Origin of the sequence: Myxococcus eversor, from assembly GCF_010894455.1 — a bacterium.
Classification (GTDB): domain Bacteria; phylum Myxococcota; class Myxococcia; order Myxococcales; family Myxococcaceae; genus Myxococcus; species Myxococcus eversor.
On the sequence record NZ_JAAIXY010000004.1, the window covers coordinates 172,020 to 286,656 of the forward strand.

At 69.2% G+C, this 114,637-nt stretch carries 94 protein-coding genes, 1 pseudogene and 1 riboswitch (2 of these 96 only partly in view); of the genes and pseudogenes, 48 read left to right on the plus strand and 47 right to left on the minus strand.

All coding sequences use genetic code 11. The features are described 5' to 3' along the window. The 6 genes from G4D83_RS10140 to G4D83_RS10165 all read left to right on the plus strand — a co-directional run. On the plus strand, window positions 1–800 hold the 3' portion of the coding sequence (locus G4D83_RS10140; protein ID WP_163864495.1) for a GC-type dockerin domain-anchored protein. The gene continues 43 nt to the left of window position 1, outside the view; the window shows 800 of its 843 coding nt (coding positions 44–843); its start codon lies beyond the left edge, outside the window; the stop codon is at window positions 798–800. Window positions 801–1,122: 322 nt separating this feature from the next. Beyond that, entirely contained in the window at window positions 1,123–2,469 is a 1,347-nt protein-coding gene (locus G4D83_RS10145) for a lanthionine synthetase LanC family protein (RefSeq protein WP_163864496.1), read from the plus strand. 143 nt (window positions 2,470–2,612) lie between these two features. Next, window positions 2,613–2,789 carry a hypothetical protein gene (locus tag G4D83_RS10150; RefSeq protein WP_163864497.1) on the plus strand — a complete coding sequence of 59 codons (177 nt, stop codon included), beginning with the start codon at window positions 2,613–2,615 and terminating at the stop codon, window positions 2,787–2,789. A gap of 215 nt (window positions 2,790–3,004) precedes the next feature. Further along, the gene (locus tag G4D83_RS10155) at window positions 3,005–6,151 is read left to right on the plus strand and encodes a lantibiotic dehydratase (protein WP_240356277.1); all 3,147 of its coding nucleotides are present in this window, start codon (window positions 3,005–3,007) and stop codon (window positions 6,149–6,151) included. Next, complete coding sequence (locus G4D83_RS10160; protein WP_163864499.1) at window positions 6,148–7,095, plus strand: efflux RND transporter periplasmic adaptor subunit; 948 nt, start codon at window positions 6,148–6,150, stop codon at window positions 7,093–7,095. The genes G4D83_RS10155 and G4D83_RS10160 overlap by 4 nt, the downstream gene beginning before the upstream one ends. Beyond that, window positions 7,088–9,301: a peptidase domain-containing ABC transporter gene (locus G4D83_RS10165; RefSeq protein WP_163864500.1), complete on the plus strand. Its 2,214-nt coding sequence runs from the start codon at window positions 7,088–7,090 to the stop codon at window positions 9,299–9,301. Before G4D83_RS10160 ends, G4D83_RS10165 begins: the two co-directional genes overlap by 8 nt. A 278-nt stretch (window positions 9,302–9,579) precedes the next feature. On the opposite strand, the gene G4D83_RS10170 is transcribed toward G4D83_RS10165, so the two are convergent. Then, window positions 9,580–10,455, minus strand: coding sequence for an efflux RND transporter periplasmic adaptor subunit (locus tag G4D83_RS10170; RefSeq protein WP_163864501.1), 876 nt, complete (start codon window positions 10,453–10,455; stop codon window positions 9,580–9,582). Between the two features lie 252 nt (window positions 10,456–10,707). On the opposite strand from G4D83_RS10170, the gene G4D83_RS10175 reads away from it, so the two are divergent. Further along, a complete protein-coding gene (locus tag G4D83_RS10175; protein ID WP_163864502.1) occupies window positions 10,708–11,673 on the plus strand; it encodes a ribokinase in 966 nt (321 codons plus the stop codon). Window positions 11,674–11,721: 48 nt separating this feature from the next. On the opposite strand, the gene G4D83_RS10180 is transcribed toward G4D83_RS10175, so the two are convergent. Both G4D83_RS10180 and G4D83_RS10185 read right to left on the minus strand, forming a co-directional pair. After that, window positions 11,722–12,846, minus strand: coding sequence for a DUF3103 domain-containing protein (locus tag G4D83_RS10180; RefSeq protein WP_240356246.1), 1,125 nt, complete (start codon window positions 12,844–12,846; stop codon window positions 11,722–11,724). 291 nt (window positions 12,847–13,137) lie between these two features. Next, window positions 13,138–13,986 carry an SDR family oxidoreductase gene (locus tag G4D83_RS10185; RefSeq protein WP_163864504.1) on the minus strand — a complete coding sequence of 283 codons (849 nt, stop codon included), beginning with the start codon at window positions 13,984–13,986 and terminating at the stop codon, window positions 13,138–13,140. A gap of 115 nt (window positions 13,987–14,101) precedes the next feature. On the opposite strand from G4D83_RS10185, the gene G4D83_RS10190 reads away from it, so the two are divergent. After that, window positions 14,102–14,731 (plus strand): TetR family transcriptional regulator, encoded by a 630-nt coding sequence (locus G4D83_RS10190; RefSeq protein WP_163864505.1) that lies wholly within the window; start codon window positions 14,102–14,104, stop codon window positions 14,729–14,731. A gap of 12 nt (window positions 14,732–14,743) precedes the next feature. Here the strand turns inward: G4D83_RS10190 and G4D83_RS10195 are convergent, their stop codons facing one another. From G4D83_RS10195 to G4D83_RS10250, 12 genes are all read right to left on the minus strand, one after another. Continuing rightward, a complete protein-coding gene (locus G4D83_RS10195; protein ID WP_163864506.1) occupies window positions 14,744–15,754 on the minus strand; it encodes a sulfotransferase family protein in 1,011 nt (336 codons plus the stop codon). Beyond that, entirely contained in the window at window positions 15,751–15,957 is a 207-nt protein-coding gene (locus tag G4D83_RS10200) for a Nif11-like leader peptide family natural product precursor (protein ID WP_163864507.1), read from the minus strand. Before G4D83_RS10200 ends, G4D83_RS10195 begins: the two co-directional genes overlap by 4 nt. Then, the gene (locus G4D83_RS10205) at window positions 15,947–16,546 is read right to left on the minus strand and encodes an aspartyl/asparaginyl beta-hydroxylase domain-containing protein (protein ID WP_163864508.1); all 600 of its coding nucleotides are present in this window, start codon (window positions 16,544–16,546) and stop codon (window positions 15,947–15,949) included. Before G4D83_RS10205 ends, G4D83_RS10200 begins: the two co-directional genes overlap by 11 nt. Window positions 16,547–16,582: 36 nt before the next feature. Beyond that, window positions 16,583–18,379, minus strand: a complete 1,797-nt coding sequence (locus G4D83_RS10210) for a GGDEF domain-containing response regulator (protein WP_163864509.1) — start codon at window positions 18,377–18,379, stop codon at window positions 16,583–16,585. Window positions 18,380–18,467: 88 nt separating this feature from the next. Continuing rightward, window positions 18,468–19,886, minus strand: a complete 1,419-nt coding sequence (locus G4D83_RS10215) for a CHASE2 domain-containing protein (protein ID WP_163864510.1) — start codon at window positions 19,884–19,886, stop codon at window positions 18,468–18,470. An 8-nt stretch (window positions 19,887–19,894) separates the two neighbouring features. Continuing rightward, window positions 19,895–21,070, minus strand: a complete 1,176-nt coding sequence (locus G4D83_RS10220) for a FecR family protein (protein WP_163864511.1) — start codon at window positions 21,068–21,070, stop codon at window positions 19,895–19,897. Next, window positions 21,067–22,941, minus strand: coding sequence for an OmpA family protein (locus tag G4D83_RS10225; protein ID WP_163864512.1), 1,875 nt, complete (start codon window positions 22,939–22,941; stop codon window positions 21,067–21,069). The genes G4D83_RS10220 and G4D83_RS10225 overlap by 4 nt, the downstream gene beginning before the upstream one ends. Beyond that, window positions 22,941–23,315: a response regulator gene (locus G4D83_RS10230; RefSeq protein ID WP_163864513.1), complete on the minus strand. Its 375-nt coding sequence runs from the start codon at window positions 23,313–23,315 to the stop codon at window positions 22,941–22,943. Before G4D83_RS10230 ends, G4D83_RS10225 begins: the two co-directional genes overlap by 1 nt. 109 nt (window positions 23,316–23,424) lie before the next feature. Then, the gene (locus G4D83_RS10235; RefSeq protein WP_163864514.1) at window positions 23,425–24,786 is read right to left on the minus strand and encodes a sigma-54-dependent transcriptional regulator; all 1,362 of its coding nucleotides are present in this window, start codon (window positions 24,784–24,786) and stop codon (window positions 23,425–23,427) included. Beyond that, window positions 24,783–26,906 (minus strand): PAS domain-containing sensor histidine kinase, encoded by a 2,124-nt coding sequence (locus G4D83_RS10240; RefSeq protein WP_163864515.1) that lies wholly within the window; start codon window positions 26,904–26,906, stop codon window positions 24,783–24,785. The genes G4D83_RS10235 and G4D83_RS10240 overlap by 4 nt, the downstream gene beginning before the upstream one ends. A gap of 119 nt (window positions 26,907–27,025) precedes the next feature. Then, window positions 27,026–27,709 (minus strand): phosphoribosyltransferase, encoded by a 684-nt coding sequence (locus G4D83_RS10245; RefSeq protein WP_163864516.1) that lies wholly within the window; start codon window positions 27,707–27,709, stop codon window positions 27,026–27,028. Window positions 27,710–27,890: 181 nt separating this feature from the next. Next, window positions 27,891–28,178, minus strand: a complete 288-nt coding sequence (locus tag G4D83_RS10250) for a hypothetical protein (RefSeq protein ID WP_240356248.1) — start codon at window positions 28,176–28,178, stop codon at window positions 27,891–27,893. Between the two features lie 233 nt (window positions 28,179–28,411). On the opposite strand from G4D83_RS10250, the gene G4D83_RS10255 reads away from it, so the two are divergent. The 4 genes from G4D83_RS10255 to G4D83_RS10270 all read left to right on the plus strand — a co-directional run bounded on the left by G4D83_RS10255 (window position 28,412) and on the right by G4D83_RS10270 (window position 32,772). Then, the gene (locus G4D83_RS10255; RefSeq protein WP_240356249.1) at window positions 28,412–29,593 is read left to right on the plus strand and encodes an SRPBCC family protein; all 1,182 of its coding nucleotides are present in this window, start codon (window positions 28,412–28,414) and stop codon (window positions 29,591–29,593) included. A gap of 194 nt (window positions 29,594–29,787) precedes the next feature. Then, window positions 29,788–30,981 (plus strand): sensor histidine kinase, encoded by a 1,194-nt coding sequence (locus tag G4D83_RS10260; protein ID WP_163864517.1) that lies wholly within the window; start codon window positions 29,788–29,790, stop codon window positions 30,979–30,981. Further along, entirely contained in the window at window positions 30,956–31,669 is a 714-nt protein-coding gene (locus tag G4D83_RS10265) for a response regulator (protein WP_163864518.1), read from the plus strand. The genes G4D83_RS10260 and G4D83_RS10265 overlap by 26 nt, the downstream gene beginning before the upstream one ends. Beyond that, window positions 31,666–32,772 (plus strand): sensor histidine kinase, encoded by a 1,107-nt coding sequence (locus G4D83_RS10270; protein ID WP_163864519.1) that lies wholly within the window; start codon window positions 31,666–31,668, stop codon window positions 32,770–32,772. Before G4D83_RS10265 ends, G4D83_RS10270 begins: the two co-directional genes overlap by 4 nt. A gap of 40 nt (window positions 32,773–32,812) precedes the next feature. Here the strand turns inward: G4D83_RS10270 and G4D83_RS10275 are convergent, their stop codons facing one another. The 6 genes from G4D83_RS10275 to G4D83_RS10300 form a co-directional block, all read right to left on the minus strand. Further along, window positions 32,813–34,711: a M56 family metallopeptidase gene (locus tag G4D83_RS10275; protein WP_163864520.1), complete on the minus strand. Its 1,899-nt coding sequence runs from the start codon at window positions 34,709–34,711 to the stop codon at window positions 32,813–32,815. After that, window positions 34,711–35,100: a BlaI/MecI/CopY family transcriptional regulator gene (locus tag G4D83_RS10280; protein WP_163864743.1), complete on the minus strand. Its 390-nt coding sequence runs from the start codon at window positions 35,098–35,100 to the stop codon at window positions 34,711–34,713. Before G4D83_RS10280 ends, G4D83_RS10275 begins: the two co-directional genes overlap by 1 nt. 105 nt (window positions 35,101–35,205) lie before the next feature. Beyond that, on the minus strand, window positions 35,206–36,627 hold the full coding sequence (locus G4D83_RS10285) for a sigma-54-dependent transcriptional regulator (protein WP_163864521.1): 1,422 nt from the start codon (window positions 36,625–36,627) through the stop codon (window positions 35,206–35,208). A gap of 22 nt (window positions 36,628–36,649) precedes the next feature. After that, on the minus strand, window positions 36,650–37,171 hold the full coding sequence (locus tag G4D83_RS10290; RefSeq protein WP_163864522.1) for an OsmC family protein: 522 nt from the start codon (window positions 37,169–37,171) through the stop codon (window positions 36,650–36,652). A 119-nt stretch (window positions 37,172–37,290) separates the two neighbouring features. Further along, complete coding sequence (locus G4D83_RS10295) at window positions 37,291–38,703, minus strand: SLC13 family permease (protein ID WP_163864523.1); 1,413 nt, start codon at window positions 38,701–38,703, stop codon at window positions 37,291–37,293. A 396-nt stretch (window positions 38,704–39,099) separates the two neighbouring features. Next, a complete protein-coding gene (locus G4D83_RS10300) occupies window positions 39,100–39,531 on the minus strand; it encodes a CBS domain-containing protein (RefSeq protein ID WP_163864524.1) in 432 nt (143 codons plus the stop codon). Window positions 39,532–39,757: 226 nt separating this feature from the next. Further along, window positions 39,758–39,868, plus strand: a riboswitch (TPP riboswitch). A gap of 46 nt (window positions 39,869–39,914) precedes the next feature. On the opposite strand from G4D83_RS10300, the gene thiC reads away from it, so the two are divergent. Next, window positions 39,915–41,789, plus strand: coding sequence for a phosphomethylpyrimidine synthase ThiC (thiC, locus tag G4D83_RS10305; RefSeq protein ID WP_163864525.1), 1,875 nt, complete (start codon window positions 39,915–39,917; stop codon window positions 41,787–41,789). Window positions 41,790–41,929: 140 nt separating this feature from the next. Next, complete coding sequence (locus G4D83_RS10310) at window positions 41,930–42,319, plus strand: DUF4870 domain-containing protein (RefSeq protein ID WP_163864526.1); 390 nt, start codon at window positions 41,930–41,932, stop codon at window positions 42,317–42,319. Window positions 42,320–42,421: 102 nt separating this feature from the next. Here G4D83_RS10310 and moaA read toward each other — a convergent pair whose 3' ends face one another. The 3 genes from moaA to thiO form a co-directional block, all read right to left on the minus strand. Then, window positions 42,422–43,435: a GTP 3',8-cyclase MoaA gene (gene moaA, locus G4D83_RS10315; protein ID WP_163864527.1), complete on the minus strand. Its 1,014-nt coding sequence runs from the start codon at window positions 43,433–43,435 to the stop codon at window positions 42,422–42,424. Between the two features lie 64 nt (window positions 43,436–43,499). Further along, the gene (locus G4D83_RS10320; protein WP_163864528.1) at window positions 43,500–44,753 is read right to left on the minus strand and encodes an HD-GYP domain-containing protein; all 1,254 of its coding nucleotides are present in this window, start codon (window positions 44,751–44,753) and stop codon (window positions 43,500–43,502) included. A 166-nt stretch (window positions 44,754–44,919) separates the two neighbouring features. Further along, the gene (thiO, locus tag G4D83_RS10325; RefSeq protein WP_163864529.1) at window positions 44,920–46,038 is read right to left on the minus strand and encodes a glycine oxidase ThiO; all 1,119 of its coding nucleotides are present in this window, start codon (window positions 46,036–46,038) and stop codon (window positions 44,920–44,922) included. Window positions 46,039–46,351: 313 nt separating this feature from the next. On the opposite strand from thiO, the gene hisG reads away from it, so the two are divergent. The 10 genes from hisG to G4D83_RS10375 all read left to right on the plus strand — a co-directional run bounded on the left by hisG (window position 46,352) and on the right by G4D83_RS10375 (window position 54,286). Then, complete coding sequence (gene hisG / locus G4D83_RS10330) at window positions 46,352–47,212, plus strand: ATP phosphoribosyltransferase (RefSeq protein ID WP_163864530.1); 861 nt, start codon at window positions 46,352–46,354, stop codon at window positions 47,210–47,212. Next, complete coding sequence (gene hisD, locus G4D83_RS10335) at window positions 47,212–48,519, plus strand: histidinol dehydrogenase (protein ID WP_163864531.1); 1,308 nt, start codon at window positions 47,212–47,214, stop codon at window positions 48,517–48,519. Before hisG ends, hisD begins: the two co-directional genes overlap by 1 nt. Next, window positions 48,516–49,556: a pyridoxal phosphate-dependent aminotransferase gene (locus G4D83_RS10340; protein WP_163864532.1), complete on the plus strand. Its 1,041-nt coding sequence runs from the start codon at window positions 48,516–48,518 to the stop codon at window positions 49,554–49,556. The genes hisD and G4D83_RS10340 overlap by 4 nt, the downstream gene beginning before the upstream one ends. Beyond that, window positions 49,553–50,146 (plus strand): imidazole glycerol phosphate synthase subunit HisH, encoded by a 594-nt coding sequence (hisH, locus tag G4D83_RS10345; RefSeq protein ID WP_163864533.1) that lies wholly within the window; start codon window positions 49,553–49,555, stop codon window positions 50,144–50,146. Before G4D83_RS10340 ends, hisH begins: the two co-directional genes overlap by 4 nt. Continuing rightward, window positions 50,143–50,859, plus strand: a complete 717-nt coding sequence (locus G4D83_RS10350; RefSeq protein WP_163864534.1) for a 1-(5-phosphoribosyl)-5-[(5-phosphoribosylamino)methylideneamino]imidazole-4-carboxamide isomerase — start codon at window positions 50,143–50,145, stop codon at window positions 50,857–50,859. Before hisH ends, G4D83_RS10350 begins: the two co-directional genes overlap by 4 nt. After that, window positions 50,856–51,392 carry an imidazoleglycerol-phosphate dehydratase gene (locus G4D83_RS10355; protein WP_163864535.1) on the plus strand — a complete coding sequence of 179 codons (537 nt, stop codon included), beginning with the start codon at window positions 50,856–50,858 and terminating at the stop codon, window positions 51,390–51,392. Before G4D83_RS10350 ends, G4D83_RS10355 begins: the two co-directional genes overlap by 4 nt. Next, window positions 51,392–52,153: an imidazole glycerol phosphate synthase subunit HisF gene (gene hisF / locus G4D83_RS10360; RefSeq protein WP_163864536.1), complete on the plus strand. Its 762-nt coding sequence runs from the start codon at window positions 51,392–51,394 to the stop codon at window positions 52,151–52,153. Before G4D83_RS10355 ends, hisF begins: the two co-directional genes overlap by 1 nt. Continuing rightward, complete coding sequence (gene hisN, locus G4D83_RS10365; RefSeq protein WP_163864537.1) at window positions 52,150–52,932, plus strand: histidinol-phosphatase; 783 nt, start codon at window positions 52,150–52,152, stop codon at window positions 52,930–52,932. Before hisF ends, hisN begins: the two co-directional genes overlap by 4 nt. Next, window positions 52,929–53,561: a bifunctional phosphoribosyl-AMP cyclohydrolase/phosphoribosyl-ATP diphosphatase HisIE gene (gene hisIE / locus G4D83_RS10370; protein ID WP_163864538.1), complete on the plus strand. Its 633-nt coding sequence runs from the start codon at window positions 52,929–52,931 to the stop codon at window positions 53,559–53,561. Before hisN ends, hisIE begins: the two co-directional genes overlap by 4 nt. Window positions 53,562–53,833: 272 nt before the next feature. Continuing rightward, a complete protein-coding gene (locus tag G4D83_RS10375; RefSeq protein ID WP_141647391.1) occupies window positions 53,834–54,286 on the plus strand; it encodes a DofB protein in 453 nt (150 codons plus the stop codon). An 11-nt stretch (window positions 54,287–54,297) separates the two neighbouring features. Here G4D83_RS10375 and G4D83_RS10380 read toward each other — a convergent pair whose 3' ends face one another. Continuing rightward, window positions 54,298–55,437: a hypothetical protein gene (locus tag G4D83_RS10380; protein WP_240356250.1), complete on the minus strand. Its 1,140-nt coding sequence runs from the start codon at window positions 55,435–55,437 to the stop codon at window positions 54,298–54,300. A gap of 81 nt (window positions 55,438–55,518) precedes the next feature. On the opposite strand from G4D83_RS10380, the gene lpdA reads away from it, so the two are divergent. The 5 genes from lpdA to lipB all read left to right on the plus strand — a co-directional run bounded on the left by lpdA (window position 55,519) and on the right by lipB (window position 62,519). Next, window positions 55,519–56,916, plus strand: coding sequence for a dihydrolipoyl dehydrogenase (gene lpdA / locus G4D83_RS10385; RefSeq protein WP_163864540.1), 1,398 nt, complete (start codon window positions 55,519–55,521; stop codon window positions 56,914–56,916). A gap of 297 nt (window positions 56,917–57,213) precedes the next feature. Next, window positions 57,214–58,143, plus strand: coding sequence for a lipoyl synthase (lipA, locus tag G4D83_RS10390; RefSeq protein WP_163864541.1), 930 nt, complete (start codon window positions 57,214–57,216; stop codon window positions 58,141–58,143). A gap of 56 nt (window positions 58,144–58,199) precedes the next feature. Next, a complete protein-coding gene (locus G4D83_RS10395; RefSeq protein WP_163864542.1) occupies window positions 58,200–59,456 on the plus strand; it encodes a dihydrolipoamide acetyltransferase family protein in 1,257 nt (418 codons plus the stop codon). Window positions 59,457–59,619: 163 nt separating this feature from the next. After that, on the plus strand, window positions 59,620–61,437 hold the full coding sequence (locus G4D83_RS10400; protein WP_163864543.1) for a ClpX C4-type zinc finger protein: 1,818 nt from the start codon (window positions 59,620–59,622) through the stop codon (window positions 61,435–61,437). Next, the gene (gene lipB, locus G4D83_RS10405) at window positions 61,434–62,519 is read left to right on the plus strand and encodes a lipoyl(octanoyl) transferase LipB (RefSeq protein WP_163864544.1); all 1,086 of its coding nucleotides are present in this window, start codon (window positions 61,434–61,436) and stop codon (window positions 62,517–62,519) included. Before G4D83_RS10400 ends, lipB begins: the two co-directional genes overlap by 4 nt. A gap of 21 nt (window positions 62,520–62,540) precedes the next feature. On the opposite strand, the gene G4D83_RS10410 is transcribed toward lipB, so the two are convergent. From G4D83_RS10410 to G4D83_RS10420, 3 genes are all read right to left on the minus strand, one after another. Beyond that, window positions 62,541–63,377 carry an MBL fold metallo-hydrolase gene (locus G4D83_RS10410; protein WP_163864744.1) on the minus strand — a complete coding sequence of 279 codons (837 nt, stop codon included), beginning with the start codon at window positions 63,375–63,377 and terminating at the stop codon, window positions 62,541–62,543. Window positions 63,378–63,426: 49 nt separating this feature from the next. Continuing rightward, on the minus strand, window positions 63,427–64,101 hold the full coding sequence (gene ribA / locus G4D83_RS10415) for a GTP cyclohydrolase II (protein WP_163864545.1): 675 nt from the start codon (window positions 64,099–64,101) through the stop codon (window positions 63,427–63,429). A gap of 114 nt (window positions 64,102–64,215) precedes the next feature. Further along, window positions 64,216–65,448: a molybdopterin molybdotransferase MoeA gene (locus G4D83_RS10420; RefSeq protein ID WP_163864546.1), complete on the minus strand. Its 1,233-nt coding sequence runs from the start codon at window positions 65,446–65,448 to the stop codon at window positions 64,216–64,218. A 175-nt stretch (window positions 65,449–65,623) separates the two neighbouring features. Here G4D83_RS10420 and G4D83_RS10425 point away from each other — a divergent pair, with 175 nt between their 5' ends. The 4 genes from G4D83_RS10425 (at window position 65,624) to G4D83_RS10440 (ending at window position 72,703) form a co-directional block, all read left to right on the plus strand. Then, the gene (locus tag G4D83_RS10425; protein WP_163864547.1) at window positions 65,624–67,054 is read left to right on the plus strand and encodes a protease inhibitor I42 family protein; all 1,431 of its coding nucleotides are present in this window, start codon (window positions 65,624–65,626) and stop codon (window positions 67,052–67,054) included. Window positions 67,055–67,165: 111 nt separating this feature from the next. Further along, window positions 67,166–71,125 (plus strand): ribonuclease R, encoded by a 3,960-nt coding sequence (gene rnr, locus G4D83_RS10430; protein ID WP_163864548.1) that lies wholly within the window; start codon window positions 67,166–67,168, stop codon window positions 71,123–71,125. A 488-nt stretch (window positions 71,126–71,613) separates the two neighbouring features. After that, window positions 71,614–72,375, plus strand: coding sequence for a hypothetical protein (locus G4D83_RS10435; RefSeq protein WP_240356251.1), 762 nt, complete (start codon window positions 71,614–71,616; stop codon window positions 72,373–72,375). Between the two features lie 106 nt (window positions 72,376–72,481). Beyond that, window positions 72,482–72,703 (plus strand): DUF3185 family protein, encoded by a 222-nt coding sequence (locus G4D83_RS10440; protein ID WP_176434253.1) that lies wholly within the window; start codon window positions 72,482–72,484, stop codon window positions 72,701–72,703. A 24-nt stretch (window positions 72,704–72,727) separates the two neighbouring features. Here the strand turns inward: G4D83_RS10440 and G4D83_RS10445 are convergent, their stop codons facing one another. The 7 genes from G4D83_RS10445 to G4D83_RS10475 form a co-directional block, all read right to left on the minus strand. Continuing rightward, entirely contained in the window at window positions 72,728–74,008 is a 1,281-nt protein-coding gene (locus tag G4D83_RS10445) for an MgtC/SapB family protein (protein ID WP_240356252.1), read from the minus strand. A gap of 34 nt (window positions 74,009–74,042) precedes the next feature. Further along, window positions 74,043–75,125, minus strand: a complete 1,083-nt coding sequence (locus G4D83_RS10450; RefSeq protein WP_163864551.1) for an aquaporin — start codon at window positions 75,123–75,125, stop codon at window positions 74,043–74,045. A gap of 159 nt (window positions 75,126–75,284) precedes the next feature. Continuing rightward, the gene (gene fghA / locus G4D83_RS10455) at window positions 75,285–76,136 is read right to left on the minus strand and encodes an S-formylglutathione hydrolase (protein WP_163864552.1); all 852 of its coding nucleotides are present in this window, start codon (window positions 76,134–76,136) and stop codon (window positions 75,285–75,287) included. After that, the gene (locus G4D83_RS10460; RefSeq protein WP_163864553.1) at window positions 76,133–77,245 is read right to left on the minus strand and encodes an S-(hydroxymethyl)glutathione dehydrogenase/class III alcohol dehydrogenase; all 1,113 of its coding nucleotides are present in this window, start codon (window positions 77,243–77,245) and stop codon (window positions 76,133–76,135) included. Before G4D83_RS10460 ends, fghA begins: the two co-directional genes overlap by 4 nt. A 172-nt stretch (window positions 77,246–77,417) precedes the next feature. Next, window positions 77,418–78,206, minus strand: a complete 789-nt coding sequence (locus G4D83_RS10465; RefSeq protein ID WP_163864554.1) for a tetratricopeptide repeat protein — start codon at window positions 78,204–78,206, stop codon at window positions 77,418–77,420. A gap of 292 nt (window positions 78,207–78,498) precedes the next feature. Further along, entirely contained in the window at window positions 78,499–78,654 is a 156-nt protein-coding gene (locus tag G4D83_RS10470; RefSeq protein WP_163864555.1) for a hypothetical protein, read from the minus strand. Then, window positions 78,651–78,893 (minus strand): hypothetical protein, encoded by a 243-nt coding sequence (locus G4D83_RS10475; RefSeq protein WP_163864556.1) that lies wholly within the window; start codon window positions 78,891–78,893, stop codon window positions 78,651–78,653. The genes G4D83_RS10470 and G4D83_RS10475 overlap by 4 nt, the downstream gene beginning before the upstream one ends. A gap of 38 nt (window positions 78,894–78,931) precedes the next feature. Here G4D83_RS10475 and G4D83_RS10480 point away from each other — a divergent pair, with 38 nt between their 5' ends. Together G4D83_RS10480 and G4D83_RS10485 are read left to right on the plus strand one after the other, a co-directional pair. Then, a complete protein-coding gene (locus G4D83_RS10480) occupies window positions 78,932–80,479 on the plus strand; it encodes an alkaline phosphatase D family protein (protein WP_163864557.1) in 1,548 nt (515 codons plus the stop codon). Then, window positions 80,476–80,928: a hypothetical protein gene (locus G4D83_RS10485; RefSeq protein WP_163864558.1), complete on the plus strand. Its 453-nt coding sequence runs from the start codon at window positions 80,476–80,478 to the stop codon at window positions 80,926–80,928. Before G4D83_RS10480 ends, G4D83_RS10485 begins: the two co-directional genes overlap by 4 nt. A 5-nt stretch (window positions 80,929–80,933) precedes the next feature. Here the strand turns inward: G4D83_RS10485 and G4D83_RS10490 are convergent, their stop codons facing one another. Further along, window positions 80,934–82,163 (minus strand): metallophosphoesterase, encoded by a 1,230-nt coding sequence (locus G4D83_RS10490; protein ID WP_163864559.1) that lies wholly within the window; start codon window positions 82,161–82,163, stop codon window positions 80,934–80,936. A 176-nt stretch (window positions 82,164–82,339) separates the two neighbouring features. On the opposite strand from G4D83_RS10490, the gene G4D83_RS10495 reads away from it, so the two are divergent. Then, entirely contained in the window at window positions 82,340–83,110 is a 771-nt protein-coding gene (locus G4D83_RS10495) for an SDR family oxidoreductase (RefSeq protein WP_163864560.1), read from the plus strand. Window positions 83,111–83,155: 45 nt separating this feature from the next. Here the strand turns inward: G4D83_RS10495 and G4D83_RS10500 are convergent, their stop codons facing one another. From G4D83_RS10500 to G4D83_RS10515, 4 genes are read right to left on the minus strand one after another with little or no spacing between them, the layout of a single operon-like run. Further along, window positions 83,156–84,361 (minus strand): ABC transporter permease, encoded by a 1,206-nt coding sequence (locus G4D83_RS10500; protein WP_163864561.1) that lies wholly within the window; start codon window positions 84,359–84,361, stop codon window positions 83,156–83,158. A 26-nt stretch (window positions 84,362–84,387) separates the two neighbouring features. Next, a complete protein-coding gene (locus tag G4D83_RS10505) occupies window positions 84,388–85,854 on the minus strand; it encodes an efflux RND transporter periplasmic adaptor subunit (protein ID WP_163864562.1) in 1,467 nt (488 codons plus the stop codon). Window positions 85,855–85,897: 43 nt separating this feature from the next. Further along, the gene (locus G4D83_RS10510; protein ID WP_163864746.1) at window positions 85,898–86,617 is read right to left on the minus strand and encodes an ABC transporter ATP-binding protein; all 720 of its coding nucleotides are present in this window, start codon (window positions 86,615–86,617) and stop codon (window positions 85,898–85,900) included. 8 nt (window positions 86,618–86,625) lie between these two features. Further along, window positions 86,626–88,134: a TolC family protein gene (locus tag G4D83_RS10515; protein WP_240356253.1), complete on the minus strand. Its 1,509-nt coding sequence runs from the start codon at window positions 88,132–88,134 to the stop codon at window positions 86,626–86,628. 525 nt (window positions 88,135–88,659) lie between these two features. Here G4D83_RS10515 and G4D83_RS10520 point away from each other — a divergent pair. Beyond that, the gene (locus G4D83_RS10520; protein ID WP_240356254.1) at window positions 88,660–89,940 is read left to right on the plus strand and encodes a sensor histidine kinase; all 1,281 of its coding nucleotides are present in this window, start codon (window positions 88,660–88,662) and stop codon (window positions 89,938–89,940) included. A gap of 3 nt (window positions 89,941–89,943) precedes the next feature. Next, complete coding sequence (locus G4D83_RS10525) at window positions 89,944–91,293, plus strand: sigma-54-dependent transcriptional regulator (protein ID WP_163864563.1); 1,350 nt, start codon at window positions 89,944–89,946, stop codon at window positions 91,291–91,293. A gap of 46 nt (window positions 91,294–91,339) precedes the next feature. Here the strand turns inward: G4D83_RS10525 and G4D83_RS10530 are convergent, their stop codons facing one another. Continuing rightward, window positions 91,340–91,930 (minus strand): hypothetical protein, encoded by a 591-nt coding sequence (locus G4D83_RS10530; RefSeq protein ID WP_163864564.1) that lies wholly within the window; start codon window positions 91,928–91,930, stop codon window positions 91,340–91,342. A 98-nt stretch (window positions 91,931–92,028) separates the two neighbouring features. Here G4D83_RS10530 and G4D83_RS10535 point away from each other — a divergent pair, with 98 nt between their 5' ends. Then, a complete protein-coding gene (locus G4D83_RS10535) occupies window positions 92,029–92,490 on the plus strand; it encodes a tetratricopeptide repeat protein (RefSeq protein ID WP_163864565.1) in 462 nt (153 codons plus the stop codon). Window positions 92,491–92,612: 122 nt separating this feature from the next. Here the strand turns inward: G4D83_RS10535 and G4D83_RS10540 are convergent, their stop codons facing one another. Further along, the gene (locus tag G4D83_RS10540) at window positions 92,613–94,784 is read right to left on the minus strand and encodes a M4 family metallopeptidase (protein ID WP_240356255.1); all 2,172 of its coding nucleotides are present in this window, start codon (window positions 94,782–94,784) and stop codon (window positions 92,613–92,615) included. Window positions 94,785–95,027: 243 nt separating this feature from the next. Between G4D83_RS10540 and G4D83_RS10545 the strand changes: the two genes are divergently transcribed. From G4D83_RS10545 to G4D83_RS10555, 3 genes are all read left to right on the plus strand, one after another. After that, window positions 95,028–96,752 carry a phosphatidylinositol-specific phospholipase C gene (locus tag G4D83_RS10545; RefSeq protein ID WP_163864567.1) on the plus strand — a complete coding sequence of 575 codons (1,725 nt, stop codon included), beginning with the start codon at window positions 95,028–95,030 and terminating at the stop codon, window positions 96,750–96,752. A 249-nt stretch (window positions 96,753–97,001) separates the two neighbouring features. Then, window positions 97,002–98,510: a hydroxymethylglutaryl-CoA reductase gene (locus tag G4D83_RS10550; protein ID WP_240356256.1), complete on the plus strand. Its 1,509-nt coding sequence runs from the start codon at window positions 97,002–97,004 to the stop codon at window positions 98,508–98,510. Between the two features lie 117 nt (window positions 98,511–98,627). Next, a complete protein-coding gene (locus tag G4D83_RS10555) occupies window positions 98,628–99,458 on the plus strand; it encodes an ankyrin repeat domain-containing protein (RefSeq protein WP_163864569.1) in 831 nt (276 codons plus the stop codon). 65 nt (window positions 99,459–99,523) lie between these two features. Here the strand turns inward: G4D83_RS10555 and G4D83_RS10560 are convergent, their stop codons facing one another. Then, window positions 99,524–100,291, minus strand: coding sequence for an ATP-grasp domain-containing protein (locus G4D83_RS10560; protein ID WP_163864570.1), 768 nt, complete (start codon window positions 100,289–100,291; stop codon window positions 99,524–99,526). 150 nt (window positions 100,292–100,441) lie between these two features. Continuing rightward, entirely contained in the window at window positions 100,442–102,847 is a 2,406-nt protein-coding gene (locus tag G4D83_RS10565) for an endonuclease MutS2 (RefSeq protein ID WP_163864749.1), read from the minus strand. A gap of 75 nt (window positions 102,848–102,922) precedes the next feature. On the opposite strand from G4D83_RS10565, the gene G4D83_RS10570 reads away from it, so the two are divergent. The 5 genes from G4D83_RS10570 (at window position 102,923) to nadD (ending at window position 107,523) form a co-directional block, all read left to right on the plus strand. Further along, on the plus strand, window positions 102,923–103,669 hold the full coding sequence (locus G4D83_RS10570; protein WP_163864750.1) for a tetratricopeptide repeat protein: 747 nt from the start codon (window positions 102,923–102,925) through the stop codon (window positions 103,667–103,669). A gap of 65 nt (window positions 103,670–103,734) precedes the next feature. Continuing rightward, on the plus strand, window positions 103,735–105,039 hold the full coding sequence (locus G4D83_RS10575) for an adenylate/guanylate cyclase domain-containing protein (protein ID WP_163864571.1): 1,305 nt from the start codon (window positions 103,735–103,737) through the stop codon (window positions 105,037–105,039). A gap of 39 nt (window positions 105,040–105,078) precedes the next feature. After that, on the plus strand, window positions 105,079–106,260 hold the full coding sequence (locus tag G4D83_RS10580) for an exo-beta-N-acetylmuramidase NamZ family protein (protein ID WP_163864572.1): 1,182 nt from the start codon (window positions 105,079–105,081) through the stop codon (window positions 106,258–106,260). Between the two features lie 16 nt (window positions 106,261–106,276). Continuing rightward, a complete protein-coding gene (locus G4D83_RS10585) occupies window positions 106,277–106,948 on the plus strand; it encodes a hypothetical protein (protein ID WP_163864573.1) in 672 nt (223 codons plus the stop codon). 14 nt (window positions 106,949–106,962) lie between these two features. Further along, on the plus strand, window positions 106,963–107,523 hold the full coding sequence (gene nadD / locus G4D83_RS10590; protein WP_163864574.1) for a nicotinate (nicotinamide) nucleotide adenylyltransferase: 561 nt from the start codon (window positions 106,963–106,965) through the stop codon (window positions 107,521–107,523). Between the two features lie 8 nt (window positions 107,524–107,531). Here nadD and G4D83_RS10595 read toward each other — a convergent pair whose 3' ends face one another. After that, window positions 107,532–111,029: a hypothetical protein gene (locus G4D83_RS10595; RefSeq protein WP_420826628.1), complete on the minus strand. Its 3,498-nt coding sequence runs from the start codon at window positions 111,027–111,029 to the stop codon at window positions 107,532–107,534. 85 nt (window positions 111,030–111,114) lie between these two features. On the opposite strand from G4D83_RS10595, the gene G4D83_RS10600 reads away from it, so the two are divergent. Further along, window positions 111,115–112,431: a hypothetical protein gene (locus G4D83_RS10600; RefSeq protein WP_163864576.1), complete on the plus strand. Its 1,317-nt coding sequence runs from the start codon at window positions 111,115–111,117 to the stop codon at window positions 112,429–112,431. Here the strand turns inward: G4D83_RS10600 and G4D83_RS10605 are convergent. Both G4D83_RS10605 and G4D83_RS10610 read right to left on the minus strand, forming a co-directional pair. Beyond that, window positions 112,424–113,242 (minus strand): annotated as a pseudogene (locus G4D83_RS10605) (DUF2520 domain-containing protein); the annotation flags it as partial. The gene G4D83_RS10600 and the pseudogene G4D83_RS10605 overlap by 8 nt on opposite strands. A 239-nt stretch (window positions 113,243–113,481) precedes the next feature. Beyond that, on the minus strand, window positions 113,482–114,637 hold the 3' portion of the coding sequence (locus G4D83_RS10610) for an AAA family ATPase (protein WP_163864578.1). Its footprint extends 1,400 nt past the window's final position; 1,156 of the gene's 2,556 nt are visible here — the last part of the coding sequence; its start codon lies off the right edge, out of view — the gene reads right to left on this strand; the stop codon is at window positions 113,482–113,484.

Here is a 114,637-nt window from a genome sequence, read left to right on the forward strand (position 1 = left end):
TCGCCACGTCGGCCGAAGCTCAGCGAATCACTCCGATTGAGGGCAGCCGTTCGGTGTCCGCGAGCATCTCCGCGGTGGATGCGGTGACGCACGTGGTGGACTCGGATTCGCGCAACACGACGGCCTTCGCGCCCTTCAACGAGAACATCTCTCTCGATGCGAACACCCAGTACGAGGGCTCGCCGAGTCGTGTGAATGCGAAGGGCAGTGGCGCCCAGTCCTCGCGCATCACCGACCGGCAGATTGAAGCGTCGGTCTCCGCCAGCGCCGAGGGCCTGGCGAACGACTCCTCCGCGCGCGGGCAGGGCGTGGGCAACGCGGACATGTACCTGACGTTCGAGCTGAACCGCCGCGCGCGCTACGTAGTGACCGCCCGTGCGACGGCGACGTCGACGGCGTCGACCTCGGGGCAGCCCTTCGGCGGTGTTTCGAGCCTGCTCTACATCGCGAACATGGAGAGCGGGACGCCGGTGCTGTCGATTGACATCAGCGGGGGTGAAACGGAGTCGGTGTCGCAGACGGGCTGGATGCCGGCGGGGCCGTACACGTTCCAGGGCGACGTCTCCGCCCTGGTGGATGCCCGGCAGGGACATGGCACGGTGTCAGGCTCGTGGGCGGTGAACCTGCGGCTGTTCTGCGCCTCGGATTTCAATGCGAATGGCGTGGTGGACGGCGTGGACCGCGCGGCGTTCCTGAGCGCCTGGAACGCGGGCAACGCGACGGCGGACATCGACGGCAATGGCGTGGTGAACCGCGCGGACCACGACGTGTTCATGCTGGCCCACGGTCGCGGCTGCTGAGCACGCTGTACTGGTGCTGACTTCGAGGCGGGCTCCGGATTGGTGGGGCCCGCCTCTCTTGTTTCAAGTCAATGATTGGCCTGTCTGGAAAGGCCGGCTCGTTGCGGTGTTTTGATTTGTGCCGGGCTGGCTGTGCTGGGGTGATCGGCCATTGAAAGTCCATACGTGGATCCCGCATGGGTCGCCTTGGACTGTGGTGTTCCTGTTGACCTGGCTGGGTTTGTGTTTGACCCTGGGCTGCGTGGCGCTCGTTGAGGGTGAGGTGGAAAGAGTCTTGGGTGTCTTGTGTGTTAAATCTGTGGTGAGGTAGGGTGTTTTCCCGATGGCCACCCAATTCCTTGATTCCGCACCTGTGTTGGGAGACTCGTTCGAGCGCTCGGATTCCATGTGTTCGAATCATGATGCAGGGCGCCATGAGCGTCGGAAGGACTGGCATCCCATCCTGAGTGGTGCGCATCAGGCCGAAGCGTTGGAAGTGGTTGAAGCGACCGCGAGGGATGTCGCTGCAATGAAGAGGGGCGGCGAGCCTGGCCGGCTCGCGGATGGGCATGCTGGTTATGCTCTCTTCTTTTCTGCCGCCGCGAACTTTGCCGCACAGGATGTTACGCAAGAGATTGCTCGCAGCCTGCAACTCGCGACGGCTCGCTTCGCATATGACAAACGGCCGCCTCTAGGGCTGCACTGGGGTTTTGCCGGACTGGGATGGGTCGCCGCACACCTCGCGGCTCGCAATCCAGGTCTTGATGTCCAGGAACTCTGCACCACCATTGATGCGCGACTTCTGTCCGCGCTCCAGGTGCGACCCTGGCCTCATCCCTGTGATATCCGGGATGGGCTGGCTGGTATCGGGCTCTATGCCCTTCAGCGACTCCATCTTACCGCGGGGAGGCGCCTGCTCGCGCGCGTCGTAGAAGTGCTGGATGATACGGCGCAGGTCTCCCCAGAGGGGGTCACCTGGCCGATGCCTCGGGACTATTGGTCCATCTATGGAGAAGGGGTCGGGTTTCCTCAGGGCCTCTACGTGTTGGGTGTGGCTCATGGCGTTCCGGGGGCCCTGGCCATTCTTGCCGCGGCGCATGCCAACGGCATCGAGCGCGAAAGGGCAGACAGGCTCCTTCGGGGCGGGTTTCGCTGGGTCACCCTGCAGGCACGGGAGCAGCAGGGGCATCCCTATTTCCCACACTTCCTGAAGGGCGCGACTCCGGTGGAGGATGAGCGCTTCAGTTGGTGCGTGGGAAACCCGGGAGTCGTCTCGGTTTTGTGGTGGGCCGCGAGGTTGTGGGGAGACGTGGAATGGCAAGCGCGCACCTCGGGTTGGGCATTGCGCGTGGCCCGTGAAGGCTTGGACCGGCGTCCGGGCCGCAATGCGAATCTGTGTTGTGGAACATCGGGTACGGCGTTGATCTTCATGCGGCTGTACCATGCAACAGGGCAGCCCTTGTTCCAGGAGGTTGCGATTCGCTGGCTCCAGCACACCCTTGCCCTGCGGACCCCCGGTGTGGGACCGGGTGGCTTTTGCTTCGAAATGAACCCGGACCAGCCCTCCGCCAACCTTCATTTTGGTGCAACCGGCATCGCACTGACCCTCTTGGCCGCGGCCTCGGACATCGAGCCTGATTGGGATCAGGGTTTTCTATTCTCGCTCAAGTCGAACCCGAACGCTTTCTAGTGGTCCAGCCGTTTGCATGCCCTTTCCTTGAGTCTGCTTTTGACGGTCTCGCGCACGCATCTGGCGAAGAGCCTTTTCGAGGGCTGGGCGCATCCCCTGTCGTGCCCGGGCAAATTCCTGCCCACAACCAGAGGAGGTAGATCATGGAGAAGACGCTGACCTTGAAGCTGTCGCTGGACAAGGAGACGCTGCGTGAGATCAAGGAGACCGAGCTCCTTGATGAAGTCCTGGGTGGTATCACCGACTGTAACTGCACCTGCAACTCGCAGACGGGCATCACCCACGCCAGCATCAAGGATCTGGACACTCAGGTCCCTTAGTTTGATGGGGAGGTCTTTAGTGCCTCCAGGCTGTCCCGCGTCATGGTGTTTGGCTACCAGGCGACCCTATGGGGCCGCTTGGTAGCTGTCCCGTTGTGCCTCCTCGCCTGGGAGACTTCATGTCATTGCCCCTGGCTCGGGTCGAGATGCCCCTGCCGTATGTGTCTTCCGGCTTCTTTGCCTTCAGGACCCCGCTGCTGCCATTCGATGCCTTGTTGGAGTGGGGGCGAGGCCTCGGGGCTTCAGGGCAGCCGGCGGAGCGCCGCGAGGATGCACTCGCGGAGGATCGGCGACTGCTGCGCGCTCGCTTGCGTGACTGGTGTGCCGACCCCGTCGTGAGAGAGGCCCTCTTCATTGCCTCCCCTGTGCTCTGCGAAAGCCTGTCCTCCTGGGAGTCCGCTCCAGAGTCCGAGACCGCCAGGAAGGTCGAGAAGACCTTGGTGCGCTATTTCGGGAGGATGGCGGGTCGTGCAACGCCATTTGGTCTGTTCGCCGGACATTCGGTGGGCCTCATCAAGGAGTCCGCGCGACTTCAGGTGAGTGGCCGGGACCGGATTCGCAGGCATACGCGATTGGACATGGACTATGTCTGTGCGCTGACCGAGCGTGTGCGGCAGGACCCTTCCGTCGTCCGTGTGCTTCGATATCTTCCCAACTCCAGTCTCTACCGAGCCGGGAGCCACTGGCGGTATCTGGAGATGCGGTCCCGGGGGCGCGATCGCTCTTACGGTCTGGTCGCGGTGGTAGGCACCTCTTATCTCGAAGCCACGTTGGAGCGAGCACGTGGCGGCTGCACCCTGGATGAGCTCGTGCAGACCTTGGTGGTGAGCCACGAGGGGGTATCTCGAGAGGATGCAGGTGCATACGTCGAGGCCCTCATCCAGTCGCACCTCCTGGTACCTACCTGGGCACCGCCGCTCACCGGCAGTGAGCCCGTACCCTCTCTTCTCGACGCTGCGCACGGTATTCCCGCGCTCTCGCAGGTCCGGGAGCAACTGACGGTGGTGCAGTCGAGGCTCGCCGCTCTCGACAGGACGAAGGGAGGACATGCGGAGGCGCCTTATCGCGATATAGCCCGGCTGCTGGAGCTTCTTCCCGTCCCGGTCGCGCTTCCTCGCCTCTTCCAGGTGGACATGTTCCGTCCTCCGGATGAGGCGACACTCTCCCCCTCCGTCGTCCGGGCGTTCCTGAACGGCGTCAAGGTGTTGCAGCGCATCTGTCCCCGCGCGGTCGATACTCCGCTGGATCGATTCAAGCAGAAGTTCCTGGAGCAGTATGACGGCAGGCCCACGCCATTGTTGGAAGTCCTGGACGAGGAAGATGGCATCGGATTCGCCACGGATGGGCGCGCCAGCCCGGCGGCGGCGCCGCTCCTGGAGGATTTTGTCTTTCCACCCCGTGGTGTGAAGGAGTGGAGCGAATGGAGCTTCCAGCGGGAGCCTCTGCTTCGTCTCTTGGAGCGTGCCGCCCGGACTGGCGAACAGGAAATCCAGCTCACCGACGCGGATGTCGACGCGTTGGCGGCGCGACACCCAGGCGTGCTGCCAGAAGCCTTCGCCGCGATGGGGGCCGTGGCCGCGCCGTCTCAAGCGGCGATGGCACGTGGTGACTTCCGTGTCTTGTTGCTGCACGTCAATGGCCCATCTGGAGCCCGCTTCCTGGGTCGCTTCTGTCATGGCGATGCCGCGCTCGAAGCCCGGGTTCGCCAGCATCTCCGAGACGAGGAGGCCCTCCATCCAGAGGCTGTCTTCGCGGAGATTGTCCACATGCATCAGGGAAGGGTGGGCAACGTCACCTGTCGGCCGGCGCTCCGACAGCATGACCTGGTGTTCATGGGACAGTCGGGGGTACCGGAGCAAGATCGCATCGAGCTGTCGGACCTCTGGCTGGGAGTCGAGGGAGGGCGGCTCGTACTGCGCTCGAAGCGGCTGGGCAAGCAGGTCATCCCGCGTCTGTCGAATGCACACGCCTACTTCGCCTACGGCTTGGGCATCTATCGGTTCCTCGGGGCCCTGCAGGACCAACCGTGGCAGGGCTTTCAGTTTCATTGGGGGCCCCTGAACGCGGCCCACTTCCTTCCCCGGGTGAGTCACGGACGGGTCGTGCTCTCCCTGGCGCGCTGGAATCTCATGGCGCGTGAACTGAAGGTGCTCGGCGAGGTTCCCGAGGGTCGACGCTTCGATGCCGTGAAGCGCCTGCGCGCGGAGACCCGGATGCCACGTTGGGTGTGCCTCGTAGAGGGGGACAACCGGCTCATCGTCGACCTCGACAACGTCCTGTGCGTGGACATGCTCGTCCAGTCCATCAAGGGCCGGACACGGGTCTCGCTGGAGGAGATGTTCCCGGGGCCCGACGAACTCTGCGCTGAAGGGCCGGAGGGCCGGTACGTCCATGAGTTGCTGATTCCGTTCGTGAGGGAGTCCGCACTCGAGGAGGTCGCTCCCATCTCCTCCGTGACGGCCCCAATGGACGGCCCCGCGCTCACACGGCGCTTTCCGCCTGGCTCCGAATGGCTCTACTTCAAGCTGTACTCGGGAGTGGGCACGGCGGACCGGCTGCTGCGGAAACTGCTGCGCGAGGAGTTGCGGCGACTGACGAACACAGGGGCCATCCGTCACTGGTTCTTCATGCGGTACAAGGACCCGGAGTTCCATCTGCGGCTCCGGCTACAGGGTGAGCCCGCACGGTTGCTGACGGAGGTCTGGCCCTCGCTCCTCGCGGTCCTCGAGCCGTGCCTGGCCAACGGGAGCATTCGCCGCCTCCAACTCGACACCTACGAGCGGGAGGTGGAACGCTATGGAGGGGCGGCTGGCATGGCGCTGTCCGAGGCGTTCTTCGCCGCCGACAGCGAGGCGGTGATCGACATCTTGAGTGCCTATCCGGGGGACTTGGGGGCGGACCTCCGCTGGCGCCTGGGCCTCAAGGGATTGGACTGCCTGCTGACCGACCTGGGGCAGACGCTGGGGGCCCGCATCGCCATTCTCCAGCGCCTGCGTGCTGGCTTTGGGGCCGAATTCCAGGTGAAGAAGAACTTCGAGGAGCAGCTCAGCAAGCGCTTTCGTAAGGAGCGACCGGTCCTGGAGGCTCTGCGCCTGGCTGACGCGTCGCAGCAAGGGCCCTGGCAATCAGCGCTTGAGGCATTCTGGCGGCGCAGCGAGCGGCTCCGTCCCGTGGCGGAGGTTCTGCGCCGGGGAATGCAGGAGGGCGCGTTCGGTGCATTGGGGGCGCAAATGATAGACAGCTTTCTCCACATGCACCTCAATCGGATGCTTCAAGACGAGCACCGGCCGCAGGAACTCATTCTGTATGACTTTCTGCTCAGGCTGTACCGCTCCGCCCAGGCACGGGAAGGAGGGGTATGAGTGACTCGCCTCGCCAGATCTTTCGTCAGGAGGCCCTGGACCACTACAATCGCAGTGAGATTCAGGGAAGCGTGCTGCGACTCACTCCAGGATGGGTGAGGGCGACCTTTTGGGCCATCATGGTGCAAGCGTTGGTATTCGCCATCGTGCTCGGTGTCGTCGCCGTCCACGACCATGCGCGGGGACCGCTGCTCCTCCGCATCAAGGGGCAGGAGGACGTCACCACCACGATGCCGGGCCGGGTGAGTCGGATTTTGGTGAGTCGAGGCGAGTGGGTGTCGCCCGGTCAAAGCCTGGTGGAGTTCTATTCGGGAGACGAGGAGGCTCAGCGTGAGCAGACGCTCCAGGAGTTCCGGTCGCGACTTGCCGCCCAACTGCTCAATCCTCAGAGCCCCTCGGCTCAAGAGTCCGTCGCGGGCTTGCGTGCTCAGTTGGACTTCAATGAGGCGCGTCTATCGGAGCGCTCCCTCAAGTCGCCCATTCGCGGACGGGTCCAGGATGTCCGCATCCGTGAAGGCCAGTACCTTGGCGCGGGAGAAGTGGTGGTCTCCGTGGTGAGCGATGGACCCGTGGAGGTCTGGGCCCTGTCGCTCGTTCCAGGACGGTACAGACCTCAGCTTCGGACGGGGCAGCCGTTCCGCATTGAGTTGGAGGGCTTTGCCTATCAGTACACGGATCTGACGGTCGATGCCGTCAGTGATGAGTTGGTGGGACCCGCCGAGGTTCGCCGCTATCTGGGACCCTCGCTCGCGGACGTGGTCACCCTGGAAGGATCCGTGGTGGTGGTCGAGTCGCGCTTGCCGTCCGACAGCTTCGAGGTGGATGGACATACCTATCACTACTACACGGGCATGCCGGGCACGGCGTGGGTGCGATTGAGGGCGCGGAGCGCCTGGTTGACCCTGTTCCCCATCCTGGAGTTGCTCTGGAGAGACCTTGGCTGATCCGGTTTCCGAGTCGGCGGTGCGGTTCCCCGCGCTGCAAAGACTGGGGGAGCGGCTGCGTGGGCGGCGCATCCCCTTCGTCGCCCAGTTCACCGCCGTGGATTGCGGTGCGGCTTGTCTGGCCATGGTGCTGGGGTACTGGGGGCGTCCCACTCGGATGGACGACATCCAGGGGGTCGCAGGGCTGAGTCCCCATGGCATCAGCGCGCGGGCTTTACTGGAGGTCGGCCGGCGCTTCGGCTTGAGGGGGCGTGCGGTCCAGGTCGACATTCAACAGATGCACCTCTTGGACTCGGGGGCCATTCTTCATTGGGAGTTCCGGCATTTCGTCGTCTTCGAGCGGATGACCCGGACTGGCGTGGAGTTGCTCGACCCGGGGCTTGGTCGCCGCTACCTCTCCCTGGAGCAGTTCCGCAAGGCCTTCACGGGAGTGGCGCTGCTCTTCGAGCCCTCGGAGACCTTCGAAACGGGCAAGGCCGCGAGGGGGCCACACCGCTATTTCCAAACACTTAAGGCGGCGAGGCCGCTTCTGTTGCGTGTGGGCGCACTCTCCCTGCTCCTCCAGTTTCTGGCCCTGGCCTTGCCGTCGTTGACGGGTGTGGTGGTGGACAGGCTCGTCCCCAGCGGGGACATGTCATTGCTGGCGGTGCTGGCGGTGGGCATGTCAGGCATCGTCGTGTTCCAGTTGGTGTCGTCGCTGATCCGCTCCCATCTGCTGCTGCACCTGCGGACCAACCTTGATGCCCGTTTGACAGTGGGCTTCCTGGACCACCTGGTGCACCTGCCGTTCCCGTTCTTCCAGTTGCGGTCGGTCGGCGACCTGATGGGGCGCATCAACAGCAACACCACGGTTCGCGAGGTGCTGACGTCCGGTGCCCTGTCCGCGTTGATCGATGGCGGGCTTGTCTTCCTGTACCTGGGGCTCCTCCTCCTTGGGAGCTGGAAGCTGGGGCTGCTGGCGTTGGGCATGGCCTTCCTGAATCTCGTCGTCTTCCTCCTGGTGCGTGCGCGACGGCGGGAGCTCATGACCCAGAGCCTGGAGGTGGGGGCCACGGCCCAGAACTATGAGGTCGAGATGCTCGCGGGCATGCAGACCATCAAGGCCATGGGGCTGGAGCTTCGCGCCGTCCAGAACTGGTCGAGCCTCTATGTGGACACGCTCAACGTCACGTTGGACCGCGGGCGTCTGGAGGCGGTCTTCGATGCGGTGACGGCTGCGTTGCGGATGGCCTCGCCCCTCATCTTGATGATGTTGGGCGCATATCAGGTGATGAACCGGCAGCTCAGCTTGGGGGAGATGCTTGCGCTCAACGCGCTGGCCGCGGGTTTCCTTGGGCCGGTGTCCGGTCTCCTGGGCACGGCCTCCCAGTTCCAGTTGGTCGGCAGCTACCTGGATCGCGTGGACGACGTGCTGGAGGCTCCGTTGGAGCAGCCGGCGGGCAGCCTGCGCAACAGCATCCAACTGCGTGGCGGCATTCAGGTGAAGAACGTCTTCTTCCGCTATGGTCCGATGACGCCCTGGGTGGTCCAGGACGTCTCCTTGGAGATCGAGCCAGGACAGTTCGTGGCGATCGTCGGGCGGTCGGGTGCTGGAAAATCCAGCCTGGCCCAGCTCCTGTTGGGGCTCTACGTTCCGAGCGAGGGCAGCATCCGCTATGACGGCGTGGCGCTGAACGAACTGGACCTGCACGAGCTTCGGCGTCAGGTGGGCGTCGTGCTGCAGAACCCCATGCTCTTTCGGGGAGACATCCGGCGGAACATTGCCTACGCGGATCCTGAGCTGTCACTGGACAAAGTGATGGAGGCTGCGAGCCGCGCGCAGGTGCATGACGACATTCAGCGCATGCCCATGGGGTACAGCACCTTGTTGAGCGACATGGGGGCATCCGTGTCGGGAGGGCAGCGCCAGCGTCTGGCCCTGGCGCGAGCGCTCGCCAGAGACCCGTCCATTCTGCTGCTGGACGAAGCCACGAATGCGCTGGACGTCAAGACCGAGAAGGCGGTGCAGAGCGCGCTGTCCTCGCTGCGGTGCACGCGAATCGTGATTGCCCACCGCCTCAGTACCATCCGTGAAGCGGACGTCATCCTCGTGATGCATGAGGGACGTCTGGTGGAGCGGGGCACGCACCAGGAACTGCTCGCTCTTCGCGGGCACTACCATGGGCTCGTGTCGACCCAGGACCTCTCCATAGAGCACGCCGCTTAGTCCTTCAGTCCGGGAGGACTTGCCCCCAAGAGCCCTTGGCTTGCCGAGGCGAAGAAACCCCATGCGCGCGTTTCTCGCCCGGCGCGGCCTCCATGGGCAGTCCTCGTCCGCTACTCCGTCCAGGCGGTGCGCGGACTCCTGCTCGCTCTCCTCCAGCGCACCGTGGCTCGGCTCGCATGCGTCCTGACATGGAGTCGTTGGCGACGCCACCACCGAGCCGTTGCCATGCAGTGCCACTCCCGCGCCCGAGGGGCTCAGCTCAAACTGCGACTGTAGGCTCAGGGCGGAGGGGTCAGCGTCTGTCCCGCGTTGTCAGGGAGGGCTCCTGGTTCGACCCGGACGACCTGGCCGACTCGGACGCGCTTGCGCAGCACCTCCGGAATCAGCAGGCGCGCCTCCAGCTTTTGCTGGCGCGAGTTCGCGTCGATTTCGGGCGAGAGGCGATCCACAACGCCGACAAGTGGCGTGTCGGTTCCGTCGATCCAGACCCGGACCTTCCCCCCTTCTTGGAGGACGTCAGCGATTCCCGATGGCGCGAAGAATCGCAAGCGAAGCTCGTCACTGACGAGCCGCAGGATGGGCGTTGCCCGGGACACAAGCATCCCTGGCTGGAGGTACTGGTCCGAGACACTCCCCGAAAAGGGGGCACGAATCGACGCATCCTCAAGGCCTTGCTGGGCAAGTGCGAGCTGTGCGCGCGCCTCCGCGACACGAGACCTGGCCAGCTCCAGGTCCGCGAGTGCCAGCTCGACCTGGGTCTCCGCTGTCTCCATCGCCTCGGCGGCACTGAAGGCACGGATTCGTGATTCGCGCTCCAGCTTCTGGCGCGCCTGGGTCAATAGGACCGCGTACCGGGACTGCTCTGCGGTCGCCGCGTTGAGGGTGGCCTGTCGTATCGCGACTTCGAGCTGGCGCGTCTTCGTGTCCAGTACGGCCACGACCTGGCCGGCTTCGACCCGTTCCCCCAGTTGCTGTTTGAGTTGCAATAGCCTCCCATCTTTATCCACGACCACATCCAATGTTTGTCGAGCGAAGATGACCCCGACCAGGGATTCGGACTTGCGCGTCGACGTCGGGGGATTGGCCGACGCGGAAAAGGATGCAAGAAGCACGAGCAGCGAGGGCAGACGGCAGAAGGGACGTGCTGGGGGCATCGTGCAGGAACCTCGAGGAACACATCATCCTGTACCTGGGGAGCGGAGAGGCGCATGCCAGCCATCTTGTGCCCGCCCCGTTCAATCGGGCCTGCCAAGTATTAGAATTCACTAGGGGGCAGGTCCCTGTCAATTGACGGCGAGGTACGGACCGGGGCTGGTTTCGTCCCTAACTTGAAGTGATTTCCGCTCCTGTGTGTCTGGGATGAGGCGGGTCACCGGACGGCGGGGCAGAGGAGGGGGACGACAGTCATGGCTCCACGTCGACAGGCCGACATCCTCGTGGTCGGTGGAATCAACACGGACTTTCTCGTCCAGGGGCCTCGGCTCCCGCGCGTCGGAGAGAACGTGGAGGGGCATCTCTTCCTGGAGAGCCTGGGCGGAAAGGGCGCCAACGCCGCCGTGGCCGCGTCCCGACTGGGGGCTCGCTCCACGCTGTTGGGCCGCGTGGGCATGGATGCCCGGGGGCTCGCGCTGCTGGAGCAGTTGGGTGGGGAAGGGGTGGAGACCGGCGCCGTGGCCAGGGACCCGGGCTTCTCCACGGGCGTCGTCATGGAGATGGTGGATGAGGGCGGACGGAGGCAGAGCCTCTCCGCCGAGGGCGCCAACCGGCGTCTCACCGTCGCCGATGTGATGGCCGCCGAGGACCGCATCTCCAGCGCGGATGTGCTGCTGGCTCAACTGGAGGTTCCGCTGGACGCGGTCATCGCGGCGGTCCACGTCGCTCGCGCCGCCGGCACGCATGTCGTCCTGGACCCCGCGCCGCCCAGCACCCTGCCGGAGGAGCTGCTGGAGGCGGTTCACGTCATCCGCCTCAACGACGCGGAGGCGGAGGTGCTGACGGGGGTCGAAGTCGTGGACCGCGACTCCGCGCGCAGGGCAGCGGAGAACCTGTTGCGCCGAGGCGTGGGCACGGCCGTGGTGGCGGCGCCCCAGGGGACGCTGCTCCTGGGGACCCGGAGCGAGCTGTGGCTGCCGAACCTGCCCGTGGACTGGGTGGACACCACGGGCGCGGGGGATGCGTTCTCCGCGGCCCTCTGTGTCGCCCTCGGCGAACGGCGCTCGCTCACCGACGCGGCGCGCTTCGCTCACGCGACGGCGGCCCTGGCCACCATGCGGCTGGGGGCCATGTCTGGGTTCCCCAACCGCGATCAGGTGGTGTCGTTCATGGCGCGCATCGACTCCCTGGCGCTGTCTCCGGAGCCCGTCTCCTGGTGAGGAGGGGGCTCCGCCAGCGCCAGCGCGCCTCTCGTTGCCTACGCCCTGCTACTGGCCCGCGATCTCATACGGCCTGAGAGACACCACCGCGTTGCCGCGTGCTCCACCATGGTTGGTGTAGAAGTGGTTCTTCTCCAGGGTGTAGTACGAATCAACGTAGTCATCGTCGTTGCTGAACCATTCACCGGGCATGCGATTCACCAGTTCGCTGCCCAGGGCCACCAGGGCGGCGATTTCCGGATGGCCCACGGCCGTCAGGATTTGGCTCGCGATGGTGAACAGATAGCTCACCAGCTCTTGATAGTTGGTGTTGTCGTCGTGCTCCATGAGGATCACGTTCGCCGCCGCCCAGCGGTAGCGGTCCCAGAAGATCAGGACCTGGTTTGGCGAATAGGTCCTCCCGTCTGTCTCCAGATAGGGCATGTCGACGATATCCAATTGCGGCTCGTCGCGGCTGGGGTCGACACCGTTGACGATGGCATAGACCTCCGCGTCGCCGGAGATCCACGGCTCCTCGTCGTCGTTCAGGTAGATGCGGTCGAGCATCGTCACCGGCGTGCTGGTCGCCGACGCGCTGGCGGTCTGGAGTGACGGCATGGGACGCTGGCCGAGGGCCACGAGGCGCTCGCGCATCAACTTGACTCCGGCGGCCAGGTCCTTGCGCGAGTCGATGTCCACCACCAGCACCGGCCGGTCGGGCATGCGGTGCACGTCAAGGCGATGCACGGCGCCACGGCGGTCGAAGGCCTCGATGTATTGCCACTGGGCGTCATTCCCATCCGGCTCGTACGCATAGAGGGGTTCAACGCCTTGCTTCAGCGCCGCCAGCATGGACGCACTGGCGAGACGAAGTTGGAGCAGGCTGTCCAGCTCGCGCTCCAGGCCCTTGCGCTGGCGAATGGTCAGGTCCGCTCGCCCCACCACCGCCGAGACAGAGGTCGGAGCAGACACCGTGCTCAGCCACTGCTTCAAATCCACCGCGAGGTTCTCATCACTCAGGCGAGAGGCGAGGTCCCGTCGCAGCACCGCGTCCTGTTTCGCCAGAGTCAGCGCCAGCTCGCGTTTGTCGGCGGCCAACGACACGCTGATGCGTTCGCGCAACGCCGCGGAATTCAAGGCAGCGGCTTGAGCCTGGTTGGCTTCGCTGAGGCAAAGGAGCAGCGCGACGACCATCCCTATCCGTTTCATTGGATTTTTCCGGTGGTGAGGGGGGTGATGGGCCAGCAGCCGTATGCGCACGGCGAGTCTGTCCCAGACACAATTGAGCACGGCCCGCACTCCGAAGTCGAACGTCCTCCTCACCTGCATGCCCAAAAGGGAGGGGTGTGTGTTCTGGAGTTGCCCCCGTCCAAATCGGACACGGTCAGCGGAATGACTCTGTGCGTCGACTCGCCGGTGCTGTCTCCGGAGTCTGTCTCCTGGTGAGGCGTGGATGCTCCTCGATGGACGGGAGCCAGCAGGGCGTCAGCGGAATGCGCTGGCGTGGTCCGCGAGGAAGGCGTCGAGCGTCCTCGGCTCGGCGCCTGTCAGGTCCTTGACCCCCGAGGAGAGCTGCGATGCCGCGCCTTGTGCGAAGGATTCGAACATTCCTCGGAAGGAGCCCAGCAGGGCTTCTGGGAGCCCCTGCTTGCGCATGTTCTCGATGACTTCCTCCACTGGCCGGTTGACGTAGGCCACGGGCCGGCCGAGTCGCGCGGAGAGTTTCGCGGCGACTTCGTCGAACGTGAGCGCCTCCGGCCCCGTGAGGACGTGCACTCCGCTTCGTGGGGATGCGTGCGTGAGCTGCGCGACGGCGCCGCGCGCGATGTCGCCACTGTCGATGAAGCCGACACGCCCCGTGCCGAAGGCGCCGAAGAAGCGCCCTCCGCTTCGGATGCTCTCCGCGTTCCGGAGAAGGTTCTGCATGAAGTAGGTGGGCCGCAGCACCGTCCAGCCCAGCCCGCTGGACTGGAGAGAGTCGTCGGCTTGTCCATGCCAGTGGCCGAAGAGGTGGTCCGTCGTCGCGCTCGCCCCTCGCGTCGAGATGCGCACGACATGTAAGACTCCCGCCTCCTTCGCCGCGTCAATCACCGCGCGGTGCTGTCGCACCAGCCCTTCGTGCGGCGTGCCATTCAGCAGGACGCGGTCCACTCCCTGGAGCGCGGCCTTGAGCGACTGGGGAGCGTCGAAGTCGCCCACCACGAACTCAACTCCCAACGACTCGCCCTTGCTCCTGTCCCGCACGAACGCCCGAAACGAGGCGTCGCGCGCACGCAATTGCTGAACGACCTGGCTGCCAATGGAGCCCGTGGCCCCCGTGACGAGGATTTTCATGCGGTCCTTCCGGCTGGAGTGCGCATGATATCTAGTGACAGAAATATTTCTGTAAATGTAAGTTTGTTCCACGTTCGTTGCAGGGGATGGAGGCTGGCGGTAGGGTCCCCCGAGGATGTCGAGCGAGCTGGGGTTGCGAGAGCGCAAGAAGCTGGAGACGCGGCGGCTGCTCGCGGAGGTGGCCACGCGGCTGTTCGCGGAGCAGGGCTTCGACGCGGTGACAGTGGCGGACATCGCCGCGGCGGCCAACGTGTCGGACAAGACGGTCTTCAACTATTTCCCGACGAAGGAGGACCTGGTCCTCAACGGCCGGGAGGAGCAGGAGTCGGAGTTGCTCCGTGCGGTGCGGGAGCGCTCCGCGGCGGAGCCGGTGCTCGCGGTGGTTCGTCGCCACACGCTGGCCATCGCCGAGCGTCTGAACGCGCTTCCCGCCGAGCGGCGCGCCGCGTTCCGCAAGGTCATCCAGAGCACCCCGAGCGTGCATACCCGCATCCGCCAGATGTCGCTCCAATCCGAGGAGCAGCTCGCGCAGATTCTCGCGGAGCAGACGGGCGCCTCGGCCGGAGACCCGACTCCGCGCGTCGTGGCGAGCATCATCGGCGTGCTGACTCGACTCGCCTACGGAGTCGGCGGAGGCCCGGCCGGCAAGCGCAGGAGCCACGCCGAGACGGTCGAGAGCATCGTCAATGCGTTCGAGCTGTGCGAGCAGGGGCTGGCCGCGTATGGCGTCCGCACGCGGCCCTGAGTCCGGGTCGGATCAGCAGTGCTCGGCGGTGTCGCGCAGGCGCTCGGCTTCGAGCGAGTCGTAGACCTCGCGAATCCAGCGTTCGGCCATGGTGCGGGAGGTGTCGGAGACAGTCCGCGCCTTGTCCTGGGTGTCATCCTCGAACTGCACCACGGGGTTCTTCGCATCGCGCGCGGCGGCGGCTGCCAGCAATTCCCGCTCGGAGGCCGTCGGCTCCAGCTTGAAGAGGTCCACGAGCTGGGACACGGCGCTGTCCTGGAGCTGGCGGTAGTTCAGCAGCCGTGCGGGACCCTGGCGTTCTCGGTATGCCCGCAGCCCCGCTTCGCACAGTCGTGCGAGCATCCGGGCACCATACTCCTCCAGCGACAGCTCCGAGAGCGGCCTCGTGTCCAGGCCGACGCGCGCTGACTCCAGCACTCCGGGCAGCATGTGCGCGCCCCGGTGCTTCTGATGCGAGGCCATGACCTCCACCGGGTCTCGATACAGGAACAGCCACGGCACTCCGGGAAACGCCTGCTGGAGCAGCGGCAGCTCCAGTACGTGCCATGCATCCAGCTTGAGGAAGACGCCCTCTTCCTCGGGGTTCCGCCGTTGCCCGAGCGCCGAGACGACCGCGCGCAGCCACTCGATTCGCTGCGCGTCGGTGACGTGTCGAAGCCGCAGGTGCATGCGCAGGACGACATCCACGGGGCTCGCTTCAGACAGAACGATGTGGCGAGGCAGTGCGGCGAGGAGCTGCGCGAGCAACGTCGACCCACAGCGAGACATGTGGAACACGAGGCCCCTGACGGGCAACCCTGGCCGCACGGCCTGACGCGCCACCAGCGTCTCCATCGACGTCTGGTGTCGGAAGAGCAGGGCGAACGGGTTGCGGAGCCTGCGCTCCAGCGTCTCGTCGAAGAACGGGTCCGTGAAGCGCTTGTCGCCCAGGTGGCACCAGTCGACGCGAGGCACCTCCCCATCGACGTGGATGCGCGCGGGAATCCAGCCCTCCAGTCGCGCATCATCCGGCGCGAGGCTCATACCCAATCTCCGAGCCAGCTCCGACGCGCGTCCCGGATGAGGTCCTTCAACTCCTCCGCACTGAAGTGACAGCCATGCTCCGCGCCCAGGCGGGTCGCCAGCGCGAGGAAGGCCGACACCTCCATCGGGGCTCGCAGCGCCTCCTGGAGCGTCAGGTCCTCCAGGACGCGTTGGCGGAAGCGCTCGAAGTCCTCACGCGACACGGGCGCCGCCAGGAGCCATGGCCCGCTCGAAGACCTCACGGAGCCAGTCATCCACCACGCAGTCGAGCACCAGGTGCACGCGGTCCGTGTCCCCGAAGTTGTCCACGCGGTGGGGGAGGTTGAAGTTCAGGTACCAGCACTCGCCGGGCTGGAGGTCCACACGCTGGCCCGCGAGGACGAAGGCCACGTCGGGATGCGTGACGATGGGGATGTGGAGGCGCACCTCGCCATCCTCGAAGCCCAGGTTGTAGTCCGTGTGCTCGCGGATGTGCGCCCGCGCCGCGAGCTTCAACAGTCGCGCCGAGCCGATGGGACATTGGAACGCCGCGAGCGCCTCGCGAAACGCGGGGCAGCGCCCGAGCAGCGGTGTGTCCTCGTAGCTCTGCCGTGCCGTGGGGTCGGGGTAGAGCCGTCCCTCCATGCCACCCACGGAGCGCAACGGCACGCCGCTCCAGTCGCCCTCGTAATAGCGGGTGTTGAAGTGCGGCACCCACGTCTCCGCGGGCAGTCGCGCCAGTTCGTCCCGCAGTCGCGCCGCATCGAAGGAGAGAGGCAGTCGGAGCCGATCGGGCACGGGTGAAGGGGCCATGTGGTGGAGTTCTACACCGTTCCCCTGTCCCACGGCTCAGGCCGGGGTGCCCGCCCTGGCTCGATGTTCGGCCTTCGCTCGCGCCAGGGCCGCGTGGGCTCGGGCCAGCGTCTCGCGAGGGTCCTCTTCACCCGCGACGGCCACCACTGCGCTGTGGAACTCGAAGGACCCGAGCTCCTCATGGAGCCGGGCGCGCACGGCCTCCGTGGCCTCGGCATCCTGGCCCGGCAGCGCCACGAGTAGCGAGCCTCCCTCCCAGCGCACCGCGAAGCCGGTCGGCGCGCCCACGTCCTCCAGGCGCCGCGCCACGTCGCGCAGCGCGCTGTCTCCCACGTCGAATCCCTGCCGCAGGTTGAGCCGGCCCAGTCCCACCAAATCCACCAGGAGGATACCGCATGGCACGCCGTCTCGACGGCAGCGACCAATCTCCCGCAGCAGGCGCTCCTCGCCGACACGCCGCGTGGCCAACCCCGTGAGCGCATCCACGCGCAGCATTCGCTCACGGTCATCCCGGGGCGAGGTGCTCCCCAGCTCGGAGAGCGTGAGGAGCTGCGCGGTTCCGCCTGGAATGGGGAAGGGCCGGGCCACCCAGCGAATCCTTCGCGGACGTGGGTGTTCCAGCGAGAGCGTCAGGTGCAGTCCCCGGGAGGACTCCGACGCGAGGTCGAGCAGCAGTGAGCGGCCGGAGGGGTCCGCCGTCAGTCCCGCCACGTGCTGACGGAAGGCATCGAACGTCAGCTTTGGAATGGCCTCCTGCGGCAGGCCCAGCATTTCCGACAGCGCGGCGTTGCCCGCGAAGGGTTGCCGCCCGGGCGCCACCAGCAGTGTCGCCACGTCGAGCGCTTGGATGGCGTCGCGGATGTGCGCCAGCGCGGCGACCTCCGAGCGCGAAGGCTCCTGTCGCGAGCGCCCCAAGTCCCGGGCCTCCATCCGCGCACGGGACTTCAGCTCCAGGTCTCCCGCCACGCGTCGGGCCAGCTCACGCAGCGCGGCCAGGTCCTCCGTGCCGAGCACGAGGGGCCGCGTGTCGATGACGCACAACGTGCCCAGGACCTCTCCACTCGGCGTCACCAGCGGCGCGCCCGCGTAGCTGCCGACGATGCCGTCGCGCACCAGCGGGTTGTCTCGAAACACCGGATGGCGCGTGGCGTCCGGGACGACCAGCGACTCGCGGCCCATCACCACGTGATGACAGAAGGCCCAATCCCGGGGCGTGCCCCTGTCTCGCGCGAGCGCATGCGGCAGCCCCACGTGCGCCTTGAACCACTGCCGGTCTCCCAGCACCAGCGTCAGCAGCGCCACGGGCACGGCGAAGGCCTGCGCCACCTCGGTGACCAGCTCCTGGAGCTCCGTCTCGGGCGGGCCCTCGTCCACCAGTCGCATCGCTTCGATGCGCTCCAGTCGCTGGCGCTCGTCGTCCGTCGAACTCTCCGTGGGTGTGGAGGGCAGGGGGCGCTGGCCCGCGAGGACGCGACGCACGGTGTCCCGCACCGTCTCCACGGGTGCACGGCGGCTCAAGAGCGAGTGGATGCCCAGCGCGTCCTTGAGCTGCCACGCCCGCACGCGCAGCTCGTCGAACGCCGTCACCACCACCACCTGCGTGGCTTCCGCATCCTGGCGCTCGCGCAGCCAGGTCAACAGCGAGAAGCCATCCACGCGCGGCAGCGCCAGGTCCGTGAGGAGCAGGGCGGGGGCGCTGCGCTGTCGCACCACCTCCTGTGCCTCCGCGCCATCCCGAGCGAGGACACCCTCCAATCCCTCTCCGGCGACGAGGGCAAGCAGGCCAGCGGCTCGGTGCGGGTCAGGCTCGGCGATGAGGGCGTAGCGGGCCATGTTTCACGGATGCTGCCACGGATGGCGGCTCACCGGTTACAGGGCTCGCACCCGTCAGGTTGCCCGGGTGTCATCAGTTGAGGATGACCTACCGGGACTCTCCTGGAGGAACGGGGGCTGCCTGGGGGTAGCGGACGAAGAGGCGACGCAGCGCGCCTCGCTGACGGCCCAGCTCCTCCGTGCGTGCCGCCGAGTCCACCAGCAGCATCAGCCCCAGCCCCACGCATGCCGGAATCAACGGAAGTACCCAGCCGAAGTCCGCCGCGAGCCAGCCCACCAGCCCGACGTGCAGCACGCCGAACCCGAGCGCCGTCAGCGCCACGGCGCGCAGCGTGCGCGCGCGTCGACACCGCCAGCCGAAGAGCAACACCACCACCGCCGTCTCCAACAGGCCCGCCAGCGCCACGAGCCCCGACGAGCGCATCAGCCGCTCCGCGCGCAGGTTGTCCAATGCGAACGCGTGAATCTCCACGCCCGGCACCGCCACCTGTCCGGGGAGCGTGCTCTGGCCATGGAGCCCCGTCGCGGTGACTCCCACGAAGAGCGTCTTGCCTCGCAGCGCCAGGTCCAGTCCCACCGAGCGCGGATCCGCCTGGAGCACATCCGCCAGGCTCACCCGGGGCAGCCAGTCCGGCGCGGGCAGGCGCATCAGCGGCGCGCCGTCGTCGACGGTCGCCCGACGCAGCAGGGACTCGAACTGTTCCGGCATCAGCCGCAGCGCGGTGGCGAGCGCCAGGGAGGGCCAGACGTGCCCGTCCACGCCGACGACGTAGGGATAGCGACGGATGACGCCATCCGAGTCCACCAACATGTTCAATGTGCCGCTGCCCTGCGCCGCCATCCGCAGCGGAGCGATGCTGCCAGCGACCTCCAGGGCCTGCAGTCGCAGCGAGTCCACGGGCAGCGGCAACGGCGAGCCGAGCGCCCCGTCCACGAGCGGCGGCATCATCGATACGTCCTCGGTGAGCGCGGCGGCGCCCAGGATGACGGTACCGTTCTCCGCGAGCGACTCCGCCAGCCGGGCATCCCCGTCCTGTGCATGCAGCCGTGCTTCCAGGTCCGCCACCAGCGCCGCGCCCGCGGGCTGGTCCGCGAGGCCCGAGTCGCGCAGCGCCCCCAGCACGTCCTCGCCCAACTCCAGCGCATCACGTGAGCCGGGCTGGTCGAACACCACGTCCACCGCCACCGCCGCGGGACGCTGGGCCGCCATCGCGCGAAAGGCCCGGGCCCACGTCGCGCGTGACAGCGGCCACCGCTCGCCCAGCGCGGACAGCGCCCGGTCATCCACCTCCACCAACACCAGGTCCGCGCTGCGCGGGACTCCCGGCAGGAGCCGACTCACGGCCTGGTCATACAGCGCGCGCTCGAACAGCCCTGGCGCGCCCCCCGTCACCGCCGTCACGCCCGCCAGCGCGAGCCCCACCACTCCCGCCAGTCCTCGCCACATCGCGGGGGAAGGGCGAGGGAGGCGGACACCACGCGCGGGTGACTCGGGGCTCGGAGGCATCAGTGGGCTCAGGGGCGGAGGTCGAACGCGAAGATCTTCGAGGGGAAGCCGATGAAACCATCAGCATCCACCGGAAGCACGCGCCAGAACCACTTGCCCGTGAGGTCCGTCGGCACGGTGAACGCCTGTCCTTGCGCGTCGTACGTGCGCACGCTCGCGGCGAAGTCCGCGGTCCGGCCCAGCTCCACGCGGTACGTCTTCGCGCCCGCCACCGTGAACCACTCCAGCTTCGGCGGCGTGGTGAAGCTGCCTCCCCGCGGCCCGTTCAGCAGCGGCGCGGTGAGCAACGGCCGGGGTGCCTCCGGCGCGGCACCGGGCAGCACGCGGGAGCCGTGGCCTCCAGCCACCTCGACCTCGCCCAGGTCCGCGCCCAGCGCGACCTTGCCCTCGAGCGTCTCCAGGCGGCTGCCGCCGTCCTCTTGCGCCGACACGCGGAACTGCGTTCCCCGCACGCCTGCCACCGCGCCTCGCGTGCGCACCTCGAACACGGAGCCCTCGCCGCCCGGCGCGGCCACCGTCTCCACCGTGCCGCGCATCAGCTCCAGCCGCACCACGCGCTTCGAGTTCGCGCCCAGCTCGATGGCACCCAGGCGCAGCAGGCTGTCCGCCGTCACCCGCACCCGGCTGGTGTCCGCCAGCTCCAGCTCCGCGCTCGCGTCCTTGCTCGTCTGGAACAGCTCGCCCGTGTAGAGCGAGTCCCCTACGCCTCGGGGCCGCAGGCTGTCGGAGCCGGGGCCCGCGGAGACGTCTCCACTGGCCGCGCGCACCTGGGCCACGCGGGGCTGCGCGGGACGCTCGACGTAGGCGAGCTGGAGCTGGCCCGGCTCCCCCGGTACCGCCGGAGGTGCCACCGCGGACACGCGCGTGCGCGCCACGCCCGCGGACACCAGCACGTCCGCCGCGGCCTTCGCCACCGCGAGGCCCTGTCCATCCAATCGCTCCGCGTCCGGCAGCCGCGCGGCCACCGTCACCGAGCGGATGGCGGGTCGCGACGCGAGGGCCTCCGCCACGTGCTTCAAGCACGCCTCCGTCGCGGGACCCTTCGGCTCCAGCTTGCGTCCCAGCTCCACGCGGCCGTTGACGAAGCGCAGGCCGCCGCACGCGTCACCCTGTGCCGCGTCCTGGGCCCAGGCTTGGGAGCCCGACAGGGCGAACACCATCAGCCAGGGAAGGGTCCGAGTCATGGCGTGGCCTCTTGCGCCGAGGGCTCGGCGGTCTTCACGATGTTGAACTCGACGCGGCGGTTGTTCTCCCGGCCCCTCGTCGTCGCATTGCTTTCCACCGGCTTCGCCTCGCCGTAACCCACCGCCTCCAGGCGCTCCGGCGCGGTGCCGGCCTTCACCAGGAACTCGCGCACGTTGTTCGCGCGGCGCTGCGACAGGTCCAGGTTGCTCGTGTCCGAGCCCTGGTCATCGGTGTGTCCCTCCACGCGCACCCGCTCCAGTTGCGGGTTCGCCTTGAGGACCGCGGACACCTGCGCGAGCAGGCTGTAGGACTTGGGCAGGATGACGTCCTTGCCGGTGGCGAAGTAGACCTTCTCGAGGATGACGATGCGCGAGCCTTCCAGCCGCACGCTGGACTTGCCCTTGTCGGGGCACCCGTCCTCGTCCTTCACGCCGTTGATGGTCTCCGCTTCCAGCGGGCAGGCATCCACCGCGTCCGCCACGCCGTCGCGGTCATTGTCCAGGTCCGGGCAGCCGTCCGTGTCCTCGAAGCCGTCCATGTCCTCGGGCTCGGTGGGGCAGCGGTCCTCGGTGTCGATGAGCCCGTCGCCGTCGGTGTCCACCGCCGGAGGCGCCAGCGTCAGCGGGGTGCTCTGCGTCGGCGTGGAGCCGGTACCCGTGGGCGCGGTGTGCTCGTCCAGCGCGTCCGGGCAGCCATCCTCGTCCTGGTAGCCGTTGAACGTCTCCGGCTCGCCGGGGCACACGTCGGGGCCATCCAGGATGCCGTCGTTGTCGTCATCCGGGTCCAGGCAGTTGTCGTCGTCCTGGAAGCCATCGAAGTCCTCGGGCCCCAGCGCGCAATGGGACGGGGACGTGGCCGCGGGCGCCGAGGCAGTCCAGGCGAGTCCTCCGAGCAGGCGGAAGCCCGGCGTCCCGTAGCCTCGCGTGAGGCCCGGTCCCGCGCCCACGTGCGCCGACAGCTCCTTCGTGACGCGGTACTTCACCGCGCCGAGCGCCTCCAGTGGACGCTCCTCGGAGTTGGACTCCTTGAGCCCCAGCGCGCCCGCCAGCGTCGCGGCGACGGACAGCTTCTGCGTGAGTGGCACCTCCGCGCCCACGCCGTAGGTGAATTCATTGCCCACGCGCAGGTTGCGCAGCTGCTGCTCGCCGCGCAGATTCACGCCGACATTCGCCAGCAGGCGCAGCGAGCCTCCCACCCACTCGGCCGCGAGCCTCGGCTGGAAGGTGAGCCCCTTGGCGCCCAGGTAGTCCGCCGCGCCCGCCGTGGGCAGTGTCACCGGGGCGACGAGGGCCAGGTGCAGGCCGCCCTCCGTCGACAACAGCCTCAGCTTCGGCACCAGCCGCAGGTCACCCACGCCCGTGCCAGCGGCGCCGTTCGCCAGCGTGGGGGAGATGGCCGTCGCGGGCTGCGACGTCGTCGTGGTGAGGGGCAGCGACACACCCAGCTCCACCCTGTCAAACAGGGCCACCGCTCCCATCAGGTCCACGGAGAGCTGACTGTCGACGATGCGATACACGAACTCGTCGCGACGCGGATCCAACAGGTTGAGGGGATCCTCCGCGTAGTTGACCGACAGCCCCAGGTTCCAATCCAGGTGCTTGCCCACGCGCGCGCCATGCAGGCCGAGCACGTCGTAGGCGCCCGGCCCGGGCTTGTACTGCTGCACGTCGATGGCCTGGGAGGCCTGGACCTGCGCTCGGGCCGTGCCCGTCGTCAGGAGGAGGGCACCGAGCAGCGCCAGCGTCAGGGAACTTCCGACGTCAGCCGCGCGCCGCGCCAGGGTCCTCGTGCTCCGCCCGCGAGAGGCGGGAGGGAGGGGGTGAAAATGCACTCGCATGGCCCGACGGTGCCAGAAGGGCCTGGGCCACATCAACGTGCCGCCAACAATTGCGAGACGTGGCGAGCCAGCGAGGGCAGGGGCTGCGGCTTGGGGAGCACCAGGTCCACCCCGAACTCCCGGGCCCGCGCCGTCAACTCCGGCGAGGCGAACGCCGTGAGCAGCACCACCCGCGTGTCCGGCGTGAAGCGGCGCACGAAATCCGCCAACACCAGACCTTCCTCGGATTGCGTGCCGCTCAACCGCAAGTCGCTGATGACCAGGTCGTAGCGGCCCGTCGTCATCAGCCCCAGCGCCTCATCCAGCGCCTGCGCCGAGTCCACGCGATACCCCGCGCTCGCGAAGAACTGACCCAGCACCCAGCACAGCGCGGATTCGTCGTCGACGATGAGGAGGTTCTGGGACACGCGCGGGCCGTGAGCAAGTCAGGGGCCAGGGGTCCATTTCACCCGGCCTCGCCGAGTTTTCCGGCACTTGCGGGCCCACCTCCCTCCAACGGAGGCGGGGTTTTCCAGATCACGGATCCGACTTCTGGAATCCAGATCTGTTGATTCCCAAACGTTTCAGCCGCTCATAGAGGGAGGAGCGGGGGATTCCGAGGCGGAGGGCGGCGCGCTCGACGTGGCCATTCTCGCGGCGCAGCACGCGTTCGATGTGGCGGCGCTCCAGCTCCTCCAGCGTCAGGTCGTCCTCGACGCGGGCCTCGTCGGTGGAGGCCTCGAAGCGCAGGTCTCCCCGGGACAGGGGGCCGCCGCCGGACAGCAGCACGGCGCGCTCCAGCACGTTGCGCAGCTCGCGGATGTTGCCGGGCCAGGGGTATCGCGTGAGCGCGGCCTCCGCGTCAGGCTGGAGTCCCACGCCGCCCCGTCCGCGCGCGCCGGCCATCTCCGCGAGGAAGTGGCGCGCCAGCACGAGGATGTCCTCGGTGCGCTCGCGCAGGGCGGGCACATGGAGGATGAGCGTGCTGATGCGGAAGTAGAGGTCGCTGCGGAAGCGCTTCTCGCGAGTGGCGACGTTCAGGTCCTGGTGCGTGGCGGCGATGAGGCGCACGTCGACGCGCCTGTCGCGCACGTCACCGAGCCTTCGGAAGCGCTTCTCCTCCAGCACCTTGAGGAGCTTGGGCTGGACGGCCAGGTCCATGTCGCCAATCTCGTCGAGGAACAGCGTGCCCCGGTCCGCCACTTCCAACAGGCCCTGCTTCGCGGCCACCGCGCCGGTGAAGGCGCCCTTTTCGTGGCCGAACAGCTCCGAGTCCAGCAGGTCCTTGGACAGCGCCGCGCAGTTGAGGTCAACGAAGGGCGCGTCCGCGCGCGGGCCGCCCTCGTGCAACCAGCGCGCGAGCACGCTCTTGCCGCTGCCCGTCTCACCGGTGACGAGCACGGGGCTGTCGCTGTGCTGCATGCGCTCGGCCTCGGCGCGCAGGCCCTGGATTGCGGCGCTGGTGCCCAGGAAGGGGTCCACCGTGGCGCGGGCGGTGCGGGACAGGTCGGCGCGCAGGCGCTGGCGCTCGCGGCGCTGCGCCACCAGTCGCTCCAGCACGACCTTGAGGACGGCCAGCTCCACGGGCTTGGTGAGGAACTGCTCGGCGCCTTCCTTGACGGCCTGGACGGCCAGCTCGATGGAGCCGTGGCCGGTGAGGACGACGAGCGGCACGGCCGCGTCGATCTCCTTGAGGCGGGGCAGCAGCTCCAGCGCGGTGCCGTCCGTGAGTCGGTAGTCCACCACCGCGACGTCGGGGCGGTGCGTGCGGAAGACCTCCTGGGCCTCGGCGAGGCTCTGGGCTTCGTCCACGTCGAAGCCGTGGGCGGTGAGGTAGCCCCTCATGCCCAGCCGGACGCCGGGCTCGTCGTCCACGAGGAGGATGCGGGTTCGAGTCATGAGGCGAGAGAGTCCAGGTGCATGCTGACGGAAGGCGAGGACACCGCTGGTAGCAGCAGAGTGACTTCAGCGCCACCCTCCGGATGGTTGCGCAGGCGAATGACGCCCTGATGTTCCTCCAGGATGCGCTGGACGATGGACAACCCCAGTCCCGTGCCGCCCCGGCGCTTGCTGAAGAATGGCTCGAAGACGTGGGGCAGGTCCTCCTCGCGAAAGCCCGGCCCGCCGTCCCTCACGGTGCAGCGCACCCAGGCGCGGCCCTCCTCCTCCAACTGCGCGGTGGCCACCTTCACCGTGGTGCCCGCGGGCGAGTGCTGCACGGCGTTCTCCACCACGTTGCGGAAGACATGGAACAGCCGCCGCGAGTCCATGCGCACCGGCGGCAGGGTCTCCTCGAGCGTCCGTGTCACCGTCACGCGGGACTGCTCTCCGGTGAGCGCGCACGCGGCCAGCGCCTCCTCGACGACGGGCCGCACGGGACCCTCCACCCATTCGCCCCGGGTGGGGCGGCCATACTCGAACAGCTCCTGGGTGAGGTGGTTGAGGCGGCGCACCTCTCCGCGCAGCACGTCCAGGTAAGGGGCCATCTCCGTGCGGGCTCCGACGGTGGCCTCCACGGCGTCCACCACGGCGGAGATGGAGAAGAGCGGGTTTCTGACTTCGTGGGCCACGCCCGCGACGATGGCGCCCATCGCGGCCATCGTCTCGCTGCGGCGCAGGCTGGCCTGCAGCTCCAGCAGGCGCGTCACCTCGGTGGCGACGACGATGATGCGAGAGTCCTCTCCGCCCACTTCGTCCACCCACGCGGCGGACAGCTCCCACGTGCGACGCGAGCGCGCGTCCTTCACCTCGCGCGTGAGGCTGCCATGCGTGCGGCGGAGCTCCTCCACCAGCGGCAGCGTGCTGGACCACGGTGGCTCGCTGGCGACGGTGGACAGGGGCTGACCGGACGGGTCCAACCCGCCGAAGAGGATGCACGCGGCGGCGTTGAGGCGCTGGATGGTGCCGTCCGCGCCGAGGACGATGAGCGGCGAGGTGACGGCGTCGAACGTGCGGCGCCACTCCTGGGCGGAGCGACGGAAGCTCTCGTGGAGGCGCTGGCGCAGTTCGTCCGCGAGGTAGCGGTCGGTGATGTCGGTGACGACGCAGCCCACGTGCAGCTCGCCCTGGCTGTCCTTCGCGGAGGCCGCCGCGCGGCTGCGGACCCAGCGCACGCGGCCGTCGGCGCAGATGAGGCGGTGCTCCAGCTCCACCTCGGAGCCGGGCGCGAGCGACTCGATTCGGGCGCGGTAGCGAGCGCGGTCCTCGGGGTGGATCATCTCCGCCCACAGAGGCGGCGGGCCTCCGCCAGGGCCGGGCTCGGCGAAGGCCGAGGCGGGGTAGCCGGTGGTGCGCTCGATGACGGGCGTGCAATAGAACTCGCGCAGCGCGCCGTCGCGCAGCTTGCCGCCCCACAGGTAGTCAGGCAGCGAGCGCGTGAGGACGTCGAGGAGGCCCTCGTGTTCCTGGAGGCTCTGCTCGGCGCGCATGCGCTCGGTCAGCTCCGAGAGCGCGGCGATGACGCCGAGCACCTCGCCGCCAGCGCCTCGCACGCGCGAGTAGCTGCCGAACCAGAAGCGGGGCTCGCCCGGCGCGGCGGGAGTCTCCACCTCCAGGCAGGTGTCCTGGACGGGCGCGTCCGTCTCCAGCGCGCGTTGGAGCCGCGGCGCGAGCATCCGCCCCAGCGCCGGCATCACCTCCGTCACGTGACGGCCCAGGTGTCCGCCCGCGGGCAGGCCGTTCATCGCGGCGAGGGCCGCGTTGACGTGGATGTAGCGCAGGTTGCGGTCGAAGAAGGCGAAGCCCACGGGCGTGACGTCCATGATGGCGTCGCGCAGGGCGCTGGAGTCACCGGCGCTGCGCAGGGCGGCGTCGCGCTCGCGGCGGGTGCGTTCCCGGGCGTGCGCGAGCAGCAGCGCGGGCGTGCCGGCGCAAGCCATGACAAGCGCCGCGGTGGAGAGGACGCGGGGAAGGGGACTCGCCGCATCCGCGCTGGCCCACGCCCATTCTATGAGGGCGGCGAGCGCGGTGGCCATGAGGACGGCCAGCAGCATCTGACGACGGGTGGGGAACTCGTGCATGGGGGTGTGAGGAGCGCGAGCCTAACCGGAATCGCGCTCGGCACCGCGCCGCCAGGCCTGGGGACGGGTGCCTCCGTCGTTCGGTGAGCAAGGGGGCGGGTCCTCCGCGCCCGCCAGGCTCACGCGGGACCCGGCTGCTCCTGGTGCATCCCCGACTCGCGCGCCGCGCGCTCCAGCAGGGCCCGCACCTCTTCGTCGGAGGTCTGCTCGAACTGTCGATACCAGAGGCCCACCGCGAAGAACGGCTCCGGGGTCCGCGCGCACACCGTCTCGTCCGCCAGCGCTTCAATCGACTCGCACGTCTCCAGCGGTGCCACGGGCACGGCGACGATGATGCGAGTGGGACCCAGCTGACGGAGCGCTGTCACCGCGGCGCGCATGGAGGAGCCGGTGGCGAGTCCATCGTCCACGAGGATGACGTTGCGTCCGCGCACGTCCAGCGCGGGCCTGCCCTGACGGTAGTGGGCCTCGCGACGCCGCAGCTCCAGGCTCTCTCGCTCGGCGACCTCGTCGATCTGCTCAGGGAGGATGCCCGCCTCGTCAATCACCTCGGGGTTGAGCACGCGCACGCCGCCGGTGGCGATGGCGCCCATCGCGAGCTCCTCGTGACCGGGAGTCCCCAGCTTGCGGACGATGAACACATCCAGGGGCGCGCCCAGCATCCGTGCCACCTCGTAGCCCACGGGGACGCCGCCGCGTGGCAGGGCCAACACCCGCGTGTTCGGGCGATGGCCATGATGCGCGAGACGCTCCGCGAGGACTCGGCCCGCGGTGAAGCGGTCCTGGAACAGAGGGCCTTGCATGTGAAGCTCCTTGTCGGCTGCCTCCTGGCACATCTCTCCCGGCAAAGCTGGCCACGAAGCGCGCGGGAGAATCGGTCCGCCCCGCTCACCGCTCGTCGGACGAGCAGGGCAAGGGCCTCCCGAGGTCCGCCCGTCGGGAGCGCCTTCGCGAGGGGCTCCCGGCGGGACGGCCGCCTGGCGGTCAGGGGGCCTTGGTGCCGGAGTCGCTCGCGATGATGGTGGGCATGCCCCCCGGCTGCCCTGGAGGCGGTGGGTCGTGGATGCCCGGAGGGGTGATGTCCGGCGGGAGCGGCGGCTCGATTTCCGGTGGATTGCGCTGAGGAGGCTCCTCCTCGGGCGGTTGCCGGCCTGGCGGCTCCCGCTGGGGCGTCCTCGGGTCGGGCTCCTTTACCGGGTTGTTGGGTGTCGGCTCGCGCGTGGGCGGCAGTGGCGTGGGCAATCCGGGAATCGGCGGTTGCTGCGTCGGCATGCGTGGGGTGCTCCTGAAGAGGTCGTCTATCCGCCCGCTCAACCTGTGCACGCCCGGGCAGGCGGGCACCGCCCCGGACAGGTCTCAAGCAGGGCCTTGGGCCCTCATGGGCTCAGGGGTGGCGAGCGTCCCCTCGGGGCCTGGAGCCTCCGTCCCGTGGCTGCTGCACCGCGGCACGAGCGCCTTCACGTTCCCCGGATGGGGTTCATCGAAAATCGAACAGGAGGCACGACATGAAGGCAGCCATTTGGGGGCTCGGGGGGCTGGGGGTGGGCGTGGGGTTGATGTACTGGACGGATCCGCGCAGTGGCCGGTGGCGCAGGTCGCACCTGCAAGGCAAGGCGGTGCACGCCGCCCACGAAGCTGGAAGCGCGGCGGGTGTCGTGAAGAGGGATCTGGCCCAGCGCTCACGGGGCCTGTTCCTGGAGTCCATCGGCCGGTTCCGCTCCGAGACGGTGGACGACGTGACGCTCGCCGAGCGCGTCCGCTCCGCGCTGGGCCGCGTGTGCTCGCATCCGGGCTCCGTGAAGGTGGCCGCGCGCGATGGCGTGGTGTCACTGGAGGGCTCCATCCTGCTCGAGGAGCTCAAGCGCGTGGTGCCGTTCATCCGGCGCGTGCGCGGGGTGCGCGGCGTGGAGAACCGGCTGCTGCCCTTCGCGGACTCGACGCGTCGGTCCGAGCTTCAGGGCGGGCGCGCGCGGGGGGGACCGTCGCGGACCTTCGGCCCGGCGCATTGGTCTCCTTCCGCGCGGTTCTTCGGCGCGCTCGGGGCCCTGTCGCTCGCGTCGGGAGCCATCCAGCGGCGCGGCATCCTCGGGGGGTTGCTCGGCGCGGGAGGTCTGGTGTTGGGGCTGCGCGCGCTCAGCAATCTGGACCTGCGGAGTCTCACCGGCCTCGGCGTGGGACCCCGCGCCATCACCCTGCACAAGGACATCACGGTGAACGCGCCGGTGGAGGAGGTCTTCGCGTTCTGGGACGCGATGCAGAACTTCCCTCGCTTCATGACGCACGTGGATGAGCTTCGCGTCGACACCGAGGGCCGCTCGCACTGGAAGGTGAAGGGCCCCGCGGGTCTCCACTTCGAATGGCAGGCCGTCGTCACGCAGCGCGTGCCCGGCAAGCTGCTCGCATGGAAGAGCGTGCAGGGCACGTCCGTGGAGAACGCGGGTGTCATCCACTTCGAGCCCACGCCGAAGGGCGGCACGCGGGTGGACATCCGCCTCTCGTACAACCCGCCCGCGGGCGCCATCGGCCATGCCTTCGCGCGCATGCTGGGCGTGGACCCGAAGCGGCAGATGGATGATGACCTGCTGCGCCTGAAGTCCCTGTTGGAGCGAGGCAAGGCCACGGGGCGAGAGACGGTGACGCGCGAGTCCCTGTCGACAGGGCGCGGTCGACCGTCGCTGATGCACTGAGGCCCCGCTCGGAGGGAGGGCGGGCGGCCGGGTCGCCAGCTCCCGCGGGATTTGCGCACCCCCGGCTCCGCGTCGATGGGTGCGCAATTCTTGCGCGCACCGGGGCCGTTTCGCCCCCGTGTGACTGGCGTGGTGCTTGCTTCGGAGTTCCTCCTCCGATGCGGGGCGAGCGGTTAATCTCGGGCCCTGAAACCATGGCGGAAACCTTGTTCGAGGAGCTGAAGCGGTACGTGGGCTTTGGAGCGCGGGACGAGCAGTCACTCGTCGGCCTCCACGCCATCGCGCATCCGCATTTCCCCCGCATCGCTCGCGTCTTCTACGACCGCATCCTGGAGCACGAGGGCGCGCGTCGGGCCCTGGAGGGCGGCGAGAGTCAGGTGGGGCACCTGCGCGGCACGTTGCAGGTGTGGATGGACCAGCTCCTGCGGGGCCCATGGGACGAGGCGTACTACGCCCTGCGCTGCCGCATCGGCCGGATGCACGTGCGCATCTCCCTGCCGCAGCACTACATGTTCGGCGCGATGAATGTGCTGCGCCAGGAGCTCAACGCCATCATCGACTCGGCGTACCTGGACCAGCCGGAGACGCTGCACGGCGCCCGCGCGGCGCTGGGGCGCATCCTGGACCTGGAGCTGGCCATCATGCTCCACACGTATCGCGAGGACCTGCTCGCGCAGCAGGCGCGCCACGAGCGACTGGCGACCTTCGGCCAACTGGTGGGCTCCATCGGCCACGAGCTGCGCAACCCGCTGGGCGTCATCGAGACCTCGCTCTACATCCTGCGCAGCCGCGCGGGTCCGTCGATTGACGAGCGCACGACGAAGCACCTGGACCGCATCGGCGAGCAGGTGGGCATCGCCAACCACATCGTGTCCGACCTGCTGGACATGATTCGGGACCGGCCGCTGCAACGCCAGGAGGTCTGGCTGGACGAGGTCTGGCAGGAGGCCCTCAAGGCCGTGGCCCGGCCGGACCTGGTCCGCGTCACCGCGGAGGGACTGGTGGCGCTGCCGCCGGTGCATGGAGACGCCGGGCAGCTGCGCCAAGTGTTCGTCAACCTCTTGGAAAACGCGGTGCAGGCGCTGGAGGAGTCGGGTGGCGACGTGACGCTCATCGGCGCCACACGCGAGTCCGGTGGGGTGGAGTTGGTGCTGGAGGACTCGGGGCCGGGCGTCAGCGACGTCATTCGAGGACGCCTCTTCGAGCCGCTGATGACCACGAAGGCGCGGGGCATCGGCCTGGGCCTGCCGCTCGTCCGGCGCATCCTGGAGCGGCATGGCGGCACCATCACCTACGCGCCGCGCGCGGGGGCCGGAGCCCGCTTCGTGATTCAGCTTCCCAGCACGCCCGAGGAGGGGCCCCATGCGCCATTACCTCCTGCTGGATGACAACCGGGCGCTGGCGGAGAACCTGGCGGAGATCCTCCGGGACGAGGGCCACCAGGCCACCGTCGTCGTCTCCGGTGACGAGGCGCTGCGCGAAGTGGGCACCACGCGCTTCGACGCGCTGGTGACGGACATGCGCATGCCCGGCATGAGCGGCGCGGACGCGGTGCGCCGCATCCGGCGGGTGGACCCGGGCCTGGCCGCGGTGGTGATGACGGCCTATCCCCGCGAGGACGATTTGGAGACGGCGCGGCGGGAGGGCCTGCTCGCGGTGTTGCCCAAGCCCGTGCCCATCTCCATGCTGATGGGCCTGCTGGCGAGTGCGCGGCGCGACGGGCTGGTGGTGGTGGCGGAGGATGACCCGGCGCTGAGCGACAACCTCTCCGAGGTGCTGCGCGCGCGGGGTTTTTCATGTGTGACGGTGGCGTCGGTGCTGGACGCGGACCTGCTCTCGTGCGCGGCGCCCTTCGCGGCGCTGGTGGACCTGCGCATGCCCGGCGGGCCCGACGGCGAGACGCTCCGGAGGCTGCGCGCGCGCTATCCGAGCCTGCCCACCTTCGTCATGACGGCGTGGCCGGACCTGGCTCCGCTGGACGTGGGCGTGGAGGTCTTCTCCAAGCCCTTCGACACGGGAGCGCTCATCGGCGCGTTGGAGTCGAAGTACGCCGAGCGCCCCGAGGCCCGGCCATGACCGAGCCCACGGCCCAGCCTCCCTCTCGCGTCCTCGTCGTGGACGACAACGCGGCGTTTCTCGACAACCTGGGGGAGTTGCTAGGGGACGCAGGCTACGCGGTTCATGCGGCGTCGACGTGTCGGGGGGCGCGGGAGAAGGCGCGCGAGGGCTTCGACGTGGCGCTGGTGGACCTGCGCCTGCCGGATGGTGACGGGACGGCGCTGGCGGCGGAGCTGAAGGTGGGTGCGCCGGACTCCGAAGTCGTGCTGCTCACGGGCTTCGCCACGCTGGAGACGGCGGTGGCGGCGGTGCGCGCGGGGGCGTGTGCGTACTTGATGAAGCCATGCGCGCCGCGCGAGTTGCTCCTCACGCTGGAGCAGGCGATGCGACAGGTGCGGCTGCACGCGGAGAAGCGCGAGCTGGCGCGGCGCGCGCAGGTGACGGAGAAGCTGGCCGCCGTGGGGACGATGACGGCGGGGTTGTCGCACGAGATTCGCAACCCGCTCAACGCAGCCGCGCTCCAATTATCCGTGCTGGAGCGTCGCGTGCGCAGGCTGCCCGACGGACAGCAGGGCGCGCTCCTGGAGCCGTTGCTGCTGGTGCGCGACGAGATTCGCCGGTTGGACCACATCCTGGAGGACTTCCTCCAGTTCGCCCGTCCCCGGGAGTTCCGCCCCGGCTCCGTGGACGTGAAGGCGCTGGTGCGCCGCGTGGTGGACCTCTTGAGCAGTCAGGCCGAGACGCGGAAGGTGACGCTGTCGCACGTCATTCCGGAGGCGACGTTGCCCGCGCTGTCCGGCGAAGAGGAGCGACTGAGGCAGGTGCTCATCAACCTGTGCCTCAACGCGCTGGAGTCCACGCCCGCGCAAGGCCGGGTGACGTTGACTGTCGGCGCGGAGGAGGGGCGGGTGCGGCTCACGGTGGACGACACGGGCCCGGGCGTCCCGGAGGCGGTGAGGGACCGCATCTTCGAGCCCTTCTTCACCACGAAGGTCCAGGGCTCCGGGCTGGGGCTCCCCATCGTCCACGCCATCGTCACGCAGCACGGCGGGACGCTGGAGGTGGGCACGGCGCCCGGAGGGGGCGCTCGCTTCCTGCTGCGGTTGCCGGTGGCGCGGTAGGGAAGGCCCGCGCCGCACCGGCGTCACCCGCTGGAGAGGTTCAGAAGCCCAGCGGAGGAGCCGCGAGGCTGGACGCGGAGACGCTCGCGCAGAGGATGCAGGCGCTCTGGTTGGAGCCGTCCGCGCGCTTGCCCGGCTTGTCCGCGCTGGCGACCTGACGCCGCTCGTCCATGCCACCACCGGGCTCGTTGGTGAACCAGATGTCGAACTCGTAGTGCACGGGCACGGGCTTGCCATCGAGCGTCGCGGGCTCGTAGCGCCACGTGGTGAGCGCGCGGATGACGCCCTCCTCCAGGCCGGAGAGCCCCTGGAGCGACTTGCAGTCGGTGACGGAGCCCTCGGCGGTGATGGTGCAGCGGGTGACGACCGCGCCCTTGGGGACTGCGGACATGCGCGAGCGCATGTGCTGGGTCAGGTCCGCGAAGTGCATCCTGCTCCCGGACAGGAAGCGGGGCGGGGTGATGCCGGGGCCGAGCGCGAAGACGCCGTCTTGCGCGGGCCTGGGCGTGGTGGCCACGGGGACCGGCGTCGGGAGGGGCTGCTCCACCTGGGGAGGAGCCTCGGCCACCTCGACGGGGGCGACAGGCGCGCTCTCCAGGGCGATGGCGGGAGCCGCCGGCTCCACGTCCAGCGAATAGGGCGTCCGGGGCAGCTCCGTGCGGACGATGCTCTGTGTGTCCGGGATGAGCAGGGGGCGCGGGCCCGGCTCACGCACCTTCTTCGGCGGGGCCTTGAGGGTGGGGGTGCGGACCGGCCGGCCCACGGTGGAGGAGATGGCGACGGGCAGGACACGCGGCAGGGGCGCGACGAGCGGCCGGTGGATGGGTGGCTCGTCCACAGCGAAGGCCCGCTCATGGCTCGGGGCGGAAGGGGCCTCGGCGGACACGGTGTCGAGATCGCCGGGCGTCACGGCCATCGCCGGCAAGGGGACCTGAGAAGTTCCCAGCGCGAGGGCGAGCGCGGCGCCGCCCAGTCCACTGACCAGCCGCCAGGACCTGCGCGGGGCATGCGGCTCCGGCATGGCCAGCAGGCGGCGGATGCGTCCGAGCAGCGAGCCTCCATCCGCGCCGAGCGCGAGCAGGGAGGACGGCGGCGCGCGAAGCTGCTCGATGTGCGCGAGCGCGCGCGCATAGAGGAAGGCGTCTCCGCACGACTGCACGGCGAGGTCATCCGCGCAGTGCTCGCGCTCCTCGCGGATGCGGTGCGACAGCCACCAGACGGCGGGATGGTAGAAGAGGAAGGTCTCCACCAGCGCCTGGAGCAGGTTGACCAGGTAGTCATGCCGCTGGATGTGCGCGAGCTCGTGCGCGAGCACCGCCTCCAGTTGCGAGGGAGTCAGTCCGGCGATGGCACCCGCGGGGACGAGGATGAGCGGACGCCACAGGCCGATGACCTGGGGCACATCGACGCGAGCGGAGGCCAGCAGTCGCACGGGGCGCGTCAGGCGCAGCCGCGCGAGCGCTTGCGTCAGGGCCTCACGCCAGGCGGGCGCGGGCTCCTGGGTGTGCAGTCGGGACAGCCGCTGGGCCGCGTACCAGGAGATGAGCATCCGGGCGGACAGCAGCAGCACGCCGCAGCACCAGGCCGGCAGGAGCCACGGCCGCAACAGCTCCAGCCAGGACGCCCCGGCCGCCACCGTCGCGGGCTCGGCCACGGTCTCCAGCGTGGTGCCCGGAGGCAGCGTCGCGGACAGGAGCGTCTGCGCGGACACTCCACCCGCCATGGGAGTCGCGGTGTCCGTCGTCCCCATCAGCGCGCCGAGGAACGTGGCGAGCGGTAGCAGTGCCATGGTCAGCAGGCCCAGACAGGCGACCGCGTAGCGGCCCCGCGCCGAGCGACGCGACATCAAGGCGAGCAGCCCCGCGACCACCAGCGCCACCGCCGCGCCTTGCCATGCGAAGGCGAGCAGGGCTTGTTCCAGTGAGTCCAGCACGTCCATCACTTCCCCCGCCTCTCGTGCTCGTCGAGCAGCTTCCGGATCTCCGCCAGCTCTTCCGCGGAGGCCCGCTTCATCGAAAGCGCCTGGGCCACGACGGTGGACGCCGAGCCGCCGAAGGCCCGGTCCATCAAGTCCCGCAGCAAATCCCGCTGCGTGCGCTTCTGGCTCAGGGCCGCTTCGTAGACATGGGTGCGCTCGCTCTCGTCGCGCTGGACGAGCCCCTTCTCCGTCATGTTCTGGAGGAGCTTGAGGACCGTGGTGTAGCCGGTGTCCTTGTCCTGCGTGTCCCGGAGCGACTCATGCACCCGACGCACGGTGCTGGGCCCCAACTGCCAGAGGACTCGGAGGATGGCCAGCTCGGCGCGTGTCGGCTGCGGTGGAACGGGCATCATTCACGAAAGTATTACGACGTGCGTCGTAACTGTCAACGACGGACGTCGTAGATGCCCGCGATGGAACACCGCGTCGCGCGGAGGGAGGTGTTGGCCCTGGCGTCAGGACTCCGCGGCCAGGTCTCCGGAGAGCTCGTCCGCGTCGGGCTTCACCGGGGCTCCGTCGCCCTGCGAGCCGTACTCCTTGAGGCGGTACTGAATCTTCCGAACGCTGATGCCGAGGACCTCCGCCGCGCGAGACGTGGAGCCCTGCACCATCTCCAGGGTGCGGAGGATGGCCTCGCGTTCGATGGCCGCGAGCGTGGCGCCGGGGATGAGCGCGCCCGTGCTCGTGCCGGTGGGGCGGGGGCCGCGCAGCACGGGCGGCAGGTCGTCCGTCGTCAGCTCCTGGTCCTGGGTGAGGACGACGGAGCGCTCAATCGCGTTCTCCAATTCGCGGATGTTGCCCGGCCAGTCGTGCGCGAGCAGCGCCTGGAGGGTGCCCGGCGCCAGGCCGCGCACCTGCTTGCCGTAGGCCTCGCCGTACTTCTCCAGGAAGTGGTTCACCAGCGCGGGGATGTCGCTCTTGCGCTCCCGGAGCGGCGGCAGCGTGACGCTCACCACGTTGAGCCGGTAGTAGAGGTCCTCGCGGAAGCGGCCCGCCTTCACCTCCGCGGCGAGGTCCCGGTGCGTCGCGGAGACGATGCGCACGTCCACCTTGAGCGTCTGCGTCCCGCCCACGCGCTCCAGCTCCTTCTGCTGGAGCACGCGCAGGAGCTTCACCTGCACGGTGGGGGAGATCTCCCCGATTTCGTCCAGGAAGAGGGTGCCGCCGTCGGCCAGCTCGAAGCGGCCCTCCTTGCGCGCGATGGCGCCGGTGAAGGAGCCCTTCTCGTGGCCGAACAGCTCGCTCTCCAGCAGGTTCTCCGACAGCGCGGCGCAGTGCACGCGGATGAAGGGCTTGTCGCGGCGCGGCGACTCCTGGTGCAGCGCCTGGGCGATGAGCTCCTTGCCCGTGCCGGACTCGCCGAGGATGAGCACCGTGGCGCGCGTGCTCGCCGCGCGGCGCACGACGTCGTAGATGCCCTGGAGCTGCGGGGACTCGCCGATGATGTCGTGGAAGCGACGCACGCGGGTGCGGACCTGGTCCCTGAGGGACTCCGCCTCCTGGCGCAGGCTGCGCTTCTCCAGGGCCTTGGACAGGGTGACGAGCACCTGGTCCGCGTCGAGCGGCTTGAGGAGGAAGTTGTCCGCGCCGGACTTCATCGCCTCGACGGCCATCTCCACGCTGGCGAAGGCCGTCATCATGACGAACGTCGCGTCGCTGCCCTGTTCGCGCGTCGCGCGCAGCAGGCTGAGGCCGTCCATCCGCGGCATGCGCACGTCGGTGAGCACCACCGCGGGAGAGAAGTCGGACACGCGCGCGAGGGCCTCGGCGCCATCGGCGGCTTCGGCCACGTCGTAGCCCTCCTCGCTCAGGATGGTGGCGATGGCGCGGCGGGCATTGTCCTCATCGTCGACGACCAGGATTCGCTGTGCGGACATGGGTGGGGGCTCGGAGGCGGGGTCAGGGGAGGGCGATGCTCACGAGGGGCTTCGCGAGAGGAGCGTCGGGCGCGGCGCGGGGGCTCGCGGCGCGGGCATGCCACGTCTCGACGACGGCCTCGATGCGCGGCGTTATCTGGATGACGGAGCTGGGGAAGCAGTGGGCGGGCAGCTCGGAGAAGATGAGCCGCACCACCTCCGCGTCCAGGTCCGTGGCGACGGCCACATGGGGACGCACGATGAGGTCGGTGAGGTGCGGCGGCTGGCCGGGCCCGCCCACGACGCGCGCCACCGCGCAGCTCTGGTAGAAGAGGACGTTGACGTCCGCCTCGCGCGCCCTCTCCAGGAACGCCAGCAGCGTGCGTCCCTCCACCGCGCCCACCAGCAGCGTCTCCGGAGCCCAGCGTCCGTCCTCCGTCGCGCCGGGCTCGACGAGCGGCAGACCGATGGGCACGGGAGGCGCCCGGTCGCTCGTCAGCACGGCACCCCGCTCGCCTTGCCAATACAGACGCGTTTCGTACTCAGTGATGGTCACGGACGTCATGGGCGCTCCTTCCGCCGGGCCCTGTTCCGGCATTGCCCTTTCAACCCGTGTGCCGCGGAGGTGCTTCATGGTGGACCGGGGATTCACCCTCCAGCCCCGGACGGGCGAGCGAGGGTAACTCATGGAAGCCCGAAGAGCCGTAGCACCGTGGGGCCCGTCAAGCTGACCAGCAGACAACCGGCCAACATGAGGGGAAGCCCCAACTTGAGCAACTCGGTGGTGTCGAGTCCCTCGCCCGCGGCCATGGCGTTGGGCGGGGTGCTGATGGCGAAGGGGATGCCGAACGAGCACCCCATGGCGACGAGGATGGGCGTGGACGCGGAGGGCTCCACGCTCAGGGCCAGGGGCATGAGCAGCGCGGCGGTGCCGGTGTTGCTCATCAGCGCGGACAGCCCCGCCGCGACGACGACGAGCGCCCCCAAGCGGGCCTCGCGAGGCCACGCCTCCAGCCGGGCGCCATCGAGTGCGTGGGCGACGAGGCCGGAGTGTTCCAGCAGTCTTCCCAGCGCGAGGCCACCGGCGATGAGCAGCATCGTGGACCAGTCGAGTCGTCCCAGGTCCTCGCGCTTGAGCAGTCCGGTGCCGAACAGCAGCGCGGTGGCACCGAGGGCCACCACCGGTGCGGGCACGCCGTGCAGCGGCTCCGTCAGCCAGGCCACCACGCAGGCGGCGCTCACCGCGAGCACCCGTCGACCGGAGCTGTCGAGCATGCGGGCTGGCTGTGCGGGCAAGGTCAGCAGGCCGCGCATGGGGAAGCGCAGCAGCACGAGGCCGAAGCCCAGGAGCAACATGAGGAGGGTGAGGGGCAGGGCAAAGGCCATCCAGCCCGCGAAGGTGACGTGTGCGTGAGCGCTGGCGGCGGAGACCGCGAGGGCGTTGGGGCCGCTGCCCACGGGCGTCGCCATTCCGCCCAGGTTCGCGCCCAGCGCCACGCCCGCGAGCAGGGCCGGTCGCAGCGGAGCGCCCGGAGGCGAGGCGAGCAGCAGGGGCCTCAGCGCGGCGAGCATCATCGCCGCCGCGGCCACGTTGGACATCCACATGGAGAGGAAGGCCACGCCGCCCATCACCAGCAGGAGCAGCAGCCGGGGCCGGCCTCGCGACAGGCGGACGACATGCCGGGCCACGGCGGAGTCGAGGCCGTGCCGCATGGCCGCCACCTCCAGCGTGAAGCCTCCGAGGAACAGGATGAGCACCGGGTCCGAGCACCAGGCGAGCACGGACGACAGCCGATACTCCGAACCCAGGGGACCGAGGACCACGGGGGTGGCGCCCAAGAGGAGCAGGGTGGGCACGAAAGGAGGAACCAGCTCCGTGAGCCACAGCACCAGGCACACGCCGGCCACCAGCACCGTGCGCGACGCGACGTCTCCTTGCACGCCGAAGCCCGCGAGTCCCGCCACCGCGCCGAGTCCCACCAGCGCCAGCACGGGCCGCGTCCAACGACGTGGCGACGAGGGCGGAGGAGTCGCCTGGAGAGGCGAGGGGAGCAGGGCCTCTGCGTCATCGCTTGTCGTGGCGAGAGGGGAAGTCATGCGGAGGGCTCGTCACGGAGGTCAGGGAGAGGGCAACAAGGGAAGGTGTCTCAGCGCTATCTCACTCACGCGAACGTGAGCGGCAACAGAGGAAGGCGTCTTGGCGCCGCCTCGCTCAGGCGGATGTGCGCGGCGAGAGCGGAAGGTGTCTTGGCGCACCTGCTCTTGTTTCGGCTGCCGGGCAGCGAGACTCGGCGCCCGGAGTGGGTGAGGCAGCCAACGGAGTGTCATGGACAGGGCCTCGGCGCCGAATCACGGCGTTGGCGGTTCCGCCGAGTTCTTCCGGCGGAGGCGGCACTCGAGCCGTCCCCCACCACCGTTGCCGAAGAAACGGCGCAAGGAGCAACAATCCTCCGCGCCCGCCATCCAGGAGAGTGGCGCGAGGCGACCCCGCGCTCAGGCGTTGAATTCCCTGGCCAGCTCGCGGCGGTCCTTGTCCTCGATGAGGTGCTGCGCGTAGCGCACCAGATCCGCCTCGGTGATGATTCCGAGCAGCGCGCCGTCCTGCCCGACGACGGGAAGGCATCCGAACTTGTTGCGCAGCATCATCACCACCGCATCGCGCAGGGACGCATCGGGGGGCACCGTCGTCACGTCGCGGGTCATGATGTCGGCCGCCCACAGCGGCTGCGCGGCCGGGTCAGACGCATGCGTTGCCGCGGCCCGGAGCAGGTCGCGGTGGGTGATGAGGCCCACGAGCTTTCCCTGCCGGAGGACAGGCAGGTGCCGGATGCGGTGCAGGCGCAGCAGCTCCTCCGCCTTGCCCAGGTTCTGCGTCTCCTTGAGCGTGACCACCTCACGGGTCATCAGTTCGCCGACGATCTGCATGTGTGGGGCTCTCCCGGTCCTGGATTGAACTCTCCGGGAGGCCATTGCACGGCGGAGGCCAGCCCGGCTTCCCTCGGGCCGCTGCGATTCCCGCGCCCCGCGCGCGCAAGCTTTGCGCCTCCATGGGGTGTCCCGCATTCCTTGCGCGTGGGGGTGTTCACTGGAGCGCGCCCACCCCTGGCCTCCGGGTGGGTTGAAGCCCGTCCCCGTGTGCGCTAGATGCTCACCCAGTCGCTAGGGGTGCCCCTCGTAAGGGGCTGAGACGGCCGCGTGGCGCGGCCAACCCTTGGAACCTGAACCGGGTCATACCGGCGGAGGGAAGCGGCCCGGAAACCCCCTGGGGGCTTCCGTCTGCCTTCCCGCCCGTCCTCGAGGAGAGAGAGATGAGCGGAGCGTCCAGAAGCCTCAAGGTCGATGGCAAGGTGCTCGAAGGCATCAGCCAGGGCCCATTGCCAGCGTCTCGCAAGGTGTTCGTGAGTGGGGAGCTGCACCCCGACTTGCGCGTCCCCGTGCGCGAAATCAGTCAGACCCCCACCCGACACGGACCGGGCGCGGAGGCCCGGGTGACGGAGAATCCCCCCGTGTTCGTCTACGACTCCAGCGGTCCGTACACGGACCCGGAGAGGGACATCGACCTGCGCCGGGGGCTGCCCGCCACCCGCGAGCCCTGGGTGCTGCGCCGCGAGGACACGGAGGAGCTGTCGGGCATCACCTCCCGGTACGGCAAGGAGCGCGAGGCGGACCCCCGGCTGGCGGGGCTGCGCTTCGGCCACCGCCGCAAGCCTCGCGTCGCGCGCCAGGGCAAGAACGTCACCCAGTTGCACTACGCCCGGCGCGGCATCATCACCCCTGAGATGGAGTACGTGGCGCTGCGCGAGAACCTGCGCATGGACGCGTCACTGTCCGCGCAGCACGCGGGCCACTCCTGGGGCGCGTCCATTCCCCGCGTCATCACCCCGGAGTTCGTGCGCGAGGAGATTGCCCGGGGCCGCGCCATCATCCCCGCCAACATCAACCACCCGGAGCTGGAGCCGATGATCATCGGCCGCAACTTCCTGGTGAAGATCAACGCGAACATCGGCAACTCCGCCGTGTCCTCCTCCATCGAGGAGGAGGTGGAGAAGATGGTCTGGTCCATCCGCTGGGGCGCGGACACGGTGATGGACCTGTCCACCGGCCGGAACATCCACGAGACGCGCGAATGGATTCTGCGCAACGCCCCGGTGCCCATCGGCACGGTGCCCATCTACCAGGCGCTGGAGAAGGTGGGCGGCAAGGCGGAGGAGCTGACGTGGGACATCTTCCGCGACACGCTCATCGAGCAGGCCGAGCAGGGCGTGGACTACTTCACCATCCACGCCGGCGTGCTGCTGCGCTACGTGCCGCTCACCGCGAAGCGCCTCACCGGCATCGTCAGCCGAGGCGGCTCCATCCTCGCGAAGTGGTGCCTGTCCCACCACCAGGAGAACTTCCTCTACACGCACTTCGAGGAGATCTGCGAGATCATGAAGGCGTACGACGTCAGCTTCAGCCTGGGTGACGGGCTGCGGCCGGGCTCCATCGCCGACGCGAACGACGCGGCGCAGTTCGGCGAGCTGGAGACGCTGGGAGAGTTGACCAAGATCGCCTGGAAGCACGACGTGCAGACGATGATCGAGGGCCCGGGCCACGTCCCCATGCACCTCATCCAGGAGAACATGACCAAGCAGCTCGCCGTGTGCGACGAGGCGCCGTTCTACACGCTGGGGCCCCTCACCACGGACATCGCTCCGGGGTACGACCACTTCACCAGCGGCATCGGCGCCGCGATGATCGGCTGGTTCGGCTGCGCGATGCTCTGCTACGTGACGCCCAAGGAACACCTGGGCCTGCCGGACCGCGACGATGTGAAGGAAGGCGTCATCACGTACAAGATCGCCGCCCACGCCGCCGACCTGGCCAAGGGGCATCCAGGCGCTCAGGCCCGCGACAATGCGCTGTCCAAGGCCCGCTTCGAGTTCCGCTGGGAGGACCAGTTCAACCTCTCCCTGGACCCCGAGCGCGCCCGCGCCTTCCACGACGAGACGCTGCCCGCCGACGGCGCCAAGGTCGCCCACTTCTGCTCCATGTGCGGACCCCAGTTCTGCTCCATGAAAATCACCCAGGATGTTCGCGACTACGCGGCCAAGACGGGAGTCATGGACGCCGCCGCGCTCGACTCGGGGATGGAGCAGAAGAGTGAGGAATTCCGGAAGGCGGGCAGCGAGTTGTATCGCTGAGCCAGGCAACCCGAAATCGAGGGCGTCAAACGACCCGTTACATCACCTGTCCGAGACGTGACAATGAGAGTGGGTGCATGTCATGTTAGGGAGGCATGGGCGCGGCGTTCGCGCCCTCGATTATCTGGAGGGGATACTTCATGGAGACTCCGCCGCGGGAGCAAATGGGTTCGTACATCACCGGCGCGCCGATGCCGACCCAGGATGAGAAGACGATGGGGCTGATCGCCCACATGGGAACCATCCTGGCCAACTTCGTGGGCCTGGGCTTCGCGGTTCCGCTGGTGCTGATGCTGACCAAGGGCAAGGAGTCGTCCTTTGTTCGCGAGCACTCGGTGGAGTCGCTGAACTTCCAGATCACCCTCTTCATCGCCGGCCTCGTGGGCGTGGCCACGTCGTGTATCGGCATCGGCCTGGTGCTGCTGCCCATCGTCGGCATCCTGGCGCTGGTGTTCGGCATCATCGGCGGGCTGAAGGCGAACGAGGGTCAGTTGTACAAGTACCCGTTCGCCATCCGGTTGGTGAAGTAGTCGGCCGCGGCGCCGGCTCCCCTCGGGGAGCCTGGAGCCACTCGGGCGGGCCTTGCGCGAGCGCGTGGGCCCGCCCGTCGTCTTTCCGGCGTGACGCGCGGCTCAGCCGCCGATGCCCATCATCGACAGCAGCGTGGCGCCGTTGCCGGGCTCGGTGAAGCGGTGGCCCTCGGGCTTGTCGCCCAGGGCGCCGCGGATGGCTCGGGCCAGCTCCACGTCGGTGGCTCCGCCGCGGATGAGCTGGTGCAGCGGCGCCTGCGCGCGGCCCCCCAGGCAGCTTCGCAGGTCGCCATTCGACGCCACGCGCACGCGGTTGCACCCGCCGCAGAAGTTCTGCGTCAACGGGGAGATGAAGCCCACGCGGCCCCCGGGCGCCCTCCAGTAGCGCGCGGGACCGGACGTCACGGAGTCGGCGGCGGCGCCTGCCTCCTCGGGCTCGGCGGAGAGGTCCAGGCCCTCGGCGCGCAGCCGCTCCATCAGCTCGGCGGTGGGCACCGGGACGCCCTGGCCAAAGGGCATCAGCTCGATGAAGCGCGGGGTGATGCCGCGTGCGTGCGCGTACTCCACCAGCGCGCGGGCCTCGCCGTCATTCACGCCCCGCATCACCACGACGTTGAGCTTGAGCGAGGCGTAGTGGGAGGCCGCCGCCGCGTCGATGCCTCGGAGGATGGCGTCGAAGTCACCCTGCTTGGAGATGCGGCGGAAGGTCTCCGGCGACAGCGTGTCCAGGCTGAGGTTGAGCTGGTCGACCCCCGCCTCGCGCAGCGGGCTGGCCAGGGCCTCCAGATGGCTGGCGTTGGTGGTGATGGCCAGGTGCCGCACGCCGGGGAGGGTGGCGATGCGGCGGGCGATGTCCAGGATGTCCGGACGCAGGAGCGGCTCGCCCCCGGTGAGGCGCACGCGGCGGATGCCCAGCGCTGCGAAGATGCTGGCGATGCGTCCCAGCTCCTCCGCGTTCAACAGGTCCTTCTTGCCACCCCAGGACGCGGGCGAGCAGTACGCGCAGCGGAAGTTGCAGCGGTCCGTGATGCTCAGCCGCAGGTACGTCATCCGACGCCCCTGCGCATCCAGCAAGGGCGGGGCGAGCGGATCCGTCTGGAGGGCGGGCGTCGTCACGGGCGGCCTGACTTCATAACAGCCGCTCGGGGGACGTTCATCTCAATCCCCCGGCGTGAGGGCCTCAGCCCTCGCTGCCCGTCGCCGAGCGGATGACGGGTGGTGCCTTCACCTCGGCGGACTCGCTCGGGGTGGCGCGCGGGGCGGAGACGGGGGCGGAAGAAGGCTCCGGGTCGTCGTCCAGGTCCGTCAGCCGCGCCAGCTCCGCTTCGGCCTCGTTCGCCTCGGCCTCGGCCACGGGGAGATTCAGCTTCCTGAGCGCCATCTCCTCCTTGATGCGGATGAGGCCGTCCTCGCCGATGTCCAGGAAGGCCCGGACGACTTCCGGGTCGAACTGGGTGTTGGCGCAGCGGCGGATCTCCTGGATGGCGTTCGCGAAGGAGGTGCCCTTGCGGTACGGCCGGTCGCTCGTCATCGCGTCCAGCGTGTCCGCCACGGCGAAGATGCGCGCGCCGATGTGGATCTCCTGACGCTGGAGGTTGCGCGGGTAGCCCGCGCCATCCCAGCGCTCCTGGTGGGACAGGACGATGGAGGACGGCGTGGAGAGGAAGGGGATGGCTTGAATCATCTGGAAGCCGATCTCCGGATGCTTGCGCATCTCCAGCCACTCGTCGGGGGTGAGCTTGCCCGGCTTGAGCAGCACCGCGTCCGGCACGCCAATCTTGCCGATGTCGTGCAGGAGCGCGCCGCGGCCAATCTCCTCCAGTTCCTTGCCGCCGATGCCCATGCGCCCGGCGATGGCGGACGTGTAGCTGACCACGCGCAGCGAGTGGTCGCTCGTCTCGTGCTCGCGCGCGTCCAGCGCGGCCACCAGCGCCAGCAGCGTGTTCTGGTAGGTGTTGGCGATGTTGTGGAGCGCGCTGCGCAGCTCCGCGGTCCTGTCGCGGACCTTGCGCTCCAACTTCTTCTGGTAGCGCTTGCGGGCCATCTCGATGCGGCGCTTGGCGAGCGCGCGCTCGATGGCTCGGATGAGGTCGGTGAGCTTGGGTGGCTTGAGCAGGTAGTCCACCGCGCCCCGGCGCAGGCAGTCCACCGCGGACTCCGTGTCGCCATAGCCGGTGAGCATGATGACGGACGTGTCCGGCAGTCGCTCCCGCAGGTTCTCCAGCAACCAGAGGCCGTCCTTGCCCGGCATCTTCATGTCGCTGATGACGAGCGGCGTGTCCTCCTCGCCAGCCACGTCCAGCGCCATCTCGGCGCCGCTCGCGACGACGCAGTTGTAGCCCTCTTCACGCAGGAGGACGGAGATGACGTCTCGGACGGAGTCGTCATCGTCGACGATGAGGATTCGGGGTGGGGCAGGGGGGATGGCTTCCACGGCGGGAGATTCTAAAGGTTTCCGGGTTTCAATGGCGAATGAGTCAGGGAAATTACCACCTTCCTCCACTTGCAGGTTGACAGTCCAGTGCGCTGGTCCGGAAGACGACCCTGGGAGGGAGGGCGACCGGGCAGGCGCGGACGCACTCTGGGAGGAAGTCGAGCGTTCAGGCCCGGGCCCGGGCACCCGCGCGGTCGTACCGGAAGGGTGCCAGGTCCAGGGTGGCCCGCTCTCCGAGGACGGCCTCGGCCACGAGCTTCGCGGTGATGGGAGCCAGGAGGATGCCGTTGCGGAAGTGTCCGGTGGCGAGAAAGAGGCCCGGGGTAGGCCCCTCCCCGAGGTAGGGCCGCTTGTCCTCCGTCCAGGGGCGGAAGCCGGCCCACGTCTCGGTGATGGGGGCGGAGCCGAGCTCCGGACACAGCTCCAGGACCATGTCGAGGATGCGGGCCAGCCCCGCGGCCGTCACCTGCTTGTCGAAGCCCACCATCTCCATGGTGCTGCCGGCGATGATGCGGCCGTCCGCGCGGGGGACGACGTAGCCCTTCTCCGACGTGAGGATGTGCTGGAGCAGCGGCAGGCGCGTCTGGAGCTGGATCATCTGCCCGCGCGCGGGACGCACGGCCTTCGCCTCCACGCCCGCGCCCTGGACGAGGGACGACCACGAACCCGCGGCGAGCACCACCGCGTCCGCGCGCAGCACCTCGCCATCCAGGTCCACGCCCGCCGCGCGGCCCGCTTCGTGGACGATGCCGCGCACGTAGCCGCTTCGAAACCCGGCGCCCACGCGCGCGGCGGCCATCGTCAAGGCGCGGACGAGGAGCCGATTGTCCACTTGATGATCATCCGGGAAGTGGGCGGCGGCCACGGCCTTCGTGGACAGGCGCGGCTCCAGCGCGCGGGCCTGGGCGCCATCGAGCACCTCCGCGCGAAGGCCCTGCGCGCGTTGCCACAGCACGGTGGCTTCGAGGTGCCGCACCGCTTCGTCGCTGAAGGCGACCTTGAGGACGCCGCTGGGGCGGTAGGCGATGTCGACGCCGGACAGTTCGCGCAGCTCCTCGGCGAAGGCGGGGTAGAGGGCGAGGCTTCGCAGGCACAGGTCGAGGAAGGGACCGGGGCCGTCGGATTCCATCTGCGGGGCGAGCATTCCCGCGGCGGCGCTGCTGGCCTCGGCGCCGGGGATGGAGCGCTCCAGCACGGTGACGCGCGCGCCCGCCTGCCGAAGCCGCAGGGCGATGCCGCAGCCCATGATGCCCCCGCCCACGATGATGACGTCCGAGACTCGCATGGGCTTCTTTCCTGCTCGTCCCGTCGAGGGTTTGCAAGCAACTTGGACCTCGGTTCGAGAGGTCGGGTTGACGGCGAGGGGCCCTTGCCATTACTCATGGGGCCGTGCGTCTCTCTTCCGTGCATCCCCATCATGCGCATCATCGGCTCGGCCCCGACGGGACCGTTCGCCACGCGCATGCCTGGGTGAGCCACTAGACGCACCACCCTCCCGGCACCTGCCGCAGCGAATGAAGGCCCGTCCCCCCCGGACGGGCCTTTTTTCGTTTGCGCGCGGCCCTTCGATTCCCCCGCAACCCCCCGTAGGTCCAACCATGTTGCTGAAGATCGCTCTTCCCAACAAAGGCCGCCTTTCCGAAGAGGTTCGTGAGCTTTTCAACGATGCGGGCCTGGAGGTGCGCGGCAGAGGAGAGCGCGCACTCACCGCGTCGCTCGGTGGCGAGTTCGAGGCCATCTTCGTGCGCGCCCAGGACATCCCGGAGTTCGTCGCGGACGGCGCGGCGCACGCGGGTGTCACGGGATGGGATTTGGTGAACGAGGCGGGGCGTGAGCTCGAACACCTGATGGACCTGGAGTTCGGCAGGTGTCGGCTCGTCGTGGCGGCGCGCGAGGAGAGCGGAATCACCCAGGCCAGCGATGTCCGCGACGGCATGCGCGTGGCGTCGTGCTTCCCCCGGCTGACGCAGGACTACTTCGCGAAGCGGGGGCAGCGCATCACCGTGGTCCCCGTCTCGGGAGCGGCGGAGATTGCTCCGCACCTGGGCATCGCGGACCTCGTGGTGGACCTGACGTCCACGGGCTCCACGCTGAAGATGAACGGGCTGCGCGAGGTGGCCACGGTGCTGGAGTCCAGCGCGCGACTGGTCTCCAGCAACTCGAACGTCCCGGAGGCGCGCAAGCGGCTGGACGAATTGAAGCTGGCGCTGGGCTCGGTGCTCGCGGCGCGCGGCAAGCGCTACCTGATGGCCAACGTGCCTCGGGATGTCCTCACCGAGGTCCGGGAGGTTCTTCCCGGCCTCAATGGCCCCACGGTGGTGGACGTGCTGGGCGGAGGGATGTTCGTCGCCGTGCACGCGGTGGTGCCGGCGAAGACCATCTACCGCACCGTCAACGCGCTGAAGGCGCTGGGTGCCGAGGGCATCCTCGTCACCCGCATCGAAAGGCTGGTGGCGTGATGACGCCGCTTCCTTCGTTCCTTCGCTATCGAGGCCCCCTGGCCAGCCTGTCCCTGGAGGACCGGCGCCGGCTGTTGGACCGAGGCGGAGATGTGGACACGCGCATCTCCGCGCGAGTGCGGGAGCTCATCGCCAAGGTCCGGCTGGATGGGGACTGGGCGCTCTTCGAGATGGCGCGCCAGTTCGACCGCGCGGAGCTCGTCTCGCTGGAGGTGCCTCGGGCGCGCTGTGAGCAGGCGCTCGAATCGTTGGACCCGTCGCTGGCGCGGGCCCTGGCGCGCGCGGCGCGGAACATCGCGAAGGCGCACGAGGCACAGAAGCCTCGCGCGGTGGAGGTGGAGACCGAGCCGGGCGTGCTCGTGGGCCGCAGGCCGGACCCGTTGGGTCGGGTGGGCGTGTATGCGCCGGGGGGCAGGGCGGTGTACCCGAGCAGCGTGTTGATGGGTGTGGTGCCGGCGAAGGTCGCGGGTGTGGGGGAGGTCATCGTCTGCTCGCCTCCGGGGCCGGACGGACTGCCCCACGCGAGCGTGCTGGCGGCGGCGGTGCTGGCGGGCGCGGACCGCGTCTTCGCGCTGGGGGGAGCGGGCGCGGTGGCGGCCATGGCGTACGGCACGGAGAGCGTTCCCCGCGTGGACCGCATCGTCGGGCCGGGCAATGCGTACGTGGCGGAGGCGAAGCTCCAGGTGGTGGGCGCGGTGGCCATCGAAGCACCCGCGGGGCCGAGCGAAATCCTGGTCGTCGCGGACGAGACGGCGAGCCCGGACGCGGTGGCGAGGGAGATGCTGGCGCAGGCGGAGCACGACCCGGACGCGGCCTGCGTGACGGTGGCGCTGGGCGAGGGCATGGCGGACGCCATCTCCGAGCAGGTGCGGCGTCTGTCGCTGGAGGCGAAGCGGCAGGAGATTGTCACTTCGGCGCTGCGCTCACGAGGGGCCGTGCTGAGCGTGACGTCGCTGGAGGAGGCGTGGCCCTTCGTGGCGGACTTCGCGCCGGAGCACCTGTTGCTCGCCACCGCGTCGCCCTCGGTGGACCTCGCGCGCGTGCGCAACGCGGGGACCGTCTTCCTCGGGGAGCGCTCCTCGGTGGCCTACGGCGACTACATGACGGGCTCCAACCACGTGCTGCCCACGGCGGGACTGGCGAGGGCCTACTCGGGATTGAACCTCCTCGACTTCTACCGGTGGACCACCTACCAGCGCGTGGAGCGCGCCGCGTCCCAGGCGATGGCGGAGGACGTGGGCCTGCTGGCGGACAGCGAGGGACTCTTCGCGCACGCGGACGCCGCGCGGGCATGGAGGCTCGAGTGATTCCCTCGCGTGCGTCCTTCCGGGACATTCCGCTGTATTCGCCAGCGAAGCGGCCCTGTCGCGTGGACCTGAGCGACAACACCAACCTCTTCGGCGTGCCACCCGCGGCGGCGCGAGTGCTGCGTGAGTCCGCCGTGGAGTCGCTGTCGCGCTATCCCCGGGGCTATGCACCCGACCTGCGCGGAGCCCTGGCCGAGCAGCTCGGCGTGGGGCCCGAGTGGGTGACGACGGGCTGTGGCTCCGACGACGTCCTCGACAGCGCCCTGCGTGCATTCCTGGAGCCGGGCGAGCTGCTCGCGTTCCAGGACCCGACGTTCGTGATGATGCCGCTGTTCGCGCAGGTGAACGGACTGCGGACGGTGGCGGTGCCCCTGCGCGCGGACTTCGACGTGGAGCCCGAGTGGTTGGTGTCCACGGAGGCGAAGGTCATCTACCTGTGCTCGCCGAACAATCCCACGGGCACGGTGCTGTCGCGCGCGGCGGTGGAGCGCGTGGTGGAGCGCGCGCCGGGGCTGGTCATCATCGACGAGGCGTATGCCGACTTCGCGCGCGGGCCCGGATTCATGGACCTGGCGCGCACGAGGACCAACGTGCTGGTGACGCGCACGTTCTCGAAGGCCTTCGGGCTCGCGGGGATGCGAGTGGGCTGGGGCGTGGGACACCCGAAGCTCGTGGCCGAAGTCGAGAAGGCGCGGGGCCCGTACAAGCTCACCACGCTCGCGGAGTCGATGGCCGTGGCCACGCTGCGCGAGGACTCGGGCTGGGTGCGCGCTCGGGTGGAGGAGGCGGTGGCCAACCGGGAGCGCCTGCGGGGCGAACTGGTGGCGATGGGACTGAAGCCGCTGCCTTCGGAGGGCAACTTCCTGATGGTGCCATTGCCCGGAGCGCCGGGAGTGGCGGAGCGGATGCGGGAGCGCGACGTGAATGTGCGGGCCTTCCAGGGGCTGACCGGAATCGGAGATGCGCTCCGAATCGGCAGTGCTCCCTGGCCCCTGATGGAGACGGCGCTGGTGGCGCTGCGGGAGTCCTTGCGATGAGAGTCACCTTGTTCGACTACGGCGCTGGAAACATCCACTCGCTGGCCAAGGCGTTGGCCACGGCGGAGGGAGTCGACGTTCGCGTGGAGGTGGACCCGGCGCGGGCGGTGGACACGGAGGTTCTCGTGCTGCCCGGTGTGGGGGCCTTCGGTGCCGCGGCGGCGCGACTGGCTCCCGGGCGCGAGGTGATGCGTTCGGCCCTGGAGCGGGGCCTGCCGTGCCTGGGCATCTGCCTGGGCATGCAGCTTCTCTTCGATTCGAGTGACGAGGGAGAAGGTCAGGGCCTGGGCTACTTCCCCGGGCGGGTGACGCGGCTTGCGGCACGTCGAGTCCCCCAGATTGGCTGGAACCAGGTGGACGAAGACAGCACGTTGTCCGGCGCGAAGCTGGACACCGTGTACTACGCGCACAGCTTCGTCTGCCGCGCGGAGGATGCGTCCGTCGTGACGGGGTGGACGACGCACGAGGAGGACCGTTTCCCCGCCGTCGTCCGGCGCGGCCGGGTGGTGGGCGTGCAGTTCCACCCGGAGAAGTCCTCGTCCTCGGGCGTGGCCTTCGTGCGGGCCTTCTTGCGCGAGGTGGCGTCATGAGGGCGATTCCGGCCATCGACTTGCGCGAAGGCGCCTGCGTGCAGCTCGTCGGGGGCTCGTATGACGACGAACGCGTGCGCGTGAAGGACCCGCTGGACGCGCTGCTGCGGTGGCGTGCCTTCGGCTTCCGCGCCTTCCATGTCGTCGACCTGGATGCGGCGCTGGGAAAGGGTTCCAACGCGGACGTCGTGACGAGACTCACCGCGCATGAACCGGGGCTCACCTTCACGGTGGGCGGTGGCGTGAGGGAACTGGAGAAGGTGGAGGCCCTGCTGGAGGGGGGCGCCTCCGCGGTGGTGGTGGGGACTCGGGCCATCGAGGATCCGGCGTGGCTGGCGGAGGTCGCCAGGCGCTATCCCGGACGCGTGGTGGTGGCCGCCGACGTGCGAGGCCGCGAGGTGGTGACGCGAGGTTGGACGGCGGGCAGTGGCAGGACGGTGGGGGACGTGCTCGCGACGTTGGACCCGCTGCCGCTTGGAGGGTTGTTGGTGACGGCGGTCCACAAGGAGGGGCAGCTCGAAGGCGTGGACCTGGCGCTGATGCGGGAGGTGGTGGTGCGCAGCCGCCACCGGCTCTACGCGTCGGGCGGGGTGACGACGTTGGAGGACTTGAGGGCGCTGGCCTCGGTGGGGGCGTACGGGGCGGTCATCGGCATGGCGCTGTACACGGGACGACTGGATGCGCGCGACGTCGCGCGGGAGTTCGCGGAATGACCACCGTCACTCGGGAGACGAAGGAGACGCAGGTCCGTGTGGAGCTGTCCCTGGGCAAGGGCGCCACGCAGGTGGACACGGGGCTCAAGTTCTTCGACCACATGCTCGCGACCTTCGCGCGCTACGCGGGGCTCGACTTGAAGCTTCACGCGCGGGGTGACCTCACGCACCACTTGATGGAGGACGTGGCGATTACGTTGGGCACGGCGGTGCAGCGAGTGATTCCGGCGACGGCGGCGCGGTTCGCGGAGCGCACGCTCCCCATGGACGACGCGCTCGTGCAGGCGTGTCTCGATGCGGGCGGACGGTTCTTCTACCAGGGGCCGCTGAAGAACCGGCTCTACGAGCACTGGATGCGGTCGTTCTGCGAGCACGCGAAGGTGACGTTGCACCTGCGGGTGTTGAGAGGGAAGGACAGCCACCACGTCACCGAGGCGGCGTTCAAGGCGCTGGGGCTCGCGTTGCGCGATGCGATGGTGGACTCCGGCACCGTGTTCAGCATGAAGGGCTCCGTGGCCCTGGAGGTGCTCTGATGCTGACCCGACGACTCATCGTGTGTCTGGATGTGAAGGGCGGCCGGGTGGTGAAGGGCGTGCGCTTCGAGGGACTCCGCGACGTGGGAGACCCGGTGGAGCTGGCCTTGCGCTACGAGCAGGAGGGCGCGGACGAGGTGACGTTCCTCGACATCTCCGCGAGCAACGAGGAGCGGGACACGCTCCTGGACCTGGTGCGGCGCACGGCGGAGCGGCTGTTCATTCCGTTGACCGTGGGAGGCGGAGTGCGCACGGCCGACGATGTGGGCCGAGCGCTTCGGGCGGGCGCGGACAAGGTGAGCATCAACTCGGCGGCGGTGGCTCGGCCCGAGGTGCTCACGGAGTGCGCGGAGCGCTTCGGTGCGCAGTGCGTGGTGGCGAGCATCGATGCGCGAAAGGATGGCTCGGGCTGGCGTGTCCATACGCACGGGGGGCGCAAGCCCACGGAGCTGGAGGCGGTGGCATGGGCTCGCGAGTGCGTGGCGCGCGGCGCGGGCGAAGTGCTGCTCACCAGCATCGACCAGGATGGAGCGCGCTCTGGCTATGACCTGGAGCTGACGCGCGCGGTGGCGGACGCGGTGGATGTGCCCGTCATCGCCTCTGGCGGCGCGGGCAATGCGGAGCACGTGCGTGAAGGACTCACGCGTGGCGGCGCGGACGCGGCGCTGGTGGCGGGCATCCTCCACGATGGGCTCACCACGGTGGGTGCCATCAAGTCGCTGCTCCGCGAGAGCGGCCTTCCGATTCGGAGCACGACATGACGACGAGCGCACAAGGATTGATGCAGGCCGCCGCGGAAGTCGCGCGCAAGGCAGGAGACGTGGCGCTGGGCTACTTCCGGAGCGGCATCGCCGTGGACACCAAGAGCGACGGCACACCCGTCACCGTCGCGGACCGCACGGCCGAGAAGACCGCGCGAGAATGGCTCGAGGCCCGCTTCCCGGACGACGGCATCCTCGGGGAAGAGTTCGGAGAGACGCGGCCGGGTGCTCAGCGTCGCTGGATCCTGGACCCCATCGACGGAACCAAGACCTTCATCCGAGGCGTTCCACTGTGGGGCACCCTCGTGGCCCTGGCGGAAGGGGAGCGCATCCTCGTGGGCGCCGCATACTTCCCCGCCGTGAACGAACTGCTCGTGGCCGCACCCGGGCAGGGGTGTTTCTGGAACGACCAGCGCGCGAAGGTGTCCGAGCAGGCCGACCTCTCCCGCGCGGTGGTGCTCACCACCGACGAGCGCTTCCGCCAGTACCCCGAGCGCGGTGATGCCTGGCGTCGCTTCACCCTCGACGCCGCCATCTCCCGGACCTGGGGCGACTGCTACGGATATCTCTTGGTGGCCACCGGCCGTGCCGAGGTCATGGTCGACGAGCTGCTCTCACCCTGGGATGCCGCCGCGCTCCAGCCCATCATCGACGAGGCCGGAGGCGTCTTCACCGATTGGACGGGGCGACGAACCTCATTCGGCGGCAACGGCATCGCCACCAACGCGGCCCTGGCCCGTGTCACCCGCGAGCGCCTGGGCGCGACGGAGGTCGAATGAACCTGGACCTGGACCGACTCGACTTCACCAAGGGCGGTGGACTGGTGACGGTGGTGACGCAGGACGCGCGCACCGGTGACGTGCTGATGGTGGCGCACGCGGACCGCGAGGCCCTGGAGCGCACGCTCGCCACGGGACAGATGCACTACCGCTCGCGCACGCGCGGGCTCTGGCACAAGGGCGCCACCAGCGGGAACACACAGCAGGTGGTGTCCCTTCGCGCCGACTGCGACGGAGACGCGGTGCTGGCCCGCGTCGAGAAAGCAGGTCCCGCCTGTCACACCGGCGACGTGACGTGCTTCGGTCCCGGAAGCGAGGACGCACTGGCCTCTCTCGATGCCACCCTCGCCGAACGCGCCGCCCGCCCCGATGCCCCAGGCGAGAAACCCAGCTACACACGCCGCCTGCTCGCGGACCGCAACCTGCGCCTCAAGAAGCTGGGCGAAGAAGCCGCGGAGCTGGTGACGGCTTGCGCGGATTCGGACGCCGGACGCGCGGCCGAGGAGGCAGCCGATCTCCTCTACCACCTGCTCGTCGCGGTGAGGCCGCTCGGACTTTCCTTGGAAGACGTGAAGGCTGTCCTCGCCCGTCGTGCCGCGAAGCCTCCGCTTCCCGGCAATGCTGGATGAGGAAGTCTCACCTCGCGTGAAGAGGACACGGGCTCTCAGGGCAATCCACGTATCAAACCCCGTTTTCAGCCCGTGTCAGCGTCGACCCAGATGGATTTCTCCGTCACGGCTGCATCCGGACAGCAGGGCCGCGACGGAGGAGTGATTGCGTGCAGCAGTGACTCTCTTCAACGAAAGGAGTGTTCCTGCTACACATCCAGACGCGCGGCGCTGTGGAGAACGCCGGCCGGGCGCTTCTTGGAATCGAAACCGTCCGCCTCACCGGAGGCATCGTGAACGGCCCCACCACGTACAAGGCAGAGCTCATCGACCGAGTCATCTTCTCCCGCTGGCAGAATCCTCCGACCAAGGAGGACGTGGCGGCGATGCTGGCTCAGATGGAGGAGGCCTCGACGCGGCTCAACTCGCGTCTCATCTACATCGGTTCCGTGAGCCCGAAGTCCAAGGTTCCCGACGCGAACGAGCGCACCATCCTCAACAACTTCCTCGTCGACGCGAGGAAGACGTGTGTCGAGCAGGCGTGGCTCATCTACGAGGGCACGGACCTGCAGCACAACCTCCAGCGCGTCATCATCTCCGGCGTGCTCATCCTCACCCGGACGTTCGACAACTTCCTCTCGGTCGCGAAGTCGGGCGAGTCCATCGTCAAGGACGTCAGCGCCGTCCTGAAGAAGGATGCGGCGCCCATCTTCCAACTCGCCAAGGACCGCGGTCTGGTCGCCTGACCCCCCGGCGCTCAGCGCGCGCCGAGGATCTCCAACTCGAGGAGCTTGCCGTCCGCGCTCTCGGGGAACACGCTGACCGCGTCCACATCCACCAGGGGCGCGGCGGGGTTGCAGGTCTCCCACTCGCCCGTGCCTCGGAACCGGCACACGGTGGGATTGACGAACGAGAAGCCCCCTTCCGGATCATTCAAGCCCACGCCCTTCGGCGTGCGGACGATGGCTCTCAAGGTGCCCGGCCCCTGGGCTCGGATGCGGAACCCCATCAGGTGCTTGAGCGTGGGCGCGTAGCCCGCGCGCAGCGCTCCATCCGCCGACCAGCGGTCGCCTCGCGTCGCGTTGCTCACCGCCACGCCCGTGACGATATCGCCGTCGAACGCCTGGAGCGCGGGCTGGGCCCCCAGGAGTTGATCCGGTTTCACGGGCGCTGACTCCACCGGCTTCGCGCTGGCCGCGGTGAGCAGCGCCGGGGCCTGGGCGCCTTGCTGCGCGGCGGCGGCGCGCAGCACCGACAGGGGCAGCAGCTCCGGGCCCTGGCACCGGGACACCAGCCCGTCCACGAGGGTGCGCACGGTGGGGGGAAGGTTGACCTCCGCCTGGGCCGCGGGCGCGAGCCCCAGTCGGGCGAGGGTGTCACAGGCCGCCGGAAGGGCCGGCCCGGCGTGATCCATGCTCCACTGGAGCTCGGGGATGTTCGGCGGCTGACCGATGGCCGTCTCCAGGAGCGCTCGGGACACGGTCTGCGCGCAGGCGTTGACGTTCGGGGGGCAGTGCTCGCAGAGCGAGGCGAGCAGTCCCCGCAACGGAGTATCCGCCCCCTGGGAGAAGGGCGCGCGGGCGACCAGGGCGGTCCCCAGCTCACAGGTGCGTGGCGGCGGCGTGGCGCAGGCGTCCAGCCTCTTGCGGGCCTCGGCCAGGGTGGCGGGCTCCTCGGGAGCGCGCAGGGCGGCGTCCAGGGCGCGCTCCACCTGGCGGCATTCGGGGGAGGGGGCCGGCGCGGAGGGAGCGGCCGGGGCGGCGGTGGTGGCCTGGGCGGGAGGGCGCGCGGGCGGGGCCTCGGACGTTTCATCCTGGTGCGTCACGCACCACAGCCGGGAGAAGGCGATCAACGCCACGAGCATCAGCAGGAGGGTCCTGAGCGGGAAACGGCGCACGAGCAATCTCCTTGATTCCAACCGGGAGCGGGGGTTATCAGCCCCACCGGGTTCCATCCGCAAATAATGACGGAGGCGTGCGTGGCTGAGACGTTCGACGTGGTGATCATCGGTTCGGGCCCTGGCGGCTACGTGGGTGCCATCCGCGCGGGGCAACTCGGGCTGAAGACGGCCATCATCGAGAAGGACAAGCGTCTGGGCGGTACCTGCCTCCACCGCGGGTGCATCCCCACCAAGTCCCTCCTGTGGACGGCGGAGTTGTTCCACCACGTCAAGGAGGCGGGGGACTTCGGCATCGACCTGTCGAGCCCGACGATCAACTGGCCGAACGCGATGAAGCACAAGGACAAGGTCGTCACCAAGGGTGCCAACGGCATCGACTTCTTGATGAAGAAGAACAAGGTGACGGTCATCAAGGGCCACGGCCGCATCGCCGGCAAGGGCAAGGTGGAAGTCACCGCCGAGGATGGCTCCAAGCAGGTCCTGGACGCGAAGAACATCATCATCGCGACGGGCTCGGTGCCCAAGTCCCTGCCGAACGTGCCGGTGGACCACAAGCGCGTGCTCAACAGCGACTCCATCCTGCAGATCGACCGCATCCCCAAGAGCATCATCGTCCTGGGCGCGGGCGCGGTCGGCTGTGAGTTCGCCTCCGTCTTCAACCACGTGGGCAGCAAGACCTCCATCGTGGAGTACCTGCCCGCGCTGCTCCCCATCGAGGACGCGGACATCTCCAAGGAGCTGGAGAAGATCTTCCGTCGTCGCGGCATCGACGTGCACACCGGCTCCGCGGTGGAGAAGGTGGAGCACACGGCGGATGGCGTGCGCGTCACCATGAAGGTGGGCAACGAGACCAAGACGCTGGAGGCGGAGATCCTCCTGTCCGCCGTCGGCCGCTCGCCCGTCACGGAGGACGTGGGCCTGGACAAGACGTCCATCAAGACCGAGCGCGGCTACATCAAGGTCGACACCATGCTGCGCACCAGCGAGCCCAACGTCTACGCGGTGGGCGACGTCATCCCCACGCCGATGCTCGCCCACATGGCCAGCGCCGAGTGCGTGCTCGCGGTGGAGCACATCGCCGGGAAGAACCCGCAGCCCATCAACTACGACCTCACCCCGTCCGCCACGTACTGCTACCCCGAGGTCGCCTCGGTGGGCCTGACGGAGAAGAAGGCGAAGGAGCGCGGCTACGACGTCAAGATCGGCAATGCCCCGTTCGGCGCGGTGACGAAGGCGGCCATCACCAACGAGGCCACCGGCCTCATCAAGATCGTCTCCGACAAGAAGTACGACGAGGTGCTGGGCATCCACATCATCGGGCCGCACGCCACGGAGCTGCTCGCCGAGGCCTGCGTCGCGCTGAAGCTGGAGATCACCACCGAGGAGCTGGCGGGCACCATCCACGCCCACCCGACGCTCTCGGAGATCGTCCACGAGGGCGCCGAGGCCACGCTGGGCCACCCGCGCCACTTCTAGGCCGCGTGTGAGTCCTGGGCTCCTCATGGGAGCCCGCTCGGGCCGTCCCGGAGCCGCGTCTCCGAGGACGGCCTTTTCGTGTCCGGGCGCTCGGAAGCACGGGTGGACGCCTGGGGAGCGGGCCCGCTGGAAGGAGCCGGGGTGGGCCGGCCCGAGGCGCTCCCCAGGGCTGCCCGGCCACGTCGGGAGCATTAGTAGGAAGACGACGCGCGCGAAGGGCCCGCCAGAGCTGACGCCTCGCGTTAGAGGCTTCAGGCTTGAACGTCTTCCGCCCAAACCATAGAAGGCCCGCGACCCATGGCGACTCCTGATCGGTTCCCGCTGCCCCAGGTGACTGAGACCACCCGCAAGCCGGACTGGCTGAAGGTCCGCCTGCCGCACGGCGAAGGGTACGAGCGGGTCAAGGCCATCGTGAAGCGCACGAAGCTGGCCACCGTCTGCGAGGAGGCCCGCTGCCCGAACATCGCCGAGTGCTGGGGTGGTGGCACGGCCACGGTGATGTTGATGGGCGAGGTGTGCACGCGCGCGTGCCGCTTCTGCCACGTGAAGGTGGGGGCGCCCCCGCCGTTGGACCCGATGGAGCCCATCCACCTGGCCCAGGCCGTCAAGGAGATGGACCTGGAGTACATCGTCGTCACGTCGGTGAACCGGGATGACCGGCCGGACGGCGGCGCCAGCCACTTCGCCTCCGCCATCCGCGAGCTGCGCCGGGAGAGCCCGCGCACCATCGTCGAGGTGCTCATCCCCGACTTCAAGGGCGTGGAGCAGGACCTGGCCACGGTGGCCGAGGCGAAGCCGCACGTCGTCGCCCACAACGTGGAGACGGTGGAGCGCCTCACCCCGACGGTGAGAGACCGCCGCGCGAAGTACGCCCAGTCGCTCAAGGTGCTCGAGTATTTGAAGAACCGTCCGGAGGGCCTCTACACGAAGACGTCCGTCATGGTGGGCCTGGGCGAGACGGACGCGGAGCTGGAGCAGACCTTCAAGGACCTGCGCGAGGTGGGCGTGGACGTGCTCACGCTGGGCCAGTACCTGCAGCCCTCGCAGTACCACCTGCGGGTGGAGCGCTTCGTCACCCCGGCGCAGTTCGAGTCGTACAAGAAGCTGGCCGAGTCCTACGGCTTCCTCTACGTGGCCGCGGGTCCGCTGGTGCGCTCCAGCTACCGCGCCGCCGAGTTCTTCATGAAGGGCCTGATGGAGCGCGAGCGCCTCGAGCGGCTCGGCTGACCGGGCCTCCATTCGTGGCTTGACGCAACCCCCGTTCCTCTCGGAAAGACACCCCCATGGCAACCTTCGAATTCAAGCTCCCCGACCTCGGTGAAGGCGTGATGGAGGGCGAGCTGGTCAAGTGGCACGTCAAGGCTGGCGACGTCGTCAAGGAAGACCAGGTGCTCGCCGAGGTGATGACGGACAAGGCCACCGTCACCGTCCCCAGCCCGAAGGCCGGGCGCGTCGTGTCGACGCACGGCAAGGAAGGGGACATCGCGAAGGTGCACCACCCCCTCGTCACGCTGGAGATCGAGGGTGCGGCTCCCGCGCAGGCCTCGGGCCATGGCGCTCCGGCGCAGGCGGCGGCTCCCGCGCAGGCCCAGGCGGCGGCTCCGGCCGCGGGGGCCTCGGCGCAGGCCTCGAAGGTGCTGGCCACGCCGGTGACCCGGCGCATGGCGCGCGAGCACGGGCTGGACCTGGCGGCCATCCCCGGCAGCGGTCCGCAGGGACGGGTGACGAAGGCGGACGTGGTGGCGGCGCTGGAGGGTGGCGGGGAGCAGAAGAACGTGGTGGCGGCTCCGGCGCAGGCGCGTCCGGCGGCGCCGGCCGTGTCGTCGGGTCGGGCGGACGAGCGCGTTCCCTTGCGCGGCCTTCGCAAGAAGATCGCCGAGAAGATGGTGCGCTCGAAGTTCACGATGCCGCACTTCGCCTTCGTGGAGGAGGTGGACGCGACGGACCTGGTCGCGCTGCGCACCCGGCTCAACGCGCAGCTCGCGGCGTCGGGTGACACGACGAAGCTGAACTACCTGCCGTTCATCATCAAGGCGACCATCGCCGCGCTGAAGAAGTTCCCGCACCTGAACGCCAACTTCGACGAGGCGGCGCAGGAGCTGGTGGTGCGTGGCGAGTACAACATCGGCATGGCGGTGGCGACGCCGGACGGCCTCACGGTGGCGGTGGTGAAGGACGCGGACCGGTTGACGCTGGCGGAGATTGCTCGCGAGACGGCGCGGCTGGGCGCGGCGGCCAAGGAGCGCAAGCTGACGCTGGCGGAGATGACGGGCGGAACCTTCACCATCACCTCGCTGGGGCAGAGCGGCGGCCTGTTCGCCACGCCCATCATCAACCACCCCGAGGTGGGCATCATGGGCGTGCACAAGCTCAAGAAGCGCCCGGCCGTGGTGAAGGATCAGATCGTCATCCGCGACATGATGAACCTGTCGCTCTCGTGCGATCACCGCGTCATCGACGGCTCGGTGGCCGCGGACTTCGTCTACGAAGTCATCAAGTACCTGGAGAAGCCGGACCTGCTGTTCCTCGCCATGGCGTGAGGTCGCGCCGAGCGGGGCCCGGGCGGGAGGCTCGTCCGGGTTTCGGGGGCCGGGAAGGCCCCTGGGCCGCCGGGGAGAGGGCTGACCGCTCGCCGGGCATTCCGTCCGGCGGTATGCGTCGAGGCCGGGCGGTGGTCCACCAAGACGGTTAGGCTCTGTCCGTATGGCCGAGAACCCTCGCGAGCTGATCCGCGCCGCGCAGTCCGCCGAGCTGCGGGGTGATGTGACTCGCGCCGTGGAGTGCCTGCTCAAGGCGGCGGCGCACTACCGGAGCGCGGGCAATGCTCCCCGAGCGCTCCAGTTGCTGCGCCATGCGCGCCGGCTGGACATGAGCCGCCTGGACATCCTCGAAGCGGTGAATCGCCTGGAAGGGATGGCGGAGACGGCGTCGTCCTCGGAGGACGAGGACTCCGGGTTGGCGGATGAGTTGGTTCGCTCCGTCGAGGCAGTGCCGCTCCCGGAACTCGCTCTTCGGCAACGGCTGATGGAAGAGGCGTTGCGCGACGTGGAGTCCCAGCCTCCGACGAAGTCCCCCGAGCTCGCGGCCTGGGTGTTGGACACGGAGGTGAGCGAAGACCTCCAGAGGCTGGAGGCCCAGCTTGTTCGCGTCGCGGCCTCCGTGGCGCCAGGGCCTTCCGAGGGGCACGGTCCTTCGGTGGCTCGGGAGGCTCCGTCCTTCCGCGCTTCGGAGTTCGTGCGTGCGGAGCGCCCACGTGGCGCCGTGGATGAGCAGCTCTTCGAGACGGCATGGAGGCCAGGAGGGGCGGAAGGGGAGGAGTCCTTCGGTGGAGGCCTGATGCTCACGCCGTTGGGGCAGGCCGACGTGCGTGTCTTGGACTCGGATGGGGAGGTCGCCGCTACGCAGGTGTCGGAGGAAGTCACGCCGAGGCGCCGGCGCGGACCGCGCATCATCGAGCGGGGACCCACGCGCGCGGACGCGGCGCTGGATGCCTGGTGCTCGTTCTGTTGCCGCCCTCGCGCGGAAGTTGGCGACCTGGTCGCGGGACCTGCCGGGGCCTTCATCTGCAAGGCGTGTCTGACGGAATCCACCTCGCTGCTCGGGGACGTGAGCCCCGTGCCTCGTCCGGTGGAACAGCCGCGTTCACCGGTGCGCTCCGAGCCGGAGGTGGAGTTCGTGGGTTCGTCGGTACGCTCCGAGCCCGCGATGGGGCTCGTCGAGCTGCCACGTTCGTCGGTGCGCTCCGTGCCTGCGGTGCAGTCCGTGGGGCCGCCGAGTTCGCAGGTGCGCTCCGAGTCCGCGATGGAGTTCGTGGGTCAGCCCGACGTCCGTGTCGCGCTGGAGCGAGCGCTTCAATCGGGTGGTCGCTGCATCTTGCTCGTGGGCGCCGAGGGTTGGGGGAAGAGCACTCTCCTCCATTCACTCCAGCGTCAGCACAGAGGAGTCATCATCCCGGTGGCCTCGCTCGGAGAGGCTGCATTGGCCTCGTCCGTATCGACGGTGGCCTCGCTCGCGGATGGCGCATCGGCCTCGCCCGTGTTCATCGAGGACGTGGAGCGCCTGGGCTCTGAAGAGGCTTTATTCCTCTCCACCTTCCTGTCTCGTGAGGCGCGACCGTGCGTGGTGCTCAGCGCGCGAGGACTCGCCGCCGAGCCGGGGAAGCTCCTCCTGCGCGGAGGCGAGGAGTGCCTCTCCGTGCCCACGACGGAGGCCCTGTCGCGCACGGTGCGCGGGCTCATCCCCGTGAGCATCCTGGAGCACGTCCAGGTGCTGCTCTGCCTGCGTCAGCCCACGCGCGCGGACTACGTGGAGATGGCCCGCGCGCGACTCGCGCTGCGTGAGCCCAAGACAGTGCTGTCCGACAGCATCCTCACGGCCTTCGCCGCCGAGGCCGAGCGCTCACCCCGCGCCGGCCACGAGCTGCGGGCCCTCCTCCAGCGGGTTCCCCCAGGTACGTGGGAACTCGAGAACGTGACGAAGCCGACGCCCCCTCGAAAGGGCCGGCGGAAGGGAACGTCGTGAACACCATCACCGTCTACCGGCTCGGCCGGGTCGAGTACGAGGACGGCCTCAACCTGATGCGCCTCTTCGGCGATTCACGTCGAGAAGGACTCAGCGGCGACGTGCTGCTCCTGCTCGAACACCCACCCATCCTGACGCTGGGCCGGGGCGCGAAGCGGGAGAACATCACCGCCTCCGATGCGAGCCTCTCCGCCGAGGACGTGAATGTCTTCGAGACCAATCGGGGCGGCGACGTCACGTACCACGGGCCCGGACAGATTGTCGGCTACCCCATCTTCCTGCTCCCGGAGTCGCGCCGCGATGTCCGCCGCTACGTGCGCGACGTGGAGCGCTCCATCATGGAGGTGCTGGCCGAGTGGGGCATCACCGCGGGCCCCATCCCCAAGTGGCCCGGTGTCTGGATTGGTGAAGACGGCGCGCCCGACACGCGGAAGATCGCCGCCATCGGTGTCCACCTGTCCCGGTGGCTCACGACGCACGGCTTCGCGCTCAACGTGAACACGAAGATGGAGCACTTCCGCTTCATCGTGCCCTGTGGAATCCGCGAGGCCGGCGTCACGTCCATGCAGCGCGAGCGTGGCAGCCCGGTCCCCGTCCCCGACGTGGAAGAGGCGCTCGCCCGGAGCTTCTGCGCGGTGTTCGACAGCGAGCGCGTGGATGCGCCGCCGCCCCTGCGCACCGTCAGCATCGCCGTCGTCCGAGGCCACGGTCCGGAGGCGCGCGTGCTGCTCGGGCGACGTCGCCCCGAGCGCGGCGGCTTCTGGCAGATCCTCACCGGCCGCGTTGAAGTAGGGGAGTCACCTGCCCAGGCAGCCAGCCGCGAACTGGAGGAGGAGACGGGCCTGCGGCTCCCCACGGAGGACCTGGCCTACCGCCATTCCTTCGCCATCGGCGAGACGCTGCCTCCCGTCATCGCCGAGGAGAGCGCCTTCGCCGTGCACGCCCCGCCGGACGCCGAGGTCCGTCTGGGGCCCGAGCACGAGGCCTTCGAGTGGGTGGACGTGCCCACCGCGCTGGAGCGCCTGCCCTTCGTCGGGCTGCGCGAAGCGGTGAAGCGCGCGGTGTCGTGGCGCGGCGCCTGAGGCCGCGTCCACGTCGCGCGGTTACAGCTTGAGGACCATCGCTTCCTTGGCGGCGATGGCCTCCGGGCGGTGCTTGCGCACCTGCCGCAGCAGCTTGTCCATGGCCGCGTCGTCGCGCCCCGGGTCGTGGTGGAAGAGCACCAGCGTCTTCACCTGCGCGGCATCCGCGGCGGCCACGGCGGCCTGCCACGTGGAGTGGCCCCAGCCCGTGCGCGCCGGTCCACAGCGGCCGTGGTACTCGTCCTCCGTGTACATGGAGTCGTAGATGAGCAGGTCCGCGCCTCGCGCGAACTCGAACATCACCGGGTCCAACTCGCTGCCGTGCTCCACGTCCGTGGCGTACACCACGGAGCGACCCCCGCACTCCACGCGGTACCCCAGGCTGCCTCCCGGGTGGTTCAGCTCCAGCCACCGCACCTCGGCCGGGCCAATCTGGAGCGTCCCTCCCGGTGACAAGTCCCTGTAGGTGAGCTTCGCGCGGAAGGCTCCCTCCGCCGTCACCGGGAAGTAGGGCTGCACCATCTGCCCGCTCAGCAGCTCCCGCGTGGTGCGCCCGTTGCGCGACGGACCGTTCACGGTCAGCTCGCTCGTCGGAATGAAGATGGGCGCGAAGAAGGGAAGGCCCTGCAGGTGGTCGTAGTGGTAGTGCGAGATGAAGATGTTGCCGCGCACCGGCCCCGCGCCTGGCGTGAGCAGCGAATCGCCCAGCGCCCGCGCTCCCGAGCCCAGGTCGAAGATCAGCAGCTCGTCCCCACACCGCACCTCCACGCACGGCGTGTTGCCGCCATAGCGCCTGGTCTGCGGACCGGGGGAGGGGATGGAGCCTCGCACTCCCCAGAAGCGCACCTCGAAGGGCACGCGGGCCTGATTGCGCACGACGGCGTTGCGCCGCCGCGCTGGCGTCTTCTCAGCCGGCCTTGGCTTCCGTGTCGTCGTCCTCGGCGAAGAGCTCAATCAGGTGCCCCGTACGCTCGCGCTTCGTCCTCAAATAGTCGAGGTTATGCGGATTGTGCTCGGTCCGGGAAGGGATTCGACGCAGGACGGGAATGCCTTCCTCCACCATCCCCGCGATCTTCAGGGGGTTGTTGGTGATGAGGTCCACCGAGCGTACGTCCAGCGAGCGCAGCATCTCCGCCGCGATGTCGTAGCTGCGCAAATCATCCGCGAAGCCGAGCTGACGGTTCGCCTCGTACGTGTCCAGCCCCTTGGCCTGGAGGGCGTACGCCTTGATCTTGTTCCCCAGGCCGATGCCCCGGCCCTCCTGACGCAGGTACAGCACCACGCCCAGCTTCTGCTGGGTGATGAAGTCCAGCGCCCGGTCCAACTGCTCGCGGCAGTCGCACTTCAGGCTGCCAAAGACTTCGCTCGTCAGGCACTCGGAGTGGATTCGCACCGGCACCCCCTCCACGCCCGACACGTTGCCCGCGACCAGCGCCACGTGCTCCCGGCCATTGCGGCGGTCCCTGAACACGATGGTCCGCAAGGGACCCCGCTGCGTGGGGATTTCCGCTTCCGAGAACCGCTCGAGGTGCTGCGTGGGCTTACGGGTCGGAAGAACCTGGGGTGAGCGAATGTCCGACATGTTGTTTCAGTCTCCAGATGCGAAGCACCCTGTTAGGTGCCCCCATGAGCGCAAGTCAAGGCGGACTCACCTGACGTTCACCCGAAGAGATGCACGACGGGCGACTCCGGTTTCTCAAGCCCCCCAGGAGAGCGGTAGCAATTCCACCGCGTCCCCATGAGACAAGCTGCTGGCTTCCCGGCCAAAGTGCAGCAGATGCGTGGCCGCCGCCGCTGAACGGAGCACGCCCGACGTCTGCGTGGCCAGGGGGCGGGCCCAGAGGTTGCCATCCCTCCAGGCGGCCGTCACCCGGACGAAATGCGCCAGCCCCGGAGGCTTGGACAGCCGACCGTCCAGGCGCCCGGGAACCCGCGCGGGCTCCACGTCCAGGTGGCCGAGCAGTCGGCGGATCGCCGGCCTGACGAACAGCTCGAACGTCACCAGCGACGAGGTGGGGTTGCCGGGCAGCCCGAAGAACAGGGTGCTGCCGCGCTTGCCCACCACCAACGGCTTGCCGGGCTTGATGGCCACGCGCCACAGGTGCTGCTGCACGCCGATGGCGGCGAGGACCTCCTTCACGTAGTCGCGCTCGCCCACGGACACGCCCGCGCTGGTGAGCACCACGTCGAAGCCCTGGGCCCGCGCCAGGAACTCCCCCACGGAGTCGCGGGTGTCCTGGGCGATGCCCAACAGGGACGGCTGCCCTCCCGCGCGGCGGACCGCCAGGGCCAGGGACGGGGCGTTGGTGTCGACGATGCGGCCCCGGGGCGGCTCGTCGGCGCGGCACAGCTCGTCGCCGGTGGAGAGGATGGCCACCCGGGGGGCGCGTGGGACGGGCGCGGACAGGATGCCCTGGGCCCAGAGCATCCCCAGCTCGGGGATGCCCAGCGGCGTGCCCCGGGCGAGCAGCAGCGCCCCTTCCTTCGCGTCCTCGCCCCGAGGCCTCACGTGCTGGCCCGGCTCCACGGCCTCCAGGATGTCCACCTGATCCGCGCCCCCGTCCGGCACCGGCCGGGCCCGCTCGCGCATGACCACGGCGTCCGCGCCCTGGGGGAGGGGAGCGCCGGTCATGATCCGCACGCAGGTGCCCGGGCGGACCTCCTGGCGTGGCGTGCCTCCCGCGTAGACGGTCTCCAACACCGGCAGTCTCACCGGCAGCGGGCCCGCCAGGTCCTCGGCGCGCACCGCGTAGCCGTCCATCGCCGAGTTGTCCCAGGGTGGCAGCGTCCGCTGGGCGAGCACGTCCTCCGCGAGCGTCCGGCCCAGGCCATCATCGAGGGCCAGCCACTCGGCGGACAGGGGCGTGGCCAGGGCCAGAACCCGGGCTCGGGCCTCGTCTTCCGGAAGCAGCGTCGCGGCGTCGTTCATGAGCGTCATCTTCAGCCCGGTTCGCACCGAAAGTCCGAGAGAAAATCAAGTGTTAGTTTGACAGCCCACCTGATCATCGTTACAAGCTTCAATCATCGCGAAGCCTGCCAGTCCTCCTGGGGGTGGCGTGGCAACCCGTTGAAAGTACACGGGAACTCTCAAGGAGACAGCGTCGATGGCCAAGCCCAAGTCCGGGGCCAAGAAGGCGACTCCCGCTGGAAAGACTGGCGCGAAGTCCGCCGCGAAGAAGGATAAATCCGCCCGGCTGGACCTGATCAAGAACGCGTCCAAGCGGGTCGCTACTTCGACGACGAAGGTGGTGAAGGCGGTCGCGGAGTCAGTAGCGAAGGGCGTGAAGGGTTCATCGAAGAAGGCGGCCGTCGAGACCGCTCCCGACAAGGAGAAGGTCGTCGAAAAGGACAAGGCTGTCGAGAAGGAGAAGGCCGCTGACAAGGCGCCTTCCAAGAAGTCAGCGGCGAAGCCCGCTCCCGCGGCGAAGTCCGCCACGGCGAAGCAGGCCGCCGCTCCCGCCGCGAAGACTCCCGCTGGGACGAAGGGCGCGTCGGGCAAGGGCTCCAAGTCCTCCGCTCCCGCGGTGCCCGCCGTGGAGAAGCCGAAGCCGCGCGCCACCAAGCTGCCGCCCCCGGGCGAGCCGCTCACCAAGCGTGAAATGGAGCAGCTGCTGACCGCCGGAGAGGGCCGTGGCGTGATGGGCGAGGGCAGCCTCAAGGGCCGCCTGGTCGTCCTCAACGAAATGCCCAACCTGGTGGTGGTGGGACGCGACAAGCGAGAGCTCACCTTCCTGCTCCAGGGGCCGGATCAGGAGGTCCTCCCGGCCTACGTGAATCACAAGGTCTCCGTCAGCGGGATGATCCGCAAGACGACCAACCACGGCGGCGTGGTGGACGTGCGCAAGTACTCCGCCAAGAAGCCGGAGGCGGAAGTCGTCGAGGCGCCGCCCGCGGACACCGAGCCCCGGCTGCGCTACCTGTCGCCCGGCGAGGTCTCCATGGTGACGGCGGCCGGCATGGGCGCGGGCATCAAGGGCTTCGCGGCCGTGCGCGGAAATCTGGAGATGAACGGCGAGGAGTTCATCCTCGTCGTCTCCAACGGCGGCACCCGCCAGCAGGTGTCCTTCCTCATCGAGGGGAAGGCCGCCGTGAAGAGCCTGCGCAAGAACGTGGGCCACACGCTGCAGGTCATGGGCGTGGTGGACAAGCTCTCCGGCTGGGGTGGTCGCATCATCGCGGAGAACGTGGAGCCGCGGCCGTCGGAAGCGCGCGCGGTGTCTCGCGATGAGATGGAGATGGTCCACATCGAGGGCGAGGTGCCCACGTCCGTGGACGTGAGGCTCAACCACGGCCTCACCGTGCGCCTGCCCGAGCAGCCTGGGTTCACCTGGGCCATCGAGCCCACGGCGGCCAAGCGCGTGGGCCTGCGCGAAGCCAATTTCGAGCCGGTTCCCAGCGGCGGTCCGGCGACCCGCGAGTTTTTCTTCACTCCCCGTAACCCGGGGACTTTCGAGGTGGAGTTCTTCCTGGCCAAGGCGCTGACGCCGGGCCTGGTGGATCGCTCCTTCAAGATCAACGTCACGGTCAAGCCCTGAAGAACGTCGCTTCCCGGAGGAAGGCTCCGGGAAGCAGTCGGTTGCCGGGGGGTTCCCGCCCGGCCGCTTCGGGCTTACCCGTTCCCGTAGCGGCCGAGCCGCGACCCCACCGTGAGCATTTCTTCAGACCTTCTCCAGCAGATCCTCTCCGAAGCCGACCACCCGCTGGGCATCAAGGAGCTCCTGCGACTCGCGGGCCTGCACCCTGGCCAGCAGACCGAGCTCAAGCGCTCCCTCCGGGAGCTGGTACGCCAAGGCCAGGCCGTCAAAGAGGGCAAGCGCTTCCTGCGCCCCGGTCCTCCCCCTGACGGCGGCCCGCCCGTGCCTCCGCCTGTCGTGCCGGAGGTCGCCGCCGTGCATGCGGACCCCCGGCCCCGTCATGAGCGGGCCCGTCCTCAGGACCCCCCCACGCGCGAGCGCCTCACGGGCCATGGTGCCCGAGGCCAGGAAGGCGGCTTCAAGGGCCGTGCTCCCGACGCCCGTGGCGCACGCGACTCCGGCCGCACGGACGGCGGCCGAGGGCGCGAGCGCCGTGACTTCAACAAGCAGGGTTCTTCACGCCGTGAAGAGGGCCGTGAGCGCTTCGGCCATCGAGGCCCGCGTCGCCCGGCCTTCGGCGAGGTGCTGGACACGGTGGAGGGCGTCCTCCACGTCCACCGCGACGGCTTCGGCTTCGTGCATCCCGTGGGAGGGGAGGGCGAGAACATCTTCCTGCCCCCGGCCGAGGCGCAGCGCGCGCTCGACAATGACCGGGTGGTGGTGGAGGTGGCGGGTCGGCCCGGCCGGTACGAGGGGCGCCTGGTGCGCGTCGTCGACCGTCGCCGCGAACTGGCGGTAGGCGTCTACACGACGCAGGGCCGCCACGCGCTGGTGCTGCCCACCGACACCAGCCTTCCCGGTCCCATCCGCGTGCCTCAGACGCAGATGGCGCAGGAGGGGGACCTGGTGAAGGTGCGCCTGGGCGTGGGCGCGAACCTGTTGGAGCCGGGACGCGGGCTCTTCGGCGAAGTGGCCGGCTCGCTCGGCAAGCCGGGGACTCCGAGCTCCGAGGTGATTGGCATCGCCTACTCGCAGGGCTTCTCGGATGAGTTCCCTCCGGAGGTCATGGACGAGGCGGACCGCTACGCCGTGACGGTGTCGGCGGAGGAGGCGAGCGGGGAGGAGCGCAAGGATTTGCGCTCGATGCAGTTGGTCACCATCGACGGTGAGGACGCGCGCGACTTCGACGACGCGGTGTACGTGGAGGACCTCGCGGGCGGTTGGCGGTTGGTGGTCGCCATCGCGGACGTGACGCACTACGTGCGTGAGCGCAGCGCGCTGGATGCGGAGGCCTTGCGCCGCGCGACGTCCGTGTACCTGCCGGACCGCGTGCTGCCCATGCTGCCGGAGCGGCTCAGCAACGGCATCTGCTCCCTGAAGCCGGACGAAGACCGGATGTGCATGGTGGCGGACATGACGTTCGACGCCCAGGGCCAGCGGCGCTCGTCCACGTTGTACCCGGCGGTGATGCGCAGCGCGGCGCGCTGCACGTACAACGAGGTGCAGGACGTCCTTGATGGCAAGAGCGTGCCGCACCGTGATGCCTTCAAGCCGCACTTCGAGAAGATGATGTCGCTGGCCCGCGCGCTGATGAAGATGCGCAAGGAGCGGGGCGCCATCGACTTCGACATTCCCGAGCACAAGGTGGTGCTGGGCAAGGATGGCCTGCCCGAGCGCATGGACAAGCGCGAGCGCAAGGACAGCCACCGGCTCATCGAGGAGTGCATGCTCGCCGCCAACGAGGCGGTGGCGCGCTTCTTCCAGGACGAGGGCCTGCCCACGGTGTACCGGTTCCATGGCGAGCCGGACCCGGAGAAGCTGGCCGCCTTCGGGGCGCTGGCACAGGCGTATGGCTTCAAGCTGCAAATCGATGATGGCGTGTCCTCGAAGGAACTGGATGCGTTCATCAGTCAGCTCGCGGGTCACCCGGAGCAGCGGGCGCTGAACCAGCTCCTGCTGCGTTCGATGATGCAGGCCGTGTACACGCCGTCGAAGGTGGGCCACTACGGGCTCGCGGCGGAGCACTACCTGCACTTCACCTCGCCCATCCGGCGCTATCCGGACCTGTTGGTGCATCGGTTGTTGAAGGCGCACTGGGCACGACAGGGACGCAAGCCGTCGCTGGCGATGTTGGACCGCGAGGAGGAGAAGCTGGAGGACATGGCGATGCAGTGCTCCGACAGGGAGCGCGCGGCCATGCAGGTGGAGCGGGAGGTGGTGTCCTTCTACGCGACCCTGATGATGAAGGACCGGGTCGGCGAGGAGTTCGCGGCCACCGTGGCGGCCATCACCGACTTCGGGTTCTTCGTCGAGCTGGACGCCGAGCACGTCGAGGGTCTGGTGAAGGCGGAGACGCTGGGGCCGGGCTCGAAGCTGGACAAGCAGACGCACTCGCTCGTGTATCCGAACGGGCGGCGCGTGCGCGTGGGACAGAAGCTCCGCGTGCGGCTGTTGTCGGCGAACCCGACGGCGCGGAAGATCGACTTCGACGCGCTCCAGTTCGAGGGCGAGGCGCCGTTGACGCGCCATGAGGGCGGCGCGGCCGCGCGTCGTCGCCCCGAGGCTCGCGAGCAGCAGCTGCCGTATGGCAAGCCCAAGCCGGGCAAGCCGGGACAGTGGGAGCGCGACACGAGCAAGGGCGCACCGGCTCGTTCCTGGGCCGCGCGTGAGGAGCCGTCGCGTCCTCGAGGGCGCTTCGTGCGAGAAGGGCGTCGCGAAGAGGCCGCCGTGCCTTCGCGCGGCGAGCCCACGTTCAAGAAGCCCTGGAAGGACGACGCGGCGAAGACGCAATCCGGTCCTCGGTCCGCGGGGGATGCGCAGGGGCCGAAGCGACGGATGTTCGTGCGGCCGGAGCAGGGGGCGGGCTCGGATGTGAGCAGCGTGCCCGTACAGGAGGCACAGGACGTCCGCGAGGAGGTTGTGCCCGAGGTGCCTGCCACGCCGACGTGGTCGGAGCCTGACGCGAGCGAGAGCGCGGGGTCGTCACCGCATCCCGGGTTCGACCGGCTGCGTGCGTTGGCCTCGCAGGGCCAGCCCCCGAAGAAGGGTGGCCGGCCTTCGCAGCCGCAGTCGCGGCACGGGCATGGCGGACATGGAGGCAAGCCTTCGTCGAAGGATTCTCGCTTCAACCGCCCCGCGTCCGTCATCGTGCCTCCGAAGCCGCCCGCCGAGGTGAAGCCCGAGTTCGCGCCGGAGAACTGGCAGCCTTCCGTTCCGCCCGAGCCTCCGGCGAAGCCGCCGGTTCGCGAGCAGTTGGAGCCCGTCGCGCGTTCGACGCCCGAGGTGGTGGTGGCGCGGACGGCGGAGATTCCTTCGAAGCCGCCCGAGCGTTTGCCGACTCCGGCTGAAACGGTCATCGCTCCGCCTGCGGCCCAGTCGCCGGTGGCTCGGCCCGCCGTGGTCTCCACTCAGTCAGGACCCGAGAGCGTCACGTCGGCGCCCGAGAAGGCACCGGCTCGTGTGAAGCGTGCGGCCGCCGTCAAGCGCGGTGTGGCCACGGCAACCGCGAGCGCTGCCTCGACGAAGGCGGCGTCCAAGGTCGCCCCGGCATCGCGTCAGCCGAGCGCGAAACCGAAGACGATGTCTGATGCCACGTCGGCGTCGCGCACTCCGACCGCGAAACCGAAGGCTGCGCCCCGTGTGGCGTCGGGCACTTCGACCGCGAAACCGAAGGCGGTGGGGAAGAAGTCCCCCACGCTGACGCCCGCGAAGCGAGTTGCCTCGGGCAAGGCACCTGTGAAGAAGGCCGCTCCCGCGAAGCCGTCACTCGCCAAGTCGCCCAAGGCCCAGCCGCCGAAGACCAAGGCGTCCAATGCCAAGTCGCCCAAGGCAAAGGCGTCCACGGCCCAGGTGGCCAAGGCGAAGACTGCAAAGGCCTCGGCGCCCAAGTCCCAGGCGAAAGCGCTGAAGGCAAAGCCCGTGAAGGCTACTGCCGCAAAGGCGAAGTCGCCCGCGAGCCATGCGAAGCGCCCTGCCAAGGCCTCCACGACGTCGACGTCGGCGGGCAAGGGGAAGGGGCGCGCGAAGCGCTGAGGTTCGGCGTTCGCTCTCATCCTCGCGTCGGCCGCCATGCGCGGAAGATGCGCGCGAAGCGCTGAGGTTCGGCGTTCGCGCGCATCCGCGCGTCGGCTGCCGTGCGCCGAAGAGGTGCGCGAAGCGCCGAGGTTCGGTGTTTGCGCGCATCCCCTCGTCGGCCACCATCGGCGCATGAAGCGCTGAGGTTCGGCGTTCGCTTGCATCCCTGCGTCCGCAGGCAGATTCGGACGGAGCGTGAGCTCGCGAAGCGCTGAGGTCCGGAGTTCGCGCGCATCCGCGCGTCAGATGGAAATCACCAGACCGGGAGCGCAGGGCGCGTCGCGAGTGAATTTTTCCCCGGGGACGTCGTCCCGAGCGTGCCGTGCTGATGGACCTTCGGTGTCCTCGGCCAGGCATCCTGCTCAGCCCCCGGAGATGACATGTATTCGCGCGCCCTCGTTTCAGCCCTCGTTGTGTTCGCCTTCGCCGGTTGTGCGGGCATGACCATGACCACGACCTCGACGGGACTCGACGGCAAGACGACCGTACGCAGCTCCGACCCGGCGGAGCAGGCTCGTATCGACGCGAGGGAGCGTGAGAATGAGGACTACGCCAAGGCCATCGCCGAAGCGCCTCGGCGCTCGCCTCAGGCTCCCATCCAGGTCGCCGTGTTCGAGACGACCGTCGCCGAAGCGCTCTCCAAGTCACTCGACCGGAAGCAGTTCGACGAATCTCTCCGGCGCGAACTCTCCGCCGACCCGCTGTTGCGCATCGTGGCGGTGACGGGCCTGTCTGGCAGCGCGACGCGAGTCGGTGCGTCGGACGAGGAGCGCATCTCCGCCGCCCGCGAGAAGGGCATCTCTCCGGATGTGTGGATCCTTCCGCATGTCATGCTGGAGGACGCGGTGGGGACGAGTGGCGGGAAGCTCGTCTCGATGAAGGCCTTCACGCTTCGCAGTGGCGTGGTGTCCGCCTACGGCACCGGCACGTCGAGGCCCGAGGCGCAGGGCTCCATCTTCCAGAACGCGCAGGTGGTGGCGGGCGCCGCGATGAAGATTCGTGCCGCCGTCGTGGGGGAACTCGGGCCCAACCTGCCCGACCGCGAAGCAGTGGCCGGACTGCAGAGGGCACGGCAGCAGAAGGCGGCGGACTCCATCGCGGAGCAGGCCGGCATCCTTCCCGAGGACGACACGGCGACCCGGATGAGGAAGCTCATGGACCTGGCGAAGCAGCCCAAGCAGCCGGCGCAGTCGTCCGTGCAGGAGTAGGCCTCACCCGTCGGGATGCCCATCCCCAACGCCACACCGCCCCTCATTTCCACCGAGGGGCTTCCCGGAGCGCTATAACGCTCACGGTTCAACTCGAGGAGTCTCCGTGGGAATCATCCGGTTGGTGGGAGTGATGCTCGCCGTCGCGGGCGGCGTGTTGCTGTGGACGGGGCTGAATGCGCGCGAGTCGCTGACCGAGCGCGCGACGCAGGTCATCACGGGCAAGTACAGCGAGAACACCACGCTGTACATCGCTGGCGGTGGCGCCGCGCTGGCGGGCGGCATCCTCCTCGCGCTGTTCGGAGGCGGCTCGCGCAAGCGTCGCTAGCCACGGACCGACTCCCCCCAAGGCTCAAGGGAGCAGCGCGCCGATTCGGGTCTGGACGAAGGCCCCGGCCAGTCCCAGGGCGAACACCGCGCCGAGCGCCCAGCCCAGTCGCACGGTGAGCGCCCGTTGCCCGGAGACGCGTGCCACCACCACGAAGCTGACGGCGGCGCTCGCGAGTGACGCGATGGTGGCGCCGACTCCCGCGGTGGTCGGTGACAGCGACCCATGTGAACTCAGTGACGCGGCCGAGGCCACCGCCGACGCGCTCGACACCAGTCCTCCCAGCGCGCTCACCGCATAGAAACCCGCGTGGCCCAACAGGCTCTGTCCCACCGTGCCCACCACCTGGAAGAAGAGCAACATCGCGCCGAACTTGAGCGCGGACTTGAGCGAGAAGGGGCTCTCCAGGGGCAACGACGGCGCGGCGCCCGCGCTGCTCGGGGCCTGGCGAACCCTCACCAGCGCGAGCCCCATGCTCGACAGCAGGATGAGCGAGAGCGGCACCACGGAGTTCACCATCGCGCGATACGACAGGATGCCGAGCAGGACGGCATTGCGCAGCGCCATCGCCGCCGTGGCCAGCATGACGCCTCGGTACGCGACGTCCTGGAGCCGTCCGTCTGTCTCCTTCACGCGATGGGCCAGCTCCGTCACCGTGACGGTGCTGTTGACGAGTCCGCCCAGGAACCCCGTCACCTCCACGCCGCGCGTTCCGAAGAGCTTGAGCAACACGTAGTTCACGAACCCCATCGCCGCGACGAGGATGACCGTCACCCACGCGACGCGAGGCACGATGAGCCCCCAGGGGTCCACGGGCTCGGTCGGCAACACCGGGTAGATGGCGAAGGCGAGGATGGCCAGCAGGATGGCCGAGCGCAGCTCCTCTGCGGTGATCTTGCTGCTGAAGCCCGCCAGCCGCTCCTTCCACGTGAGCAACCCCGCGCTCGTCACGGCCACCGCCGCGGGCGTCACCACATGTCCCAGGCCACACAGCACTCCCGTGAAGCCGGTGACGAGCAGCGCGGCGGAGGTGGTCAGCTCCGCGCCCTCGTTCGCGCGCAGCGACTGCCAGTTCAGGAAGCCCACCAACACGCCCAGCAGGGCCACCGCGGTGATGGCGAACGGAGTGCCCAGCAGCCCGCCCATGGCACCCAGCAGCGATGCGAAGCCGAAGGTGCGCAACCCGGCCTCCTTGCCACGCCACTCACGCTCCAACCCCACGAACAGGCCCACCCCCAAGGCCAGCGTCAAGCGCATCAACGTCTCGAGCGGCGGCCACGCAACGGCCGGCGGAAGTCCTTCCATCAAGGGGGTGCCTCTCCTTCGTGGAGCGAAGTCTTCAAGTGGTGTGGCGCGGCGCCTCGTGCGCGGCGTCGCCGACGGCATGCAGCCGGGACCATCCCCGCTCACGCAACAGATGCTGGATGGGTTCTCGCAGCGATGCCCGGAGGCGCTGCATGGCGTCCGGAGTCCCGTCTTCGCTCACGGACACCCGCCAGGAGGTGCCCCCGCCCACCAGTGGCGGCGCCTCCTCACCGGGCAGGATGAGTCGCACCACGAGCGGCGGCGGCCCGTGCGCATCGCCTTCACCTGTGGCGCCATCCACCGTGGCCCGAGCCCGGTCCCCAGCGGAGAGGCCATTGAAGACGGTGACGGCCTGCTCGGCCACGGTGGGGCGCGAGCATTGGAAGATGACGCGCCAGGGGCGGCGCGCGGGTTTCTCCGTGGGCATCATCAGCCAACGGAAGAGCAGCACGGCGAGCGTGGCGCCGAGCATCTGCGCGGCGACGAAGGACTCGACATCCATCGCATGCAGGGCACTGGCGCGGGTGCTCACCGCGCGCGCGAGGATGAGCGCGGGATTGGCGAGCGAGCGTGAATCGGTGAACCAGACGGTGGCGGCGACATAGCTGGCGACGACCAGGGGCGTGGCGGACGGACGGCCGCGCACGCACCCTCGGACCACCACCAGCAGGCCGAACGTGGCGACCAGCTCCGTGAGGAACTGGGAGGAGCTGGCGGAAGGCGCGCGCGTCGCGATGAGCAGGGGCTCGCCGCACATGAGATGCGCCACCAGCCGTCCGACCAGACCCCCGCCGAGCTGGGCGAGCACGTAGCGAGGCACGTCCTTCCACGGCGTGCCGTCCTCCAGCGCGTCCGCGAAGGTGAGGGCGGGATTGAAGTGCGCCCCGGACAACGGCTGGAGCACCAGCGTGAGGCAGGCGAGGACGGCGCCCGCGGCCAGGGACATGAAGAGGCGCCCGTCGGTGGCGCTCACACCCAGGTGCTCCGCGCCGTGGTGGGCGCCCTCGAGTGCCACCACGAGCAGCCCGCAGCCGAGCGCTTCGACCGCGAGCCGGCGGGGCCGGTTCAGGCGCCCCGTGCCGGACGATGTCGTCGTGGATGGAAGTGCACCCGTCATCGCCTGACCCTCCAGCGGATCTCCCACCCTATGCCTCGACGAAAGGGTCGTCAAAGCCGAGCGCGAGGGTTCGCGCGAATGCCGACGAGCAGACAGACGGGCTCGCTCGCGGGGGCTCGGACGTCTCCGTCACCGAGCCCCCACGAGGTGTCCGCGAGGCTACGCGTTCAGCGCCGCGGCGTGATGCCGCAGGTGGTCCTCCATGAACGTGGAGATGAAGTAGTAGCCGTGGTCATACCCATCATGGATGCGCAGCGTGAGCGGCTGCCCCGTGGCGTCGCAGGCCTCCTTCAGCAGCTCCGGCTTGAGCTGCTCCTGGAGGAACTTGTCGCCCGTGCCCTGGTCCACCAGCAGCGGGGGAAGCCGCGTCTTCGCGGAGCGGATGAGCTCCGTGGCGTCGTACTCGCGCCACGTGGCCGTGTCCTCTCCCAGGTAGCCCTTGAACGCCTTCTGTCCCCAGGGCACGCGCATGGGCGCGACGATGGGCGCGAAGGCGGACACGGAGCGGTAGCGCTCCGGATTGCGCAGCGCGCACACCAGCGCGCCATGGCCTCCCATGGAGTGCCCGAAGATGCCCTGGCGGTCCTCCCGGGCGGGGAAGTGCTCGGCGATGAGCGCGGGCAATTCCCGGGTGACGTACGTACCCATGCGGTAGCGCGCGGACCAGGGCGCCTGGGTGGCGTCCAGGTAGAAACCCGCGCCCACGCCGAAGTCCCACGCCGCATCCTCGCCGGGATAACCCGCGCCTCGCGGACTGGTATCGGGGGCCACCAGCATCACCCCCAGCTCGGAGGCCACGCGCTGCGCACCCCCCTTGATGAGGAAGGTGTCCTCCGTGCACGTGAGGCCGGCGAGGTAGTAGAGCACCGGCACCTTGCGCTCCCGCGCCTGCGGCGGAACGAAGACACCGAAGCGCATCTCACCCCCGCACGCCTCGGACCCGTGCTTGTAGAAGCCGACGGTGCCGTCGAAGCAGCGGTGCTGGCTCAGCAGTGTGGGGGCCGCCGTCATGAGTACTTCACCACGCTGCGGATGGACTCGCCCCGGTGCATCAGGTCGAAGCCCTGGTTGATGTCCTCCAGCTTCAGCGTGTGGGTGATGAGGTCGTCGACGTTGATCTTCCCGTTCATGTACCAGTCGACAATCTGGGGCACGTCCGTCCGGCCGCGCGCGCCGCCGAACGCGCTGCCCTTCCACACGCGCCCCGTGACGAGCTGGAACGGACGCGTCTTGATCTCCTGCCCGGCTCCCGCCACGCCGATGACGATGCTCTCGCCCCAGCCCCGGTGGCAGCACTCGAGCGCCTGGCGCATCGTGTTCACGTTGCCGATGCACTCGAAGCTGTAGTCCGCGCCGCCGTTCGTCAGGTTGACGAGGTAGGGCACCAGGTCCCCCTCGACTTCCTTCGGGTTGACGAAGTGGGTGAGGCCGAACTTCTCCGCCATCGCCTTGCGCGCGGGGTTGATGTCCACGCCGACAATCTGGTCAGCGCCCACCATGCGCGCGGCCTGCACCACGTTGAGGCCGATTCCACCGAGCCCGAAGACGACGACGCGCGCGCCCGCCTCCACCTTCGCCGTGTACACCACCGCGCCGATGCCCGTCGTCACGCCGCAGCCGATGTAGCAGACCTTGTCGAACGGGGCGTCCTCGCGAATCTTCGCGACCGCTATCTCCGGCAGCACCGTGAACTGCGCGAAGGTCGACGTGCCCATGTAGTGGTGCACGCTCTGCTTGCCCAGCCGGAAGCGACTGGTGCCGTCCGGCATCAGCCCCTTGCCCTGCGTCGCGCGGATGGCCGTACACAGGTTCGTCTTGCGCGACAGGCACGACTTACACTGCCGACACTCCGGCGTGTACAGCGGGATGACGTGGTCGCCCTTGCGCAGCGTCGTCACGCCCGGCCCCACGTCCACCACCACGCCCGCGCCCTCGTGCCCGAGGATGGCGGGGAACAAGCCCTCCGGGTCCTGCCCGGAGAGCGTGAACTCGTCCGTGTGGCAGATGCCGGTGGCCTTCAGCTCGATGAGCACCTCTCCCGCCTTGGGCCCCTCGAGGTGAACCGTCTCGATGCTCAACGGCTTTCCTGCCTCGAGCGCCACCGCCGCGCGCACGTCCATACACGAGCCTCCCTGTGAAGTTTGAGGCCCCAGCGTAATGCGCGCGGTGCCCCCGGGGCACGACGGAATCACCGCGTGACGCCCAGGAAACGCTTCTGCTGGCCGAGAAAAGAAGAAGGGCCTGGAACCGGTGCGCGGTTCCAGGCCCTGGAGCTTCAGGAAGGCGAGGGGACTACGGCGTGCCCGCCGCGGCCTGGGCCTTGGTGGCCTTCTGCGCCTCGCTGAACTTCTTGGTCATGTCCGCGAACTGGACCTGGAAGTCGTCCATGCGCTTCTGGTGCTCGGCGGCGCGGGCGTTCGCCTCGGCGACGACGGCCGGGTCCTTCGCGTTCTCGGCGGCCTCCGACAGCGCCATCTCCTTCTGCTGCCGCTCGTACTCCATGAGGCGGCCCATCACCACGCGCTTGTTGAGGTACGTGTTGGCGTGGTTGGGGTTGATGGCGATGACCTGGTCGTAATAGTTGAGCGACTTCTCCAGGTCGGCCTTGACGATGGGCGCCGCCATGGAGCGCGCGCCACCGCGCTGGGCGTAGATCTCCGCGATCCACCCGAGGGACGCATCGTCCTTCGGCTCCAGCTTCAGGGCCTCGTTGAAGTACTTCTCGGCCGATTCCGTGGCGCCGCCCTGCATGTTCATGCTGGCGAGCGTCCGGTACGTCTCGGCCCTCTCCGCCGGCGTGGTCTTCATCTCGAGGATCTTCAGGACGGCCTCGCTGGCCTTGTCGGTCTCCCCGAGCTGGAGGTGGGCGAACGCCTTCTTCTCCCAGACCTTCTCCTGCTTGGGGTCCGCCTGGAGCGACAGCGCGTACGCCGCGGCGGCCTCCTTGTACTCCTTCTTGCTCAAGTGATTGCTGCCCTTGATGCGCTCCGCCTTGCCGACGTCCTCTTCGCCTTTACAGGCCACCGTGCCGCTCAGGGCGAGAACTCCGAACACCAGACCGACTCGTGCCAGTCGCTTCATGTGTATGAACCTTTCGAGCGGGCCTGGGGAGTCGACCCCGGCCCCATCCATCCTGCTGTCCGCTCATCGTGTGGGACCCGGCCTCACGGGTCCGAAAGCCCGGCAAGCATACCCGAAGTCCCGCTCCCAGCACCCATGCCAGGCGAGCCTGCCCTCCAAGCATTCGGCCTCCCTCGGTCCCCCCCGAGTCTCGCCCCCCGTCCAGCCCTGGCGGTGACTCGGGGTACGGGTGGAGGAGGCGCGGCCCTGTCCCCCCGACCCGGACCTTGCCCGGCGTCGTGCCCGTGGACCGTTAGGGGCCCGTCGCGCGAATCGAGTCGATGTCGAACGCGATGCCCACGCCCGACACCGGGTCCAGGCGCAGGTCGGTGATGGTCCCGTTCCACCCCGCGACGCCCTGCATGTTGAACGTGAGCGACTGGTAGGTGCCGCCGCCGGGGTGGTTCACGGTCGCCAGATCCAAGAGCTGGCCGGCGTGCGGTTCCGCACGTCGTTGAGCTGATTGTCGGAGGGGGGGACCTCCTCGCCCGGCAGGGGACGTCGGGTGAGCAGCGCCACGTTGCGCTTGATGACGTTGAAGCGCTCGCTGCCGTCCTCCGGGAACACGCCGTGGCCGACGTGCTCGAAGAAGAACGCGTGACTTTCGGGTGGCGGCGGTGGTGCTGGATGCCTGGCGGGAGTGGCCATAGTGTGAAGGCTGGTTCCTTCTTCGGAGCGTGCGCCCCTTGACTGTCCTCACTCGACGAACCGTGCTCCAGGGGCTCGCCGTCACCGCCGCGGGGTGTGCCTCGACGCGGCCGATTCGCGCGCCGCGTCCCGGGCCGTCGCTGCCACTGGGCGCGCAGCTGGGAGACGTGCGCACCGGCGCCGTCACCGTCTGGGGCAAGGCGGACCGGGCCTCGCGTCTCGTGGTGGAGTGGAGCGAGGACTCCCGGCTCGTGAAGGGCGTGCACCGCATTGAGGGCGCCGCGCTCACCGAGGCCACGGACTACACCGGCGTGGTGGACCTCACCGGCCTGCCGGCGGGGCGCGAGGTCTTCGTGCGCGTGCTCGCGGAGGATGGCGGCGGGACTGGCGAGGAGTGGCGTGGGCGGTTCCTCACGTCACCGGACTCGGCCCGGGACGTGTGCTTCGCGTGGAGCGCGGACGTGTGCGGTCAGGGTTGGGGCATCAACCCGGAGTGGGGCGGGTACCGGGGCTTCGCGGCGGTGCACGCCTTGCGTCCCGACTTCTTCCTTCACGTCGGCGATGTCATCTACGCGGACAACCCGCTGCTCCCAGAGGTCGTCCTCCCGGATGGGCGCGTATGGCGCAACCGCGTGACGCCCGCGAAGTCGAAGGTCGCCGAGACGCTGGAGGAGCTGCGCGGGAACTTCGCCTACAACTTCCTGGATGAGTCCCTGCGGGCCCTCGCGAAGGACGTGCCCATCGCGTACCAGTGGGATGACCACGAGGTGCGCAACAACTGGTATCCGGGGCGCAGCCTCGCAGGTGACGCCCGCTACACGCAGGTCGCGGACGAGGCGGTGCTCGGTGCTCGGGCGCGTCAGGCGTTCTTCGAGTACTCGCCCGTGGGCGGCGCCGCGCGAGCCGAGGGACGCATCCATCGCCAGCTCTCACAAGGCCCGATGCTGGACGTGTTCATCCCGGACGTGCGCGCCTTCCGCGCGCCGAACTCCGTCAATCGCCAGGAGCAGCAGGGGCCGGAGACGGCGTTCCTCGGACGCGCGCAGCTCGATGGGCTCAAGCAGGCGCTGGCGGCGTCACGGGCGACGTGGAAGGTGATTGCCACGAGCATGCCGCTGGGGCTCATCGTCCCGGCGGAGAAGCTTCCGGACGGAGCTCACATCATGGAGGCGTGGGCCAACGGCCCGGGTTCGCCGCTGGGTCGCGAGCTGGAGCTGGCGGAGTTGCTGTCCTTCTTGAAGGAGCGGAAGGTGCGCAACGTGGTGTTCGTCACCGCGGACGTGCACTACCCGGCCATGCATCACTTCCACCCGGACCGGGCGCGCTTCCGCGACTTCGACCCGTTCTGGGAGTTCGTCGCGGGGCCACTCAACGCGGGCACGTTCGGTCCGAGCGCGCTCGATGAGACCTTCGGTCCGGAGGTGAAGTGGCATCGGCCGGCGACAGTGATGAACGCGGCGCCGTGGGAAGGGCAGCAGTACTTCGGCAGCGTCCGCATCCAGGGGAATAGCGGCGTGATGACCGTCGCCATCCATGACCTGACGGGCAAGGCGCTGCACTCCGTGGAGCTGGAGCCGCACCGATGACGCTCATGTTCGTCGTCCTGCTGGTGGGGCTGGGCGTGGCCGCGGCCCTCTTCTTCTCATCGAAGCGCCCGTTGGTGCTCCCGGTGCCGAAGCGCTCCGCGCTGGAGGTCTGCAATCACTGCGGCCAGGCGCGGACGCTGCTCGACGAAGAGCTGGACGACGTCCACTTGAACGATGAACAGCGCCGGCAGGAGCAGAGCGGCGCCGTCGACTATCACGTCTGGTGGTGTGGCTACTGCGAGGACGGCGTGGTGACGCGCAATGCGCAGTTCGTCCAGACGGTGGGCGTGTGCCGGGCATGCAGCGGTCGCGCGGAGCAGTCCATGAAGACCGTCGTTCCCGCCACGGCGACCCGTGGCGGAGAGCTCCAGGTGGAGCTGGCCTGCCAGGGTTGTGGCCATCTCCAACGCTTCTGGCGGTACACGCCCCGCGTCACGCTCGCGAAGTGAGCCTGCTACGTCGTGAGCACCAGTTTGACGAGCTCCGGGGGACTGCCGACGCGCATGGGCGGCCCCCAGAAGCCGCAGCCCCGGCTCACGTAGATATGCGAGTCCTGGTGCTGGTAGAGCCCCGCCGCGTGCTCCCACGCGAAGCCGATGAACAGCGTCATCGGGACGAGCTGTCCGCCGTGGGTGTGGCCTGAAATCTGGAGGTCCATCCCTCGCTCGGCGGCCACCTTGAAGTTCGCGGGCTGGTGCGCGAGCAACACGGCCGCCCGGTCCGGCTCTCGTCCCGCGAGCGCCAGGTCCAGGTCGTAGCCCTTCCGGTTGTTCCGTCTCCAGCCACTCCAGTCGTCAACACCGACCAGGTCCAGTGAGGCGCCCGCGTCGCCGACTCGCACATGGCGGTTGCGCAGCGTCTGGATGTCGAGCGACTGGAGGAACGCCGTCCACTCCTCGTCACCGGAGTAGTAGTCGTGATTGCCGGTGACGAAGTAGCTGCCGTAACGAGAGCGCAGCCCTTGGAGCGCGGCCACTGCGCCGCCCAGCGTGGGCACGTCACCGTCCACCAGGTCACCGGTGATGGCGACCAGGTCCGGCTTGAGGGCATTCGTCTGCCGCACCAGTTCGTCCATGTAGCGGCGCTCGATGAACGGACCCACGTGGATGTCCGTGAGCTGGACGATGGAGAGCCCATCCAGCTCGCGTGGCAGCTTGGGAATCCGGATGGCCAGCTCCGTCACCAACGGCGGTGCGAACGCCCGCCAGTGGCCGTACGACGCCAGCCCTCCACCCGCGAGTGCCGCGCCTCCCGCGAGCGCGCGTCCGAGGAACTTCCTGCGCTCCTCGTCCACGGGTGGCTCGGTGGGTGATGGAGCCTCCTGAACGGAGGTCGAGAGCGCGGGTAGGGTGGCAGTGTCTCGCCGCCGTCGGACCCATCGTCCCAGACCGACCAGCGCCCGCAGCAGATCCATGGCCAGGAGCGCGAGCACCAGGCAGAGCGCCACGCCCATCCAGGTATACGTGGCCACCGTCACGGTGCGCTCCAGTCCCTCCGGGAGCGCATCCAGCAGCGTGCGCCGCATCCCCAGCAGCAGCGTCAGAAGCCCGAGCACGACGATGGCCACGAAGCGGGCCGCGCGACTCCGCACCAACTCCCGGACCAGCCGTCGGTAGAGGTACAGGTGGCCCAGCACCGCGCCGAGTCCGATGAGCATCGAGAAGGAGAAGATTCGGAACGGCATGCGCGAGCGACCCGAGGCGAGAACGAAAGGGAAGGGTAACACGGTGCCCATGCCGGGGCCGCTCTGTCGACAGGATGGCGCCCGCGTCCTCGCGATTGAACAGAGTCCCTTCCAGGTCCGCTTCGGGCGGGTAGATTCCGCGGCGCGCGACAGGCGAGCGTCACGAGGGGACACGCATGGACAAGGTCATCGTCATCACAGGGGCGAGTGGAGGCATTGGCGCGGGGCTGGCTCGCGTGGCGGGAGCGCGTGGGGCGAAGCTGGTGCTGGCCGCTCGCCGTCGGGCAGAGCTGGAGGTCGTCGCCAATCGTTCCGGTCGCGACTCGCTCGCCGTCGTCACCGACGTGACGTCGCGCGCGCAGGTGGAGCGGCTTCGCGACGCGGCGCTGGAGCGCTTCGGCCGCATCGACGTCTGGGTGAACAACGCCGGACGCGGCATCACCCGCTCCGTGGCCGAGCTCACCGACGAGGACCTGGAGTCGATGTGGCACGACAATGTCCACAGCGCGCTCTACGGGATGCAGGCTGTCCTGCCGCACTTCCAGGCGCGCAACGCGGGACAGATTCTCAACATCTCCAGCACGCTGGGGCGCCTGCCCGTCGTGCCCCATCGTTCGGCGTACAGCGCGGCCAAGCACGCGTTGAACGCGCTGAGCGCCTGTCTCCGGCTGGAGCTGCGCCAGACGCACCCGGGAATCTCCGTCACGGTGGTGATGCCCGGCGTCGTGGCCACTGAGTTCGGTTCGAACGCGCTGGGCGGCGGGCTGGACTCACGCGCGCTTCCCGGAGCCCAACCCGTCGAGGAGGCCGTGGAGGTCATCCTCGACGCCATCGCCCACCCACGTCCGGAGGTCTTCACGAAGGCGTCCACGCACGCCGAAGTGGAGCGCTACTACCACGACGTCGCCGCGTTCGAGGCGGACCCGGGCATGCGTCCCGGGCGCTGAGCGTGTCGTGACGCCCGGGAGTCGCGGTGCTCCCGGGCGCGTGCGTCACTCGTAGCGGAGCGACTCGATGGGGGCCAGGCTCGCGGCACGGCGCGCGGGCCAGATGCCGAAGAACACGCCCACGGAGGCGGAGAAGGCGATGGCCACCACGATGGCCTCGGGGGCCACCACCATGGTCCACCCCATGAGCTTCTGGAGCACCGCCGCGCCACCCACGCCCAGCACCAGGCCGAGCGTGCCACCGGCCAGACACAGCACCAGGGACTCGACGAGGAACTGGAGCAGGATGTCCGTGCCCGTGGCTCCCAGCGCCTTGCGCAGACCAATCTCGCGCGTCCGCTCCGTCACGGAGACGAGCATGATGTTCATGATGCCGATGCCTCCCACCAACAGGGAGATGGCGGCGATGCCGGCCAAGAGCAGCGAGAAGGTCTGCGTCGTCTCCTGCACCGTCGCGAGCAGCGAGGCCTGGTCCCGGATGTTGAAGTCGGCCTGCTCCTCCGGGCGGAGCCGGTGCTCCCGGCGCAGCTTGAGGTCGATCTCCGCCATCGCGTCATCCATGCCCTTGTCGGTGGCCGCCTGCACGGCGATGGAGCGGATGCGGTCGCTGCCCATCACCCGGAACTGCGCGGTGGACAGCGGGATGTAGAGGCTCTCGTCGGGGTTGGCGAAGCCCTGCGAGCCCTTCTCCGCGAGCACGCCGATGACCTCGAAGGGGATGCCTCGGATGCGTACCGTCTCGCCCACCAACGACGAGGAGTCCCGCAGGCCGAGCTGCGCTCCCGCCAGCGCTCCCAGCACCACCACGCGCCGGCGGCCCCGGTCCTCCGCGTCGGTGAACAGCCGGCCCGCCACGATGTTGGACTCGTTGATGGTGAAGTAGGCTGGCCACGTGCCCACCACCGACAGGTTCGCGTTGCCCGCGCCGTACTCCACCTGGAAGCGCGACTCGATTTCCGGCGCCACGGCCTGGATGTGCTTCGCGTTGGTGCGCAGCGCCTCCGCGTCGTCGATGGTCATCGTCGCCTGGCCTCGGCCCAGTCCTCCCGAGAACGACTGTCCGGGGCGCACCGTCAGGACGTTCGTCCCGAGCGTCTTCAGGCGCTGCTCCACCGAGCGCTGGGCCCCTTCGCCCAACGCCACCATGGTGATGACCGCGGCGATGCCGATGACGATGCCCAGCATGGTCAACAGCGACCGCAGCTTGTTGGCGAGGACCGCGTCGAACGCGACCAAGATGATTTCACCCATGACCTGCCTCCTCCTCCGCTCGCCCGCTAACGACCGCCGCGCCCACCACCCGCACCACCACCCATGCCCGGCATCATTCCGCCGGTCGCCGCCTTCATCCGCTCGTTGCGCTGCTGTTGCTGCTGCTGGAGCTGCGCCACGGACACGAGCAGCACCTGCTCGCCCGCCTCCAGCCCGCTGACGACCTCCGAGCTCTCCCAGTCACTCAGGCCCAGCATCACCTTGCGCGGCTCCGGTCCCTTCGGGCCCTGCACGAAGACGAGCCCCGGCCGCGTGTCACCCGTCGCCTGCCCGCCTTCGCGACCACCCCGATTGCGTCGCCCCTCGCCCGCGCCCTCCGGCGCCCCGGCCGTCGTCGGCGTCGCCACGTTCACCGGCGTGACTGTCCCCGCGGCCACCGCGCCCTTGTCTCCGGCGGGAGGCGTGCCCTCGGTGCCGCTCGTCGGAGCCGCGCTCGTGCCACCCGTGCCCGAGCCACCCCGTCCACGACCTTCGCCCGCTGGACGCATCAGCGCGCGCACCGAGTCCTCCGTGAGCCCCACCGCCAGCGCCGCGGCGCGAGCATCCCGCAGGCTGACCACGGCGGAGTTGGGGACGGTGATGGCGTCGCGGCGGCGCGAGATTTCAATGGCCACCTCCGCGTTCATTCCCGGGCGCAGCAGGCCATCCGGGTTGTCCAGGCGCACCAGCACCGGGAAGAGGGTGACGTTCTGTTCCACCAGCGCCTGCGGTTCGATCTTCACGACCTCGCCGACGAAGGTCTTTCCCGGGTACGCCTCCATCGTCACGCGCGCCTTGAGGCCCGCCTTGATCTGGCCCACGTCCGTCTCGTCCACCTTGGCGCGCACCTGCATGACGGACAGGTCCGCCATCTTGAACAGCGTGCTGCCACCGGACACGTTGGAGGTGGCCGACGCGATGATGAGCCCGGGCTGAATCGTCCGCTCCAGCAGCGTCCCGGCGCTGGGGGCGCGGATGGTGACGTCGCGGCTGCGCTCCTTGGCGAGCTGGAGGTTCGTCTCCGCGCGCACCTTGGCCGCTTGCGCGGTGGCGTAGGCGTCCACCGTCGTCTCGAACTCCTGCTGGGTGACGTAGCCGGACTGGCGCAGCGTCTCCATGCGCTGGCGCTGGGCCGACGTCGTGTTCAGCCGCACCCGCGCGGACTCCAGGTCCGCCTGTGCCTGGGCCAGCGCGTTCTGCACGTCGCGCGGATCTATCTCCGCGAGCAGCGCGTCCTTCTCCACCTTGTCGCCGGTGTCGAACAGCACGCGCAGCACTTCACCGGAGGCCTTGGACTTCACCTCCACCACGCGCAGCGGCTCCACCAGGCCGGCGGACTCCGCGACGACCTCCATGTCGCGGCGCTCCACCACCGCCACGGCGGCCGAGCGCTCCGGTGTCTTGGGCTCCGTGCTCCGCTGGGTGGCCCAGACGCCCGCTCCAATCAGGACCGCCGCGACACCCGTGATGACCATCTTCTTCGCCTTGCTCACGACGTCCTCCAGGTCTTCGTGGCCGCGCGGTGCGCGGTCCAGCTCAATTCCGCTTCAGCTCATCCCGCTCGATGACGCCGTCCTTCAAGAACAGCACCCGCCGCGCGTACGCCGCGATGTCCGACTCGTGCGTGACGATCATCAACGTCTGGCCCTGGGAATGAAGCTCCCCGAAGAGGGCCATGATCTCCTCACCCGTCTTGCTGTCGAGCGCGCCCGTGGGCTCGTCCGCCAGCAGCAGCGCCGGCTGCGTCACCAATGCGCGGGCAATGGCCACGCGCTGACGCTGACCGCCGGACAGCTCGTTGGGCCGGTGGTCCTTGCGTCCGCCCAGGCCCACCTTCTCCAGCATCGCCGCCGCGCGCTCCTGGCGGACCTTCTTCGGCACGCGCGCGTACACCAGCGGCAGCGCCACGTTGTCCAGCGCGGAGGCGCGGGGCAGCAGGTTGAAGCTCTGGAACACGAAGCCCAGCTCGCGGTTGCGGATGCGCGCCAGCGCGTTCTCCGTCATGCCCGCGACGGGCTGGCCGTTGAGCCAGTACTGCCCGCCGCTCGGCACATCCAGGCAGCCGATGAGGTTCATGAAGGTGGACTTGCCGGAGCCCGAGGGGCCCATGACGGCCACGTACTCGTTGCGGCGGATGGTGAGGTCCACGCCGCGCAGCGCGCGCACCACCTCCGAGCCCATCGTGTAGTCCTTGCGCAGGCCCTCCACGCGGATGACCACGTCCGCGATGTCCCGCGCCGTCGCGTTGCTCTCCATGGCGGTGCTCACAACGGCCTCCCGGCGAGCGCTTCCAGCTCGGCGCGCGCGATGCGGTAGTCGAACCGAGATGACACGAGGTTGCTCTCCGCCTGGACCAGGTTCTCCTGGGACGTCAGCAGCTCCAGGATGGTGGTGGCGCCCAGACGGTAGCGCTCTTCCTGCACCTTGAGGTCCTCGCGCGCCACTTCCACGGCCTGCTCGGACAGGGTGATGCGGTCGGCCGAGAGGCGAAGCTGAGCCAGCGCCTGGCTGGCCCCCGACCTCACCGCGCGCCGCGTGTCAGCCAGCTGCGCCATGGAGGTGACTTCCTGAGTCTTGGCCCGCTGCACCCGCTCCTCACGCAGGAAGCCGTCGAAGATGGGGTAGGAGAGGCCCAGGCGCACCGACCAGCTCGTCCTGCCGCCGGTGAAGCTCGGGTCCTGGTTGAGCCAGTCATAGCCGGCGGTCAGGCGCACGTTCGGCAGGTAGGTCGCCTTCGCGACATTCACACCCGCCTCGGAGGCGCGCAGCGTGGAGGCCGCGGCGAGCACCGCGGGCGCGTTGGACTCCAACTCGGTGATGAGCGCCGCCTCGGTGAGGGTGAACGGCTGGGGGCCCAGGTTCTCGCTGGCCTGGGCTTGCGCCGGACCATCCTCGCCGATGAGGCGTCCCAGCGACAGGGCCGCCGAGGTGCGCTGGGTCTCCGCCGTCCGCAGCGCCTCTTGGGCCGTGGTGTAGTCCAGCCGTGCCCGCAGCAGGTCCGAGCGCGTCGCCGAGCCCACCGCGAGCCGCCGCTCCGCCGCATCCTCGTTCTGCTTGGCCCGCTCGATGCGCGAGCGCGCCACCGCTTCCAGGCCCGTCGCCCGAAGGACCTCGTAGAAGGAGCGCTGGACGTCGAGCACCGCGCTGGCGCGCTGCGCGGTGAGCTGCGCCCCCGCCGCGCCGGACTGTGCGCGGGTCTGCTTGCGCGTGGCGCTCCGCTGCCCGCCGGTGAAGACGTTCCACGAGGAGGAGACGCCCGCGCCGTACGTGTCATTGGAGCCGGAGACGACGGTGCCCGTATCGCCCAGGATGCGCTGGCTGCTGGAGAGCGAGCCAGACGCGCTCGCCGAGAGCGAGGGGATGTAGGCGCCCACCGCGCTCAGCTCCGCGGCCTCGGCGTTGGTGACGGAGCCCTCGGCCTGCACCACCGCGGGATTCGTCTTGAGCGCCCGCGCGATGGCCTCCTCGAGCGTGACAGTCACGCCCTCGGCCGCGACCTGGGCCGTGAGGCTCTGGGCGGGGGCCTGTGCCTGCGCGCCGTCCTGAGGTGTGGCCTGGGCCGGCGCGGAGGCATTCTTCTGGGCCGCATCCTGGGTGGGCGCATCGGCCGGAGCCTTCTGCGTCTGGGCGGCGTTCTTCTCCGTGCCGGTGGCCTGGGTGGGCGCCTGCGCCGCGCCCATTCCCGGCGTCGCGACGAGGCCGAGCAGGCCCAGCGTCAGCGCCGTCATCCGGTGGGGCCGTCTCTTGAACCACGCTCTCTTGAGCATCGTCATCGCAGCCATGTCCCGTTGAGGGCCGGTGCGCTTCTGGCGCGTCCGGCGGTTCCGAAGCAGGGTGACTGCATGCTCCTTGCCAGTTTTCAACACATCGAAATCTCAGGGGAAACCCGCGATGGGCCTGTGAGCAGCGCCGCTTGAGTGCGGATTCCGCATGCGGTCCGCACGGCCTGGGCCGGCCTGGCCCGCGCGGCGTGAGGTTCGCGCTCCATGGAGAGGGGCCGTGGAGAGGGGCCACCTGCGGCGGGTGGAGGTTGGGCCTCGTGCTTGCACAAGGAGGCCGCGTCGGATGGGCGCACCTCGCGTCGCGGCCCGCTCGACCTCCATTGTCGCGGCCCCCTCGCCGCGCCCACCCTCGGGGAGAGACATGCACATGGGCTCGACAGCAACCAGCCAAGGGGTAGCCCGCGCGGCGCCACGCCATGTGAGAAGGAAGTGCGGATTCCGCACCGTGCATGCAGAGTTCGCAGCGAGCGGAGGCACCTCATGGAGTGGGATTCACCTCGAGAAGGGGCATCGTCGATGAGCGGCGTGTCCCGTTGGAGACCGCGCGGTCCCTGGATGCCCTGGGTGGCGGCGGGGTTGATGTGCGCCGTGCTCCTGTCCGCGGTGCTCTTCATCCGCAGGTCGGCGATGGAGTCCTCCTCGTTGGTGGTGCGAGGCATGGCCAACGTCCTGATGCTCGCCGGGTTGGAGGCCTTCCGGGAGGGCACCGGCGTCCCGAGCCAGCAGTCCTTGGACGCCTTCCTCGCGGCGAACCAGGAAGGGGGCCTGCGCTACGTGGCCATCATCGAGGATGGAAAGGTGCTGGAGTCGGCGGGTGAAGGCTCGCTGGGAGAAATCCAGGACGGCCCCTTGCTGCGAATCGAAGCGGGTCGAGGCCGCTTCATCCATCGACTGCGCAAGCCCAAGCCAGAGACTCCGGCCGTGGCGAACGCGGGCACTCCCCCCGTGGAACCGGCGGCCCCCCAGGAGCCGCGCCGCAATCTGCGCATCGGCTACGAGTACGAGCCTGTCACCGCGCTGGAGTTGACGGACCGCGCGCAGCGCCTGCTGTTCATCGCGGCGGTGTCGTGCGTGGGAATCCTGGGCCTGGCCTTCGCCTTCTCGCGCTCCCTGGCGCAGCGCGAGGCCCTGGCGGCGGAGCTGGAGCGCGGGCGCAGACTCGCCGCGCTGGGCACCATGTCCGCCGTGCTGGCGCATGAGCTGCGCAACCCGCTGGCCTCGCTCAAGGGACACGCGCAGCTGCTCGCGGAGCGCGTGGAGCGCGACGAGGTGCTGCGTCCCAAGGCGGACCGCATCGTCGGCGAGGCGGTGCGGCTGGAGCAGCTGATGAATGACCTGCTGTCCTTCGTGCGCAGTGGAGAGCTGCGGCGCACGGGGACGGACCCCAACGAGGTGCTGCGCGCGGCGGTGGAGGCCACGGGCGAGGCCAGTGTGAATGCGCACTACCTGCCGGACCGCGCGAAGTGGGAGCTGGACCCGGGACGCTTCCAGCAGGCGCTGGAGAACGTGCTGCGCAACGCGGTGCAGGTGAGCCCTGCGGGGCAGCGGGTGGAGGTGGACGTGGCGCAGGAGGGCCAGTCGCTCGTGTTCATCGTGAGGGACTACGGGCCGGGCATTCCGAAGGGGGACGAGGAGCGCATCTTCGAGCCCTTCGTCACCGGGCGGCTGCGCGGCGTGGGGTTGGGGCTCGCCATCACCCGGCGAATCGTGGAGCTGCATGGCGGCTCGGTGAGCGCGAAGACTCATTCTGGCGGCGGCGCGGAGTTCCGGCTCACCGTCCCGGCGAGGGGGACCTGAGCCATGGCGCGCATCCTGGTGGCGGATGACGAGGAGGGCGTGCGCTCGTTCATCGCGGAGGCGCTGGAAGTCGAAGGCCACGTGGTGACGCAGGCGGCGGACGGTGAAGAGGCCGCGCGGCTCCTGGCGAAGCAGGGCGTGGATCTGCTGGTGACGGACCTGCGGATGCCGGGGATGGACGGGCTGACGCTGCTGCGCAAGGTGCGCGAGGAGCAGCCGGACGTGGAGGTCGTCGTCCTCACCGCGGTGGGCTCGGTGGAGAGCGCGGTGTCGGCGATGAAGGCCGGCGCCTTCGAGTACCTCCTCAAGCCCGTGGGCAGCCCGGCCGAGCTGCGGCTGACGGTGGCGCGGGCCCTGGAGCGCCGCGCGCTGTTGAACTTGAAGACGGAGGTGCGTCAGTCCACCACCGAGGTGGTGCTGAGCTGGGGCGCGCCGTCGATGGGACCGGTGGTGGAGGCGCTGCGCAAGGTGTCACCCACGCAGGCCACGGTGTTGCTGGTGGGGGAGAGCGGCACGGGCAAGGAGGTCGCCGCGCGCGCGCTGCACCAGTGGGGTGAGCGCTCGGAGGGGCCCTTCGTCGCGGTCAACTGCGCGGCCCTGACGGAGACGCTGCTGGAGAGCGAGCTGTTCGGCCACGAGAAGGGCGCCTTCACCGGCGCGGTGGCGCAGCGGCGCGGTCGCATCGAACTGGCCCAGGGCGGGACGTTCTTCCTGGACGAGGTGGGGGAGCTGAAGGCGGAGCTGCAGGCCAAGCTCCTGCGCGTGCTCCAGGAGCGGCGCTTCGAGCGCGTGGGTGGCACGCGGACGCTGGAGGCGGACGTGCGCTGGGTGGCGGCGACCAACCGCGACCTCAGGACGATGATGGCCCATGGCGAGTTCCGCGAGGACCTCTACCACCGGCTGGCGGTGTTCCCCATCCGGATGCCCTCGCTGAGAGAGCGCCGCGAGGACCTGCGTCCCCTGTCGGAGCTGCTGTTGCGCCGCATTGGCGACGAGCTGGGGCGCCCGGGGCTGAAGTTGTCTCCGGAGGCGTCCGAGCGATTGGAGGCCTTCTCCTGGCCGGGCAACGTGCGCGAGCTGCGCAACGCCCTGGAGCGCGCGGCCATCCTCGCGGACGGCGCGGTGGTGGAGTCGCGTCACCTGTGGCTGGACCCCACGAGCGCACCGGCGACGACGCTCGCGCCCGTCACGGGCACCGCGCGCCTGCCGGACAAGACGCTGGAGGAGTTGGAGCGGATGGCGATCGACCAGGCCATCGCGGACGAGGGTGGCAACCGGAAGCGCGCCGCGCAGCGGCTGGGCATCGGGTTGCGCACGCTCTACGACAAGCTGCGGCGCTACGGAATGCAGTGAAGCCCGGGGGGCGCGAGCGACAGCCGCCGCGCCCCTCGGTTCGACATCACGGAGGGCCGTAGCCCTGCACGCGGGAGTTCAGCTCCACCGCGGTGGCGTAGATCTGCGCCCACGTCTTGAACTTCAGCTTGTCGCCGAAGCCCTTCTGGTCATTGGCGTAGTCGAACAGGTCCTTGCGGAAGAGGGCGTCGGCCGCCTTGCGCGCGCTGCCGTCCAGGGGCGTGCCCTTGCGGTCGTAGTACCGCAGCAGGTCATAGCCGTAGTCGTGCGTCTTCGCGGCCGGGTCGAACTCCTTGTCCGGGCCAATCTTGCCGGGCGCGGACGCGGAGCCGTGCGGATCCTGCATGCGCTGACCGTGCTTCGTCTGAATGGCGTAGGGCTTGTAGCCCATGACCTTCTCGAAGTCGGCCGGAGGCGGACGAGCACCCGTCAGGTACTCGTTCATCAGCTTGCCGTGGTCCCCGGCGGGAGCGGCGCCGACCTTGGCCGTGCGCTCCGTCGCGCTGGTGCCTCGGGCGAAGGTGTCCTGGGTGTTCGGCCGGACCGGAACCGCCGTGTTGGACCGCTCGGCGGTCGGCGTCTCGGAGCTGTTGGAGAGCGGGCGGCGGGGGGCGACTGGGGGATTGCGCACGAGCATGGAGGACCCGGGGGAAAGCTTCTCTTGAATTGTCGCACTCTGTAGGGTGGAAGTTGCGTCCTTGGGATTAACGCACCGCATTGTGAGAAGGAGGGCTCGTGGGCACGGACCTGTATCGCGACGGAGTGGCGCGGCTGGAGGCGGGGGATGGGAAGGAGGCGAAGCGGCTGCTGGAGGCCGCGCTCCATGAGGCCCCGGGGGATGCGGGGGTGATGCACGCGCTGTCACGGGCGCTGGAGGTGGTGGGGGAGCGCGCGAGGGCAGAGGAGCTGCTGGAGCTGGTCCACGCGAAGGCTCCATCGGAGCCCGGCCCGGCGTGTGATCTGGCGATTGCCCTGCTGGAGCGGGGGGAGGACGCGCGCGCGGCGCGGGTGCTGGCGCCGGTGTTGGCGGCGCATCCCGACCATCCGCGAGCGAACCTGGACCTGGCGTTGGCGCTGGCGAAGACGGAGCCGGACCGGGCAAAGGTTCATGCCCAGCGCGCGGGCCGGAGCTCGAATGCGGACGAGCGCGAGCAGGCGGCCGCGCTGGAGCGGGTGCTGAACGGGCAGGCGCTCTGAGGCCGCGGCGTCACATCTCCCGGACGCTTGCTCTCCTGCTCGCCCGAGCCCGGGCGTAAAGCGCGACGGGCGGCCTCCCGAGGGAAGCCGCCCGCCAGGTGAGGTTCAGCGCGATGCTGGTGCTACGGCTTCGTGTAGTTGATGGTCAGGTTGTACGTCGCGGCGTTGGCGCTGGCGCCGCGCACCATGACGTGGGCCGCCGTCTGACCGGCGGGCACGGTGAGCGTGCACGTTTCGGCCGCTCCGGACAGGTTCGGCCGGCAGTCATAGGCGCTGGTGGTGGGCTGCGAGCCGAAGCGGACGTACAGGTTGGGGTTGCGCGTGCCCGTCATCGCCACGGAGAACGTGGTGCCCGGGACGACGGTGTACGGTCCGTAGCGCGCGTTCGTGTTGCGCGCCACCGAGCCCGTCGCGGTCTCCGTGGTGGGCGTGCCGCCACCGCCACCGCCGGAGTACGTGCCCGTCAGCGTCAGTCCGGAGTAGGACGTGTAGCCGTTGACCATGATGTACCAGGTACCCGCCTGCGGATTGTTGATGGTGCACGTCTCCGCGTTGCCGCCGGTGTACGGGCGGCAGTCGTAGGTGCCGGAGTTCGGCGCGGCGCCGAAGCGCACGTAGAGGTCCGCGTCACCGGTGCCACCCGTGGTGGTGACGACCAGCGAGGAGCGGCCCGCGGGGACCTCCAGCGTGTAGTACTTCTTGTTGCCGGAGCTGCCGGACAGGCCCGTCACCGGCACGCCGTTGCTCAGCGGCGACGTCACCGGGGGCGGGGGCGGCACACCGACGGCCACCCACGCATCCGTCACGGCCTGCACAATCGTGGCGTTGTAGCCCAGCTCCTGCGCGGCCTGGACGGTGTACGCCTTGGCCTGCTCGAACGTGGTGCTCGGGGTGAAGAGGTCCGTGTTGGCCTTGTAGAAGATGCGGCCGGCCGCTTCCGGGCCAATGGCGGCGACGGTGTTCGTCGTCTTGCCGCGCGGGTGCGTGCCACCCTTGGAGAGCAGGGCGAAGACGAGGTTGCTGATGCCGGAGCTGTAGTGCACGTCCACGCCGGACGAGTAGTCGCCGTAGAAGTCCAGCGACACGTCATCCTTGGCCGGGTCGTCCATGTAGCGCAGGGCGTCGTTGGGGATGCCCGGCGTCCAGATGTCCTCACCCACCATGAACACGTCCGCGTCGGTGGCCCAGCTGCGCGTCCAGCTCTCGCACACGCCGGAGAAGATGTCGGACATGGACTCGTTGAGGCCGCCGGACTCACCCGAGTAGATGAGGTCCGACTCGGTGTCCGTCACCGCGTGGGTCAGCTCGTGGACGGTGACGTCCAGGTCCTTGCCCAGCTCGATGGAGTTCACCCCGTCGCCGTCGCCGTACACCATCTGGGTGCCGTCCCAGTACGCGTTCACGTAGTTGTTGCCGTAGTGGACGGTGCTGACGAGCGCGGCGCCCGCGTTGTCGTACGAGTCGCGGCCGAACAGCGTCTGGTAGCAGTTGTACGTCGTACCGAGCTGGTCGTAGTTCATGTCCACGTGGGCATCGCCCGTGGCCGCCTGGCCCTCGCTGCGACGGAGGGTGCCCGGCGTGGTGCTGCCGTTGTTGGCGCTGTGCACCCGGCGGTTGAGCGCCGCGTGAATCTGAGGATGCGTGGCCAGCACGCCGCCGCGCTGCGCGTCGACGTAGACCAGGTCATCGGCCTTCATGCCTTCGCGGGTGCCCACCAGGCGCACCTGCCAGGTCAGGCGGAGCTCCTCGGTGCCCTCGGGACGCAGGAACACCAGCGTGGGAGCGCCCTCGGCGTTGGCGCCTTCGACGGACGTGCCGGCGAGCGCGGCCGTGAGCGCGGCCTCCGAGGCCACTGACGCCTTCGCGGAGGGCGCCGTGCCACCGCGAGCCGAGCCGTTGGCCGCGTAGATGAGACCTTGCGGGTCCGCGTGGAGCACCAGCTCACCGCCCACCACGGGCAGGCCCTGCTCCAACTGCCGGAAGCGCAGGTGCTTGCGGCCCTGTGCGTCCACCGTGCCGCGGCGGAAGACCAGGTCGTCGTTGCGCAGGCGGAAGGCGGAGGCGATCTCCGCCAGGGCCTCGCGTGCCTCGGCGCCAGAGTCGGAACGGGCCCGCTGCGCGGAGACACCATCCGTCGCCAGGCGACCCAGCTCACCGCGAATCAGGAACGGGACTCCTTCCTGCTGTCCGACCACCTCGACTTCAGGCAGTCGCGCCAGCGCGGCCTGGACGTCCGCGTCCTTGGCCTCCGCTGGGGGTGCTTCTCCTTCCGGCTGCACTGAACCGCAAGCCATGAGACCGGCGCCAACCCACGCCGCGCAGAACGTCCTCCAGACATTGCCTCTCAAGAGCACGACCTTTCTGAAGAAGGGGGGCTCTTTCATTGCACCACGTTTATTCGTGTTTCAAGTGGTTTTGATATATAGGTCGGTTTTCCTTGTTTAGAGTTGTTTTACACGCAGCCCTCATTCTGGTGTGTCCATTCGTGGGTAAGGGTGCGTTGCCGCCGCTTGCTCACACGTCAACGAGAGACATCCATGTCCACGCTGTCTTCACCTGTCGCGAGTCTTCGTCCCCTGGCGTTGCTGGTGGCCCTGGGGCTGGTCGTCGGTGCGGCTCCCGCCGTGGCGGGCGGGCGGTACTACAATCACTCCGGCGGCATCGAGACGAGTCATCCCTCCTGGATGAGCTGGGTTCCCAGCTCGACGGGGCTGGGCGCCCTGTCGTTGCCTGGGACGCACGACACCATGGCGTATCAATCCTATGGGGGAGATCTGACACAGACGCAGTCGCTGGGCCTGCGCCAGCAACTGGACGCGGGCATCCGGGCGCTGGACATCCGCTGTCGGCACATCGGCGACCGTTTCACCATCCACCACGGGGTCGTCTATCTGCACGTCAACTTCGACGATGTCCTCCAGACAACCATCCAGTTCCTCAACGAGCACCCCTCCGAGACGGTGGTGATGCGGGTGAAGCGGGAGCACACGGAGGAGAGCAACACGCGCGGCTTCACGCAGACTTTTGAGTGGTATCGCGACCAGCCCGCCTACAGCCCCTATCTCTGGCGGGGTTCGCATGTGCCCACGCTGGGCGAGGTGCGCGGTCGGATTGTGATTGTCGACGACTTCGCCGGAGGGGCGTACGGCATCCCGTGGGGCGCGGTGAACCTCCAGGATGACTGGACGGTGTCCCAGCTCGGGGATATCGACGACAAGTGGAACAAGGTCCGGGCGCATCTGGACAGGACGCAGGGTGGCTCGCCGTCCTCGCTGTACATCAACTTCCTGAGTGGTTCATCCGCCATGGCGTATCCCTTACATGTGGCGGGCGGAATCAACATCCTGGGTATCAACTACCGGGGTGTGAATGATTACGCCATCGACCACCTGGTGGGAGGGTGGGCGCAGCGCGCGGGAATCATGATGATGGACTTCCCGGGGGCGGGATTGATTGATGCCATCCTGGCCCTCAACGTCCGGTTGCTGCCTTCCTCCCAGGGGTTGCCGGCGGACTTCGGCCCCATCTTCCGGAACACGGCATACACGATTGGCGGCGACGCGGAGGCTCGCTGGCATGGGATGCAGTCGTTCCTCCAGAACGCCGCGCCCGGACGTCTCTGGCATGTGATGGCGCTGAAGCGGGAGTGGGGCGGGTGGATGCACCACGAGGGCGCCTTCTTCCAGTCCGACCCCATGGATGACTACACGCACCTGGCTTTTCCGACGCGGACGGTGACGAGCGTGGTGGGGCCCGGGTATCTGGCCAGCTACGTGAATGGGCAGCTCGGCGGGTTGTCGGGAGGCTCGGGCGACAGGGCGTCCCAGCTCCATTCGCGGCTGAGCTCGCGCTTCCCGTTCCAGCTCTGGTCCGTGGTGGTGAAGCGCGATCCGGGGGGGCTCAGCAACTGGGCGTACTCGGACTACGGGCGGGGCTACAAGACGTCGTCGGGCGGCTACACGTACGCGGTCCAGGGCTACTCGGCCTTTGACGGCGTGTACCTGCACGAGCACATCAACCAGGAGGGGAACGTCGTCCGACTGACGTCGAACGTCGGCTGGCTGGGTGATATCGGCTTCGATGACTCGCTGAGTTCCGTCACCGTCCTGGGCCCGTATCAGGCGACGCTGTGTGAGCACCCGAACCAGACGGGTCGGTGTTTCACCACGTCCTCGAGCGTGCGCGAGGTCAACGCCGTGCCCGGTGGGCCGTGGAATGATCAAATCTCCTCGGTCTCCGTGAATCGGGTGGGACTGCACTGAGTCCCCGGGCGAGGTCCGCGGGGCTGTCCCGCGGGCCCGTCCTGTGTGCCTCGCGGGGCGAGGTGCTGTCACACGTTGGATGGCCGGGCGCCTCGTTGAACATGCTTTGCCGGGAAGTCGTCAGTGCCATGTCGGCTCCGCGAGACATTTGAAACAAGCGTGCCTTGGTTGGCCGGGGGGGGCGCCATGGCCAGCGATGCGGTGAGTTGGACGAGGGGTATCGGGAGCGACACAGGAGCAGCGCGGTGCTTGAGGAATCGGCGCGGCGCGGTGGAGCTCGAGCTGCGCAATCACCTGACGGACCTGCGGCTCACGGGGCTCGGCGTGGTTCGGGTGGATGGGAAGGAAGTTCCGCTGGAGCAGGTCGTGCTGCTGTCGGACGAGGGCCCTGTGTGGCGTGGCGAGCGCCTGTCGCGGGAGTGCCCGGTTTCCTTCGAGAAGCGCAGGACGCTGTACCTGCGCGCCGAGATTCCGCCGCTCGGTGAGGGGGAGCACCGGGTAGAGGTGGAGCTGGAGTGTGGACTTCACGGCCCCGTGAGTCTGCATGTGACGGAGGCCATCGAGGAGGGACACCCGGAGCCCGACAGTCGCATCCCGCGCAGTCAGGAGGATGACTACACGGAGGACATCGTCCATGCGCGGCGGGGCTACGCGGAGTCGTGGACGGGGGCTCGGCTGGAGCATGTGGCGGGCCACTCGTTCGACGCCGACCATGCGAGGAACTCGTGCGAGCACTTCACGGGCGTGGCCCAGGTTCCGCTGGGCATCGCCGGACCCCTCACCATCCAGGGAGAGCATGCTCACGGCGCGTACGTCATCCCCCTGGCCACGACAGAGGGGGCGATGGTGGCGAGCTACAACCGGGGCATCAAGCTCCTCAACGAGTCCGGTGGTGCCGTCTGCACGGTGCTGGACGACGCCATGCAACGCTCGCCGGTCTTCGTCTTCGCGGACGCGAAGGCCGGTCGTGAATTCACGACCTGGGTGAGGACGAATCAGGCGGCCATCGCCGAGCAGGCGGAGTCGACGAGCCACGTGGCGACGCTCGAGGACATCGAGGCCTATCAGGTGAGCCGGCTGGTCTTCTTGCGCTTCAGCTTCACGACGGGAGATGCGGCGGGACAGAACATGGTGGGCAAGGCCGTGTTCGCCGCGCTCCTGTGGATTCGGGAGCAGTACCCGGCCATCCATGCCAGCTTCCTGGATGGCAACATCTCCACGGACAAGAAGTCGTCCCAGCTCAACATCCTGCGGACCCGAGGCAAGCGCGTGGTGGCGGAGGCGGTCATTGGCAAGGAGCTGCTCCTGTCACGGATGCGCACGCACGTGCGCCAGTTGGTACAGGTGCAGCGAATCACCACGGAAGGGGCGAATCTGGCGGGTTCGCACAACAACGGCTCTCAGTCCGCCAATGCCCTCGCGGCGCTGTTCATCGCGACGGGACAGGATGTAGGGGCCCTGGCGGAGTCCGCCGCCGGACGCCTGTACATGGAGGAGACTTCGGATGGGGACCTCTATGCGTCCATCACCTTGCCCGCGCTCGTGCTGGCAACGCACGGTGGAGGCACGGGCCTGCCCACGCAGCGGGAGTGCCTGGAGCTGATGGACTGCTACGGACGCGGCAAGGTGCGCCGGCTGGCGGAGATTGTCGCGGGAGTCGTCCTCGCTGGGGAGCTGTCGCTCGCGTGTGCCCTGTCGTCCACGCTGGGCTCGGAGGAGTGGGTGTCCAGCCACGAGAACCTGGGCCGCAATCGCTAGGCGCTCCTGGGCCTTCGCTCGCGGTGGGCCGGGGATGCTCGGCCCTTCCCGCGTCCTGGAACCCATGGACACGGCTTTCCGACGGCAGCAGCATGAGGTCTGGAGGAGTCCTCGCGAATGTCGTCGTCGATGAAACAACGGGCGGTGCTGGTGGATGCGGCGACGGCGGGTGATATCGCCGCCATCGAGCGTGCCTTCGCGGCGGGGGCCGAGTCGGGGGAGCGCAACGAGCTGGGATTGACGGCGCTGCATGCGGCGGTCATCAACACGGCCCGGCTGGGCAGTGAGGCCCTCATCTCGGTCATCCGTCGGCTGATCGCCGGTGGGGTTTCGCTGGAGGCGACCGAGCGAGAGGGCCGTACCGCGCTCTACCTGGCCGCGGAGCTCGTGGATGACCTCGCCGTCGTCAAGGTCCTGGAGTCACTGGGGGCGAAGGTCGACGTCGTCAGCCAACACGGCATCCACGTCGTCGTGAATGCCCTCAGCCCCGAGGTCCAGGCGTATCTCTCCGAGCGGACCGGTGTGCCGATTCCGATGCCCGTTCCCAAGCGACCGTCGGTTCGCCTGAGCACCGCTGCGTGGAAGGCGGCCCGTGTGCGACTGGCCTCCGTCTTCGCGGGGTTGCGCGAGTCCGGTCTCATCGTGCGCGAGGATGCGGGCACCACGCAGGACGATGGGTTCCAGGACTGCGCCGAGGAATACACCGCAGCGGGGCGGAAGGCCGTCGGGTTCTGCTTCTACACGTCGCAGGACCTGCGCCGCGCCCGGAGCAGCGGTCTTCTCCCTCTGGGCTACTGGGGAGCTCCTGATGGCGCCCGGGTCGAGACCGAGCAGGTGGGGCACTCCATTGTCGATGCCCTGCGCGGTGCCGGATTCACCGTCGACTGGTCGGGCAGCTCCAGCGATCGGCCCGTCGTGGTGCTGAGCGAAGCCCCTCCCACCCGTTGAAGGAGCCGCCGCACGCGGAAGGAGAGGGCACGAACCTCGGAGGGTCCTGCCCCCACGGGCGAACCTCAGAAGCCCATCGCTTCGAGTGCCGCCACCATCTTCCCGACGTCGTACCCGTAGAAGCCCGCCGAGTTGAGGGTGTTGATCTCCCCGATGTAGGGCTTCTGCTCGTGGACGAAGACGTCCAGCGCATAGGCCCGGTCCGGTCCCCAGCGGTCCGCCATGCGCTGGGCGAAGGTCCACACGTCCGGCTCGACTTCCGGCGAGGAGAAGACCCGGTCCCCCAGCTTGTAGCGCGTGCCCGTGACGACGCGGCCGTCCACGACGACCATGCGGTACTCGCTCTGGATGTGCCGGAGTTCGCTGACGGCCACCCACGTGTCAGCGGTGACCTGGGTGTTCTCGGGCTCCGCCAGGGCGCTCTCGCGCCAGCGCTCGAAGTCCTCCCATGAGGTCACCATTCCGGAGAACGACTTGTCGTCCAGGCACGGCCGGATGAAGAACGGCTTCGCCTGCATGGGCACCTCGCCGAAGCGGCACACGTGCGCGTCGGTGTTCAACAGGTGCTCGCCCAGGTGCTCGCGCCACACGCGGAAGTCGAACCGCTCGTTGACGAACGCGCCCGGCGTCCAGCCTCGGGCCTTCGCGTAGCGCGCCAGGCTGAGCGAGCCCATGACGACGACGGGCCCCGTCACGTCGACGGTGGGCTCCACGCCCCCATCGAAGGGAATCACCTTCACCAGGGTGTGGGGAATGCCTCCGCGCTCCAGTGCCTGCATCAGGTCGTGGAAGCCGCGCTCGTTGAACAGGTTGTTCTGGACGACCCAGTGCATGTGACTCCCTCCCTGCGAAGCGGTGGGCCGGGGACGCTCGGCCCTGGGTGGGGCTGACGACAGGTTCCTCGGTGGAACAGGGAAGGGCCCGGAGCGCCTGGGTCTCCCCAGCACGTCCGGGCCCTCCGAGTGACCTGCATCATCCTTCGCTCAGGCGCGCAGGGCCACCACGGTGACGCCGTCACCACCCTCGTGAGCCTCGCCCGGCCGGTACATCCGGATGTAGGGCGAGTTCGACAGGTAGTCGCGCAGCGCCTGCTTCAGCGCGCCCGTGCCGTGGCCGTGGACGATGAGCGCGGCTTCCTCGCCGCTGCGCATGCCCCGGTCCAGGAAGGACTCCACCTCCGCGAGCGCGTCGTCCGCGCGCATGCCGCGCACGTCGCAGCGGAAGTTCGTCGCCTCCACCTGCGCCGGCGCCGCCGAGGCCGCCCGCTTCAGCGTCGCCTCCTGCTTCTGCCGGTCGGGGAACTTCGTCTGCTGCGGCTTGCGCGTGCGGGAGCCCGACAGCTCCGACGTGGGGACACGCATCTTCATCGCCCCACCGGCGGACACCACCGCATGGTCCTCGGCCAGCTCCAGGATTTCCACATCCCGGCTCAGCCCCGAATGGTGCACCCACGCGCCCACCTTGAGGTTCACGGGTGCGGGAGCCTCCGCCTGGAACAGCTCCGCCCTCGCCGCCAGGGCGCGCTTCTGGGCGTCCTCCGCCCGCTGCTGGAGCTGCATCCGTGCTTCCGCCAGCGTCTTCTCGTTCTGCTCGGAGCGCAGCTTCGCCAGCAGCTCTCGCACTTCCGCGGCCGCGTGCTCGCTGGCCGCGTGCACGTCCTCGTTGAACTGCATCATCTTCGCGCGGCGCTCCCGCTCGAAGGTCTGCTTCTGCTTCTCCAGCTCGGTGCGCAGCGCCTCGGCTTCCTTCGCCGCCACGCGCGCCCGCTCCAGCTCCTCGGACAGCTTGCGGCGCTCGTCCTCCGCCGCCGCCAGCGCCTGGGAGAGGGGGCCGCCCGCGTTCAGCGTCAGCTCCCGCGCGCGCTCACACACCCGCTCGGGCAGGCCCACCCGGACCGCCATGTCGATGGCGGAAGACTGGCCCGCCGCGCCCATCTGGAGCCGGTACGTCGGCGCCATCCGCTTCGAGTCGAAGCCCACCCTCGCGTTGAGGAAGCGCGGGTCCATGTGCGCCAGCGCCTTGAGTTCCTCCAGGTGCGTGGTGACGAGCGCCACGGCCCCCTTGGCGAGCAGCTCCTCGAGCACCGCGATGGCGATGGCCGCGCCCTCGCGCGGGTCCGTGTCCGCGGCGATTTCGTCGATCATCACCAGCGAGCCCTCGCTCGCCTCGGCGATGATGTCGCGCAGCATCACCACGTGCGCGCTGAACGTGGACAGGCCCTGCGTCAAATCCTGCGCGTCGCCCACGGTGGAGTGCACGGAGCGATACAGCGGCATCCGCGAGCCCTCCGCCACCGGAATGGGCAGGCCCGCGCGCAGCATCAACGCGCACAGCCCCACGCCCGTCAGCGTCACCGTCTTGCCGCCCGCGTTGGGACCGGACACGACGAGCGCCCTGGCGCCGCCATTGAGCGTCACGTCGTTGGCGACCACTTCCGTGCCCTTGAGCACCAGGCGCGGGTGGCGCAGCAGCCGCAACTGGAGGTCCGTCACTCCGACGAACTCGGGCGTCGTGGCATCCAGGTCCGCGGAGAGGATGGCCACCGCCTCCGCCTCGTCCAGCTCCGCCACTGCGTCCAGGCCTTCCAGGATGCGGTCCGACTCCCGGCCGAGCAACTGGCTCAGCTCCTGGAGCACCCGCCGCTCCTCTTCCGCCACCACCGACTGGGCGATGGCCAGGTCGTTGCCCAGACCCACCATCGCCTGCGGCTCCATGAAGAGCGTCTGGCCCGTCTGGCTGGCGTTGTGGACGATGCCGTCCACTTCCGAGCGGTAGTTCGACACCACCGGCACCACGTACCGGCCGTTGCGCAGGGTGTAGTAGTTCTCGCGCAGCTTGGAGAGGAACCCCTCGTCATGGAGCAGCTCGTCCAGCCGCGCCTTGATGCGGCGGTGGAGGCCCCGGGCCCTGTCTCGCGCCTCGCGCAGCTCCGGGCTGGCGCGGTCGGAAATCTCTCCGTCCGGTTCGAAGCACTGGTCGACGCGCCGGGCCAGGGACTCCAGCATGGGCAGCCGGCGGGCCAGGTCCATCAGCCGGGGGACCCGCTCCTTGCGTTCTTCCACCGCCTCACGGGTGCGGACGAAGGCGAACAGGAGCTGCGCCGAGTCGATGAGCTGACGGGGCTCCAGGATTCCGCCCTTGGCCGCATGGCCCACGGCGATTCGCAGGTCCACCACGCCGCCCAGCGGCAGGGAGAATTGTTCCTGGGACAACGAGCGCGCCTCGCCCACCAGGGCCAGGGCCTCCGAGACCTGTTCGGCCGAGTCGAGGAACGGCCGGGCGAGCACTCGCTCCCTGCCTGGCTCCGTCCGACACCGCTGCGTCAGCGCGCGAAGTACTTCCGCGAATCCGAGGTCTTCCAGCGTCTTTTGGGATATCTGCACGGTCATGGGTTTCATGCGCGGTCGTCCGGCCGTCAAGAGGATCTGTTGAGGAGCCCCGCTCGGCTCTGCTATCTGCCGCGCATGCACTGGGTCTTCCTGGTGGCTTTCCTGGCGGGCGCCTCCGACGCCGCGGAGCCATCCACCCTGACGGTGGCGCAGTCCCGACCCGTGTCCCCGGCTCCTCCACCCATGTCCCTGACGGATGCGCTCGCGCTGGAGGCGGGAGGGGATGACACCGCCGCGCTCCAGGCCGTGGAGGCGCTGGTCCGCTCCAAACCCGAGTGGGAGTTGCCCCGACTGGAGGCGGCCCGACTGCTGCTCAAGGTGGGCGGCTCGGTGGAGCAGGCCGAGGCCCACCTGGAGGTCGCCACGCGGGTGGCCCCCACCAACCCCCGGGCCTGGTACCTGCGAGGTCTGCTCTGGGAGGAGAAGGGCAACGCGTTCCAGGCCGCGCGGGCCTATGAGACGGCGGTGCAGCACCGGGCGTCGTACGAAGAGGCCCGCTTCCGGCTCGGGGGCCTGTGGGTCTCCCTGGGGGATTTGCTCAAGGCGGAGCTGCACTACCGCTACCTGGCCCGCTCCAAGCCGGAGTGGGTGCAGGTGCGCCTCCAGCTCGCGGACGTGCTGGAGAAGCAGGAGCGGTTGCTGGATGCGGAGACGGAGCTGCTGGCGGCGCGGAGCATCCAGCCGGACAGCCATCTGGTGCTCCGCAAGCTGGCCGACTTCTACGACAGGACCGAGCGGCCCCAGCTCGCGGCGAAGGTGCGCAAGTCCCTGGAGCCACAAGAGAAGCGGCGAATGCGAGCGCTCAAGCCGTCGCGTCGCTGACGGATGTCGTCGCGGTGCGTCGTGGCGATTGCGCCCCCGGGCGTGGCGCATAGACTGCGCGCGCCTTGAAGACCGCCAACCTCGCCATCGTCTTCACCGACATCAAGGGCTTCACCGAGCGGACCAGTCGGCAGACGCTGGATGAGAACCAGCGCCTGCTGCGGGTCCACGGCGCCCTGCTGTCGCCGCTCGTCAAGGCGTTCGACGGACGCATCATCAAGTCCATCGGTGATGCGCTGCTGTTGACGTTCGAGTCCCCCACGCAGGCGGTGCTCTGCGGCATCGCCATTCAAGACCGGCTGTGGCACCACAACCGCACCGTGGCGCAGTCGGAGCAGCTCCACGTCCGCTACGCCATCAACGTGGGCGAGGTGCGGCTGGACAACAACGACATCTTCGGCGAGCCGGTGAACATCGCCGCGCGCGTGGAGGGGCTCGCCGAGGCGGGCGAGGTGTACTTCACCGAGGCCGTCTACCTGGCGATGAACAAGGCGGAGATTCCCTCGCGGGAGGTGGGCGCCTTCGAGCTGAAGGGCATCCCCGGGAAGATTCGCGTCTTCCAGGTGCCTCGCGCGCCGTACCGCGTGGAGGCGCCTTCCGCGGGCGCCATCGCCGAGGCGCCAGGCACGGAGTCGATGCCGCCGTATGGCAACCTGGGCCTGTCGCGCGTGCCGGAGTCCGTGCTGCAGGACGGGCCGGTGGATGTGGCGCTGCTGGGACAGCGGGCCGCCGAGCTGGGACAGCGGGCCGCCGCGGGCGCGGTGGTGCTGGGGCGTCAGGCGTCGCGCGCGGGTCGCTCGCTCTTCGCGCGGATGCGGGATGGGATTCCGCCAGGTGGACCCATGGCCGTGGCGCGGAGGCTGGGTGCCTACCGCCGCCCGTTGTTGATGGTCGGAGTGCTGGCCCTCGTCCTGGGCGTGGGAGTGCTGGCTTTCGGTGGCTCCCCGGCGACGCGGGCCATCGACGCGGTGGAGGGCGCGCCCAAGAGCGAGCGCGAGCCGCTGGCCAAGGAAGCGCGGAAGCTCATCGGCGACGAGAAGGACACGGGGCGGCGTCACTTCCTCCAGGGGCGGCTGGACGAGGCGCTGGAGGACCCGCGGCGCGCCCTCGGAGACTACGCTCGCGCGGTGAAGGCGGGCAGCTCCGACGCGGAGAAGCGCATTACCCAGTTGCTGTCGCATCCCAGGTGCGATGTGCGCACTTCGGCGGCGGAGACGGTCCGCTCCCTGAAACTGACGAGCGCGCTGGGGGCGTTGGAGGACCTGTCGGAGGACGGTGGGGAGGATGACGGCTCCGGCGGCATCTTCGGCATGGGGCGGTGCGACTCGAAGCAGTCCGCCCTGAACGCGCTCAAGAGCTTCAAGGATTGACGACGGGGCCGTGAGGCCGGTCGCGAGGAAGGAATCGCCGTGACGAAGGTGAAGACGGGACTGGACGTGTGGGTGGAGCAGGGCTTCTCGGCGCTGAAGGGCAAGCGCGTGGGCGCCATCGTCAACCCCACCAGCGTGGACTCGAAATTCCGCCACCTGGCGGACCTGCTGTCCCAGGCGCCGGGCGTGACGCTGGGCGCGCTGTTCGGCCCGGAGCACGGCGTGCGCGGCGAGGCGCAGTACATGGTGGCCGTGGGCGAGGCGAAGGACCGCCGCACCGGCGTGCCCGTGCACAGCCTCTACGGCTCCACCTTCGAATCGCTGTCCCCGCGCGTCGAGTGGCTCAAGGGCCTGGACGCGCTCGTCTTCGATATCCAGGACGTGGGCAGCCGCTACTACACCTACGTCTACACCATGGCGCTGGCCATGAAGGTGGCCGCCAAGGCGGGCGTGCCCTTCTACGTGTTGGACCGGCCCAATCCGCTCAACGGCCAGGCGATGGAGGGCAACCTGGTGGGGGAGGGGTTCCGCTCCTTCGTGGGTCTGTACGCGCTGCCCAACCGCCACGGCATGACGGCGGGGGAGCTGGCCCGGTTGTTCAACGCGCAGGAGGGCTTCGGCTGCGCGCTGACGGTGGTGCCCTGCGAGGGCTGGCGCCGCGAGCACTTCTGGTCCGAGACGGACCTGCCCTTCATCTCTCCGTCGCCCAACATGCCCACGCCGGACACGGCGCTGGTGTATCCGGGCATGTGCCTGGGGGAGGGGACCAACGTCTCCGAGGGGCGTGGGACGTGCCGCCCCTTCGAGCAGTTCGGCGCGCCGTGGGTGGACACGGACGCGCTGCTGGCGCGGCTGGCGAAGGAGGACCTGCCGGGCGTGGCGTTCCGCGCCGTGGGCTTCACCCCGACGTTCGACAAGTACCGGGGCGAGTCCTGCAACGGGGCCTTCATCCACGTCACGGACCGGCGAGCGTTCCTGCCGCTGCGTACCGGGGTGGCCATCTTCCAGGCCCTGCACGACATCGGCCCGGGGAAGTTCGACTGGCGGGCGGACGCGTACGAGTTCGTCGAGGACGTCCCGGCGTTCGATTTGCTGTGTGGGACGGACCAGGTGCGCCGGGGAATCGAGGCGGGCTGGAGCCTGGACCGGCTGATGGAGGGGTTCTCCGCCCAGGCGGAGCGCTTCGCCGGACACAGGGCGCCCTACCTGCTGTACGCTTGAGCGTGGGACTTTCCACGTGATTGGTGTCTTCTCCGACAGCCACGGCGACCTGCAAGCCTTCGACGCGGCCTATGAGCTGCTGCGCTCCCTGGGCGCGCGCCGCTTCCTCTTCACCGGCGCGCGCTACACGGACCTGGACGAGTGGTTGCTCTGGCGGCGGCAGAAGAGCCGGGGCGGCCGGGAGTACTCGGACTCAGACTTCCTGGCGGACGTGAGCCAGTGGCTCGGCAGCCAGGACGCGCTGCCTCGCACTCCCTCGCGGGGCGCGGTGCCAGCGGACGTGGCCTCAGAGGAGGACCGACGGCTGGTGATGGAGCGCTTCGTGCGGGTGCCGGAGCGCGAGTCGCTCCAGTATCGAGACCCGACCATCAACAACAAGGCGATGGACCTGCTGGGCGACACGCTGTGCTGCGTGGTGCACGACAAGAACGACCTGACGCGGGATGATCTGCTCAACGCGCTCGTGTTCGTCCACGGCAAGGACTCGGAGCCCAAGGTCGTCCAGATTGGTCCGCGCTACTTCCTGACGCCGGGACGATTGGTGGGCGCCGCCGAGCAGACGTGCGCGCTGCTGGAGAAGGTGGACCGGGACTTGCGCTTCTCCGCGTACCGGCTCGACGGGCACGTGGTGCTGGAGCCGCGGGTGCTGGTGCTGGACAAGAAATCCCCGAAGCTGACCTTGAAGTGACGTGAGGCCCTGACGTGCAGGTCGCGCTCCTTGGAGGCTCGTTCAATCCGCCGCACGTGGGGCATCTGATGGCGGCCTCGTACGTTCACGCGACGCAGGGCGTGGACGAGGTGTGGCTGATGCCGTCCGCGCAGCACCCGTTCGGCAAGCAGATGGAGGCGTTCGAGCACCGCGTCTCCATGTGCGACGCGATGTGCCGCGAGACGTCGGGCTGGTTGAAGACGACGCGCGTCGAGAGCGAGGCCGGCCTGACGGGGCGCACGGTGGATACGCTCGCGTTGCTGGTGGAGCGGCACCCGAGCGTGCGCTGGTCGCTCATCATCGGCAGCGACATCCTGCGAGATTTACCCCACTGGAAGGACTTCCACCGCATCCAGGAGATGTCGCGAGTCATCGTGCTGTACCGCGCGGGCTACCCGGCGCCGGACACGGTGGGCCCGCCCCTGGCCGAGGTGTCCTCCACCGTGATTCGCGAGCTCTTGGCGCGGGGCGCGGAGCCGTCGGAGCTGGTGCCTTCCGGCGTGTTGGCGCATGCCCGCGCCGCCGGCCTGTATGGCCTGGGGCGCGGGAAGTAGGGCGAGGCCTAGAGGCCGACTCCGAACAGGTGCAGGTCGCCCAGGCCATCGTCGTAGCGACGGGCGAATTGGTAGAAGAGGGAGAAGGGCACGGCCTGCCCCACGGAGAACTGGAGTGACATGGCCACGCCGAACGCGCCGTGGTTGTCCCGGTTGTCGGTGCGCGCCAGCGTCGCGAAGAGGTCCAGCTCGGCGTTGCGGATGAAGAGCGAGGGCAACAGCCACAGCGTGGACGCCCAGCCGTGGTCGATGACGAGCCGGTACTTGTACGTCGCGCCGCCAATCAGCACGTTCTTCGCGCGAATCGTGATGTCTTCATAGCCGCGCACGTACTCGCTGAAGGCGATGCCCGGCTGGAGCTGAAGCGGGAGACGGGCCGTCTCCGTCGAGCGTCGGCTGGTGTACCAGACCTGCCCCGCGCTGAACCCGCCCACCTCGAGCAGGCCCTCGGGTGCACCCGGCAGATAGCGCCCCACCGCCGTGAGCTGGATGTTGTCCGTTCCGCTCCAGGGTCCGCCGAAGAAGCCATCCAGGCCCAAGCGGACGTCACCCATCGTCGAGTCGAGAGCGAACGCTCCGGGATACACGGCGCCACTCACCGAGATGCCCAGGCCGCGCTGGAGGCCACCGTAGGACGTGGCGTCCCCCGCGAAGTAGGACGCGGAGACCTCCGGGCCAATCAACCGCGTGACGATGCGGGGGAACCTGCCGAAGGCGTCGAATTCACGCCGCAGCGCCAAGAGGCCAATGGTCACCGGCGTCGTCCAGAACGTGCGGGACGCGTAGGCCAGCGCCTGAAGGTCCGTGCGGTCGTTGTCCCGTACACGCGAGACGGATGCCTGCAGGTACCAGGGCGCCAACTGCGCGTTGCCGTACGCGAGCGACACGTTGGGCTCTTGGTCCTGCGTGCTGTAGGTGAAGTTCAGCGCGTAGGCGTGGAAGCCGAGCCGGTCCTGGCCCGCGAGTGACAGCCCACCGCTGAACAACAAGTCGTCCGAGTTCTCGTTCTCCGTACTGTCCGTCGCGACCCACAGATATGGGAGTCGGAACTCGGGGATGAGGAAGCCCTCCAGTGTCGAGTAGGGCTCGTCGGTGAGCACCGTCACCGGCTTGCCCGGGTCGGGAGGCGGCGCGACGACAGGCGCTTCGAGATCTCCCTCGGCGGTTCCTATCGGCTCCACCGGAACAGCGGTCGCGAGCGGCGGAGTCACTGGAGCGGGCGCAACGGGCGCGTCCGTGGAGTCCGGCGGGAAGGCGGTGAAGCCTCCTGGCGCTGGTTCTGGCGTGCCGGGCCCCTGAGCTGTTGCCCCGGAGTCCGGTGCGCCCGTGGCCTGTCCCGCCGTGGCGCTGGTGCCCGGGCGAGCGTCGGGCGAGGTGCCCGCATCCTGTCCACCCGAAGAGTTCGTGTCCGGGCGCGCCACGAGTGTGTCGGGCGATGCTCCCGCATCCGGGTTGCTCGACGAGGGCGTGATGGGGAAGGCCGACAGCGCCTCGGGCGACATGCCCGTGTTCGGCGCTCCAGGCGGCGGTGTGCCAGGGAAGTCCGAAAGCTCCTCGGGCGCGGGCGGAGGCGTCGTCGGGTCCGTCGGCGTCACGACAGCGGGCGCGGCGGTGAGTGGCGGCGGGCTCACCGGCGCCGTGTCTGTCTGCGAGGGCAGGGGGGCTTCGATACCTGGGGCCGCGGGAGTCGTCTCCGTGCTGCCTGGAGGCATCGCGTTGCTCACCACCTGCTCCGTCATCGCCACCACGGGCGAGCGGTCGATGGTGAAGGACGTCCCGGCGCGATTCAGGAAGACCACTTCGCCCGTGCCCACGGGGCTCACGTCCATCACCAGATGCGGCGCATCGGTGATTCGCGCCAGCTCCCTCGTGGAGACCGTCATCACGTGCGCCTGGAGTCGTCCGGTGTCCTCGCGCAGGAACACGATGCGGTCCGCGTCCAGCCAGCGTGGCGAGTAGTTGAACAGCCCGTCTCGCGTCAGCCAGCGCAGGCTTCCATCCTCCTCGCGCACCACCAGGTCCCAACCCTGGCTCCCCGCCAGAGGGAACACCATCCGCTTCCCATCCGGCGACACCGCCGGAGGACCGATGGGCGCGCTCGCATCGAATTGAGTGAGCGCCTCCTGCTTGCCCGTCTCCAGCTCCAGCCGCCTCAGGTTCGCCGTGTCCCCCTCGACGCGGACATAGACGTACGCCGCGCCATCCGGGGTGATGCTCCCGCCCATTCCCTTCACGTCATCCCAGACGTGCACCACCTCGCCCGTGCGAGCGTCCACGCGCCACAGCTTCGCGTCATACGCCCCCACCGCGTTCAGGTCCGCCATCACCAGGTAGAGCCACGCACCGTCCGAGCTGAAGGACATGCCGCTGACCAGCGTCGACGAGCCCAGCACCCAGCGGCGGAAGGGCAGCAGCTCCACCAAGGGTCGCTCGAACCGCACGCGCCCGTCCGGCTCGCGCACCGTCAGCCGCGAGTATTGCTCCCGCCCCACGCTCACCAGCGCCGTCACACCGCTCGACGGATGCGAGGCGAGCCGCGAGAAGTATCCCGCTTCGGGAAGCCAGACGCGCTGCGACTCCGGCCGCTCGCGCACGATGAGCTGCTCGTGCAGGTCCTTGCTGAACTCGGCGAAGAGCGAGCCGATGTCTTTTCCATAGACGCTCTTGAAGCGCAGCGTCACCGCGATGGGCGGGATGATGGTGGAGCCCTGCTTGTCCACCAACTGCCACAGCTTCGCCTCGCCATACTTCGTGGCCAGGTACTCCACGAAGTGCATGCCCGTGAGGTAGTTGCCTCCAAACGGATCCAACGCCCGGTTCTCCGGCGACAGGTAACCCGGATCCAACTTCCCGTTCTTCGCCTGCACCACCGAATCGAACCAGCCCCGCCACACCGGACTGTGGGGACGCCCGGTGTCCTTGCCGAAGCGGCCCTCGTAGTACGTGGCCAGTCCTTCCAGGAACCAGGACTCGGTGAAGGTGTTGGGCTGGAACAGGCCCCCCGTGAAGGTGTTGAGGAAGCCCCAGAGGCCATTGGTCTGCTGGAGCTGGACGTAGTGCACGGCCTCGTGGCAGGCCACGTCGCCGACGTCGACCTCGCCCAACCCGAAGAAGTGGAACAGCTCCAGCGTCATGTGCGCCGGCACCACCATCTGCTGCGGGATGCTGACGTAGTCCGGTACGACGTACGCGTTGTTGAAGTCCGCGCTCGTCATGTAGACGAGGAGCCTGTCGCGAGGCTCCTTGCGCCACGTCTGGGCGCGCAGCCGCTCCACGCAGCCCTCCAGCCGCGCCGCCATCCGCAGCGCGGGGCCTCGGAGCTGCTCCGGGTAGTAGAGCTCCAGGGACTCCGTCGTCAGCTTGCGCATCGGGTCGCGCGCGAACGACGTCTGGATGTCTTGGGGAAAACGAGGTGTGACGAAAGCACACCCCCAGCTTGTCAGCAGGAAACAGACGGCCACGGCATGCCAGCGCAAGCGCCAGCGGGAAGCAGGCATGCGGGCCATCCTACTGGCCACAAATCGTAGCCACGAACGCGTTTTTCACGGTAAGGGGAGGCCCTCCGCTTCCCTTTCGATTTCGGATTCCTTCATGTCCCAACCGGAACCCCAGGCGCATCCTGTCCCCCAGCACGTCCACCAGGCGCAGCTTCAGGTCGCCGAGGCCCTCGAGAAGGCCGAGGGCAAGCCGCTCGACCTGGTCAAGGCCCCCTGGGCGGACGTGGAGAAGGCCGTCGCGAAGGTGCTCGGTGGCCCCTTCCAGGTGAACAAGCCCGAGCACCAGACCATCGCCCTGGGTCTGGCCGGCGCGTTCGCCATGCGCCTCATCCTGGAGCACAACGCGTTCTGGTTCCCCAACCGCGACTCCCCAGAGGGCGCCACCCTGGGCTTCCCGGAGGCCATCATCATGCTGTCGCCGTTCGGCGCGGCGATGGACGCACTGGGTCAAAACAAGCTGGCCCGGCTGGATGACCTGGCGTCGGACATCCGCCGCTCGCTGGGGCAGGCCCGCTTCGGCACCAACCCGGCCCAGGCTTTGGGCGGTCAGGCGCCGAAGCTGACGCCGGTGGACTACCAGCGCCTGTTCGACCCGGGCTTCCTCCAGTTCGTCGTCGTGGACCCGAAGAAGGCGACCACCACGCTGGAGACGAAGCCGGACGTGCTGGCCCGCGACGTGCGCAACGCGCTGGGTCGCGCGCAGGACCTCCCGGCCGAGGCGCGGCAGCAGTTCGAGGGGCAGATCGTCCAGTCCCTCCAGCGCCTGGACCCGAGCAAGACGCTCATCGAGCAGGCCGAGCGCGCCCCGCGACTGGCCGAGCTGATGGTCCACCTGTTCGCCACGGTGAACGGCACGGGCTCCGCGCCCGAGGACTTCTGGCACGACATCGTGTTGCCGCTGCTCTTCATCGGCGCGCCGACCTCCTTCCCGCCGCTGGATGAGGAAGAGGTCGAGCTGTACCGCCAGGGCGCGGACGCGCTGCCCCTCTTCGTGGACGTGGTGCCGCACGCGCACCCGGCTCCGGACGAGGGCCTGCTGGGCGCGTTCGAGATGAGCGACATCGGCCTGCTGCACCCGGGCTTCGCTCGGGTGGGCGCGCTGCGGCTCATCCGCATCGACCCCACGCGCATCAAGCCGCTGCTGGCCAGCTTCGACGCGGCCAAGCTCGGGGGCACCATCAAGGCGTTCGGCGAGGCGGTGGCGAAGGCCGCCGAGAAGCCGGTCAACGAGACGGCCCAGGGTAAGGAGATGCTCCAGGCCTCGCTCACGCTGCTGTCGGACCTGCAGCGCGGCGTGGCGTCGGGGCAGGGCGAGCTGTGCCTGCGTCGACTCACGGAGGCGGAGGCCGCTTCGGAGCGCGCGCTCGGCTCGGTGCGCAAGGGCCTTCAGGGCTCGTTGATCATCACCTGAGTCGCTGCTCCAGCGCGGCGCGCGACTCGGGGCGCAGACGCTCCGAGGCCAGCTTCAACGCGCGCCGCGACAGCAGTCGGTAGATGGGGGCGACGTCGTCGGGGAGGGCCGCGAGGTGCGCGGCCACCACGCCCGCGTCGCCTCGGACGATGGGTCCGGTGAGGCCTCCCGCGAGGCCCCGGGCTTCCATGCCACGCAGGGCGGAGCGCATCAGCGGCAGCAGGGCTCGCAGGGCGTCCTTCGGGTCGATGCCCGCGGCACCGAGCGCGGCGACGGCGGCATCCGCGAGCGCCACCATGAGACCCGCGCTCATCACCGCACCCGCGTGATAGGCGGCGCGGTGGCCCTCGGGCACTTCCAGCGTGTCCAGTCCCACGTCGACGGCCATGTGACGGAGCACGTCTCGCAGCGCGCGCGAGCGGGTGCTGATGGCGGCGGTGTGACCCGCGAGCGAGTCCCGGGCGGAGGACACCGCGCAGAGCGGATGGAAGGAGCCGAGCGCGCGACCTCGCGGCGGTCCCAGTGCGTCCAGGGACAGCGCGCCCGCGGTGTGAACGAAGGCGACGGAGCGGGGCAGGGTGGTGGCGAGCTCCTCCGCGACGCGAGGGACCTCGGCGTCGGGGACGCAGAGGAGCACGAGGCGCGCGCGCCGCAGGTCCTCGGGGGTCGCGGTCTTCAGGCCGAGGGCTTCGGCGCGAAGGCGTCCCTCTTCTGCGCGTGAATGCATGCGGACGGGCCAGCCGGTTGCGCTGAGCGCGAGGCCCAGTGCGCCACCGAGTCGTCCCGCTCCGATGATGACCACCGGTGGGCGGGCTGTGTGCGGCGTGGTTCTTCCGGCTCGCGACGGGCGGAGCGCCGAGCCTCTTCGGGGAGCTTCCGGTGCGGCTCCGCGTGCCGCCGCGTCACCGAGTTGCCGCGAGGTGTCGAGGCTGCTTTCCGGAGAGTGCTTCTGTGCTGCTTTGCCAGCACGCTTCCGTGAGGCACCCGTGCCCGCATTGGGAGCGGGCTTCCCCGCACCCTTGCCACTCCGCGTCCGTGGGACGCGGGGACTCATCGCACCCGCTGGAACGCGAGCTGACCGGCGAGCAGCGCGACTCGCACCTTGTCGCCCGCGCCGAACTCACCAGAGAGGATGCGCTCCGCGAGCGGCCCTTCCACCAGCCGCTGCACCATCTGCCGCATCGGCCGCGCGCCGAGCTGCGGGTCGAACCCGCCCGACTTCAGCAGGTGGCCCACCACGTCCTGGCCCGCGGAGTACTCGATGCCGCGCTCGGTGGAGAGCCGCTTGCTGCTCTCCTCCAGCAACAGCGTGGCGATGCGCGCGACCTCCTCCTCCTCCAGGGGCCGGAAAGGGAGCCGCTCGTCGATGCGATTCCACAGCTCCGGGGGCAGGGCCTTGCGCGCCGCCGACGCCGCCAGCTCCAGCGCGTTCGTCGTCGCCGAGCCCTCCGAGCCGAAGCCCAGCGGACGACCCGTGCGGGAGAACGCCTCCGCGCCCAGGTTGGTCGTCATCACGATGACGGTGTTGGAGAAGTCGATGTGCCGACCCTTGCCGTCCGTCAGCCGCCCCTCCTCCAGCACCTGGAGCAGCAGCATCTGCACCTCGCGGTGCGCCTTCTCGATTTCGTCCAGCACCACGACGGACGAGGGCCGCCGCCGCACCGGCTCGGTGAGCTGCCCACCCTCGCCGAAGCCCACGTAGCCCGCCGGAGAGCCGATGAGGCGCGACACCCCATGCGCCTCCGCCATCTCGCTCATGTCCAGCCGCACCAGTGCATCGCGGTTGCCGAACAGCACCTCCGCGAGTCCGCGCGCCATCTCCGTCTTGCCCACGCCCGTGGGGCCCAGGAAGAGGAAGCTGCCCATGGGCCGGCGCGACGCGAAGCCCGCGTAGTTGCGACGGATGACCCGCGCGATTCGCGCAATCGCCTCTTCGTGTCCGATGACCCGCTCGCTCAGGTCCTGCTCCAGCCGCAGCAGGCGCGACGAGTCGTTCATCAACAGCCGCTCCTCCGGCACGCCCGCGAGCTTCGCCACCACCCGCGCCACGTCGGAGACCTCCACCACGTCGCGTCCCTCGCGGTGGCACCGGCTGCCCGCCAGGTCCACCACCGAGATGGCCTTGTCCGGCATGAACCGGTCCGTCACATAGCGGCTGGCCAGCGACGCCGCGGCCTCCAGCGCCTCCGGGCGATAGCGCAGCGCG

Coding starts and splice junctions, on each gene's coding strand:
- G4D83_RS10170 (WP_163864501.1), bottom strand. CDS start 10,455: ATGCCCCCAGCACGTCCCTTCTGCCGTCTGCCCTCGCTGCTCGTGCTT.
- G4D83_RS10510 (WP_163864746.1), bottom strand. CDS start 86,617: ATGGAGAGCAACGCGACGGCGCGGGACATCGCGGACGTGGTCATCCGC.
- hisH (WP_163864533.1), top strand. CDS start 49,553: ATGAGAGTCACCTTGTTCGACTACGGCGCTGGAAACATCCACTCGCTG.
- G4D83_RS10195 (WP_163864506.1), bottom strand. CDS start 15,754: ATGAGCCTCGCGCCGGATGATGCGCGACTGGAGGGCTGGATTCCCGCG.
- G4D83_RS10145 (WP_163864496.1), top strand. CDS start 1,123: ATGGCCACCCAATTCCTTGATTCCGCACCTGTGTTGGGAGACTCGTTC.
- G4D83_RS10290 (WP_163864522.1), bottom strand. CDS start 37,171: ATGACGTCCGTGACCATCACTGAGTACGAAACGCGTCTGTATTGGCAA.
- G4D83_RS10350 (WP_163864534.1), top strand. CDS start 50,143: ATGAGGGCGATTCCGGCCATCGACTTGCGCGAAGGCGCCTGCGTGCAG.
- G4D83_RS10595 (WP_420826628.1), bottom strand. CDS start 111,029: ATGGCCCGCATGCCTGCTTCCCGCTGGCGCTTGCGCTGGCATGCCGTG.
- G4D83_RS10525 (WP_163864563.1), top strand. CDS start 89,944: ATGGCGCGCATCCTGGTGGCGGATGACGAGGAGGGCGTGCGCTCGTTC.
- G4D83_RS10425 (WP_163864547.1), top strand. CDS start 65,624: ATGGCCAAGCCCAAGTCCGGGGCCAAGAAGGCGACTCCCGCTGGAAAG.
- G4D83_RS10210 (WP_163864509.1), bottom strand. CDS start 18,379: ATGGCCCGCTACGCCCTCATCGCCGAGCCTGACCCGCACCGAGCCGCT.
- G4D83_RS10285 (WP_163864521.1), bottom strand. CDS start 36,627: ATGTCCGCACAGCGAATCCTGGTCGTCGACGATGAGGACAATGCCCGC.
- G4D83_RS10490 (WP_163864559.1), bottom strand. CDS start 82,163: ATGCCGTTCCGAATCTTCTCCTTCTCGATGCTCATCGGACTCGGCGCG.
- thiO (WP_163864529.1), bottom strand. CDS start 46,038: ATGCGAGTCTCGGACGTCATCATCGTGGGCGGGGGCATCATGGGCTGC.
- G4D83_RS10265 (WP_163864518.1), top strand. CDS start 30,956: ATGCGCCATTACCTCCTGCTGGATGACAACCGGGCGCTGGCGGAGAAC.
- G4D83_RS10250 (WP_240356248.1), bottom strand. CDS start 28,178: ATGCCGACGCAGCAACCGCCGATTCCCGGATTGCCCACGCCACTGCCG.
- G4D83_RS10395 (WP_163864542.1), top strand. CDS start 58,200: ATGGCAACCTTCGAATTCAAGCTCCCCGACCTCGGTGAAGGCGTGATG.
- hisN (WP_163864537.1), top strand. CDS start 52,150: ATGACGACGAGCGCACAAGGATTGATGCAGGCCGCCGCGGAAGTCGCG.
- G4D83_RS10570 (WP_163864750.1), top strand. CDS start 102,923: ATGCACTGGGTCTTCCTGGTGGCTTTCCTGGCGGGCGCCTCCGACGCC.
- G4D83_RS10355 (WP_163864535.1), top strand. CDS start 50,856: ATGACCACCGTCACTCGGGAGACGAAGGAGACGCAGGTCCGTGTGGAG.
- lipA (WP_163864541.1), top strand. CDS start 57,214: ATGGCGACTCCTGATCGGTTCCCGCTGCCCCAGGTGACTGAGACCACC.
- G4D83_RS10310 (WP_163864526.1), top strand. CDS start 41,930: ATGGAGACTCCGCCGCGGGAGCAAATGGGTTCGTACATCACCGGCGCG.
- G4D83_RS10485 (WP_163864558.1), top strand. CDS start 80,476: ATGACGCTCATGTTCGTCGTCCTGCTGGTGGGGCTGGGCGTGGCCGCG.
- G4D83_RS10225 (WP_163864512.1), bottom strand. CDS start 22,941: ATGTGGCCCAGGCCCTTCTGGCACCGTCGGGCCATGCGAGTGCATTTT.
- G4D83_RS10520 (WP_240356254.1), top strand. CDS start 88,660: ATGAGCGGCGTGTCCCGTTGGAGACCGCGCGGTCCCTGGATGCCCTGG.
- G4D83_RS10205 (WP_163864508.1), bottom strand. CDS start 16,546: ATGGCCCCTTCACCCGTGCCCGATCGGCTCCGACTGCCTCTCTCCTTC.
- G4D83_RS10560 (WP_163864570.1), bottom strand. CDS start 100,291: ATGCACTGGGTCGTCCAGAACAACCTGTTCAACGAGCGCGGCTTCCAC.
- G4D83_RS10280 (WP_163864743.1), bottom strand. CDS start 35,100: ATGCCCGTTCCACCGCAGCCGACACGCGCCGAGCTGGCCATCCTCCGA.
- G4D83_RS10295 (WP_163864523.1), bottom strand. CDS start 38,703: ATGACTTCCCCTCTCGCCACGACAAGCGATGACGCAGAGGCCCTGCTC.
- G4D83_RS10160 (WP_163864499.1), top strand. CDS start 6,148: ATGAGTGACTCGCCTCGCCAGATCTTTCGTCAGGAGGCCCTGGACCAC.
- hisG (WP_163864530.1), top strand. CDS start 46,352: ATGTTGCTGAAGATCGCTCTTCCCAACAAAGGCCGCCTTTCCGAAGAG.
- G4D83_RS10190 (WP_163864505.1), top strand. CDS start 14,102: ATGTCGAGCGAGCTGGGGTTGCGAGAGCGCAAGAAGCTGGAGACGCGG.
- G4D83_RS10555 (WP_163864569.1), top strand. CDS start 98,628: ATGTCGTCGTCGATGAAACAACGGGCGGTGCTGGTGGATGCGGCGACG.
- G4D83_RS10245 (WP_163864516.1), bottom strand. CDS start 27,709: ATGCAAGGCCCTCTGTTCCAGGACCGCTTCACCGCGGGCCGAGTCCTC.
- G4D83_RS10240 (WP_163864515.1), bottom strand. CDS start 26,906: ATGCACGAGTTCCCCACCCGTCGTCAGATGCTGCTGGCCGTCCTCATG.
- G4D83_RS10450 (WP_163864551.1), bottom strand. CDS start 75,125: ATGACGGGTGCACTTCCATCCACGACGACATCGTCCGGCACGGGGCGC.
- G4D83_RS10400 (WP_163864543.1), top strand. CDS start 59,620: ATGGCCGAGAACCCTCGCGAGCTGATCCGCGCCGCGCAGTCCGCCGAG.
- G4D83_RS10150 (WP_163864497.1), top strand. CDS start 2,613: ATGGAGAAGACGCTGACCTTGAAGCTGTCGCTGGACAAGGAGACGCTG.
- G4D83_RS10565 (WP_163864749.1), bottom strand. CDS start 102,847: ATGACCGTGCAGATATCCCAAAAGACGCTGGAAGACCTCGGATTCGCG.
- G4D83_RS10460 (WP_163864553.1), bottom strand. CDS start 77,245: ATGGACGTGCGCGCGGCGGTGGCGCTCGAGGCAGGAAAGCCGTTGAGC.
- G4D83_RS10175 (WP_163864502.1), top strand. CDS start 10,708: ATGGCTCCACGTCGACAGGCCGACATCCTCGTGGTCGGTGGAATCAAC.
- G4D83_RS10300 (WP_163864524.1), bottom strand. CDS start 39,531: ATGCAGATCGTCGGCGAACTGATGACCCGTGAGGTGGTCACGCTCAAG.
- G4D83_RS10435 (WP_240356251.1), top strand. CDS start 71,614: ATGACCACGACCTCGACGGGACTCGACGGCAAGACGACCGTACGCAGC.
- G4D83_RS10445 (WP_240356252.1), bottom strand. CDS start 74,008: ATGGAAGGACTTCCGCCGGCCGTTGCGTGGCCGCCGCTCGAGACGTTG.
- G4D83_RS10420 (WP_163864546.1), bottom strand. CDS start 65,448: ATGAACGACGCCGCGACGCTGCTTCCGGAAGACGAGGCCCGAGCCCGG.
- G4D83_RS10275 (WP_163864520.1), bottom strand. CDS start 34,711: ATGGACGTGCTGGACTCACTGGAACAAGCCCTGCTCGCCTTCGCATGG.
- G4D83_RS10495 (WP_163864560.1), top strand. CDS start 82,340: ATGGACAAGGTCATCGTCATCACAGGGGCGAGTGGAGGCATTGGCGCG.
- G4D83_RS10255 (WP_240356249.1), top strand. CDS start 28,412: ATGAAGGCAGCCATTTGGGGGCTCGGGGGGCTGGGGGTGGGCGTGGGG.
- G4D83_RS10180 (WP_240356246.1), bottom strand. CDS start 12,846: ATGGTCGTCGCGCTGCTCCTTTGCCTCAGCGAAGCCAACCAGGCTCAA.
- G4D83_RS10270 (WP_163864519.1), top strand. CDS start 31,666: ATGACCGAGCCCACGGCCCAGCCTCCCTCTCGCGTCCTCGTCGTGGAC.
- G4D83_RS10220 (WP_163864511.1), bottom strand. CDS start 21,070: ATGACTCGGACCCTTCCCTGGCTGATGGTGTTCGCCCTGTCGGGCTCC.
- G4D83_RS10600 (WP_163864576.1), top strand. CDS start 111,115: ATGTCCCAACCGGAACCCCAGGCGCATCCTGTCCCCCAGCACGTCCAC.
- G4D83_RS10215 (WP_163864510.1), bottom strand. CDS start 19,886: ATGCCTCCGAGCCCCGAGTCACCCGCGCGTGGTGTCCGCCTCCCTCGC.
- G4D83_RS10465 (WP_163864554.1), bottom strand. CDS start 78,206: ATGAAGCGACTGGCACGAGTCGGTCTGGTGTTCGGAGTTCTCGCCCTG.
- fghA (WP_163864552.1), bottom strand. CDS start 76,136: ATGACGGCGGCCCCCACACTGCTGAGCCAGCACCGCTGCTTCGACGGC.
- G4D83_RS10545 (WP_163864567.1), top strand. CDS start 95,028: ATGTCCACGCTGTCTTCACCTGTCGCGAGTCTTCGTCCCCTGGCGTTG.
- G4D83_RS10475 (WP_163864556.1), bottom strand. CDS start 78,893: ATGGCCACTCCCGCCAGGCATCCAGCACCACCGCCGCCACCCGAAAGT.
- hisD (WP_163864531.1), top strand. CDS start 47,212: ATGACGCCGCTTCCTTCGTTCCTTCGCTATCGAGGCCCCCTGGCCAGC.
- hisF (WP_163864536.1), top strand. CDS start 51,392: ATGCTGACCCGACGACTCATCGTGTGTCTGGATGTGAAGGGCGGCCGG.
- G4D83_RS10235 (WP_163864514.1), bottom strand. CDS start 24,786: ATGACTCGAACCCGCATCCTCCTCGTGGACGACGAGCCCGGCGTCCGG.
- thiC (WP_163864525.1), top strand. CDS start 39,915: ATGAGCGGAGCGTCCAGAAGCCTCAAGGTCGATGGCAAGGTGCTCGAA.
- ribA (WP_163864545.1), bottom strand. CDS start 64,101: ATGTCGGACATTCGCTCACCCCAGGTTCTTCCGACCCGTAAGCCCACG.
- G4D83_RS10500 (WP_163864561.1), bottom strand. CDS start 84,361: ATGGGTGAAATCATCTTGGTCGCGTTCGACGCGGTCCTCGCCAACAAG.
- G4D83_RS10540 (WP_240356255.1), bottom strand. CDS start 94,784: ATGGCTTGCGGTTCAGTGCAGCCGGAAGGAGAAGCACCCCCAGCGGAG.
- G4D83_RS10530 (WP_163864564.1), bottom strand. CDS start 91,930: ATGCTCGTGCGCAATCCCCCAGTCGCCCCCCGCCGCCCGCTCTCCAAC.
- G4D83_RS10260 (WP_163864517.1), top strand. CDS start 29,788: ATGGCGGAAACCTTGTTCGAGGAGCTGAAGCGGTACGTGGGCTTTGGA.
- G4D83_RS10515 (WP_240356253.1), bottom strand. CDS start 88,134: ATGACGATGCTCAAGAGAGCGTGGTTCAAGAGACGGCCCCACCGGATG.
- hisIE (WP_163864538.1), top strand. CDS start 52,929: ATGAACCTGGACCTGGACCGACTCGACTTCACCAAGGGCGGTGGACTG.
- G4D83_RS10185 (WP_163864504.1), bottom strand. CDS start 13,986: ATGAAAATCCTCGTCACGGGGGCCACGGGCTCCATTGGCAGCCAGGTC.